Raw genomic sequence first — 111,647 nt, forward strand, 5'->3', positions numbered from 1 at the left:
GCGTCTCATGAGCCATTCCTTGCGAGTGACAACCCATTGGTATCTATCGCAAGTCGCACTTCATCCTTGAACCCACCTCACGCCCGGTCCGGACATGATGCTGGTGCTTGCCCGCGGGATCGGGCAGGGGCGTCGGGTGGCGCTGCTGACGGTCGTCGGCATGGTGTTTTTCGCGGGCCTCGTGCAGGTGAGCCTGCTGGTTCTCGGTGTCGCCTCGCTGCTGAAGGCCTATCCCGCCGGCCTCATGGCGCTGCAATGGGTCGGGGCTGTCTACATGCTCTATCTCGGTGGCCGCATGGTGTGGTCGAGCTTCGGCGCTGCTGCCGCGAAAAAGCGGCTGGCGGCGACCGATGTTTCCGACTGGCGCGCCGTTCGAGAGGGAACGATCAACAGCCTGACGAACCCGAAGTCGCTGCTCTTCATGTTCGCCTTCCTGCCGCAGTTCGTCGATCCGGCGGCAGGCCCCGTGTGGCTGCAGCTTGCCGTGCTCGGCACCATCCAGAAGCTTGCCGGCATTCTTTCGCTCGGCTCGGTGGCGCTTGCTTCGGGCACGGTCGGGCAGGCGCTCTACCGTTTTCCGCGGCTGCTCGTCTGGCAGGAGCGCTTCACCGGCGCCATCATGCTTCCGGCTCCTGTTCTCAGGTCACGCCAGCGCGCCGGCGGTCAGACCATAAACCGTCCTCGCCCCGCCGATGGCGAGGATCGCGCGCATGGCTTGCCGCAACGGGCAGAGCCCGACCAAGGCCGGGCTCTGCCTCGTCGCGTTGTGGCCGGTGCGAGACCGGTAGTTCTCAAGGTCTCAATGTCTCACTTGGCGGCCTGGGTGGCGCCCAGCACGTAGTCTCCGTCCCAGTGCCAGATCTGCTTGTCGTCGACCGTGACCTTCACGATCGCCTGGAAACCGGCGAGCGTGCCGCTGCCGGCATGGAAGGCACAGGTTCCAAGCGGCGGGCTGGCCGTATCGTAGACGACGCAGTACCCGACCGCCGAGTCGCCGTTCCCGACGGCGATGACTGCCGTGCTGCTGGAGAACAGCGGATTGGCGACCACCGGCCCATAATAGAGGATCTTGGTGCCCGCCGGGATCGCCTCAAGGTTCGATTCCGTGATGGTGCAGAAGCTCGGCGTGTCGCCGGTGAACTGGCTGCACTCCTTGGAGATCTTCAGGGGTTGCGTCGCGGGCGCCGTGGGTGCCGCAAAGGCGGTGGGTGCCAGCGCCAGGGTGGCGCCAGCCGACAGGATAAACAGTCTCATAGCCTAGTCCCTCCTGTCGAATGAAGGGCGAAATTCTACTCTTCAGCTCCTCTGTCCGCAATTTCGTTCCTTTGAACTCTCCGGCAACACGTGCGGTTTCTTCCGCCGCTGCCATCCCGCAGAGGCTGCCCTGCGAGATGGAAGCGGCGAGGGGCATCATGCCTATTGCTTGCCGCCGGTCGAAAGCTTGTCCATCACGTCGTCGAGGTTGAAGCTCGCCGGCTTCTGGCGGATCGGGAACTCCTTGAAGCTCTCCAGCCATTGCGCGACGATGGCCTGCGAGGGGACGACGACGAAGGCGCGGTCGAAGAACCACTTTTCATACTCGATCGACTCATCGCCGCGCTCGAACGGGTCGGCCCGCATGTTGAAAAGCTTCGGTGCCCGCAAGGGGGTGAATGCGTCGCGCCAGACGCCGATGCCGGTGCTTTCCTGCGCCTTGAACACGACCTTCCAATCCTGGAAACGGACGGCGACGAGCTCGCCGTCGTCGTTCCAATAGAGGAATTCGCGGCGCGGCGCGTCCTTCACCTCGCCGCGGAAGTAGGGCATCAGGTTGTAGCCGTCGAGATGCACCTTGAAGCTCTTGGTGCCGGCCTGGTAGCCCGCCTTGCACTTGGCGACGATATCCGGCTCGCCGGCCGCAGCACAGAAGGTCGGGATCAGGTCGTAGTGGGAGAACATGTCGTTATAGACAGTGGTCGGCTTGATGACGCCGGGCCAACGGATGCAGGTGGGCACGCGGTAGCCGCCTTCCCAGTTGGTGGCCTTTTCGCCGCGGAACGGTGTGTTGCCGCCATCCGGCCAGGTCATCACCTCGGCGCCGTTGTCGGTGGTGTAGATGACGATGGTGTTTTCGACCACGCCAAGATCGTCGACCTTCTTCAGAAGTTCACCGACCATGCCGTCATGCTCCACCATGCCGTCGGCATAGACGCCCTTGCCGGTCTTGCCCTCCGATTCCGGCTTCAGGTGGGTGTTGACGTGCATGCGCGTCGAGTTGAAGTAGCAGAACCAGGGCTTCTGGGCGTTGTGCTGGCGGTCGATGAAATCGAGCGCGGCCGCCAGGAATTCACCGTCGACCGTTTCCATGCGCTTCTTCGTCAGCGGGCCGGTGTCCTCCACGCGCCCGTCCGCATAGGAATGGATGACGCCGCGCGGGCCGAAGCGTTTGCGGAACTCCGGGCTCTTCGGATAGTCGGGGTTCTCCGGCTCCTCCTCGGCGTTGAGGTGGTAGAGGTTGCCGAAGAACTCGTCGAAGCCGTGGGCCGTCGGCAGAAACTCGTCCTTGTCGCCGAGGTGGTTCTTGCCGAACTGGCCGGTGGCATAGCCCTGCGCCTTCAGCAGTTCGGCAACGGTCGGGTCTTCCGCCTGCAGGCCGAGATCGGCGCCGGGCAGGCCGACCTTGGTAAGACCGGTGCGGATCGGCGACTGGCCGGTGATGAAGGCGGCGCGTCCGGCAGTGCAGCTCTGCTCGCCGTACCAGTCGGTGAACATGGCGCCTTCATTGCCGATGCGGTCGATGTTCGGTGTGCGATAACCCATCATGCCGCGATGATAGATGCTCGGATTGAACCAGCCGATATCGTCGCCCATGATCATCAGGATGTTCGGCTTGCCGCCGCCGGAGGCGGGTGTTGGCGATTGCTGCGCGTGGGCCGAAGGGGCGGAAACGGTGAGGGCTGCGGCGGCGAGCGCACTGCCGCCAAGCAGCAGGTCGCGACGGCTGACGCTTAAGGGCTGCTCGCCTGAAGGCAGATCGTTCTGATCGGGATGCTCGGATACCGGATGCTTGCTCATGGCACATCGCTCCATATCGCCAGAGGGGATCGAGACATGGGTGCTGCACAATTCCCGCGATCGCGATCGATCCGAGGCAAATCATGCGGCACATGAAAGTGCTGCTGCGGCCGCTCTTACGTCCGATCGGACGCATGGCGCCGTCATGAAAGACAATCAGTGGACGAGTGACTGTGCGCCCGGTTGAGGCGAGCGGCAAGGATGTAACAGTTACGCTCTGGCTTGCGTTGCGCCGGGCCGCGTGGCATTCGGCTTGGACTGACGTAACGTCAGGCCCTGGACGCTACGTGCGAAGAGCCCGAAAAGCCCGAAAAACGCACGGAATTAGGTCAATAATATTGACATAAATTAGCCGCCGTGGTCCTGTCGCTTCACCGTCCAGAGCATCGCGCACTCAAGTGGGATCGCTTGAAGCGGAAAGATGCTCTAGAACGAAAATGCCCGAGCGTCCTTTGTGCGTTCACCTGAACGCACGGCGCTCTACAACGACGCGGGAGGAAGCGGAGAACCGCTTTCCGCACCAATAATCTCTGAGGAAACACCCCATGCTGGATTGGGAACACATCTTCGCGACGCGCTCGAGCCGGATGCGCGCCTCGGAAATCCGCGAACTTTTGAAGCTGCTCGATCGTCCTGACATCATCTCGTTTGCCGGCGGCATTCCCGACCCCGCGCTGTTTCCGGATGCGGAATTCAAGGACGCCTATGCGGAGATCTTCGCAGGCCCGGCCGTCGGTGCGGCGCTGCAGTATTCGGTCAGCGAAGGCTACAAGCCGCTGCGCGAATGGCTCGCCAAGCAGATGGAAAAAATCGGCATTCCCGCCGGCGCCGACAACATCTTCATCACTTCGGGCTCGCAGCAGGGCCTCGACTATATCGGCAAGCTGTTCCTGTCGCCGAACGACACCGCGCTCGTCACCTGGCCGACCTATCTCGGGGCGCTGCAGGCCTTCAACGCCTATGAGCCGACCTACGACCAGCTGAACCCGAACGGCAACCGCACGCCGGAAGCCTATCGTCAGGCGGCTTCCGAAGCCGGCGGCCGCGTCAAGTTCGCCTATCTGTCTGCCGATTTCGCCAACCCGACCGGCGAGACCGTCGACCGGGCCGGCCGCGAGCGCGTGCTCGCGCTTGCCGAAGAACTCGACATCGCCGTCATCGAAGACGCGGCCTACCAGTCGCTGCGCTACGACGGCGAGCCGGTGCCGCCGATCCTGGCGCTCGAAATCGCCAAGAAGGTCGATATCAACAACACCCGCACGATCTATTGCGGCTCGTTCTCCAAGACGCTCGCTCCGGGCCTTCGCGTCGGCTGGGTCTGCGCCTCGGAAAAGGTGATCCGCAAGCTGGTGCTTCTGAAGCAGGCGGCCGATCTGCATTCCTCGACCATCAACCAGATGGCGATCTGCACGGTTGCCGAGCGCGGCTTCGACCAGCAGGTGGCCAAGATCCACAAGGTCTACAAGCAGCGCCGCAACGCCATGCTGGCGGCGCTCGAAAAGTACATGCCCGAGGGTGTTTCCTGGACGAAGCCGGAAGGCGGCATGTTCGTCTGGGTGACGCTGCCGAAGGGCATGGATGGTGCCGCACTGCTGGCAAAGTCGATCGAGACGGTGAAGGTCGCCTTCGTTCCCGGCCGCGCCTTCTTTGCCGATGGCTCGGGCGAAAACACCCTGCGCGTCTCCTTCTCCTGCGCCAACGACAAGATGATCGACGAGGGCATTCGCCGCCTCGGCGATCTCGTCCGCGGCGAAGCAGCGGCGCTGGCTGCCTAGGACTCCAAGCCTCCGGTCCAGAAAAAGAACGCGCTCGCCCCGGCGGGCGCGTTTTCTTTTGGCTGGTAAAACCTTCGCCTTTTAGTCAAGATACCGCATTGATCGATGCGGGCCTTTCCGGTAGACAGATTTCCGTGACATGACCGGGCGTATCCCGGCCACGTAAGCGTTAACGTCACTCAACGCGTATGATCGAACGGCTTGAAGCGGCTTCGATCTGCGCGACTGTGTCCTGCGGATCGAGGTTTTCGAGCCCCCTAAGGGATGCAAATGGACAATCCTCTCAACTATTCCAACCTTCCTGCGCCGCGCATCGAGCGCGTTCGCCATGAGCTCAGGCGGCGGTCGCTCGTCGTCTCCGGCATCGAGCGTATTACGCCCGGCATGCTCAGGATCACGCTTTCCGGCGAGGATCTCGCGGACTTCGTCAGCCTCGGGGCGGACGACCACATCAAGATCTTCGTGCCCGGTGCCGATGGCAGCGTGGAGCACCGGGACTATACACCCCGGCGTTACGACAACGACGCACGCATCCTGGCGCTCGATTTCGCGCTGCATGAGGCGGGGCCCGTGACCGCCTGGGCGATGAATGCCGCGGTTGGCGATCACTTCGAAATCGGCGGCCCGCGCGGTTCGGCCGTCGTCTCGGGAGATTTCCGGCGCTGGCTGCTGATCGGCGACGAAACGGCCCTGCCGGCAATCGGGCGGCGGATCGAGGAGACGCCTGATGGCCACGAGATCACCAGCATCGCCGCTGTCACCGGGCCGGACGAACGGCAGGTCTTCCGCACCGAGGCGGCGCTTACCACCCATTGGGCCTATCGTCCTCTCGATAGGGCGAGCGATCCTTCGGCGTTGCTCTCGGTCGTGCGTTCGCTGAAGCTCGAGCCCGGCACCTTCGTGTGGATTGCGGCCGAGGCTGCGGTGACGCGGGCGATCCGCAGCCATTTCGTCGAGGAGCGCGGCCTGCCGCTCACCTGGCTCAAGGCCTCCGGCTACTGGGTGAAGGGCAAGGCCGACAGCACCGAGAAGTTCGACTAGCGACCGCGGGAACGGAGGGCCACCGGTCGAAAGATCCGCGCGGCCCTTCGGTCGCGGCGCCCCTCATGCCCGCGCCCGCGTGTGGGTGCGCTCGCCGCTATTCCTAGAGAACAACGCCCGCGAAAACTGTGAGCCGGGTTGGCTGCGGAATTGCCTTGTCCAGGAGAGTCAGGTCATTTCGCATTTCGATGCGGCGCTGATCCGATCCGACGGATCGCGATCGGCTGTTGCTGACTGTGTTTCCCTTCGAGGGTAGGGCGGGCTTGAACCTCAACGACGAGACAGAGCAATCCGATCAGCCGACGCCGCGCATGTATGCCTGGGCGCGCAATTCCGCGGCCTATCGGCTTCACCGCCAGATGCTGACGGAGAAGCAACTTTTCGATGCGATCGCGCGCAAGGCGCGGGAGAAGTTCGAGGATATCAGCGCCAGTCAGGTGGAACTTCTGGCCGCGGCCGCCGTGACCTTCGCCTATGACAACGGCGCGCTCAACGATCAGGCCTATGCCGAGATCAAGACCCGCTCTGGCATGCGCGGCGGCAAGTCGAAGCGGGCGATCGCGCAGACACTATCGCAGAAGGGCATAGCGAAAACCGATGTCGCAGCGGCGGTTGCGGAGGCCGACGATCTCTATGCCGCCGTCGTTCTTGCGCGAAAGCGCGCTTTCGGCCCGTTCCGCAAGATCGATCTCGACGAGAAGCGCACGATGAAGGAGCTCTCCGCCTTTGCCCGGGCCGGTTTCAGTTTCGAACTGGGCAAGCGGGTTTTCGCAATGTCCTTTGACGAGGCGGAGGAAATCCTGATCGCGGGCCGCTTGCTCTGACGGCAGGGCAAAGCCCGGTCGTCACCCGCGCTTCAGCGCGGGGTCGTCGAGCGCCGGATTGTAGAAAAGGGAAAGTGTCAGGCTTCGGGCGATACGCTCGGCCGTCGCCATGAACCAGGCTTTCGCCTCCTGGTTCGGTGCGATGTCATCGAGGGTGGTGGAGAAAAGTTCCAGCCATTTCGGGAAGAGATCCGGCGTCATGTTGGCGACGCCTGTATGGGCCTGCACCGGCTTGCCGCCATAGGCGCCGTTGCGGAAGGCGACGGCCGACCAGAAGCTCTTCATCTTTTCCATATGCTCCGGCCAGCGGCCCGAAAGCCTGGCGTCGAAGACGGGGCCGAGCTCCGGATGGGCGAGCACGCGCGCGTAGAACGTATCGACCAGATGACCGATGAACGTCTCGTCGACGCCGATCGCCTTCATCTCGACTTCCGCCCGTTCGCGGATCGCCGCGACATGGACGGCGCGGCCCTGCAGTTCGTCGTTCATCTCTTTACCCCGGCTTCGGCCCTCGGCTTTGCCGGCCTCATATAGGCGCTGTTGACGCCGGCGCCAAAGGCCGAACCGCCGATTGCGGCAATCTGTCGTCAATGCGGGGGCGAGTGTTTGCGGTTTGGGCGGGGCCGCAGGAAGCCATCGTTCAGCGCGGCACGAATTCGACCAGCAGCGACTTCAGTTCGATTTCGCGGACACGGCGCGCCGCTTCGTCGGGACTGACCCAGGCAAGAACGCGCTCGCCGCGTTCCTTGAAATCATCCGCCACTTCATCGACTTCGATCTGGAAGATATCGACCACGCAGGGCACGACGTCGCCGTCATCGAGCACTTTCAGATAGGTGTAGCTGCCGACCGGCTTTTTCCGGACCTTGCCGCGCACGCCGGCCTCCTGCCAGGCCTCGATTTCCGCCGCCTCGTATGGCTTCTTGCGCTTCATCGGCCATCCCTTGGGAATGACCCAGCGGCCGCTCTCACGCGAAGTGACCACCAGGATTTCGATGCCGCTGCCATTTTTCGTTGGACGGAAGCAAAGTGCGGCGATTTGCTGGCGAAACGACCCTGAAAACAGCTTCTCGGGCGCTCTTGCAAGTTGTTGCAAGAGCGTTCCGGCCTTGCCGGTCTTTTGCCCGCTGTCCTTCTTGGTCGATTTCATGCGTCCCTTTTCTGTCGCGCCCTTGTTGCAAGCGCCGGCAGTTTCGCGGCAAGATACTAATGGCAACCGCTTGTTACGCGGAAGCGGTGGCGGATGGCAACCCGATGATCGGGCGTGCTTCATCCACCGAATATTTGCCGCCGCGAGGCGCGCAACTCCGCGCGCCAAGCGCCCCACGTCGTAACCGTTACGTACAACTGTCGCCGCGCTAAGGCGCAATCCCCCGCCGCTGGCATTGGCTGGCGGCGGGGATGGCGCCCTTTTGGGGCCGCATTCCATCGTCATGGCGCGGATCGATCAATCGCCGTAGGTTCCCGCGAAAATTGCGGAACCGGACCATGCGAATTCGACTTGCGGTCAAGGATGACCATCCGGCGCTCTGTGCGATCGACACCGTTGCGGCGGGCGATCCGACACGATGCGCTGACATCGCCGGCTGGCTGGAAAACGGCTGCTGCCATCTGGTCGAGATCGATGGCGAGGTTGCGGCCTATGGCGTGCTGACCCGCCACTTCTTTGGTCACGCCCTCATCGAGATGCTGATGGTCGGAGCCTCCCATCGCCGGCGTGGTCTTGGCGCGGCGCTAATCGCGCATTTCCAGACGATGTGCGCCGGCTCAAAACTCTTTACCTCGACCAACATGTCCAACCGCGTCATGCAGGATCTGCTTGTCAGGGCCGGTTTTCGGCCAAGTGGTTATATCGACAATCTCGACGAGAACGACCCGGAGATCGTTTTCTACAGCCCCCTCAAGCCGATCGCGAGTTAAAGCGAAGGGGCTACTGCATGTCTCCTTAAATCGACTCGATTTAAGGACAAAGACATGCAGAAAATCAAAGTGCTACAGCGACCTTCGCGCGTCTTATAAGACGCGCGGCGCTGTAAGGAAGCGGGACACAGGCAAGACCTATGCGGCTTCGCCGAGCTGCGTGAGGTGGCCGGCAAAATCGGTGCCTTTGCCGCCGGCGTTGATCGTGTCGAAGTACTCATGCCAGCCGGATTGCGCGATGCCCGAAACGAGCGCTTCCAGCGCCGTCGCATCCGGGCAGCGCCAGACCGCAAAGAAGGTCTGCGACGCCGCGTGCAGCTTGGACTGGTCGACCTTGCCGAAGGTGATCAGCTCCACGCCGAGCGCCGACAGCGCCGGCATGGCGGAGCCGATCGCGGTGAAGAACTGCTGGCGTCCCTGCCTTGAAAGGGCAAGCCACGCCGGCTTGGCGCTGTAAAGTTCGGTCAGGTAGTGAGGCATCGTCTGCTTTCGTGTCTGCTTGTCAGTCTGAAATCGGAGGGTTCGGTCGGAGAGCCGTTTCATGCTCCTGCAATTTCAGAGTCAACAGGTTGCCCTGTCGTTGGTTGTGGATGGAGTTCCCGGTCGTTGACTGAAGCGGCGCGCCTGCAACCGCGCTGATGGCGCCATAGCGCCGCGTGCCTTAACTGGCGCACCTTACCCTCCGTCATGCTCGGGCTTGACCCGAGCATCCAGAACTGTGGCCTGAGTGTTTTACGTTGCGTGCGCATGGATCCTCGGGTCGAGCCCGAGGATGACGGGTGGGGATGTGGCCGACTAGAGTATCCTGCCTCCAAGTCGCATCACTTGAGGGCAGAAGGACGCTCCAGGACAACTGGATTGTCCCTACCGTCCGATCATCCGCTCCTGCATCTCCTCGCCGATGAAGCAATTGTAGTCCTTGCCGAATTGCGCAGGACGTACCCTGGCTGCGGCGAGGCCGCTCACCTCCAGGCCGGAGATCTCGGTGATCAGCTTGCGCAGGATGGCGCTCGCGAACTCGCCGCTATCGGATACCTTCACCAGAAAGGCGCCGTCGCCGCCGATCACGCATTCGCGGTAATAGGCGTCGAGATCGGGGATGGAGGCGGAGTCCGAGGCTACGTGTGTTTTCAGCATGATCGGCAAGCCATCGATGACGATGCCGCGGGCGACGGTGGAATTGCGCGCGACCGGCGCCGGAACGCCGGAATTGTTGGGGCCGTCGCCGGAGATATCGATGACGCGGCGGCTGCCCTCGAAGGGGCTGTAATCGAACAGCCGTCGCGTGAACGCAAGGGTGTTGGAGATCGAGGTGAAGGCGATCCGCCGGATCGGTTGCCGACGCAGGAGCTCGGAATATTGCGTCGCTGTGCCGCGGCCGTCGATCAGCGTCCAGGGCGTGACCTGCACCGCCGAGCCGCCCCATTCGACATAGGTGACGGCGATGCGGCCGAGCGGGCCGTTCTCGATGGCCCCGATCAATTCAGGCTCGAGAAAGGCGGCGACATAGCCCTGCCGCTGCAGCCGCTGTTCGTCGAGGTCCATCGAATAGGAGACGTCGACGGCGAGCACCAATTCGAGATCGACCCTGAGCGGCTCGGCGGAGGTGCTTTCGCCGAGCAGACAGGCGCAGGCAAGAAGGACCGATCCGAGCTTCATGGCAGCCGATACCGAACACGAGCGGAAGGATCATGCTACGCGCAAACTGGCTGTCCGCAATGAGGAGCGTTGGCAGCCTGCCGAGGGCGAGGTCAGCGGCGCAGCTTTTGCAGAAGCGGTTCCAGTGCCTCGAGCAGCGGTTCAGGCGTCACCGCTTCGCCGCCTTCCGACCAGGCGTTCTGAAACTCTGCGATCTCCAAGCCGACGACTTCGCTCTTGGCAAGGACTTCGCAGGCCGCGCGCAAGTCGTCGAGCGACAGCCCGTCATCATGCTGATAATCGGTCGGGACGATGCCAGGGTTCAGCACGTCGCAGTCGAGGTGGATATAGACAGGCCTGCCGGCGACAGCCTCGGCAAGCTTCTGCGCAAGGTCGGCGCCGGGGCGGATATGAGGGATCTGCCCCACAGCGATGAGGCTAACTTCGAACAGATCGAGGTCGCGCTGCCCGACCAGGACGACATTGCGAACGGAGACTCCGTGGCCAAGGCCGGATTTCCAGAGGCCGCACGGCCCCGAAAGCGCCAGCCCGCCGAGATAGCCGGTGCTGCTGGTATCAGGCGTGTTCAGGTCGCCATGCGCGTCGAACCAGACGACGACGGCATCGTCATGGTGCCTGGCGACGGCCGGCAGCGTTGCCAGCGACACCGCACAGCGGCTCGTTGCCGCCAGCGAAACCGATCCCTCGGCGTAGACCGCCTCGAACCGATCCTGCATGCGCTTGAGCGCCGGCATCGCGGCTTCGAGTTCGACCGTCCAGTGGCCGTTCAGCGCCGGTTCCGGGTCTCCGACCACCACGGCTTCGAGGCCGAGCCTTCTCGCGAGATGGGAAGCGATGGACTTCGCGCCGGGAATGGCAAGGTCGTTGTGGTCGCCGGCGCGACCCTGAAAGCAGGTGAGGGCGATGGGCATCGATAGCTCCAGCTTACGTTCGGACGGAACGATGCAAAGCATGCTGACCGTTGATTTGACAAGGCTGGAAGCCGAACGGCGCAAAGCGGCTGCGCCGTTCGGTCGGTTTCTCATGCCGCTGCAGAGGCGCCCGGACGGCGGCTGCTCTCTATCCGAAAACCAGCGAGCGGTGCAGTTGCGCGCCGGCCCAGGCGCCATCACCGACGGCGAGCGAGACCGAGTGGGGGACGCGGCCGACGTCGCCGCAGGCATAGGCGCCGGGAATGGTCGTTTCCTTGGCGGCCGTGGCCCTGATTTGCAGGCCCATCGGTGTTTCCTCGATCTCGCAGCCGAAGCGTTCGGCGATGTCGCTGGCGGGCGTGGTGCGGGTGGCGACGAAGAGGCCGGAGAAGGGCAGGCGGCGGCCATCGGTCAGCACCACTTCCGCGTGACCTTCGAGCCTGACGATCGGGGTTTCGTCGATGGTGACACCGCGTTTGATAAGGTCGGCGCGGCCCTCCTTGTCGAGCGCGATGGCGCCATTGGTGAAGAAGGTCACCTTACCCCATTCGGGAATGAGCTGCGCCTGGTGGATCGACATCGGACTTGCGGCGATGACGCCGATCTCGCCCTCGTTCAGCTCGTAGCCGTGGCAATAGGGGCAATGGAAGGCGCTCTTGCCCCAGCGTTCGGTCAGCCCCTCGATCTTGGGCAGGCCGTCCTTGACGCCGGTTGCAAAGAGCAGGCGTCGGCCCTCAAAGGACGCACCGTCGGCGGTGGTGACGACGAAGGCATCGTTCTTGCCGCTGGCGGAAACAGCGCGGCCGTCGATCCAGGTGAGCGTCGGATAGGCGGAGAGCTGCGCCCGCGCGGTTGCGGCGATCTCGCCGGGATTGATGCCGTCCTGGCCGAGGAAACCATGGGAGTGGCTGGCAAACCGGTTGCGGCGAATGCCCTCGTCGATGATAGCCACGCGCCGGCGGGCGCGCAGCAGTTGGAGCGCAGCGGCCATGCCGGCATAGCTGCCGCCGATGATGATGACGTCCTGTTGCATGTTTCAGGTCCTTTCGGTTGGGCGCAGGCCGGCCCACCGGTTCCTTGAACCAGTGCCTCGACCCGGGCTTTGGGCAATAGCGTTCCGGCCGGAAAACCGCCTTCATGCGGTTCCGGGAATTGTCACTCTTCGAATGGATGCAATTCCGGACGGAAAAACCGTTCTTTCCGGGAATTGCCGGAAGCGGGTCGGGGGACATATATGGAGCCCCGCATCCCGCGCTTACGTAACGGGACCGATCACGCCGTGAAGTGGATCGGTCCGGCGCAGTTCACTGAGCTCGAAGCCGGTGCCGCCTTGCGAAATCCTCGGCGAGGTCGGCGAGCGTCACATGGGCGAAGCGGTCGAGGAGCAGCGCTTCCGCTTCGGCAAAGGCCGTGTCGAGGGCTGCGTTGACCGCCTGCTCGACGAGGCATTCCGGCATTTCCTGCCGGTTGCCGATGGCAAAGATCGCGGGTTCGCCGAGCGTCTCGTGCAATTGCCGGAGCGTCACGGTCTTGAGATCGGCGGTGATCGCCCAGCCGCCCGCGTGTCCGCGGGCGGAGGAAACGATGCCGGCATCGCGCAGGAAGCCCATGGTGCGGCGGACGACGACCGGATTGGTGCGCATGCAGAGCGCAAGCTCGTCCGAGGTCAAGGGCTCGCCGCGCTCGGCCATGTGCAGGAGCGCGTGCAGGACGGAGGAAAGGCGGCTGTCTTTTTTCATGTAACTTCAATTATTACGAATAGAGGTGCGATGCAAGGCCTACGGCTGTCCAGCTTCGTCGTCTTTAGTCCACGCACCCTTCTGCACGCGATCCCAGCAGACCTCGAAGGACATCGGCATGCGGTCATCCGGCGCGTCCTCGGAAAACGTATAGTCGATCTCGAAGCCGGGGGCGAAGCTGTCGATCGCAGACTGGATCATCTCGCACAGCTCCGAGAAGGGGCGCTCTCCGCCGAGCAGGCAGAGCACGTGGCGTGGTTTGACTTCGGAAAAGCTCATGGACGTGACCGCTGCCCTCATTGTTTGGTGGAAAGCCTTCGCAAGGACCACCGCAAGATGCAAGCCGTCCTGTCAGCCGTGAACCGGCCGTTGCGCCCTTGCGACGATGATGATGCCGATCAGCGAGACGGTGAGGCCGGCGGCCATGCTCAGGGAGAGGGGCTCTGCGAACATGACCCATGCCCAGAGCATCGTCACCGGCGGGCTGAGATAAAGGATCGCGGTGACGCGGGCGGGCGAGGATTTTTTCAGCGCCAGATAATAAAGGCTCCAGGCGCCGAAGGTGGCGACGAAGACCAGCCAGAGGATGCCGCCGACGAAACCCGGATCGAGAACCGGGAGCACGCTGCCTTCGTGCCAGGCAAAGAGCGCGAAGATCGCGGCCGCCGAAAGGCACTGGATGCAGAGGCTCTGGTGCACCGGCATGGCGCCCGCTGGGCTGCGCTTCTGCAGCAGTGTCGCCAGCGCCAAAGAGAGGGTGCCGAGCACCGGCAGGCCATAGGCCCAGAGCGGCACATTGCCGAGATCGAGCGACCAGCCGGAGGCGATGAGCACGCCGGTCAGGCCGATGAAGGAGCCGAGCCATTGGCGGGGGTTAAGCGCCTGGCCGAGAATGGGCCAGGAGAGGATGGCGACGGCGAGCGGCAGCATGTCGGTGATCAGCGCCACGAGCCCGGTCGGCACGCCGTAGGAGATGGCAAGCGCAAAGCCCGCGAGATAGCCGGACATGGCGAGCGCGCCGAAGAGCATTTGCGGCACGGCCTCCTTGAGGCGGATTTTCGGCCCGATCGTCAGCGCGAAGGGCAGCAGCAGCAGGCCGGAGACGAGGCTGCGCCAGAGCAGGATCAGGAAGATCGGCGCATGGTCGATGGCAAATCGAATGCCGACGAAGCCGGCGCTCCAGGAGACCACCAGCGCCGCCTCGAGCAGGATCAGAATGAAGATCGCCGAGAACCGGTTTGCCTGGCGTTGGGGCAGCGCAGCAACGTCGCTCATCTCAAGGCTTCCGGCTCTTGAGCAATTCCAGGAAAAGTGCGAAGCGGTTTTCCGTCCGGAATTGCGTGATTTCAAAGACTTAGATCACTTCAGTGTTTCGATGAAACAATGAAATGATCTAGCGGGTGTGGAGCGCCGCGTCGATCGCGGCATCGGATCGCTCAGGCTTGGCGCGGCGATGCCGCCCCGGCACCGGCACAGTCAGGATGAAGAGCGAGCCGACGATCAGGCCGATGCCCACCCAGCCCTCCGCCGGCAGGCGCTCGCCGACGATGACGACCGCAAGCACGGCGGCGATGACCGGTTCGAGCAGCGAGAGCGTCGTCGCCATGGTGGCCGACACGCGGGCGAGGCCATAGGCAAAGAGCACGTAAGCCACGAGCACCGGCACGAGCGCCATGTAGACGCCGACGGCGATGTTCGTCCACGATGTGAGCAACGGCGCGCCGGTGAAAAGGAGGACCGGTAGGAGCAAGGTGCCGCCGACGCCGAAGATCGAGCCCATCGCGGCGCGCGGCGGGATGCCCGCCTGCATCAGCCGGCGCGCCACCCAGGAATAGAGCGCATAGAGCAGGCCGGAGACGAGGCCGAGCAGAATGCCGTAAAGGACCGCCGTCGCGTCCTGAGCGTTTCCGCCACCGTGGCTTTCGGAGAAGCAGAGAAGCACGGCGCCGGCAAGGCCGGCGGCAGCGCCCAGCAGCCAGCGGGTCGTCAGCTTCTGGCCGTCGAAGATGCGCTCGATCAGCGAGGCTGCCAGCGGCGCCGAGCCGATGGAGATGACGGTGCCGATGGCGACGCCGGCGAGGTGCATGGAACTGTAGAAGGCGAGCGGATAGATCGCGACAGAGACTGATCCGAGCAAAAGCATCGGCCATTTTGCAGCGATCCGGCTGCTGCTTTTGACGATCGAGTGCAGCGCCGTCAGCGCCAGGAGCAGGCCGCCGAAGCCCATGGCGACGGCGCCGATGCCGAGCGGGCTGACGCCTGATGCAAAGGTGGCGGTGGTGCCGGTCGTGCCCCAGAGGGCGGAGGCGACGAGCACGCAGGCAAAGCCGACGAAGGAAACGGAATTCTTCGAGGTCATAGCTGGTCCATGATCGAGATGGCGATCCTGCGCGCGGACTTCAGCCTGATGTCGTTGCCGTCGAGGCCGGCGCGCGACATCGCGCCTTCGAGCAGGAAGGAGAGATGCTCCGCCGTCTCGTCGATCGCGGCTCCGGCTTCGGGCCGCATCTCGCTGAGATACTGCTTGAACAGCGTTTCCACCTCGTCCTTCTGCAGGGCGACGATGGCGCGGGCGGGGTCACCGACGGAAAGCTCGGCGGCCGCGTTCAGCAGCCCGCAGCCGCGGAAGCCCCAGGAGTATGCCATCTCGGCGTGGTCGACATAGCTGTCGAAGATCGCCAGCACCCGGTCTCGCGGCGTTGTCGCGCCGGCCAGGCGCTCGCGGTAAAGTTCCTGCCATTCCTTGTGCCGGGCCTCGATATAGGCATTCACCAGATCGGTCTTGGACGAGAAGTTGTTGTAGAGGCTCATCTTGGCGACGCCCGCGTGCGCGGTGATCGCATCGATGCCGGTGGCGCCGACCCCATCTCGATAGAACAGTTCGGCCGCGGCCTTCAGCAGGCGCTCGCGCGCCGGCGCTTTCTCGCTCATCGCTTTCTCCAAATCGTTAGGTAGACCGATCTACCTATTTTGGACCGGAGTCAAGCCCCGAGCCTCGGAGGCGCGGACTTGGCGGCGTTCCGGCGGCGGATTTGCCGCGGCGGTAACAGTTACGTACTTCCCCTCGCACAGGAGGGCTCTACTTGGTGACAGCAGACTTTGTCGGAGCGGGGCCACGCGCTTGATCGCGGCTCGATGCCCAGGCTTTCAAACGCCGAAAGTGAGGATCCACATGCTTCGGGTTGCCTTTACAGCGCTTGCGCTCCTTGCCGGAACGGCTGGTGTCGCCGCACAGGACGTTTCGCCGGAAAGCCTTCAGCGCCGCGCCGTCGAGCGCCGGGCAACGGAGGCGGTCATCTGGGGCATGCCGGCGGTCAATGCCGACCTGATGCTGCAGACGATGCTTTCGACGACCAAGGCCAAGGTCAACGAGATCGTCTACTGGTCGCGTCCGGTCAACTGGAAGAACCAGACGCTGACGCCGAACCCGGACGCGATCTACTTCATGTCGTTCTGGAACGTGAAGGACGGGCCCATCGTCATCGAGATCCCGCCGGCCGAAGGCGGATCGATCGCCGGCAACATCGTCAACGCCTGGCAGATGCCGCTCGAAGACGCCGGGCCGCAAGGGGCGGACGAGGGCAAGGGCGGCAAGTACCTGATCCTGCCGCCGGACTATATGGGCGAGGTGCCGGAGGGCTTCATTCCGCTTCGCTCGGACTCCTTCACCGGATTTGCGCTGCTGCGCTCCAACTTGAAGAGCCATGCCGACGCCGATATCGAAAAGTCGGTCGCCTATGGCAAGAAGATCAAGATCTACCCGATGCCGGTGACCGACAAGCCGCCGGAAACGGTCTTTACGGACGCCTATGACGTGCTATTCGACAGCACCATCCGCTATGATGCGAGTTTCTTCGACAACCTGAACCGCGTCGTGCAGACCGAGCCCTGGCTCGAGCGCGACCGGGTGATGATCGACCAACTGAAGACGCTCGGCATCGAGAAGGGCAAGCCCTACCAGCCAAGTGCCGAAACCAAGGCGCTGCTCGACAAGGCGGCCGCCGAAGCCAAGGCCGAGCTTTCGGCACGCTATGACGCCGGCTTTCCTGTCATCAACGAAGGCATCCGCTGGTTTCCGGCCGGGCTGCCGGAAATGGTGAAGGCCGCCTCGGACGCCTATGCCGAACCCGATCTCTATCCGGTCGACGCGCGCGGCGTGACCTATACGCTCGGCTTCACCGGCATCAAGCGGCTGGGCACGGCACAATTTTACCTGATGGCCAACAAGGACAAGGACGGCAACGCCTTCGACGGCAGCGCCAATTATCGCCTCGTCGTGCCGAAGGATGCGCCGGTCAAGCAATACTGGTCGGTGACGGCCTATGACCGCGAGACCCATGCGCTGATCCGCAACATGGACAAGGCAAGCGTCGCCTCGATCGGGTCAGGCGTTCAGAAGAACGCCGACGGCTCGGTCGAGGTCTTCTTCGGCGCCAAGGCGCCCGCGGGCAAGGAGGCCAACTGGGTGCCGGTGGACCCGAGCCGCAAGTTCGAACTGCTCTTTAGGCTCTACGGCCCGGAAAAGCCGCTGTTTGAAAAGAGCTGGAAACTGCCCGACGTCGAGAAGATGAAGTGACGCGCCACTGCATGTTTCCTTTAATCGTAGGTGGTTAAAGGACAAAAACATGCAGCAATTCAAAGTGCTACAGCGACCTTTGCGCGTCTGATAAGACGCGCGGCGCTGTAGGAGAGGGCGCTGGCGGAGCCATGGGCTACGGCTGTTGACCCGGAGCGGCCGGGCTATACCTTTTGCCTGCGGCTCCGGCGCCTGCTGAAAGCGCAAAGCCGCTGCTGCCGTTCGTTTTGCCGCCTGTTGCAGAGGAGCGACCATGTGCGGACGCGTCTATCTGAAGACCAATCTCGAAGGATTGCTGCGCGCCTTCGGCTTTGCGGAGCGCGGCGGCGTCGAGGCGATCGCCAACCAGTTTCCGCGCTATAACGGCGCGCCGACGCTGATCTACCCGATCATCATCCGCGACGTGATCCGCGATCCCGATCTCTTCGGCCCGGTCTTCGTTTCGGCGCGCTGGGGGCTGATCCCGAGCTGGACGAAGGACCCCAAGGCAGGGCGGCCGCTCGTCAACGTGCGCAGCGACACGATCGCGACGAAGTTCCGTTCGTCCTATCAGCGGCGCCGCTGCCTGGTGCCGATCGACGGCTTCTTCGAGTGGAAGGACATTCACGGCACCGGCAAGGACAAGCAGCCCTATGCCATCGCCATGAAATCGGGCGAACCCTTCTGCCTTGCCGGCATCTGGGAGAGCTGGCGCGACCCTGATACCGACGAGGATATCCGCACGTTCGCGATTGTCACCACCGATGCCAACGCCATGATGGCCGACATCCACGACCGCATGCCGGTCATCCTGCATCCGGACGATTACGAGCGCTGGCTTTCGCCCGAACCGGAAGCGCCTGACCTGATGAAGCCGTTTCCGCCTGACCTGATGACGATGTGGAAGATCGGAAGCAAGGTCGGCTCGCCGAAGAATGATACGCCGGATATTCTCGATCCGGTGGAGTGAGGGAATCATCTTGCTGAAGAACGAAGGCCCCGGTTATGTGCCGCATCTGATCGTGGCCGGACTCGCCGTATTGCTGATCTGGGAAATTCATTGGTTCATCCGGTCATTGCGCTTTTACAAAGGTAATGGCTGGGATTTTACCGTCGATTTCGGGCCAAAGATGTACTGGGGCGAATCGACTGATCCTGACTTTGAGATGTCGCCTCGGGAAAACCACCAGATCGCTCATTTAACCTGCTGCGACGGCGATGTGGCTTGGATTTGAGATACCCGGTGCATCTTGGCCTCATGCAGATTCCAGATCGTCAGAAGCAATGTCGTCATGGCGAAGAAGGCCAGCGCTGCCAGATGGACTTTACCAATGCGGCGCGCGAAATAGGATCTGGCTTTGGCCTCGACAGCCAGGCCCACGGCTCGACGGTATCTGTCGCCTTCCAACAGATACCGAGCTATGCGCCCAACAGAACGATCCCGCGCGCTGGACCGATCATCGTCCTTTGGCCCTGCACTCAACCCCTGACGCACGCCGCTAAAGAGCAGGATCGCCAGCAACACCCAGAACACCAAAAAGGACAGGCCAGAAAGCTGCCCGCTGGGGGTAGTCATATCCATTGAAGTCTCCAGGCTATGCAGCAATGATCGCCTCTGCCATCAAGAAGCAATTGAAGCAGAATTTCAACCTCAGGACGCAATCTTCTGTTGGGTTACACGGTCGGATGTTCACCATGTCGGCGGCCGTTGCGACATAATTCCGAAAAGTTACTCCTCGGCTATCCTATCAGCATACTCGGTTCGGCCGCCTTTCTCGCCGCTTTCTCCCTTTGTTCTGAGCGAAACTCCAGTGCACCGAACCAACGCTTCCCTTTCCGATTCCGCTGTGCCGACGGTGATCTATCTCCTTCGCCATGGCGAAACCGTCTGGAACACGCTCGGTCGGTTCCAGGGGCAAAAGGATTCACCGCTGACGAGGCGTGGCATCGAGCAGGCGGATTTCGTCGCGGCGTTGCTTCACGCGGAAATCGAAGGCGATGCGCAAGCCTTCGAGATGCAAGTCAGCCCGCTCGGACGAACCTGCGAAACCGCCGACCGGGTGCAGCGCGTGCTGCCGCTGGCGCGTCGCGAGGACGCGCGACTGATGGAGGTTTCCGTCGGGTCCTGGGACGGCCTGACGATGTTCGAGATCGACATGGAGTTTCCGGGAAAACTCGATGGTTCCGACGCCTTCGACTGGTATTTCCGCTCGCCGGACGGAGAGAGCTTCGATGCGGCGTGCGCCCGGGCGAAAAGCTGGCTCGAAAATATCCGGCGGCCGACCGTTGCGATTTCGCATGGGCTGTTCGGCCGGCTGGTGCGCGGCGTCTATGCCGGCCTCTCCCGGCGGGAAATGCTGGAACTGCCGGTTCCGCAGGACGGATTCTACCGCCTCTGTGACGGGACGTTCAGTCTCGTCAGCGGCTCGCCGGTGCGTGCCCCATCATTGCAATCGCAGTAACGGCTGCGCCGAGCCGGGCGACACGGCTTCCACCGCCTCGCGCCAACCTGCGGCAAGATCCTCACAGATCGCGCGCCCATGTCTGGCCGATCAAGTCCTTGCCAAAGCTGTGGTGCTGCTCTTCCTCGATCAGAGCGAAGCCGGCCTTCTCGTAGATGTGGCGGGCGGCGTCGAGGCCGGCGTTGGTCCAGAGCACCATGCGCGTGTAGCCTTGAAGGCGGGCGTGGCGCATGCATTCCTCGACCAGGCGGCGGCCGATGCCGAGGCCCCGCGCGCTCGGTTCCACATAGAGAAGCCGGAGCTTTGCCGTCGCCTCGTCGTGCCGGACGAGAAACACCGAGCCGACCACCTTGCCATCCTTTTCGGCGATCCAGCATCGGTCCGAAGCGGGGTCGTAGTCGCGCATGTATTTGACGATGATTTCCGCGACCAGGGCCTCGAACTCGGTGCTCCAGCCGTATTCCTGCGCATAGAGCGCGCCCTGGCGATGGATGATCCAGCCCATGTCGCCCGGCTGCGGATCGCGCAGGATGTAGCCTGGCGTCCGCTCGTCGCGCAGCAGACTCTCGATCTCGCCCATGGCGCCCACCAGTTGCTTCTGCTCCGGCACGGAGAGCTTTTCCAGCTTGGCAACGACTTCGCTCTGCGACGCATCCTCCAGCGGCTGGAAGGTCGCGCGCCCCGCTTCCGTCAGATCCAGCTGTGCGATCCTGCCATCGGCCGGCGAACGGGTCTTTTCGACCAGCCCCTTCTTCTCGAAGCCGGCGATGACCCGGCTGAGATAACCGGCGTCGAGGCCGAGTTCCCGGCAGAGGTCGCTTGCCGTCAGACCGGAACGATGCGCGAGTTCATAGAGAATCCGGACCTCCGTCAGCGAGAAGGCGCTGTCGAGCAGGTGCTCATGCAGCGCGCCGATCTGGCGGGTATAGAAGCGGTTGAAGCGCCGCACCGTCAGGGCGCGCTCGTCGATTGCATGCGGAGACATGGGATTGCCTTAATAAATTTGCCTACGGCACATAGATAGTTGACTTAGGCAAGCAATGTCAAGCAGAACGGCGCTGCGCCCCTTCGACATACTGAAGGCTTCGGCGACCTCGGCCCTAGTTTCCAAGCAGCTTGCGGGCATCGGCAACCGCCTGGTCCAGGCGGATGCGCTCTTTCCCCTGGCCGATCTCGCTTCGAAACTGGGCGAGCGGAAGAACGTGAAGCGCCCCGGCAATCATAGGGGCACCGCCACGGCGGATTTCGAATGGCACGACCAGCCGGTCATCAACAAGCAATGTGTAGAGGTCTTCGGCCTGTTCCGGCACGTGCTGAAGCACATGAAAAACCGACCCTCGATGCCGTTTTCCATGAGCAGGCCGATCAGATCGGCATCACCACGGCAATGACCGGGCTGCAGGAGGGGAGACTTGTATCTGTCGCGTAGTGGTCGCGCAGTCATCGCTTCATTCCCTCGGCTCTGCCGGATCCGCGCCGGTTGTCGCGGCCGCTTCCGAACTGTGCTGTTTCATGGCCTCTTGAAACATGGCGGCATAGGCTCTTCCCGCCGTTTGCGGCCGGACCGACTGCAAGGTCCGGATCTCCGCTGCGAAGCCCGATGCTCTGAGCTTCGCCCGCAGTGTCGTCCGATCACTTTCGATCGTGTGCGTCAGATATCGCGAATGGTCGAAAAACGCCGAAGCCGTGGGCAGGTCATGCTTACGCATCTCGCGCTTGATGAGGTCCACGGACTGTCTTTTCAAGAACGCGTGATAGGCGACCCAGAATTTCAAGCCGGTCCAAAGTGCCAGCAACCAGGGCGCCAGTTCCAGCGCCACGAGTGCGCCGATGAAGACAAGCCCGCGATTGCCCGGTTGCGCGATGGCGGCAATGACGGCCGCCAAGGCGATGTTCAATGCGGTATAGATCAGACTTCCACGCCAGCCCATCAAATGGTTTCGCCTCTCACTTGATCTCGGCGAGTGCGCTTCGCGTCATCGTGCCTCAAGATGCATCCCCCGATTGAGGTCCCGTCCTATGCCGCAATCGCGTAACCCGCAACACAGGCTCGCTTTCGAGGCTTTGCTTTCCAGCTGTTGATTTGGGTAGGCGATCGCGTCGCCGTGCGATAGTATCGGAGCGGGAACCCTCCTTGGTCCGGAAGCCCGGAACGGGCCGCTTTTTCAAAGTGTTTGGCAAGCCCATGGAGCAGAGACTCGCCGCAGTGCTGGCAGCCGATATGGCCGGCTACAGTCGGCTGATGGAGGCCGACGAAGCGGGCACGCTTGCGCGGCTCAGAACCCACCGCATCGAGCTCATCGATCCGGCGATCGCCAAGAACAAGGGCCGGCTGATCAAGACCACCGGCGACGGAATGCTGGTCGAGTTCCAGAGCGTGACCGATGCGGTCAAATGCGCCGTCGAGATCCAGCAGCGCATGAAGCGGCGCAACAGCGACGTGCCCGAGGACCGGCGGATCGAATTCCGCATCGGCATCAATCTCGGCGACATCATCTTCGAGGACGACGATATCTTCGGCGACGGCGTCAACATCGCCGCGCGCATCGAGCAACTGGCCGATGTCGGCGGCATCTGCGTGACCGCCGCGGTGGCGACACAGGTGGCCGACCGCCTCGAACTGCCGATCGAAGACCTTGGCGAGAAGATACTGAAGAACATCAGCCGTCCCGTGCATCTCTATCGCATCGGGCCGGAAGGCGTGATCCTGCCGGCTTCGCCGGATGAGGCCGATGCGAAAAGGGTCGTCTGCAAGCCGACGATCGTGGTGCTGCCGTTCGACAACATGAGCGGCGACCCGGACCAGGAGTTCTTCGCCGATGGCCTGACCGAAGACATCATCACTGCGCTGTCGCGCCGCCATGAGCTCTTCGTCATCTCGCGCAATTCGAGCTTCGTCTACAAGAACCAGCCGGTCAACGCGCGCGAGGTGGCCGCACGGCTCGGGGCGCAATACCTGGTGGAAGGCAGCGTTCGCAAGATCGGCGAGAGGGTGCGCGTCACCGTCCAGCTCATCGACGCCGTCAACGACGCCCATATCTGGGCCGACAAGTACGACCGGCAGCTCGACGATATCTTCGCCATTCAGGACGAGGTGACGGCGGCGATCGCCGCCACCTTGCCGGGCCGCGTCGAGGCCGCCCAGCGCGACCAGCTCTCCCGCACGAAGCCGGCCAACATGGCGGCCTATGAATGCGCGCTCGCCGCCAAGGTGCTGCACCATCGCAGCACCGTCGCCGACAACAGCCAAGCCCAATCGCTGATCGACCGGGCGGTGGCACTCGACCCCGGCTATGCCCATGCCCATGCCTGGCGGGCCTGCATCCTCGGGCAGGCCTGGGTCTACGGATGGTGCGCCGACAAGGACGCGACCTGGGTGGAGGTCAATGCCGAACTGGAACGGGCGCTGGCGCTCGACGACAACGACGCCGACGTGCACCGCATCCTTGCGGCCGTCAACGTCAACAACAACGAGCTGACGATGGCGCGCTATCACCAGGAGCGTGCGCTCTTCCTCAACCCCAACTACGACCTCGTCGTGGTGCAGCAGGGCGAACTCCTGACCTGGCTCGGGCGGCCGGAGGAGGGGGTGGAATGGATCCTGAAGGCGATGCGGCTCAATCCGCATCACCCCGAACGCTTCTGGAGCCACCTCGGCAAGGCCCATTTCGCCGCCCGCCAATACGGCGAGGCGATCGAGGCCTTCATGCATCTTTCCTCCATGGACGAGACCCAACACGCCTTCGTCGCTGCCTGCTACGGCTGGCTCGGCGACAACATTGCGGCGAACGCGCATATGGAGAAGGTGCGGACACTGGCGCCGACGTTCGAGATCGAGCCGTTTCTTTCGACGCTGCATTATGCGCAGGAGAGCGATGCGCAGCATTTGCGTGAAGGGCTGGTGAAGGCGGGGGCGGGGTGAGCTGTCTCGACGCCAGGCGACGGGCCATTGCGGGATGACGGTCGCCCGGTGGCGCCCGGAAAAACGACTGTAGCTCGCCACGATTTTCTGAAATTTTGACCGCCAAAGCCGGAAAAACTGCAATTCCAGTTAGCGACGCTGGTCGCGTTTCTAGCGACCAGCCCCAGTTTCAGAGGCCGCTCAAATGGGCAGCCTTGAGAATTCGCCACGCATCAGCCTGCGTTGCTCGGTATCGGCGTGTTGAGCAGTTGTTGCTCCCACAGGAACGCGATGCCGCTACCAGCGGCATGATGCTTGAGCACGTCCGTCAGCTCGGCGGCATGCTGGGTGCGGGCCCAGTCGCGCTGCCATTCGGCCGCCAGCGCCAGCCAGGTCATCATGTTCGCGCCGGCCGCGATCATCCGTTGGATAGCGACCTCGTGGGCCTCGACCGAAGTCCCGCCCGAAGCGTCGGTGATGACCGTCACGTCCCAGCCTTCGCCGAGGGCCTGGATCACCGGCATCGCGACGCAGATCTCGGTCCACAGGCCGGCGATGATCAACTGCTTGCGGCCCGTCGCCTTGACCGCATCCACCACCTTCCGGTCCTCCCAGGTGTTGATGAACGTCCGGTCGATCACTTCCTGGCCCGGGAACACATCGGTGATTTGCGGGAAGATGAGACCGCCACGCTCAGCGATCACGCTGGTCAGGATGGTCGGTACGCCGAAGGCCTTGGCGGCCTTCGCCAGAGCGGTCGAATTGTTGACCACCATCTGCGGATCGTGGCTGTTCAGGTTTGCGAGTTGGTAGGGCTGGTGGTCAATCAGAACGAGTACGGAATCTTCCGGGCGAAGAAGCGAAGCAAGGCCGTTACGAAAGGTCATGAATACATCCTCTGCTGCCGTTTTGTGTGAGGTCGGCTTACCGGCAGACATGCGCTGACAGCGGCGCTGCCTACGAAACGGACACTGTCATTCCCATTTTTGATACGGTAGCCTTCGTTTGTGCCAAGCTGTGTCGCGAAATGGGGAACGCCAAAGTGGATATCGAAGATCTGCGGACATTCGTGGAAGTGGCTGATGCTGGGGGCGTTTCGCCCGCCGCGCGGCGGCTGGGCGTCTCCAAGTCAATGGTCAGTCGGCGGCTCGTCCGACTTGAAGCGGAACTTGGCGTGCAACTTCTTGCACGAACAACCCGCGGCGCTGCTCTCACAGAAGCCGGGATCACGTTTCGGGACCATGCAGCCAGAGTCTGTGCCGAGATCGACATGGCAAGGGAAACGATCCTACCCGCCGGTGACCTTTGCGGCCGCTTGAGAGTTGCTGTGCCGCTTTCTTTCGGCCCGACCCACTTCGCTCCCGTGCTCGCGCAAATGGCGCAACGCCATCCGCAGCTCCATATCCATGCTGCCTACAGTGATCGCTTCGTTGATCTCATCGCGGAGGGCTTTGATTGCGCGATCCGGGTTGGGTATCTCCAGGACTCTAACCTGGTCGCAAGACGCGTCGGGCCGATCTACGGGAAGTTGGTCGCAAGCCCGGACTATGTCAAAACGCATGGTTCCCCCGAGACGCTGGAGGATCTCGTCGCCCATCAGGCCCTCATGCAAGGTACGGAAGGCTGGCAATTTATGGATGGCGACAAGATCGTTACGGTTTATCCGCGGGGGCGCTTCAAGGCCGACAACGCCCTAGCTCTCGCCGCCGCCGCATTGACAGGACTCGGCATCGCGTGGCTCCCCGATGGCGTCACCCATGAATATATAGCCTCCGGCGCGCTCGTTCCGGTCATGACACGCCATCCGCCACCTCCGGCAGGTGTATATGTTATCCGTCCGCCGGGGCAGCATCCCGCAAGGAAGGTACGTGTCCTCACCGAAATGTTGATCGAGTGTTTCGAACAGACTCCGGACCCTGCGGGCGTCGGTGTCTAAGGCACGAACGGTGCGACGTGTTTGTCCGTAGATCGAGGTCGATTTAAGGAGACATGCGGTAGGGTTAGCGCGGGATCTTCCGCTGACGATTCATCATCGCTGGCTCGACCTATTCCGCATCCGTTAGTCTGACGTGACCTAATTCCTCGAACCTGGACGTGACACGTCCATTGGTCAGGTGAGACCAGCCACGGATCCCTCCATCTCCACCCCCACACACCTCCCGCACACACCTCCTTAACCACCGGTGCGCCGGGTCCGCGTCCAGGCGGGGGTGCCAGATCAGCGAGATGGTGATCTCCGAGAGGGTGACGGGCAGGGGGAAGGTGAAGAGGTTTTCGCGGAGTGTTCCGGTGTAGCGTTCGGGGACGCTGGCGATGAGGTCAGTGGCGCGGGCGAGTGCCAAGGCCTCGGAGAAGCTGCCGACGGATGCGGCGATCTCGCGTTTGAGGCCGAGGGGGTGAAGGGCGGCGTCGATCGGGCCGGTGTCGTTGCCGCGGCGGGAGACGTGGATGTGGCGGCCTCTGGCGTAGCGGGCGGGGGTGATCTCGCTACTGGCGAGCGGATGATCTTTCCGCATGACGCCGACGAAGCGGTCGTGGAAGAGGGCCTGCGCCCGAAGCTCCGGGCAGGTCGCTTCCCCAATCACGCCGGTTTCGAGGTCGACGCTGCCTTCGCGCAAGGGGCTGCTTTCCCGGTCGAGTTTCTGCACGAAGCGAAGGCGCACGCCGGGGGCTTCCCTGGCCACGCGGGCAATCAGCGCCGGGCCGAAATTCTCGACGAAACCCTCGCGGTTCCTGAGCGTGAAGGTACGGGCAAGCTTCCCCAGGTCCAGGCTTTCGGCGGGGCGGAGGCAGGCTTCGGCCGCTTCGACCAGCGGGCCGACGCGGGCTGCGAGTTCGAGGGCCCTTGGTGTGGGCACGAGGCCGCGGCCGGCGCGCACGAGCAGCGGATCGCCGGTTGCCTCGCGCAGCCGGGCCAGCGCCCGGCTCATGGCGGATGGGCTGAGCTGCAGGCGCTTGGCGGCGCGGGCGACGCTGCCTTCGGAAAGCAGCACATCGAGGGTCACGAGCAGGTTGAGGTCGGGTCTGGTCATGGTCTTTCATAGCACGAGTTCGACCATGATGTGGCGTCAAACGCACGAATGAAGTGCAAATGCTGCGCCTTCCGCCCTATATGCCAGGAGATTAGGTTCTCGGGGAACCGAATTTGGAGGGTTTCCCGATGATCCTATGCCGGCTAACGCCCGTGGCCTTTGGCCGTTTCCTGATGTCCCTGATGTCCCGGTCTGTGCGCAAAGCTTTGCCGCACAAATCGATTCATCATCGTTTTCTATCACCTTGTTTTTACTCGGCTTATCGCGTGGTAAATCTGCGTCGCGACGCCATGCGCACGGGACATGGCCGATGACCTCGACAGACACCACCATGCCCCCGGCCGCTCTAGCGCCTTCCTTTCGCTGGGTGCTCGCCAGCCTCTCGCTTTCCATGCTGCTTTCCTCGCTCGGCACCAGCAGCGCCAATGTCGCCCTGCCGGCGCTGGCGGACGCCTTCGGTGCGTCCTTTCAGGCGGTGCAGTGGGTTGTGCTTGCCTATCTCTTGGCGATCACCACGCTAATCGTCAGCGTCGGGCGGCTTGGCGATATCGTTGGCCGCCGGCGGCTGCTCGTTGCCGGTATTGCGCTCTTTACCACCGCCTCGGTCGTTTGCGGCCTGACGCCGAGCTTTGCGCTGCTGATTGCGGCGCGGGCGGTGCAGGGCATTGGTGCGGCGGTCATGATGGCGTTGACCATGGCCTTTGTCGGCGAGGCGGTGCCGAAGGGAAGGACCGGCAGCGCCATGGGCCTGCTCGGCACCATGTCGGCTGTCGGCACCGCACTCGGGCCGTCGCTCGGCGGCGGGCTGGTGGCCGGCCCGGGCTGGCGGGCGATCTTCCTCGTCAACGTGCCGCTTGGTCTCGTGGCGCTTTTCCTCGCCCATCGGCATCTGCCGGCCGACCGTAAGCTTGAGGGCAGGCAGCGCCCTCGCTTCGATGTGCCGGGCACGCTGTTGCTGGCGTTTTCTCTCGGCGCCTATGCGCTGGCGATGACGCTGGGGCGCGGCCATTTGGGTATGCTCAATGTCGCGCTGCTCGTCGCCGCCGCTCTCGGGCTTGGGCTCTTCCTGCTGGTCGAGGCGAAGCTTGCCTCGCCCCTCATCCGGCCGTCGATGTTTCGCGACCCCGCTTTAAGTGTCGGGCTTTCGACCAACGTAATGGTCTCGACCGTGATGATGGCGACGCTGGTGGTCGGGCCGTTCTATCTCTCCCGCGGGCTCGGGCTCGATGCGGCGACGGTCGGGCTCGTCATGTCGGTCGGGCCGGTCATCTCGGCCTTTGGCGGCGTGGTCGCCGGCCGGATCGTCGATCGCCTGGGCGCGCCGTCCGTCGTGACAGTCGGCCTCGTGGCAATGGTCGCCGGCTGCGCGGCCCTTGCGCTGCTGCCGGGTCTCCTTGGCGTCGCCGGCTATATCGCGGCAATTGCGATGCTGAACCCCGGCTACCAGCTCTTCCAGGCGGCCAACAACACGGCCGTCATGGCCGACGTCGGCCCGGACCGGCGCGGCGTCGTTTCCGGCCTGCTCAACCTTTCGCGCAATCTCGGGCTCGTCACCGGCGCCTCGGTCATGGGCGCGGTCTTCGCCTGGGGAACAGCAGCGGCGGACATCGTAACCGCAAAGCCCGAGGCGGTCGCCATAGGGATGCAGGTGAGTTTCCTGGTTGCATGTTTGCTCACCGCGATCGCGCTGGCGATCGCGGCTGCCAGCCGGGTGTTTGGGGGACTGGTCGCGCGCTCCCGGGATGCCTCGTGACGGGCGGGAAGCCTACAGGACCGCGCGTCTTATCAGACGCGCAAAGGTCGCTGTAGCACTTTGAATGGCGGCGTCATTGCAAACGAAGGAAGCAGCAGGCGGCGAGCCGTTACTTCGGGAAACCTGCCTTGCTCAGACCCTCCACCAGATGCTGACGGTCCTCGAGACGGATGAGCGGCTCCTTGGCCTGATATGTGCTTATCGAGAAATCAGGCACCTGGCGCAGGACCTCGTCAACGCAATGTTTGGCGTCATCGGGTTTGCCCGCGAGCGCATAGCTCGCGGCCAGCCAGGCCTGTTTAAACCATGACAACGTCGTCGATCGACGCATGCTTGCAATGGCGTCGGCATAGCGGCGCGCGTTGAAATACATGCTACCCAACTCGCCCCAATACCAGGAAGGATTGAAAAACGGGTCGAGACGCTTGGCTTCAAGCATCCCTTCGATCGCTTTTTCAGGTTCGCCACGATAGCCGTCGAAAATGGCCATATCAGCCCGACGGCACGCGTGGTTCGGATTTAGTGAAACAGCGTTCGTGAAATGCTGTTCGGCCACTTCATACGCGCCCAGATTTACTTGCGCCCAGGCGATCGCTATGTGGCAAAGCGGGTCGTTCTCGTCGAGCAGGACAGCCTTGCGCGCCATCTCAAACGCCTCGTCCCGGAGACGGTTTGACCCGCTCATGTCGAGATACCACTGTCGTTCGAGGGTAGCCGACAGCAGGGCATAGGCGCGGGCGTAGCCGGGGTCGAGCTCGATTGCCTTTTCAAACAAGCGTCGGGCTTCGGCATCGATTTCAGGAGCGCCATTGGGCAAGGCATCGCCACGAAGGACGTAATCATAGGCGGCGAGGCTCGCAGGCGGCTTGCGCCGCGCAAGTTCCGTGCGTGCCCAATTCATGCGTCCGGCCAGCGTTCCGACGATGGTCCGCACGACCCGGTCGTGGATATCGAAAGTCTCGTCCTGGGCGCTGTCATATCGCTCGGCCCAGATGTGGATACCGGTCGCGGCATCGATAAGCTGGGTGGTAATGCGGGTGCGGCCGGCCATTTGGCGCACACTGCCTTCCACCAAATAGTGCGCGCCGAGTTCGCGCCCCGCGCGGATCATGTCGATATCGGTACCGCGGAACCGCGCCGAGGCACTTCGCGAGATCACCTGCATCTGCCGAAAACGCGAAAGCTCGGTCGTGATATCCTCCGTGAGGCCGTCGCAGAAATACTGCTGCTCTGCATCGCCGCTGAGATTGCTGAACGGAAGGACCGCGATCGATGGATTTTCCGATGGGGGAGGTGCCGCGCGCGATGCCCCGTGATCGCCCCCAGGCCACAGCCGGTAGACCCTCACGTGCTTCGAACTGTTTTTCACTTCGCAGAAGCCCATGTCCTCGAAGGCGGCATCGAGCTTGCCCGCGACCTGTTCCTGCACGCCGCCTGACAGGCAGATTTCGCCGGGCCTGGCCATAGCCTGGAGCCTGACCGCGAGGATCACTCCGTCGCCATAGAGATCACCGCCCTCGACGACGACATCACCGAGATTGACGCCTATTCGCAACGTTATGCGCCGATCTTCAGCAAGGCTCTCGTTGGCTGCCGCAAATTGCTTCTGCAGATCGGTCGCGCAAGAAACCGCATTGACCGCACTACCGAACTCGACCAGCACGCCATCGCCCATGACCTTGACGATACGCCCATGATGGCGGGCGACCGAAGGATCAAGAATCTGCTCGCGCCGCGCTCGTAAAGCCGCCAGAGTTCCCGTCTCGTCCAGTTCGATAAGCCGGGTGTAACCGGCGACATCGGCGGCAAGAATTGCGGCGAGGCGGCGGTTCATGAGGGCTTCTCCCGACTGCGAACGAGATTAGCGCCAAACCTGCAAATACGCGATGGCGACAGGATCGAACCCTACAGCGTATCCCCGTTGGGAAGCGCCGCGTCCGATGTCGGCGAGATTCGCCGCGCGTTTGTGTCGTTTGACGTGCCCGGGGTAATTGAGCCTGCTCTTGCCTCCGCTCAGGCGGCCGGCGCGCTCGCAAGCCTGGCGCTGAGCGCCTCGAAATCCGGGACGAACCAGATGGAATTTCCCTCGTTCGTCTCGCGCACGAAATCGGTCAGCGCCTTGCTGCCTTCGAGCTTAGCCCTGATATCGCCGACGATCGCGAGCCGCATGCGATAGTTGACGAACTTCTGGAACACGTCGCCGGCAATACGGGTCGAAAGATCGAGGAAATCGGCCCCAAGCCGTTCCACAGGGATCGCCAACAGGGTGGCCTCATGCGCCCAGGCGTCGCCGAGAAAATCATTGGCGTCGCCGGGGACGGCGAGGAGGGGGCCATCATTTGCGCATTTCAGCACGCGCGCGGTTCCGATTTCGAGAAGCTGGGTCATGCGTTCGGGATAGGGGATAAAGCCCAGGGTTGCAAGATTGGTCGTATCAGGCGCCACCGCCGAGCAAGCACAGCTTTCGCCATCAGTGAATTCGCCCGACGTTTGCGTTGTTTGACTGGCCGGGGCGATCGGAGTTCAGTCGATGTATTCATTGAAACATAACGAATCTCGAAAAATTGTTTGTTCTTCGCGCGCTATTTCGGCGCGCGATCCGAGAATTTCAGACGATTTTCCCGTTGGAATCCTGTTGTTTTGACCCAGATCAATGACCCGCTCTGTTCGCTATCTATTCTGCAGCAAGATACATTCTTGTCATCTGCCGGTTACGGGATTGATTTTTATTTCGGGTGGCGCATCTTACCTTAGATTGTGTTGGGGGACGCAGAAATGTCAGAACTCGTTCAGCCACAGCCGATCGAAAGGCCGCCACGCTCGCGGCGTGCGGAGCTTCTCACCTTCCTGGTGCTCGCCTTCGGCATCTGGCCGATCGTCGCCGTCGGCATCGTCGGCGGCTATGGCTTCCTCGTCTGGATGCTGCAGATCATCTTCGGGCCGCCTGGTCCTCCGGGACATTGAGGTTGGCCATGGGCATCGAACCTCTTTCCCGCCGTGAACTCTTTACCGGCCGCGCCGCCGCAAAGCCCGTCCGCATCCGGCCGCCCGGTGTTTCGGAGGCAAGCCTTGCGGCCTGCACCGGCTGCGGCGCCTGCGGGGAACGATGTCCCACCGGCATAATCCGTCTCGCCGACGGTCTCCCCTTCGTCGACTTCGCGCACGGCGAATGCACCTTTTGCGGTGCCTGTGCGGACGCCTGTCCTGAGCCGGTGTTCGAGGCGAAGGATATCAGGCGCTTCCCCCATGTCGCTGCGATCACCGACACGTGCCTGGCGCGCCGCAATGTCGCCTGCCAGTCCTGCGGCGAAAGCTGTCCCGAGCAGGCCATTCGCTTTCGCCCGCGCATCGGCGGGCCGTTCCTGCCTGAGATCAACGAGGCCAGATGCACCGGCTGCGGCGCCTGCCTTGCGGGCTGCCCGGTCAGCGCGATCGCGGTCAAGGCAATGGAAGCGGAGGTGGCTCATGTTTGAGACCGCGGCGGCAAAGGCGGGCACGCCCTATCACATTTCGAGCGCGGTGGTCGCCACGATGCCGCAGAGCACCGAGAGCATCCTTCAGACGCTTCAGGGAATGGAAAACGTCGAAATCCACGGCCACGGCGGCGGCAAGATCGTCATCGTCATCGAAGGCAGAAGCACGGGCCAGCTCGGCGAGTGCCTGACGAAGATCTCGCTGCTTGATGGCGTGATCTCGGCCAATATGGTTTTCGAGCATGTCGAAATGGAAGAGGAAAGGCAGCAGCCATGAGCGGACAACTGACGCGGCGTGACATTCTGAAAGCCCACGCAGCCGGCATCGCCGCCGCCACGGCCGGCATAGCGCTGCCTGCTGCCGCACAGCCGGTGCCGGGCGGTGTCGGTGCGCTGGAGATCAAATGGTCCAAAGCGCCATGCCGCTTCTGCGGCACGGGCTGCGGCGTGATGGTGGGCGTTAAGGAGGGGCAGGTCGTCGCCACCCACGGCGACATGCAGGCGGAGGTCAACCGCGGCCTCAACTGCATCAAGGGCTATTTCCTCTCCAAGATCATGTATGGCAACGACCGGCTGACGACGCCGCTTCTGCGCAAGCGGGGCGGCGCCTACGCCAAGGACGGCGAGTTCGAGCCGGTGAGCTGGGACGAGGCCTTCAACGTGATGGCCGAGCAGGCGAAGAAGGTGCTGAAGGAGAAGGGGCCGACCGCGGTCGGCATGTTCGGCTCCGGCCAGTGGACGATCTTCGAGGGCTATGCGGCGACGAAGCTGATGCGGGCGGGCTTCCGCTCCAACAACCTCGACCCCAATGCCCGCCACTGCATGGCTTCTGCCGCGGTCGCCTTCATGCGCACCTTCGGCATGGACGAGCCGATGGGCTGCTACGACGATTTCGAGAACGCCGATGCCTTCGTGCTCTGGGGCTCGAACATGGCGGAGATGCACCCGATTCTGTGGACGCGCGTCGCTGATCGCCGCCTCGGCCAGCCGCATGTGCGGGTCGCGGTGCTTTCGACCTTCACCCATCGCAGCATGGACCTGGCCGACATCCCGATCGTCTTCAAGCCGGGCACGGATCTGGCGATCCTCAACTATATCGCCAACCACATCATCGAGACTGGCCGCGTCAACGAGGACTTCGTTAGTAAGCACACCAAGTTTGCCCGCGGCGTGACCGACATCGGCTATGGGCTCAGGCCCGACAATCCGGTCGAGGTCAATGCCGCCAACTCCAAGGACCCGGGCAAGACCGAGCCGATGGATTTCGAGGCGTTCAAGGAATTCGTTTCGGAATACACGCTGGAAAAGACCGTCGAACTGACCGGCGTCGAGCCGGAATTCCTGAAGCAGCTTGCCGAGCTCTATGCCGACCCCAGCCGCAAGGTCATGTCGCTCTGGACCATGGGCTTCAACCAGCATGTGCGCGGCGTCTGGGCCAACCAGATGGTCTATAACCTGCACCTCCTGACCGGAAAGATCTCCGAGCCCGGCAACAGCCCGTTCTCGCTGACCGGCCAGCCTTCGGCCTGCGGCACGGCACGCGAGGTCGGCACCTTCGCGCATCGCCTGCCGGCCGACATGGTGGTGACCAATCCCGAGCACCGCAAGCATGCGGAGGAAATCTGGCGCATCCCGCACGGCATCATCCCGGAAAAGCCCGGTTATCACGCCGTGCAGCAAGACCGGATGCTGAAGGACGGCAAGCTCAATTTCTACTGGGTGCAGGTCAACAACAACGTCCAGGCGGGACCCAACACCGCCAACGAGACCTGGCAGGGCTATCGCAACCCGGACAATTTCATCGTCGTTTCCGATGCCTATCCGACGATCACCGCGATGAGCGCCGACCTGATCCTGCCCGCCGCCATGTGGGTGGAGAAGGAGGGCGCCTACGGTAATGCCGAGCGGCGCACCCATGTCTGGCATCAGCTCGTCCAGGCCCCCGGCGAGGCGCGCTCGGATCTCTGGCAGTTGGTGGAATTCTCCAAGCGCTTCGTAACCGACGAGGTGTGGCCGAAGGAGATCCTCGACGCCAGCCCCGAATATCGCGGCAAGACGCTGTTCGAAGTCCTGTTCAAGAACGGCGAAGTCGACCGCTTCCCGATCACCGACGTCAGCGCCGAGTACGACAACAACGAGGCCAAGGACTTCGGCTTCTACATCCAGAAGGGCCTGTTCGAGGAATACGCCAGCTTCGGTCGCGGCCACGGCCATGACCTGGCGCCCTACGACACCTATCACGAGGTACGCGGGCTTCGCTGGCCTGTCGTCAACGGCCAGGAGACGAAGTGGCGCTACCGCGAGGGCTTCGACCCTTACGTGAAGGCGGGCGAGGGCGTGAAATTTTATGGCAACAAGGACGGCAAGGCGATCATCCTCGCCGTGCCCTATGAGCCGCCGGCCGAATCCCCCGACGAGGAATACGACACCTGGCTGGTGACCGGCCGCGTGCTCGAACACTGGCACTCGGGCTCGATGACCATGCGGGTGCCGGAACTCTACAAGGCGTTTCCGGGCGCGCGCGTCTTCATGAATGCCGAGGACGCGCGCAAGCGCGGCATCAACCAGGGCATGGAAGTGCGCATCGTCTCGCGGCGCGGCGAAATCCGCTCGCGCGTCGACATCCGCGGCCGCAACCGCATGCCGCCTGGCGTCATCTTCGTTCCCTGGTTCGACGCCAGCCAGCTCATCAACAAGGTCACTCTCGACGCCACCGATCCCATCTCCAAACAGACGGATTTCAAAAAATGCGCGGTCAAGATCGTTCCCGTCACCCTCTAGGGTTTTCTCGGCTGAAGCGGATTTGCGGAAACGTCCTGTCTCTTTGTTTCGGGGCAGTTCCTCAGGCAAGACCGCTTCGCACCTTTGCTGGCCCGAAGCGGCCCGTCTGGATGGCAATGGCCGCCGGGCTGATGGTGTTCGTCACCACCGCCGCGGTGGCTCAAGTTGCGGAAAAGCTGGTGCCGCAGCTCGAAGGCCCGACGCCGCAAATGGCGACGGAGGAGGCAGCCCCATTGCCGAAATGGGTGGTCGACGACAAGCGCAAGATGCGCGCCTATCCCGACCAGCCGCCGGTCATCCCGCACTCGATCGAGGGCTACGAGCTTTCGGTCAATGCCAACCGCTGCCTTTCCTGCCACAAGCGCGAATTCACCCAGGATTCGGGCGCGCCGATGATCAGCGTCACCCACTACATGACGCGCGACGGGCAGATGATCGCCGACGTTTCACCGCGGCGCTATTTCTGCACGGCCTGCCACGTGCCGCAGGCGGACACCAGCCCGCTGGTGCCGAGCACTTTCAAGGATATGAGCGAGTTGGGTTTCAAGCCGGCCGGAAGCGAGTGACATCATGATCGCATGGATCAGGAAACTTATCCTCTGGGCCTGGCACATCATGGCGACGCCGGCCGGCACGCTGGGCTTGGGCTTCCTCACGCTCGGCGGCTTCATCGGCGGCGTGATGTTCTGGGGCGCCTTCAACACGGCGCTGGAGATCACCAACACCGAGGCGTTCTGCACCTCTTGTCACGAGATGCACGACAACGTCTACCAGGAACTGACGCGCACCATCCACTTCTCCAACCGCTCCGGCGTGCGCGCCACCTGTCCGGATTGCCACGTGCCGCACCAGTGGACCGACAAGATCGCCCGCAAGATGCAGGCGTCGAAGGAAGTCTGGGGCAAGATCTTCGGCACGATCAATACTAGGTCGAAGTTCCTCGAAAAACGGCTGGAGCTGGCCCAGCACGAATGGGCGCGCATGAAGGCCAATGACAGCCTGGAATGCCGCAACTGCCATTCCTCCGTTGCCATGGACCTGCAGAAGCAGACGCAGCGCGCGGCCGAGATCCACACCCGCTATCTGCTCTCCGGCAAGGCCACCTGCATCGACTGCCACAAAGGCATCGCGCATGAGCTGCCCAACATGGAGGGCATCGACCCCGGCTGGAAGATGCCGCCGGAACTCGAGGGCAAGAAGATGGCCAACCAGACGCCGATCGACGACCTGAGGCAGGCGCTGGCGGAACTGCATCAGCCGGTGCAATAGCACGCTGTGGCCGAGGTTTTCGGCCGGAGAAAACGCACGAAGACAGAGGGCCATGCCGGCGCGGCGTGGCCCTTGTGCGTTCATTGGGCAGTGTGACGCCCATCAAGGCCTCCTCGTTCCTGTGCCTGTCACAGGAATCCAGCCGCGCCGCGTCGGCGGCGCGAGAGATTCTCCAGATGTCGAGGGTTGGTGCTCCATCTCCCGCCGTGCCGACGCACGGCGGCTGGATCTCTGTGACGGGCACAGAGATGAGGGTGGAGAGTGCTGCGACCGTCGAGCCAACGGGCATACTCGGATTGGCAGCAATGGACAGGCCGCGCCGTCGCTTTCCGTTCGTTTCCCCGCGTCAATCTTTCTTCAGAAAAAAATTTCCACCCCTGTGTCGGACCCATCGGTGCCCGTTCGTCATTTAGCCAGAGAGGCCAATCTGGCTTCCTCCACCGGAGCGGGATAGGAAAAAAATCCGCGCGGGTCTTTCGCCCGCAAACCGCTCTCACTATCTGGGTTTCACCGCGCCGATACCCCCAGGGGTCGCAACGACCGGGACCGGCGTGACAGAGGAGATTGGACGATGCGCGTAGTGGTTTTTGTAAAGGCGACCGAGGACAGCGAAGCGGGCATCATGCCGACGACCGAGCTCTTGGAAGCCATGGGCAAGTACAATGAGGAACTGGTCAATGCCGGCATCATGCAGGCGGGCGAAGGCTTGCATCCTTCCTCCAGAGGTGCCCGCGTCGCCTTCGACGGGCCTAATCGACTGGTCATCGACGGCCCCTTCGCCGAGACGAAGGAACTGGTGGCCGGCTTCTGGATCTGGACGGTCAAGGACATGGATGAGGCGATCGCCTGGGTCAAGCGCTGCCCGAACCCGATGCCAGGCCCGAGCGAGATCGAAATCCGCCCGGTCTTCGAGATGGAGGATTTCGGCGACGCGGTGACGCCGGAGATCGCCGCGCAGGAAGAGCGCCTGCGCGAGAAGATCGCCAAACAGTAGGGACATCACTCTGCTGACGCTTAAGGGTGGTCTTGCCCCTCTCCTCGGGTTTAACCCGAGGACTAACCCTCTCCCCGCCAAGCGGGGAGAGGGGACGAGCCCGGTTCGCGGCGTTTTCGAACGCGGCCGCAGTCAGGGTCAAACGGGGTTTAGTCGGGGGCAAGCCAATTAGCCCGGAGTGAAACTGTGGCGCTAGTTGTCGAGGCGAGCGGGCGCCACGCGTGCCCTTCTCCCCGCGCGCGGGGAGAAGGTGGCCGGCAGGCCGGATGAGGGGCTTTCCCTCACCGGGCGGATGAGGGGCAAGCCCTCACCGGGCGGATGAGGGGCAAGCCCTCACCGGGCGGATGAGGGGCAGCCGCAAGTGTTGGGCGGTGAGCGGGAAGACAGCAGCCCGCGTGCCGGATGAGCGGCTACCACAGTGTCCGAACCGTGTCGCCGTTAGCGGTCCGCTCTGTCGGTTTCCCGTAGAGATTGTATTAACCATGTTTGGTTACCTATCTTCAGGGGTTTTCCAACTGGAGTGGGGCAATGGTCAGGGCGAGCGGTTTCGTCATTTTTCTTTTTTCAGGTGTTTCGTTCGCGGCCGCTGCCGATATCGACGGCCCGCTGGTCGGGACGCAGGACGCGTACGAAGTGCCGGTGGAGCAAGCATCAGGCGGCATCGTCGGCTACATCGAGGGCTCCTATGGCGCCGGCGTCGATACACCCGGCGATATCGATACGGATGCCTGGGACCTGCGCGGCGCCGTGAACTTCGATGCCGGTGCCGGGCTGAACCTGCAGGTCGATCTCGGCTACACGCGCGCTTCCTACGAGGATGCCGATACCAACAGCTATGACGGCGCGCTGCACGCCTACTACCGCAACGATCTCTATGCGGTCGGCGTCTTCGCGCAAGGCGCGCGCCTCGACCCGGGTATCGGCGTCGACCTCAACGATTACATGGGTGGCCTCGAAGGGGCCTATTTCCTCGATACCTGGACGCTGCATGGCGCGGTCGGCTATGGCCAGGCGAACGTGGAAGACTTCGAGGACATCGACGCCGACCACTATATGGGGGCGCTCGGCGCCCGCATTTACGCGACCGACAACCTGCGCTTCGACGTCGACGGCTCGCTTCATCGCATGAGCGAAAACGACCTGGATTACGATCTGCGCAGCCTGAAGCTGACGGCTAACTACCGGCTGGACGCTTTCCCGGTCACGCTCTTTGCCGGCTACAAATACACCAACGAGGAGCTTTCGGGCCTGAGCGCATCGGTCTCCGGCGACACGAGCACCATCTTCGGGGGCCTGCGCTTCTCCTACGGTTCCGCGACGCTTAAGGAAGAAGAGCGCCTCGGCCCGGTCTGGTCCAGCAACCGCCTGTCGTTCTGATCGGCTGCTTGGCAGTCGCAAAAGCATCTCGTGCTGCCCCGCCAGCCGGGACAGCCGTTGGCCAGGGGATCATTTGGCGAGATCGATCCCGCACGTCGGATGCCGACCGCAAACTTGCTGCCGAAGCCCTCGCGGCTCATTCGCGCGGAGGAGAGCGGTCCGAGTAGCCGATGCACTTGAACGAGAATTGGCCGTGCTCTTCCTCCGTGACCGAGAACCGGGCCTCTTCCCGTTGCCAGAACCGGATATCGGTGATGCTGACCTGAGCCGATACGTTCGGCAAAATGCTGCCGAACTGCATGTCCGTAACCTGATCGAATTGAAGCCGTCTGGCGTGGCCGTCGGGATCGCGGCCGCCGAGCACGATATCGAAATAGAAGGGGTTCTCGCCGGAGCGCTCAAGTTTCAAAGAATCGAGTCTTAGAAGATAAAGGGCCATGCTTCCTCAGGAGCAAACTTTGTGTTGGGGGCTATGAAGGGCTAGCTAGCGGCGGCTCCGCCTGAGTTCGTCGATGTCGTCGATGTCTTCGAGCATCCTCTCTATCAGTCAGCGTTGCGCTGTAGGATCGTGTCTGCTGTGGTTGCGCCAACAAAAGACCACAACGCAAGGTGAAATGAAAGCTTCGAGCAGTCCACATCCGAACACCGGTGCGGCTGTCGGCGCTGCAATGCCTAGTAGCATTTTTTAGTATGTGCTAACCTCTCGTCGCCATGAGGGCAAGAGGGAGGCGAACAAGGACATGACACGTCGTGCCGTCGCTTTGGGAGGCGCTGGCCTGCTCGCAACGGTTTCAACCTTACCTGCGAATGCTCTGGAATCTCCGCTGATCGATCCGGTCGAGGCGGCTGACGAATTCTGGTTGGCGGTGGAGGCCTATATCTACGGCTATCCGCTGGTGACGACGGAAATGACCCGCCGGGTCGTCACCAATGTGGCGCAGCCTGAGGGCAGCAAGGGGCCGATGGGCCACATCATCAAGCTGCGCGAATATCCGAACGCTTCCTTCAAGGACGTGACCGCGCCGAACGCCGATACGCTTTATACGACCGCCTTCGTCGACGTGGGCAAGGAGCCCTGGGTATTGTCGATCCCGGACATGAAGGATCGCTTCTTCCTGTTTCCGATGCTCGACGGCTGGACGACGGTGTTTCAGGTGCCGGGCAAGCGGACGACCGGCGACGGGGCGCAGTCCTACGCGATCACCGGGCCCGGCTGGCAGGGCACCATTCCCGACGGCGTGACCGAATACAAGTCGGCAACGAGCATCGTCTGGTTCCTCGGTCGCATCTATTGCGATGGCTCGCCCGAGGACTATGCGGCGGTTCACGCGCTGCAGGATCAGTGCAAGCTCTCGCCGCTCAGCGCCTACGGCAAGGACTGGACGCCGCCGGCGGGCAAGATCGACCCGACCATCGACATGAAGACGGCGGTGCGCGAACAGGTCAACCGCATGGACGCGGTCGAGTACTTCACTTTGCTCTGCGACCTGATGAAGACCAATCCGCCGACGGCTGCGGATGCGGAAGCGGTCGCCAAGTTCGCCGATATCGGCATCGTACCCGGCAAGGATTTCGACAAGAGCAAGCTGGATGCTGCTTTCGTCTCGCGCATTCCCGCCATGGCGTTCCATCGCATCATGCTGCATTTCAAGTTCAGCGATGGTGACATCCAGGACATCAATGGCTGGGGCTTTACCACCAAGACCGGCATCTACGGCACGGGCTATCTGCAGCGTGCACTGATCACGGCGATCGGTCTCGGTGCCAATCGTCCCCAGGATGCGATCTATCCGACGTCGCTGAAATCCAAGGACGGCCTTTTCTCCCGCGCCTATCACGGCGCCAACAAATACGTCATCACCTTTCCGAAGGGGCAATTGCCGCCGGTGCGCGGTTTCTGGTCGATCACCATGTATGACGAGAACTACTTCTTCGTCGACAATCCGATCAATCGCTATTCGATCAGCGCCCGCCAGAAGCTCAAGACGAACCCGGACGGATCGACGGAGATCTACATCCAGAACGAAACGCCCGGAGCAGACATGGAGAACAACTGGCTGCCCGCGCCTAAGGGCAAGTTCATCCTGATGATGCGGCTCTACTGGCCCGACGACAGCCCGCCCTCCATTCTCGACGGCTCCTGGGGCATCCCGCCGGTCAAGAAGGCGGGATGACATCTGCGACCTGCCCGGCGTCTTCACGCGAAGGCGCCGGGACTACAGCGCCGCGCGTCTTATCAGACGCGCAAAGGTCGCTGTAGTACTTTGAATTGCTGCATGTTTTTGTCCTTTAATCGGGTACGATCAAAGGAAACATGCAGCAGCGGTCAGGCCACGGATACGCGCTTCGGCAGGACGAGATCGCCGACCGAGTAGGTGTGAAACTCGCTCCGGGAGACCTCATCCAGCTTGCGGAACTTCTCCACGAACACCGGGTCGGAGAAGAACTCACCGACATTTCCGGTTCCCTGGATTGCCTCGACATTGACGACGGTCTCACCGTCGGTGCTCTTCGACAGGGTGCTCCACAAAAAGCCTTCCTTCCGTTCGGCTACATAGTGCACGACATCCTGGATGACCGCGAAGGCTTCTTCCTGCTTGCCGGGATGGGCGTGGATGACATTGACGACAAAGGTCGTCGGAACGGGGGACGCCGAGAAAGTGGGAGTAGGGATCGTTGTCATGGTTCTCTCCATTTGAACATCGCAGCGCATCGACCGCGACGACATCTGGATATCGAGGGAGAAATAGCGGATAAACGAGCGGGTATTCGCATCACTTCGGAAAGTAACTCCGCAATCGGCAGACGATGGACAAGCTCGGAACGCTCAGCATTTTCATTCAGGTCGCAGAGGCAGGCAGTTTCGTGGCCGCCGGCCATCGGCTCGGCCTTTCGGGTTCTGCGGTCGGCAAGGCTATCGCGCGGCTCGAAGACGAGATGGGCGTGCGTCTCTTCAATCGGTCGACGAGAAGCATGGCGCTGACCGAGGACGGGAGCTTCTTTCTCGACACCTGTCGCCGCATCCAATCCGAATTCGAGGCCGCCCAGGCGCAGCTGTCGCGGTCGCACGCGACACCGCGCGGGCAGCTCCGTGTCAGCCTGCCCTTGGCCGGCATGCTCCTGATGCCGACCATAGCGGATTTCATGAGAGCCTACCCGTTGATCAACCTCGACCTCGATTTCACCGATCGGCTGGTCGACGTTATCGAAGAGGGCTTCGATGCCGTCATCCGAACGGGCGAGGTCAAGGATACGCGCCTCATGAGCCGCAAGCTCGGGACGTTCCGGCACAGGATCGTCGCGGCGCCGGAATATCTCGCCGCGCACGGTCGACCGAAGGTGCCGGAAGACCTGCTCGGGCATCGCTGCCTCCATCACCGGTACGCGAACTCCGGTCGCCTCGAACCCTGGCCGCTCGTTCGTGACGGGCGCGAGGTCAAGCTCGACCTGCCCGTGACCACGGTTGCGAGCACACTCGAGCCCTTGATCTTCCTGGCGGAGCGATCCTTCGGCATCACCTGTCTGCCCCCGTTCGCCGTGTCGTCGGAACTGGCGGAAGGCAAGCTGGTATCGCTGCTGGACGATTGCCTTCGCGAAACGGGCACATTCCGCGTGCTGTGGCCGACCAATCGATATCTCTCGCCAAAGGTCCGTGCCTTCGTCGACTTCATGGCCGCGAACCTGTTTGCCGAGTGACGGCCGCGCCGCACGGCAGGCGCCTTGTGTTATTCCAGCCGTTGCTAAAGCGCGACAAATGACAGAAGCTCCGTCTACGCCCCTTTGGCCATGTGAGCCGGAGATGCAGACCATGACTGAAGCCTCTACCATGCAGCCGGCCCATCGCGGCGACGCCAGGATCTGCCGGGGATGCTGGGACCAGATGCATATGCCGATCCCCATTCGCGGGCCGCTGGCGCTGCCGTTTCGTGCCTTTGGCATCACGCGCAGCAAGATGAACCCGAACATCTGCACGATCTGCGAGCGCTCCTTCCGTTACGTCAAGAAGCAGAGTCACGTGGCGGCAAGCGCGACCATTCTCTTTGCCGACATCCGCGGCTTCACCCATTTGTCCGAGCGCATCGAGCGTGTCCGGCTCAGCGAAATCGTCAGCTTGTTTCAGGATCGCTGCGCCGAGGCGATCTGGGCGCATGATGGCATCGTCAACAAACAGATGGGCGACGGCCTGATGGCGATCTTCAATTTTCCCATTATCAGGAAGGACCACGCGGAAGCCGCGATCCGGGCGGCGCTCGATATCCAGCGGCTTTGCGCGCAAGCGCTCGGCAGCCTGGACCTCGACGGGCTGGGTGAGCAACCGCTCGGCGTCGGCGTCGGCATCCACTCCGGCGAGGTCGAGATCGGCGAGTTCTCGAGCTTCCGCAGCGATTTCACCGCGATCGGCGGCACGGTCAACCTGGCGTCCCGGCTCGAATCCCAGGCCGAGGCGGGTGAAATCCTGATCTCCGAGGAAACCGCGGGTGAGGCCGGGGAACTGGCGTCAGGTGCTGCGACGCGGCTCCTGAGGCTGAAGGGGATCGATCAGCCGGTTGTGGCACGGGTCATCGCAAATCAAGGCTGAGGCTCAATTGACCTTCCTGACGTCGGTGGCGATGAGACCCCATTGCCAGCCGCGCCCGCTGATCGCCACCCGATCTCGGGGCCAAAGACTGTTTCGCAGCTCGGAAGAATACCCGCAGAGTTGATCTGCCGGAAACGGCGGCTCGATGAGTTCGATGGCGTTCCAGCATTTTCTGGACCGGGCCGTCGAGGCGACTGTGTATATGCGCTCGACGTGATCGCCCGCGACCAAGGCGCCGGCCATCGGAACGCCCATCGTTACGACGATGTATCCCATCGCAAAACCCAGGAATGGCACGATGGTGACAAACAAGGCTGTCTTTGGATCGCCGTACGCATAGTTGTTGGAATCCGGGCTGGTCGCGACCGCCGCCAGGATCAGCGCGGCGCCGACAGCACCGCCGATCAAGGCGGCTGTCCGGCTCAACTCCATCCATTCGGGCGAGGGGATATAGAGGTATCCAACAAACGCTCCAAACATAGGGAGTGCCAGGAGCAAGAAGCAGGCTCCGACGAGATAACGCAGAAGCTTGGCGAGGAGTGGCTGTTTCGCGCGCTCAGGTGCGTCCATAAGAGGTTCCGGGCAGGGGGTTGAGTTCGGCGGGGTGTAACCGTGCGATTGCGGACACTTGCCAAGCCGTCCCTCACCATCCGGTGTTCAAGGCATAGGGTATTTTTGGTTGCGCTTCAAGAACGGCGCAACGGTCGGTTTCTTGAGGTCCGGTGAACTCTCTGACCGTTCGTCGATGTGTGCGGCTGCAGCGAGGCGTCTTCCTTATCCGCCAAGGGCAGGCCGAAATGGTGTATAGAGGGAGATTGCACTGAGGCGATAGGAGCGAGCCCGGAGCAAGCTGCCAGCAGTTGGCGCGGATTTGCGCGACAGCGTCCTTTGCACGGCTGCCGCTGCGCCATTGGGTGTCTCGTCGGGAAGGGAGCGCCTCGATGACCATTGCGCACCATCAAGGCCCGGAACAGATGAAGGCCGAGCTGGAAGACAGCGAGCGGCTGCAGGCCATCAGCCTCGAACTGATCAAGGACGGGCGACCGCAGGCCGTCTACGAGACCATTTTGGATGGTGCGGCCGCCATCATGCGTTCGCAATTCGCCAGCCTGCAGATGCTGGATGCCGACCGAGGCGCAGCTGGAGAGCTGCGCCTGCTTTCCCATCGCGGCTTCAGCGACGAGGCCGCGCAATTCTGGCAATGGGTCAGCATGGACCAGGCTTCCACCTGCGCGCTCGCCCTTCGCACCGGGCGGCGCGTCGTCGTTTCGGACGTAGAAACCGCTGCGTTCATGCAAGGTACGGCGGATCTGGCCCATTACCGGCAGAGCGGGATCCGCGCCGTCCAGACCACGCCGCTCCATTCCCGCGTCGGAACGCTCATCGGGATGTTTTCGACCCATTGGGCGCATGTGCACCGACCGAAGGAGCGGGAACTGCGTCTCCTCGACGTGCTGGCGCGACAGGCCGCCGACCTTATCGAGCGCGAGAAGACGGAGACGGCGCTTCGGGCGAGCGAGGAACGGTTGCGGACGGCGGTGGAGGTCGGCGGTCTTGGGCTCTGGGACTGGAATGTCCTGACCGGAGAGGTGCACTGGAGCAACGAGTATTTTCGCATGCTGGGTTACGGGGTGGACGAGGTGACGCCCAGCTATGAAAACTGGTCCGCGCGCATCCACCCGGATGACCGGGCGGAGACCGAGGCCTTGCTGCAGCACGCGCGGGAGGCCCGCACAGAGTTCGTCACGGAGTTTCGCACACTGCATCCGAATGGCGCCGTTCGCTGGCTGCAAGGCCGCGGCCGTTTCTTCTACGATGAACGTGGGCAGGCGATCCGCATGGTGGGCGCGATGACCGACACCACCGAGCGGCGGCAATGGGAAGACCGCCAGAGGGCGCTCGTCGCCGAGCTGCAGCACCGCACGCGAAACCTCATGGCGGTCGTCCGGGCCGTTGCCGAAACCACCGCCCGCAGAGCCAGGGACCTGCCGGATTTCAGCGCGCATTTTCGCAGTCGCCTGTCGGCGCTGGCCAGAGTTCAGGGCCTGTTGTCGCGCCTGGCCGACCAGCAGCGGGTCACCTTCGATGAGCTGCTCCGGGCAGAACTGGCGGCGGTGGATGCGGATATGGGCCGCGTGCGGCTGGATGGTCCCAGCGGCGTGAAGCTGCGTTCGTCGACGGTGCAAACGCTGACCATGGCCCTGCATGAACTGGCCAACAACGCTGTCCAATACGGCGCCCTGGGGCAGGCCGGTGCAGCACTTTCCGTTCGCTGGCATGTCGAGGCCGGGCAGGATCAAAAGCTCTGGCTTCACATCGACTGGCACGAAAGCGGCGTGCGCATGCCGCCGGCAGCCGGTGCCGGCGAGGGCATCGGGCATGGGCGCGAACTGATCGAGCGGGCGCTGCCCTACCAGCTTGAGGCAAGAACGCGCTTCACCCTTGGGTCGGATGGCCTGCGCTGCACCATCTCCATGCCGGTCTCCGAGCTCAACACCGCACGATGAGGCAGGCTTCGGCCCCGTTCTGCAACCTTGCTCACCCACCGCGCGTGGGTGAGGGCTCGCGAGGGGGGACGCGACTAGCCCGCCAGAGGGGCTTCCATGAAGATGAGATGGTTGCTCAGTTCAGGAGGTGCTTTGTAGTAGGGTGCGATCTCCTCAAATCCAAGGGAGCGGTAGAGGTTTAGCGCCTCATCGTGGTTGCGGCCGGTATCCAGCCGCATGGCGCTATAGCCTCGCTCAGCAGCCACGCGCACGAGGGCCTCAGCGAGACGGCGGCCCAGCCCCAGGCCTCGGCCCTCGGGGCTGATGAACATGCGCTTCATCTCGCATGTACGTTCGTCGATCCGCTGCATCATCACACAGCCGACCACCTTTCCGTTCAGGCGGGCAACAAGAATCTCCCCATCTGGAGGCGAGTGGATCTTCGGCAGGCTGTCCAGAAGTGCGGCCCATTGTTCCGGCGTGTAGTACCGGTCGACGAACCAGGCGTTTTCGCCATAGCGCGATCGGCACCAGTCGAGGAAGCCGTTGCACAAGGACCGAATGGCAGGAAAGTCGTCAGCTCCGGCCGGGCCGATCTCGGAGTTCTGTTCCATCGCTGCGCTCCACGCATGAATTCTGCATCGGAAAGCGGGCACTCCGTCCCGAGTTCCGCGGCCACCGAAGGGAGGCCACAGTCGAGGCGGGCTGAACGAATTATCCGCTCTGACGAATGTCGTGGTTTCTGCCCCAACTGTAGTCGAAAAAGGTGTTGTTGACTATTTGCCGGTGCTGAGCGCGGCGCGCTTCTGCTTCCGCAAAAACGTGGGGCTTGCCGCGTCCCGCCATCCGGTGTTAATTGCCTGCAATCGCGAAAAGCGACTGCTTCCCTTGATCCGCTCAGTGGCGGAGTAAACAGGTGGACGAATCCACGTCCAGGCAGTCAAGCACACGCCATCCCTGCCGTTTGAGCACGGATCGGCCAGCGTTTCCCAAAACTCATCGCCTGCATCGTCAGGTCACCCAATCGCAAGGCATCGGCGCCTGTTGGCGTGTGCGTGCTTGCGTTGATCGGAACGCATCATGAAGAAATCCCTCATCGTCATTTTCACTGCCATTGTGCTCGATGCCGTGGGTATCGGCCTCATCTTTCCCATCCTGCCTTCGCTGCTGAAGGAGGTGACCCATGCCGACAACGTGGCGCCCTATATCGGCACGATGACCGCGGCCTACGCGGTCATGCAGTTCATCTTCGCACCGGTACTGGGTGCGCTCAGCGACCGGCTGGGCCGCCGGCCCGTGCTCTTGATCTCGCTCGCCGGTGCTGCGGTCAACTATCTGTTCCTCGCCTTTGCGCCCAATCTCTGGATGCTCTTTGCCGGCCGTGCGATCGCCGGGCTGACGAGCGCCAACATGTCGGTCGCAACCGCCTACCTCACCGACATCACGCCCGAGGACAAGCGTGCGAAGCGCTTCGGCCTGTTCAACGCCATGTTCGGCATCGGCTTCATCATCGGCCCGGTTCTCGGCGGCGTGCTCGGCGACCACTGGCTGCGCTCGCCCTTCATCGCCGCGGCGGTGCTGAACGGCTGCAATTTGGCTCTGGCATATTTCGTGCTGCCCGAGTCACGCACACCGAGCCGCGAGAAGGTCGACCTTGCCGCGCTCAACCCGCTTCGGCCGCTGCGTTGGGTGTTCTCGGTGAAGAGCGTGCTGCCGATCGTCTTTCTCTTCCTGATCTTCAGCGCCACGGGCGAGGCCTATGGCACCTGCTGGGCGCTCTGGGGCAACGAGACGTTCCAGTGGAACGGGTTCTGGATCGGCCTGTCGCTCGGCGCCTTTGGCGTCTGCCAGACGTTTGCCCAGGCGTTTCTTCCGGGACCGGCCGTAAAACTCTTCGGCGAGCGCGGCGCCATTCTGGTGGGCGTCGCCGGCGTCTGCCTTGCCCTGACGGTCATGGCCTTTGCAACCGAGGGCTGGATGATCTTCGCGATCATGCCGGTCTTTGCACTCGGCGGCATCGGCGTGCCGGCGCTGCAATCGCTCGCGACCCGGCAGGTCGACGAGAGCCAGCAGGGCCAGTTCCAGGGCGTGCTGGCCTCGGCCGTGAGCCTTGCATCGATCATCAGTCCGCTCGCGTTTTCGAGCATCTACTTCGTCGTTCGCGCCCAATGGCCGGGCGCGATCTGGCTTTCGGTCGTCGTCGTCTATGCGCTGGCCGGACTGCTGGTTCTCGGCCTGCGCCTGACGAAACCGGTGGCGGCTCCGGCCGCGTTGTAGCGCGGCGCGGGCAGGTCATGTGAATGCGGATGGGATCGCAATGATCCCATCCGCTCCCGAGCGGGACGATGCCCCGGGGCTATTTCGATGTGCGATCGAGCCGCATCACCTTCTCCTCGCCCAGCATCATGCCGGTCTCGCGGAAACCGAAGCGGTGATAAAGGGCGTGGGCACGGGTGTTTTCCGGGTAGACGCCGAGATAGATGTCGCCGCAGCCGGGGATGCCGGCCATATGTTCCAGCAGGGCGGCAAGCGCCTTTTCGCCATAGCCCTTGCCCTGATGGCCGGCGTCGATCATCAGGCGGTAGATCCAATGATTGCCGTCATCCGGATCGAGCGCATACATCGCGAAGCCGACGGGGGCGCCTTCGACCATCACGGCAAACCCGACGCATTCGGGGCGTTCGGCGAGTTCTTCCAGCGACTCCTCGTTGCTGGCGATGAAATCCATCTGGTTTTCATGCACGTCCAGTTTTCGGATGACGTCGGGATCGACGGCATCGACGGGTAGAAGCGTTATCGTCATTCGTTTCCTCATGTTTGACGCTCCTTGCCGGCATCCGGCGCGGCGCTCGCAGCGCGCCCCTCATACGCGCGGTGAGGATTGCCCCTCATCCGCCTGCCGGCACCTTCTCCCCGCCTGCGGGGAGAAGGGACGCTGTGGCGCTTGCCTGTGTCCATCTCCAGCGTTTGCAGGTCGGGCCATCCTGTCTGGTCGCAGCCATCAACGGGCTACGGCGAGGCGGGACGCTTACCGTTTTCCCTCTCCCCGCCTGCGGGGAGAGGGGGAGGGTGAGGGGCAGTTTCTTGGCGGCTGCGTGGCGCGTGTTCCGCCGGGCAAAGGCGTCAATAACAATTTGATTTATAAGTTGTTTCTATTCAGGCCGAATCCGGCCCCGGCAAGTCCAGCGCGGGAATCCGGAAAGGCGAGCCCTTGTCGGGGAGGCGCATTGCGGGAACATTGCGGGGCCGCTCTCGGCGCTTTCGTCGGTTCCTGCCGGATCAAGCCTCATCCAGAATGCGCGGCTCGGGCACGCCGGTCCATTCGAAGGTGATGGTGCGGCCCTGGCGAATGTTCTGGATGACGGCGGGACGGAAGACGGCGAGGCATTCGCCCTCGGGGTCGCGGGCAGACGGGTAGATCAGGCCGTTGCCGCCTTCCGCCAGAATGGTGGCAGCGAGCGCCTGGCCGGCGGGGTAGGCGACCGACGTATCGGCATCGAGATAGGCGGCTCCCTTTTCTCCACGCGCATCATGAAAGCGGCAGGTGAAGCCGGCGATCAGCTCGCGGTAGCGGCCGATGTCGTGAAAGCTGCCGGCTTCGCTGAGCGCCCGGGTGCGGTGATAGACGATTTCCGCCTGACAGGTTTGAAGCGCGCGCGGGCCGAAGGCGCAATACCAGGCGCCGCGCTCCTCGCCGTTGAAGCGGTTGCCGGGCGGGCGCGCGTGGCAGAAGGCGGCATTGATCAGCGACCAGCCGTAGCCGAAGGTCTCGTTCAGCAGTTCGGCCGGATCGACACCGACTGGCAAGGCGAGGGGGCTGAGGCGCGCCGAGGTCATCGCCTCCAGCCGGTTGAGGATTTCGATCTCGTCGTCATCGTCGGCGAGCGGCTTGACGGCGGGCTCGTCGATATAGGCGGTCGAGATCAGCCGGACGGTCGCCGGTTCGTTGAAGTCAATCTCTGATATCATAGGCCGCCGCGCAGGCCGTCGAGGTAGCGCCGCACCTTCAGCATCACCGGAATGCCGCCCTCGATCATCAGATCGACGGGCGAGTGGCCATTGAAGAGCGGACCTGAATTGACCGCCTTCGGCCATTGATAGGTGAGCGGACCGTTGAAGAAGAGGCGCAGACCCTTGAAGATGCCGACGATCAGGCTCGCGCGCATGCGCTTGTCCTGGTCGAGCCTGCCCTTGAAGTCACCCGCCTTCATCCGGTTCCAGGTGGCGATCGGCACGTCGAACAGCTGGGCCGCTTCCCTGTTGGTAAGGTTCCAGAGATCGCAGGCTTTGACCACGGCCTTGACGATGACAGCCTCTTCCTGTCGGGCCGTTTGCCGATCAGGGGCGAAAGCCGGTTGAGGGCTGGACATCGTCGTCTCCTATGGAGTGTCTGTTCGTATCATATGATATAAAATGGGTGAGTTGGGCCGGAAGTCAAGGGGTGTTGGCAGCGTTTCCTGTGCAGGCTTTGCTGCCGGCGGATGCGCTTTGGCCTTGTCTGTGTGCGTGCCTCCGTCGTGCCCCGCCTCTCTGTGGCTTTGCCCCTCACCCTAACCCTCTCCCCGCAGGCGGGGAGAGGGGACGAGCCCGGTTCGCAGCGTTGTCGAACGGAGCCGTAGTCAGGCGGAAATTTGAGCGTGTCTATTGTTGAGGCGAGCGGGTGCCGCGAGTCTCCTTCGCCCCGCTTGCGGGGAGAAGGTGGCCGGCAGGCCGGATGAGGGGCAGCGGCAAGGCAGGCCTGAAAAGAGAAGGAGCGCTCTCCCCGCTACAGATGCGGCCCCAGCAGCGACAGGTCCGCTTCGCCGAGCCGGTCCTTGGCGCTCCGGAGCTGGTGCCAGTAGGGATAGATTACCGGCGGCAGGCTGACGGCGTCGAGCAGTTCCTTTTCCTCGTCGGAAAGCTTCAGGCCGGCGGCGGCGAGGTTGTCGCGGAACTGTGCCTCCGTGCGGCCGCCGATGATGACTGATGTGACGCCCTTGCGGCCGATCAGCCAGGCGAGCGCGACCTGCGCCGGCGAGACGCCGCGCTCGCCTGATATCGCCACCAGCATGTCGACGATCTTCCACAGCCGCTCCTCGTCGCGGATCGGCGGCTCGTTCCATCCGGCGAGTTGGCGCGTTCCCTCTGGCGTCTCGCCCCGCCGGTGCTTGCCCGAGAGCAGGCCGCCTGCAAGCGGGCTCCAGACGAGCACGCCAAGGCCCTGGTCGATCGAGATCGGCATCAGCTCGTATTCTGCCTCGCGGGCCTCCAGCGTGTAGTGGATCTGCTGGCTGACGAAGCGCTGCCGGCCCTCGAGCGCGCTGATGCCGAGCGCCTTCATGATGTGCCAGCCGGAATAGTTGGAGCAGCCGATGTAGCGGACCTTGCCGCTCCGAACGAGGCTGTCGAGCGCTTCCATCGTCTCTTCGAGCGGCGTCTGGCCGTCCCATTCATGCACCTGATAGAGATCGATGACGTCGGTCTTCAGCCGCTTCAGGCTCGCCTCGCAGGCGGCGATCAGATGGTGGCGCGAGAGCCCGCCGTCGTTCGGTCCGGGCCCCATGGAGAAGCGCGCCTTGGTGGCGATGAGCACGCCGTTCTTGCGCTTGCCGCCAAGCACCTCGCCGATGATCTCCTCTGAGTAGCCGGTCGAGTAGATATCGGCGGTGTCGATCAGGTTGACGCCGGCATCGAGGCAGAGATCGACATAGCGGCGGGCGTCCTTGAGGCCGACATTGCCGACCTCGGCGAACTTGCCGCGGCCACCGATCGTCATCGTGCCCATGGTGATAACAGAGATTTTCAGGCCGGAGCGGCCGAGCAGCCGGTATTCCATGGTCTCGGATCCTTTGCTGATGCGCTGGGAAAGGAACGAAAACGCAAGCCTCCGTTGTGGACCAAACCGAAGGCGAAAGGCGGTAAGGTAGGGGCCTGTGCCAGGCGGGCAAGGTGTGTATGCCTCAACCGTCCTGCAATCGGATGTTGCGGTTGTTGAGACTCTTGTTTCTTGAAGCGCGCTGCGATCTTTCAGATTCGCTCCTTGCGCTTTAAGTCTTTGATATTTCGCATCTCGTTCTCGCAAAACCGCTGCGCACTTTTGCGCGAGATGCTTCCGGGCTGGCTTGGACACGTCAAGATGGTATCGTCTCTGCCGAGAGATGAGGGGAATCACTCGATGAGCGTTGCCAAGAGTTTGCTGTCCGCATCGGCAGTCGCTGCCGGCCTGTGTTGCGTGATCGCGCCTTTGACGGCGAACGCGGCTGAAAACGGTGCCGGCTTCTATCTGCTCGGTGCCCGTGGCCCGATGGCCGGCCTGCTGGCGCCGCCCGGAACCTACTTTCAAAACGACACCTATTTCTATGTCGGTGAGCTCAAGGGCAACAAGCAGCTTCCGCTCGGCGGCCAGATCGTCGGCGAAGTCGACGCGACCCTGATCGGCATCTTCGGCACCGGCCTCTGGGTCATGCCCGAGGAGGTGCTCGGCGGCAATCTCGGCTTTACCGCGATCGTGCCTTTCGGCGGCCCCGACATCGATGCGACGCTGTCAGCGCCGAGGGCCGGCCGCTCGGCCTCCGCAAGCGACTCGATCTTCACCATCGGCGATCCGGTCGTCGGCGCCGTGCTCGGTTGGCACGAAGGCGATTTCCACTGGACGGCGAATGTCAGCCTCAACGTGCCGATCGGCGACTACCAGGAAGGCGAGCTCGCCAATCTTTCCTTCAATCGCTGGGCAGGTGACTTCACCCTTGCCGGAACCTGGTTCAACCCGGAACCGATTTCGACCTTTCGGGTGCCGCGGGCTTCACCTTCAACGGCGAGAACCCGGCGACGGACTATCGCACGGGTACGGAATTCCACGCGGAATGGGCGGTTACCAGGCACTTCGGCCAGGAATTCTCCACCGGCGTGGCGGGCTACTTCTACCAGCAGGTGACCGGCGACAGCGGTCCCGGTGCAAGCCTCGGCGACTTCAAGGGCCGTATCGCCGCAATCGGCGGCACCATGGGCTACAACTTCAAGATGGCCGAACGCCGGTCTCTCTGACGCTGAAGATCTTCCAGGAATTCGGCGCCAAGAACCGGCCGGAGGGTACCGCCGGCTTCGTCACCGTCGCCTTCCCGATCGGCACGCCGCCGGCGCAGGTGAAGTAGGCTTCGCTCTCCGCAGGTTGCCCCTCATCCGCCTGCCGGCACCTTCTCCCCGCGGGCGGGGAGAAGGAGACGCGCGGCGTTCGCTTGCTCCAATAGCGACCGTTGGCGCATGACGCATTTCCGACAGCAGAACCGAATGGCTACGTTGCCATTGCTCGCGTTCCCTCTCCCCGCCTGCGGGGAGAGGGTTAGGGTGAGGGGCAGCCTCGGTCACGACTGAAGAAAGTGGTGAGGCGCGGCCACGGATAGAATTACATCTCGAAGAACCGCTCGGGCATCAGGTTCCGGTAGGGAAACATATGGAAATAAGGCCGCGCTTCGGCGAGCACGCGGCGCACGGAGGCGCGTTCAAGCAGGCGCTCGAAATAGGCCGCGAGATGCGGGTACTTCTCATCGAAGGGCTCGACGATGCCGCCGTAGAAGAGCGCAGGCGTGGCGGCGCAATCGGCAAGGCTGAAGGCATCGCCGGCGGCGAAGGTGTTCTCAGCGAAATGCTTGTCGGCCATGCCATAGGCAAGGCCAAGGGACGCGCGGGCGTCGGTGACGCCGCGATGGTCGTTTTCGCCTGATGCGCGCAGCGTATCGGTGACGATCTTCTGCATCGGCGCATGGATGTAGAGATCGAAGAAGCGATCCCAGAGGCGCGCCTTCAGTGCAGCGTCCTGATCGTCGGGGATCAGTCGCTGGCGGCCTGGATAGTGGCGGTCGAGATATTCGATGATGATGGAGGTTTCGGGCATCACGACGTCACGGGCGCTGTCGGTGAGGACCGGCATCTTGCCGACCGGCCAGAGTGCTGCAAAGCGGGCCGCTTCCTCGGGGTCGAGCAGATCGACAAGGCTGCTCTTGAAGGGGGTCTCGTTCTCGTAAAGCGCGATCAGCACCTTATGGCAGAAGGAAGCAAGCGGATGCTGGTAAAGCGTGAGGGACATGCGGACGGTCTCCGGTTCGGACGGTTCCAATGGGCTGGCGGCGTTGCGATAGAACTAGCGCCACGCTTTCAATTGTCGATGTCGATAATGATATAATTTCACAACCGGTTTAAATTGACAATCGGATTATGGGCATCTGGCGACGCCGATTGTCGACGCAGCGGGGCATGCGAACTGTGCCGAATTTGCGCACAGCCATTGAAAGCGCAAAAGCTGCCCTAGAATTAATAGAGTAAGGGCGTCGCAACGCTCGGCGCCTTCTGGCAATCGCGACAGGGGAGGTTCGCCGATGCGCTGCTTCACGGTACTTGGGCCCTCACAGACCGGAAAAACCACGCTGGTAGAAAAGCTGGCCGGTTTGGAGGGGGCCTCCAGAAAAGCTGTTTCGCCCTATGGACTGAACCTCACGGAATTCGAGTTTGGCGGCGAACCCTGGTGCGCGCTCGATGCACCCGGCGGAACCGAGGCGCTCGGCCACGCGCAGCATGCGCTGATCGCCAGCGACGCCTGCGTGCTCTGCGTATCGCCGGCGCCGGAAGAGGCGGTACTCGCTGCCCCCTATCTCAAGGTGATCGAGGCCTCGGGCACGCCCTGCATTCTCTTCATCAACCGCATGGACGAGCCGCGGGCGCGGCTGCGTGACGTGATCGCCGCCCTCCAGGATTATTCCAGCCACACACTGCTGATGCGCCAGGTGCCGATCCGCGAGGGCGACAAGATCGTCGGCACCTGCGACCTGATTTCCGAGCGCGCCTGGCGCTACCGCGAGGGCCAGACCTCGGCGCTGATCGAGATTCCCGATACGGCGATGGAGCGCGAAAAGGAGGCGCGCACCGAACTGCTCGAACATTTCTCCGAGTTCGACGACTGGCTGCTCGGCGAACTGATCGAGGACCGGGAACCGGCGAGCGACACGATCTATGCGATCTCCACGCGGCTGCTGAAGGAAAACCACATCATCCCGGTGCTGGTCGGCTCCGCCAGCCATGCCAACGGCATTCTCAGGCTGATGAAGGCGCTGCGCCATGAGGCACCCGCCGTCGAGGCGCTTCGCAACAGGCTGGCGGCGGCCGGCGCGATCGGAGAGGCGGCGCTTTCGGCCGTCAGCTTCCATGCGTATCACCGCGCCAATGTCGGCAAGACCGTGCTGGTCCGCGCGCTGACATCGGGCATCAAGCAGGGCGCCACGCTTGGCGGCGGCAGCCTTGGCTCGCTGCAGGACCCGGCGACCGGCAAGCCGCTGCCAAACGCCACGCCGGAGGCGGGCGCGATCATCGCGGCGGTCAAAGCCGAGCATCTGCCGGTGCCGGCGCTGCTTGCCGGCAATAGCACGGCAGCGGCGCCGGACTGGACCGTGCCGCCGACGCCGATGCTGGAGCGCATATTGGTGCCCGACAGCGAGCGCGACGAGACCAAGCTTTCCGGCACGCTTGCCAAGCTTGCCGAGACCGACCGTGCGCTGGCGGTCATGCAGGAGGAGGGAACCGGCGCGCAACTGGTCTGCGTGCAGGGGCCGATGCATCTGCGCGATCTTTGCAAGACGCTTGCCGATGTCTTCCATGTCGGCGTCACCGACAAGCCGCCGAGCCCGACCTATCGCGAGACGGTGCTGAAACCGTCAGACGTGCACTACCGCCACCGCAAGCAGACGGGCGGCGCCGGGCAGTTCGCCGACGTCAAGCTCAGCGTGCATCCGAACGAGCGCGGCGCCGGCTTCTCCTTTGCCGAGACGGTGAAGGGCGGGGCGGTGCCACGCAACTTCATCCCGGCGATCGAGGCGGGCGCCCGCGAGGCGATGGAGAAAGGCCCGCTCGGCTTTCAGGTGATCGATGTCGGCGTGACGCTGACCGACGGCCAGCACCATTCGGTCGACAGCAACGACTTCGCCTTCCGGGCAGCGGCGAAGATGGGCGTGCGCCAGGCGCTGTCGCAGGCCTCAGCCGTCCTGATGCAGCCGGTCATCCGCATCGAGATCCACATCCCCTCGATCTATTCCGGCAGCCTGGTGCCGATCGTCTCCACCTACAAGGGCCAGGTGCTCGGCTTCGACCGGGACGAGACCGCCAAGGGCTGGGACATCTTTCGCGCACTGGTGCCGGGATCGGCGCTCGACGATCTCGCCCGCGCACTTCGGGCGGCAACGCAAGGGATCGGCTATTTCTCCAAGAGCTTCGACCATTTCGAGGAGCTCTACGGCAAGGAGGCGGACGCGGTGATCCACGCGCACGGGGCGCAGCAAGCGGGGTGAGGACATGCGAGCCTTGGTGCGCCGACCGGGCTCACGCGCTGCGCGGACTGCTCAACTCGATTGCCGGACTCGACAGCGCCGCGCGTCTTATCAGATGCGCAAAGGTCGCTGTAGAACTTTGCTTGGCTGCATGTCGCGCAAAAGTGCGCAGCGGTTATGCGCCAACGACATGCGAAACACTTGAAGCGCAAGGAGCGGATCTGAAAGATCGCGACGCGCTTCAGGCTGCCAGGCTGGCGATCCTGGGAATGAACCACAGCATCGCGCTGGTGCCGATGCCGTAGGCGATTGCCCGCCGCGCGAAGGCGGCGTGGAAACCAACCATCGCGCGCGCCGCCCAGGCAACCGCCAGAGCCGTGGCAACGAAGATGATCTGCCCCGCCTCGACGCCGAGGTTGAATGTCAAGAGGCTCAGCGGCACATCCGATTGCGGCAATCCGATCTCCTTCAGCGCGCCGGAGAAGCCGAAACCGTGCAGCAGGCCGAAGGCGAAGGCGACGACCCAGGGATAGGTTTCCGACAGGCGCGCTTCGTTCGGTCTGGCCTTGAGCAGTTCGCTTGCGACGAAGGCAATGCTGAGGGCGATCGTCGCTTCGACCGGCTTCTGGGGAAGGCTGAAATAGCCGAGCGACGCTCCGGCAAGCGTGATGCTGTGGGCGACGGTGAAGGCGGTGATCGTCTTGAACAGCATCCAGCGGTCATGGATCAGCAACATGAGCGCGAGCACAAAGATCAGATGATCGAAACCCAGGAGTATGTGCTCGACGCCGAGCAGGAAATAGGTCCGGGCCACTTCAAGACTGGGCTGGGTGCCGGCCGCAGTGAAGGTGGGCGCCTCAGGCATGAGGCGCGCAACCTCGGTGCCGCCATTCTCGTATTCGATGCGCACCAGTGCTTCGGTCAGCGTGGCCTTGAGCCCGTCGATGACGATCGTGCCATTCCGCAATCCCCCCGCGCAGTCGACGGTCCACCGCTCCAGATAGGCGCTGCCTTCGAACGACCGCATCGGCGTGGCCCTTTCGATACACTGTTTTGGCAGATGCGCGTCGAGTGCCAGCCGCATCCTGCCCTGCGCCGGCACCTTCCAGAGAACGGCGAAGGTGTCGTGCGCCGTTTCGCGTATGTCGAGATAGGCCGGCCGAACCTCATGGGCGATAGCGGAAGCGCCGAGCAGCAGAAGGATCGGCAAGGCGAGAAGGGCACCAGGCGGTCTCATCTGCCGTCCCCCGCGGCAGTGGGGGCTTCGACGCTGACCTGGTAGCGAGCGAGCAATTCGCCGAAGCGTTGCTGCTCGAGTTCGGCACGCTTGGCGTTTTCCCACTCCCTTGCCACGTCGTCGCGGACGTCCTTGAGTTTTGGCACCTGGCCTGGCGCATGCTCCGACACCCGGACCAGATGGAGACCGAAGCTGCTGGCGATCGGTCCCGTCCACTGACCGAGCGGAGCCTTTTCGAGCGCGTCCGCAAGGTCTCCGCCGAAGGTCTGGTCGATCGCCGCCTTGCTTGTGAGCAGAACTGCGGCGGGAAGCAGGGAGACATCGCCAAGCGAAGCGGGGTCGGCCGTGTCGTTGCTGCGGAGCCCCGCGAGCAAGGCGGCGGCGTCCTCAGCAATCGTGTCGCCGTGCCGGGCGGGATTGAGAAACACCTGCTCGAATGCCAGCTTCGCATCGGTGGCGAAGGTTGCCGGATTGGCCTCGAGATAGGCTTCCAGTTCCGGATCGGTGACTGTCACGGGGACGGCGTCGGCGGCGTTCAGGAACTCCATTTTCTGCCGCAGGCGGCGGCGCACGACCGTGTCGTCCCGGTCGAGCCCGAGTTCCAGCGCCTGGCGGACCAGAATTTCTTCCTTCACATAATCGTCGATCATGCCTTTCAGCTCGTCCGCCGTCGGCGAGCGCTGCCAGGTCTTGGTGAAGACCGTTGCCATCTGCTCGATCTTCGACGCACTGACGACGATTTTTTCCGGCGCATCGGCGCCGCCGCGCAGAAGGCCGTACGCGGCGAAAATCAAAAGCGCAAGTGCCAGGAAATGGACCAGCGGCTCTCGTAAGATGCGTTTCAGCATGGCTGTGCTCGCTCGCTTGACGGAGGGCGGCGGGCGCAGGGTCTTCGTGCGTCCGCCCGCATGCGGTCATCCATCTCCCGGATTATGGCGTGTACCAGATCGGAGAGGTGTAGGCGCGCTCGGTCACGGTCATGCGCGTGCCTTCCAGCGGCTTCGTTCCGAAACGCTTGGCGTCATAGGCGGTCCACCGGGGCGTCGGGATCTCAATGACGCGGCCGTAGTAGAATGCCTTCTGCTTCGGGTCGAACTCCGGGTCCTTCCAGACCGCGATCAGCTCCGGAGCGCCGATGGTGTTGGTCCAGGTCGCGTTCTCGACGTCGACAGTATTGCCGACGGATGGCAATTTGCTGTCCGGGCCCGGCTTGCGATCGCCACCCCAGGCGACATCGTAGACCTGTTCATGCGTCTCGCCCTTGTCGTCGAGCCACCCCTTGACGACCTGGTAACGGTCGAGATTGGCGCCGATCGGGTCCCTCAGCGCGGCAACGAGAAATGTCGGTGCCTTGCCCTCAGGCGCGGCCCTCAGATCGCCGCCCATGGGCACGCCCTTGGCATAACCCATGGCGCCGGGATTGCGGCCTTCGGCATCGACCGGTTCGAAGTCCCAGCCGCCGAAGAAGCGAACGAGCATGCGTGAGCCTGTCGTCGCATAGGTCTCCTTGCGTTGCATGGCGTCCCAAATGGATTCACGGGTATTCTGCTCGGCCCACACGGCTGCGTAACCGGACGCGCCGACTTCCCAGTCCATCACGGTGATATTGGTCTTGGCGTCCTTGACGAAGGTCGCCGTCAGCCGTTCCGGGCTCGGCTCCTGCGGGGTCGTCTTGCCGAAGAAGTTTTCTTCCTCCATGGCCGACAGCCCCGTATGCGCGTCCGAACTGCCCACCAATCCGAACTTGTAGGGATTGGTGCCGAGCTGAGTTTCGAGCTTGAGGCCGTTCTTGAACGCCGAGCGCGCATACTCGAATTCGAGCATGTCGGGCGTCTTGGGCACGCTGGCATCGAGGTTGCCGAAGTCCCAGATCTCGAAGTTCGCGAACTCGTCATTGGGCGAGAGCGCCGGGTGGGCCTCGCCGGTGCCCTTGGTCTGGGTCGTCTCATAGAGCCGTTCCCAGCGGGCGCGGCTCTCGACATAGTCCTTGTCCACCGGCTTGCCGGTGAAGGATTCGATCATCGGGAACATGCGCCCGTTGGACAGGTTGCCATTGTGGGCGATTGCCAGCACATTGCCGCCGGTCTTGTCCTCATAGGCCTGCATCCACTTCCACAGGTCGCGCGGATTGTCGCTGCCGAGCGGCTTCAGCGTCGTGTAGGGCACGACCTCGCTCGCCTTGTCGGCATTGTCGCGGAAGATGACATTGCGGTGCAGGTTATTGCCCCCCGTGTTCGATGTCCATTCATAACCGATGAAAGCGGTGAAGCGGCCGGGCTCGTTATATTCTTCCGCCGCCTTGATCGTATCCTGCCAGGCGTTCTTGTAGGGGCGCGTCTCGGGCCCGTAAATCATCGAGGTCGGCAAGGTACCCTTGCCGAAGCTGAAGATGATTTCCAGCGCGGCCTTTCCGCCCTGGCCCGATTTGATCATTTCGTACCAGGTCTTGGCCTGCGGATCGGAGATGACCTCCGGCTTGCCGGCGAAGAGGTCCGGGAACATGCCCATATTGTCGGAATGGTCGGCGACCACCAGGAAGTCGAGCGGGCGCGACAGCTTGGCGGGCTGGCCGCTCGACGCCATGATCTCTTCGCCGCGGGCGAAGCGATAGGCATCGCGCGGGGTCAGCCGCGCGCCAAAGGCTCCGGCGTCGAATGAGGCTCCGGTATGAAGATGCGTGTCGCCGAACAGGGGGCGGGTCGGAAAATTGCGGCCCGCATAGGGTGAATAGAGCGGCTTGGCGGCAAAAGCCTTTTCGGCCTTGGCCGTGTCCAGCGTGCCGGTGTCGTTATGTTCCTGTGCGGCTGCCGGGAGCGCCGGGCCAACGCTCAGAATGCTTGCAAGGATCAATTTGGCAGACTTGTTTCTCATCGCTTTCCCCTCCGTGCGGCACGGCCGCTTCGCGAAAGACTGAGCTACTGCACGGAAACAATCGCACGGCGCTGCGGGGCTTTCCTTGACTTTGATCAAGATCACCAGGGCGATGAGGGGGCGCATTGCCCCAAATCGGGCCAGCGAGCAGGACAAGCGGGCAAAAGCTCGCCCGCCGGCTTCCGACGCGGCCTTCAGCAACAGGCGCCGCGTGACCCGTTTGCGCGCTTGCGTGGCCGGATGTGCTGAACGACGCCTTCAAGATCACCTAAGGGGAACAGGGATCTTAGGGGGCGCCAACGAGCGTCACCCGGCAAACTTGGCGCTGCGCCGCTCGCGCTCCTCGATCTCGGCGATCAGCCAGTTGAGGAAGCTCTTCGTCACCGGCTTGGTGCGCAACAGCTCCTCCTGGCAGACGAACTGGTAGGTTTCGGCCGGTTCGTAGAAATGGTCGTGGACGAGGCAGATCTGGCCGGATTTCAGTTCGTGTTCCACCATGGTGCGGTCGATCAGCGCCACGCCCTGGCCCTCCTTCACCGCTTCCAGAATGATGTGTTGGTCGTCGAAGATCAGGCGGCCGGTCTATCCGCCGGATCGTGGTGAGGCCGGCTGATGCGCGATCTGCAGTTCTTCGGTCAGGTGCAGCGCGGTGCGCAAAAGGTAACTGTTACGTACTTCCGCACGCTCGGGCTCCGGGGCTAGCGTCCCTGTCATGAAGGGGAGCGGAACGTCATGAGCTTCATCGACCTTTTCGCCTGGATCGTGCTGATCGTGCTCGTGGCGAGCACGGTCGCTGTCCTCATCTTTTTCGCCATGCTGCCGGGGTCGATCGCCAGGCGGCGCAACCATCCCTGGGCGGAAGCCGTCAATGTCGCCGGCTGGGTGACGCTATTCCTTGGTTTCGCGCTGTGGCCGGTCGCGCTTGTCTGGGCCTATGTGGACGTGCCGCGCCCAAATGAGGCTCGTCCAAGTGAGGCACATCCAAGTGAGGCGGGCCAGCCATGATCGTCGTCCTGCTCAATGTCTATCTGGCCATCCTCTTCTGCCTGGTGAAATTCAGGATCGTGCCTTTCAATCTCTTCTGGAAGGTCTCGCCGGCGATCGTGTTCCTGCTGCTCCTCGTCGGCCTGTTCATTCCGATGAACTGGGGAGCGCCGCAGGGCAAGGCGTTGGTGGTGCGCAATTCCGTCGCGATCGTGCCCGATGTCGCCGGTGAGGTGCTGGACGTGCCGGTCGCCGCCAACAGCCCGCTCAAGGCTGGCGACGTGCTCTTCCGCATCGACCCCGTGCCCTACAAGGCGAAGGTGGATGCGCTGCAGGCGCAGCTTTCCCTGCAGGAGCTCAGGCTCTCCCAGATGACGAAGCTGCAATCGCGCGATGCCGCGACCGAATTCGATGTCCAGCAGCGCCAGGCGGATGTCGACAATCTGAAGGCGCAGATTACCAATGCCCAATGGGAGTTCGACAAGACCACGGTGCGAGCGCCGGCCGATGGCTATGTGACCAACCTGGCGCTGAGGAAAGGTGCGCGCGTCGCGACCCTGCCGCTTTCGCCGGCCATGGCCTTCATCGATACGTCCGAGACGATCATCGGGGTGGAGATCAACCAGATCGACGCGCGCTACATTCAGCCCGGCCAGATGGTGGAAGCGACCTTCAAGTTCGCTCCCGGCGAGACCCATACCGGCAAGGTCGAAAGCGTGCTGCAGGCGATCGCCTCCGGGCAGGCGCGCGTCTCCGGCACGGCGGTGGCGCCGGAAGCGGTATCGGCAGCACCGTTCGTCGTGCGCATCAAGCTGGATGACGAGGCCTTCGCCGCAAGGCTGCCCGCGGGCGCGGCAGGGGTTGCCGCCGTATTCACCGACCGGGTGAAGGCCGCCCATGTGATCCGCCGGGTGCTTCTGCGCCAGATCGCGATCACCAACTATATCAATCCGTTCTGATGGGGCAGCGGAAGCCTGATCTGCCAGCGGAAGGAAAGGTGGCGATCAACTGCGCGCCCGCCGTTGTTAAGCCGCCTGTTGCGACGTAGCATGGCCACCCCATGCCGAGGTCCAGGTCGCAGCAGGTCATGACGCTTTCTTCCATTCAACCATCGCCGCAGATTCTCCTGACCAGTGCCGGGCGGGCATGGAACGGGCTTTCGGCCGACTTCATCCATATTCCGCGCGGGCGGGTGCAGGTGCCGGGCGGTGACATGCATCGGCTGGGCATGCATTTCGGTCCGCCAGTCAACGCCGATTGCCAGTGTGGCGGCCGGCGCATGCGGCGGGTGCAGAAGCCGGGCGATATCGACATCATCCCGGCCGGGGTCGAGGGTTTCTGGGAGGATGATGCCGACTGCCGGATTCTGCGGCTCAGTTTCTCGCGATCGCTGCTCGACCGGGTCGCGGCCGACCTCGGGCGGCATGGCGACAGGACGGAGTTGCTGCCGCAATTGCAGGTGCGCGACACCAGACTCGAAGCGATCGGCTGGGCGATCAAGGCGGATCTGGAGGCCGACACGCCATCCGATCCGCTCTATATCGACCTTCTTGCCAATGCGCTTGCCGTGCGGCTGATCGAAACCGCCACCGGCGGGCCGCAACAGCCGGAAGGGCGCAGCGAACCAAAACTCTCGGCGCGGCAATTGCGGGTTCTGACCGAGTTCATCGAGACCAATCTGGACAAGAGGCTTCATCTTGCCGACCTCGCCGCGGTCGCGGGCTTGAGCGTCACGCGGCTGAAGACGCTGTTTCGCAACAGCACCGGTCTGCCGGTGCATCAATACGTCATCCGCCGCCGCGTCGAGCATGCGCGCGCGCTGATGACCACGACGACGATGCCGGCGAGCGAGATCGCGGTCACCGCCGGCTTCGCCCATCAAAGCCATATGGCTTCGACGATGCGCCGGCTTCTGGGCGAGACCCCTGGCGCGATCATGCGGTGCGCGGCCGAAATTTGACCGAAACTGCAAAATCCTGACCGAATCTGTGCGACGGCGCCCTGCGTGGTCCCTAGTCCTTGCCCGTCTTCAGCAAGGAAAGAGATCATGTTTGCTATCCTCGGAGCCGCCGGAAAGGTGGGGTTCTCAACAGCATCGGCACTGCGCAAGGCGGGTCTGCCGGTCAGGGCGGTGCTGCGCGACACGGCAAAGGCGGAGAAATTGCGGGCGGTCGGTTGTGACGTCGCGCTCGCCGATCTGCAGGACCCGGCGGCACTCCGCCAGGCGTTTGCGGGTGCGCAAGCCGTGCAGATCATCCTGCCGCCGCCGCTCCGGGCCGAGGACGCGAAGGGAGAGATGCGCCAGATGACGGCGAACATGGCCGAGGCGATTGCGCGCGCAGGGCCGGAACGCGTGCTGGCAATCTCCGACTACGGTGCCCATGTCGACGAAGATATCGGCATGCCCACCGTGTTCCGTCACTTCGAGGAACGCCTTCGACAGCTCGCCATGCCCAAGGTGTTCCTTCGCTCGGCGGAGCATATGGAGGGCTGGGCCCGCAGTATCCCCACCGCGATCGCAACGGGCAGCCTGCCGAGCCTGCACCATCCGGTCGAGCGGGTGTTTGCGACCGTTTCGACGGGGGATGTCGGCCGGATGGCTGCGGAGCTTCTCAGGCGCCCGCGCGCGGAAACGGGCGAACAGGTCGTTCACGCCGAAGGACCGCGCCGCTATAGCGCGGCGGATGTCGCCGGCGCCCTGAGCCAGTTGCTGGGCCGCACGATCACCGCTCAGGCCGTGCCGCGCGAACATTGGCAGGAGGCGCTTGAGCGGGCTCTGAGCGCGAGCACTGCCGGGCTCCTGGTCGATCTCTACGACGCGCACAACAAAGGCGGGCTGATCGACATCGAGCCGCAGGGCGAGGTTTGCTACGGGACCACCGAACTGGTCGAGGCGCTCCGGCCGTTCGTACCGGCATGACGGGGCAGGGGCGCCCGCTTCCGCCGAAGGGTGAACTCCCGGACGCTGGCGGCGCACCCGCGCCAGGCCTGCAGCGCTTTCTGGCGGAGGATCCGGCAGCGGCTGCCCCGCCCGCAAGATAGCGGGCGGGCACAGTTCACGCTCTCGCTCAGGCGATCGGTAGGGGAGCGGCGGGATTGACCAGGCCGGCTTCGCTCAAGTCCCGCCAGAAAGCGGCCGGAACGACCTCGTTGAGAGCAGCGCGGTCTTCTGCAATCCGGCTCGGCTGGCTGGCGCCGGGGATGACGGCGGCGACAGCCGGGTTGGCGAGCGCGAATTGCAGCCCGGCGGCCTTCATGCTGATGCCGTGGCGGTCGGCGATCGCCTTGATGCGCGCGACCTTGTCGAGGATTGCGGGCGTGGCCGGGGCATATTCGAAGTTCGGTCCGCCGACGAGCGCGCCGGAGCTGTAGGGACCACCGACGATGATGCCGAGGCCGCGTTCGGCGACATCAGGCATGACGCGCTGGAGGGCGCGGTCGTGATCGAGCAGGGTGTAGCGCCCGGCAAGCAGGAAGCCGTCCGGCCGCGGGCCTTCGAGCGCGAGCAGCAGCTCGATCGGCTCGACACGGTTGACGCCGAGGCCCCAGGCCTTGATCACGCCCTCGTCGCGCAGCCGGTCGAGCGCCCGAAACGCACCTTTGCGTGCGGTCTCGAAGACATCGAGCCATTCGTCGCCATAGAAATCCTGGGCAACGTCGTGGACAAAGGCGATCTCGATGCGGTCGGTCTTCAGGCGCTTCAGGCTGTCCTCGATCGAGCGCAGCGTCGCGTCATAGGAATAGTCGTTGACGATCTTGTTGGGGCGACCATAGCGGAAGACGTCGCCCTTCTCGCCGAGGTCACGGGCGCTGACATCCTCGATCTCGTCGAGGATCACCCGGCCGACCTTGGTGCTGATGACGTATTCGTCACGCGGGCGACGGCCAAGCGCCTCGCCCATGCGGATTTCGGCAAGGCCGGCGCCATAGAAGGGCGCGTTGTCGAAATAGCGGATGCCGTCGTTCCAGGCGGCCTCGACGGTGCCGAGCGCTTCCTGTTCCGGGATTTCGCGGAACATGTTGCCGAGCGGTGCGGCGCCAAAACCAAGCTTGCCGGGAAGAATGTCCTTGAGTGCCATTTCACTGTCCTTTGCTGATCATTGGGGCAGGCCCTGCCTGCGTCGGGGGTGGACAGAGAAATAGGTCAGGACCGGGATCGCCGGTAGGCAGACCGGGTTCGCAGGTATTGGGAAGCAAATTCACAGATGCCGAGACGGTCGATCTGCCGGGGTGTGGCGCGGCGCTCGCAATCTTGCGCCGCAGGGTTCGACGCCGAATGGGACCGGCCAAGGCTCCAAGCGCTGAGGGTGGGTGCGATCCGTTTGGCGGCGCAGGGTGCTCTCTCGTCAGGCTTGATGCAGCGCGCGCCATCTCCATGAGACGAACGGCTGTAAGCTGGCCGGGCAAAGCTCCGGCGAGAAATAGGGCAAAAAACTGCCTGGGAGGTTCACAGGGGCCGAAACCTCGTGAGGGAGCACAGACCTCCACGCTGTCACGGTGTTTGGAAAACGCTAGGATCGTCCGCCCTTGAACAATTGTTCACCGTGCGGGCCGGCCCCCCGTTCTCAGCCGGGGGGCGGGGCCTGAGATAGCGGGCCGCCGGGGTGAGGGCGAGGATCGCCCCAACCGTCGACGGAAGCCCCGCAATGCATTTTACCAGTTGTTGTAGCCGCGAACCGGGCAGTTGGGCTGCAGGCCGAAGACGATCGTCCGACGATGCGACCCTCTAATTTCGATCCATTGATTGGTGGTTCGACCGACTCTGGCGCCCTGCAAGCCCTCGGCCCGCGCTATCGCCAAAGCGCGTTGCGGGGTACAAATGCGGCGCTGGGCGCGGCGATCGCGATACTGGCGGTCGCGATAGTAGCGGTCGCGATAATAGCCGTCGCCGTAGTCCTCGTCGTCGTAATAGCGTCGGCCATCGTCATATCTTGGCCCACCGCCATCGAGATAGAGCTCTACGCCCTGGGCCAGTGCTGTGCCCGGCACCAGTGCTGCGCCCGGTATCAGCGACGCGAGCAGCAGGCTGATTGAAATGATCTTCTTCATGTATGTCACCTCCTAAACGGCGATCCCATTTAGCGCTCGTAATTATGAACGCAGCCAGAACGGAATTGTTCAGGCAACGAAAGACGCGACGCCCGCGTCGATCGCTGGGATGCCTGCATCGCTATACGTGAGTCCAGCTCAAACGAGCATGTTTTTGTGTGATTCACATTTGCCTGTGTGGGCATCAGCCGCCTGTTCCGGGAATATTTCGGCTGGAGAAGTCCGGTCGTAAAACTCTCCCGCGTTAGGTTCAATGTCCCACCTTTCCCGCACGCGGTGATTTGGGTATATTAGGCCGCTCTAATTCGGAGGGGATTCAACAATCTGCAGTAGAGGTGTCCGCCATGACCATTGGCCAGAGCATGCTTGCGGGTGCAGCCTTCTTCGCGCTTGGTTTTGCGTCCGCATGGGCACAGCAGGTTTCAGGGACGCTCGGGGCACCCGGAGCGACCACAACAATTACCGGTAAGCAGCTTCCGTCGCCAAGTCCGGCTTTTGGCGGCGTGATCAAGGAAAAGGCCTCGGAATCGACGCCCTGGTGGACGCCGCGTGTCGTGCCGCCGAAAGGCGCTCCCAATGTGCTGCTCATCATGACGGACGACCAAGGCTTCGGTGCGCCGAGCACCTTTGGCGGGGTCATTCCGACACCGGCGATGGACCGCATCGCCAAGGAGGGGTTGCGCTTCACCAACTTCCACTCGACATCGCTTTGCTCGCCGTCGCGTGCGGCGCTGATCACTGGGCGCAATCACCATTCCGTCGGTTTCGGCGTGGTCGGCGAAATCGCGACCGGATATCCCGGTTACGATTCGATCATTCCCATCGAGAAAGGAACGATCGGCACGATCCTCAAGGAAAATGGCTACGCCACCGCATGGTTCGGCAAGAACCACAACACGCCGTCCTATCAATCGAGCCAGGCGGGCCCCTTCAACCAGTGGCCGACGGGCATGGGCTTCGACTATTTCTATGGCTTCGTCGGCGGCGATGCCAGCCAGTGGCAGCCGAACCTGTTCCGCAATACGACTGCCATCTATCCGTTTGAAGGCAATCCCAAATGGAACCTGGAAACGGCCATGGCCGACGAGGCGATCCAGCACATCAAGCAGTTGAGCGAGATCGCCCCTGGCAAGCCCTGGCTCGTCTATTACGTGCCCGGTGCCACCCATGCGCCGCATCACCCGACGCCCGAATGGATCAAGAAGATCAGCGACATGCACCTCTTCGACGAGGGCTGGAACAAGGTTCGCGAGACGATCTTCGCCAATCAGAAGCGGCTCGGCATCATGCCCGAGAACGCCCAGCTCACGCCTTGGCCCGACAGTTTACCGCAATGGGATTCGCTCAGTTTCGAGGAAAAGAAACTGTTCATCAGGCAGGCCGATGTCTACGGCGCCTATCTTGCCTATGCCGACAACGAGATCGGCCGCGTCATCCAGGCGGTGGAAGACCTCGGAGAGCTCGACAACACCCTGATCATCTACATCGGCGGCGACAACGGAGCGAGCGCCGAAGGCATGCTCAACGGCACACCGAACGAGTTCACCACATTCAACGGTGTCGAAGTTCCGGTTAAGGACCAGTTTCTCTGGTATCCGTTCTGGGGTTCGGAACGGACATTCCCGCATTTCGCAGCCGGCTGGGCCTGGGCGATGGGGACACCGTTCAAGTGGGTCAAGCAGGTGCCTTCGCATTTCGGCGGGACGGCGCAGGGCATGGTCATGTCCTGGCCCGGCCATATCAACGACGCGGGCGGTATCCGCGCGCAGTTCCACCACTTCATCGACATCGTGCCGACGATCCTGGAGGCGGCCGGCATCCCGCAACCGGAGACGATCAACGGCATCAAGCAGGAGCCGATCGAAGGCGTCAGCATGGCCTACGCATGGGACAAGGCGAATGCCACCGCCCCGACGCAACACCAGACGCAGTACTTCGAGATGCTGGGAAACCGCGCGATCTACCACGACGGATGGGTCGCCGCGACGACGCCCGCGACACTGCCGTGGGAACTCAGCACCAAGACGCCTCCCGACGTGATCACCGGCTACAATTGGGAACTCTACAACGTCGACGAAGACCCGACGCAGTTCACCGATCTTGCCGCCAAAATGCCTGACAAGCTCAAGGAATTGCAGGACCTCTTCTATGCCGAAGCGAAGAAGTACAACGTGCTGCCGCTCGACAATTCGACGCTCGCACGCTGGAACGCCCCTCGACCCAACCTGACGGCCGGACGGACGGAATTCACCTATCAGGGAGAATTGAGCGGTGTGCCGGCCAGCGCTGCGCCCAGCACCTTGAACAAGTCCTATACGATTACCGCCGAGGTCGAGATACCTGACGGCGGTGCGCAAGGCATGATCGTCACCGAAGGCGGCCGCTTTGGCGGTTACGGCCTCTTCCTCAGCCAGGGAGACTTCGGTGTCGGCAGTGGGAAGGTCGTATTCCTCTACAATCTGCTCGACCTCAAGCGCACCATGTGGGAGGGACCGGAACTCGAACCCGGCAAACACACGATCGTCTTCGACTTCAAATCGGACGGAAAGGGCCTTGGAGCGGGCGGCACGGGCGTTCTGTCGGTTGACGGCAACGAGGTCGCCAAGAACAGCATCGACCATGGCATCCCGGTTACCTTCCCCGAGGATGAGACCTTCGACGTCGGTCTCGACACACGCACCGGCGTCGCCTTGCTGGAATACCGCTACGACACGCCCTTCCGCTTTACGGGCAAGATCGACAAGCTGACTTTTGAACTGAAGCCAAACGCCACGCCCTAGAGCGCCGTGCGTTCAAGTGAACGCACAAAGGACGCTCTAGCACTTTGAATCTAGAGCATCTTTCCGCTTTCAGTGATTCCACTTGAGAGCGGGATGCTCTAGCGCCGGTGCATCGCAAGGCTTGGACATAAACGGCTAGCAGAGGTGCGTTCCTATGATACGCGTGCTTGATCTCGCCGCCTTCGCGGAGATGGCAACAGGGCTCGCGCTGGTGGTGGTGCCTTCGTTCGTGGGGCAGGTATTGCTTGGCGAGGCATTGACCGGGCCTGCTATCCCGACGGCCCGGGTGGCCGGTATTGCTCTGATCGCACTCGGCGTTGCCTGCTGGAGGAACTCAGGTCTCCTCGGCATGCTGATCTACAGTGCGGCAGTCACGCTCTATCTGGCCTATCTCGGACTGACTGGCTCCGCGGGCGTCCTTTTGTGGCCTGCGGTCGCGGTTCATGCGGTGCTGTCGGTCTTGCTCTGGCGCAGTCGTAAGAAGCCCAACGTTACCTAGAGTGCCGTGCGTTCAACTGGACGCACAAAGGACGCCCTAGCACTTTGATTCTAGAGCATCTTTCGCCTCCAGTGCTTCCACTTGAGAGCGGGATGCTCTAGGTCGGGAACCCATAAATCAGCCGGGCGGACGACTTGCCGGCGTCCGCTATGCACCGAAAGCGACCAACGTTTGCAGCGCAGCTAAAAGAAGCAATGGGCCACAAGCAGAAGTTAACTCAACTTGCTCGTAAGGGGCGCACATACTGCTCCGGCAGCCCCGCCTTCCGCAGGGCATCAATCAAGTGTTGCTGAGCTTCAGGGCGTGCGTAGTGCAGTACCTGGATCACATTCCGAAGCGATAAATCCGGTTTCACCAGCTTCACCTTGGCGATCACCTCACTTGCACCAGTTAAGTCGCCTAATTGCGCGCGCGCGGCGGCTAGGTACAAGAGGCCACTGGAGCGTTGTACAGGGACACTCTCGAGCGCTTCGACTGCGTCAGCATATCGAGCGAGGTCAAAGAGCGTCAGGCCGCGAACCGCTGCAAACCAATCGGGCACGAAGGGACCCAAGCCTATGGCGGCATCGATTGTGGCCAACGCATCGGCCGGCCTGCCACTGGCGCGCTGCCAGTTCGCGTAGTCGCCCTTAATCTGTATATCGGCCGGATTGAGTGTCAGCGCCCTGTCAAAATGGAAGCGTGAACGGTCATGGTCGCCTGTCCAAAGGTAGTAGAGCGCTCTTGCCCAATGAGACGTGGCGTCGTTGGCATCTAGTTCCAGCGCTTGTTTCGAAGCGCTCTCAGCCTTGGCCATCTGATCGTCATCGAGCACAATGATATTGCTGATGGTAAGAGCTATCGCCAGCCAGGCATGTGCAAGTGCAAAATGCGGATCGACGGCAATTGCCCGCTCAAGTAGGGGTACGGCTTCGGCATCACGCTGATGGTCACATAGATTGCGGCCTTGTAACAGACAGTCATAAGCCGACCAGCTAGTAGTTGGTTTTGCACGGGCTTTTGCTGCTTCTGCAGCGTACATACGGCCCTCCAGCATTGTTACGATTGCGGCCACAACAAGGTCCTGGACAGCGAAGATATCCTGCGCATCGCGATCGTAGCGGTCGGCCCAGACGTGAGTGCCGGTTATGGCATCGACCAACTGGGCTGTGATGCGTATTCGGTCGCCCAATTTGCGTAGACTACCCTCAACTACATAGGCAACGCCCAGTTCCCGCGCTACTTCGATATGACTTTTTCCCTTGTTGGCAAAATGAAACGACGCGTGGCGAGCTACTACGGATAGGCCGTGAAAGCGGGCGAGTTCGGTAATGATATCCTCGGTGATCCCATCGGAAATGTACTGTTGCCCGGGATCACCACTCATGTTGGTAAATGGCAGTACTGCTATGGACGGTTTGATTCGTTCTACCGCTGTTGGTCGCACCGATGTTCCTGAGGGAGCCCCCAGACTATAGACCCGGACCGGCTGGGCGATATTCTTGAGTTGCTGCTCACCCATGTCTTCAAACGAGAGATCAAGGCGACTTCCTACGTTGTCATGAACCATGCCGGTGACTGCAATGCCGCCCGCCGGGGCAAGTCCCTCGATCCGCGCAGCGACGTTCACGCCTTCACCGAAAACATCGCCATCCTCAGCAATCACATCCCCCAAGTTGACGCCAATGCGGAGTTGGATGGCTCGGTCCTCTGACAGCTCTGCGTTCCGTGCTGCCATATCCTTCTGTAATGCGACTGCGCAGGCCACGGCCTTCACAACGCTGGGGAATTCCGCGAGAAAGCCATCCCCCATAGACTTAAACAGCCGACCTTGGTGCTCGGCGATCCTAGTTTCGATCACTTCGGCGCGGAGGTTCCGCACGACCGCCAAGGTGCCGTCCTCGTCCACGCCCATGAGGCGACTGTAACCGACTACATCGGCGGCAAGGATGGCAGCCAGACGGCGCTGAACGGACTTGTCCACCACTCGATAGTGTCCCTGTTGGTCACCTGGGCTCCCTTGCAGAGCCTGGTTGATGACACGATAGCATACATAGCCGCGCCTGGCCGCAACCAGTTGTCCCAGAGCGAAGTCAGGCTGCTACGCGTCATGTCTGCTAGGAGTCATTCGCGACGAAGCGGCGGTCGATTTTTTCTTTTGCGCCTGTCGGCAAGCGTCGCCTTCGTTCGTCTTCATGACGTGCACCAAAGGAGAGCCACCGCATGAAGCTCTACTTCAGCCGCAATCCCAATCCTCGCCTGGCGGTTGCCGCCGCGCGGTATCTGAAGGCCGAGGTCGCGTTCGAGTTTGCCGACCCTCAAGGGGCGGGCCAGGCCGAACGCTTCCGGTCGCTCAATCCGAACCTGCTTCTGCCGATCCTCGAACGTCTCGGCCGGTCGCTCTGGGAGGCGGATGCGATCGCCTGTTATCTTTCCCGCCATACCGGTTCCAATTTCTGGCGGACGGATGACGACGAGCCGGAGATGATCCGCTGGATCAGCTGGGGCAAGGAGAACTTCGTCCAAGCCTGCGACATGGTGCATTGGGAGCGCGGCACCAAGCTGCGCTATGGCATCGGCCCCTGCGAGGAAGCGATGGTGGAGGAGGGGCTGAAGGCATTTCGCAAGGCTGCCGGAATCCTCGAGGCGCAACTCTCCGAGCGCGCCTGGCTGGTGGGTGACGCGGTCTCCTTTGCCGATTTTCGCATGGCGACATTCCTGCCTTACAATGATGCCGCGCGGCTGCCGATCGGGGACTATCCGGCGCTCAGGCGCTGGGCGGAGCAGCTTGAGGGGATTGACGCCTGGCGCGATCCCTTCCGCGGGCTGGTCGCCCCGGCGCTGCCGCCGATACCGGGTTGAGCGGGCGTTTGCACATCATCGAGCCCTGTTGCATGATGGCGCACAAAGGGCTCCAGCCGCCTCCCGTCAAGCGCCGCTGTCGGCAGTCCTGCCGGCGTCTGCGGAGCGGTGCCAGGATCAATTGGCCGCCGTACCCATTCCCGCCCAATTTCCGAAAGGTGTTTCGCTTTTTTTAGGAAGGCGAGATTTGCCATCCTTCAGCTACCTTTTGGTTGTCCCGCGGGAGACGGGGCAATCACAATGGTATGGAGGAGATACCCTTGGCAAGCATTGCAGAGGAAAGTGTACTACCGGAGAATCCCGAAGACGAACGGCTGAGCATCGGCGCGAACCTCGCCTATGGTCTGCAGCACGTTTTGACCATGTATGGCGGCATCGTCGCCGTCCCCTTGATCCTTGGCCAGGCGGCGGGCTTGAATTCCGCCGATGTCGGCCTGCTCGTCACCGCCTCGCTTTTCGCTGGCGGTCTTGCAACCATCCTGCAGACGATTGGTGTGCCGTTCTTCGGCAGCCGCCTGCCGCTGGTGCAGGGCGTTTCGTTCTCGGGCGTCGCGACGATGATCGCGATTTCAGGCAATGGCGGCATTCCGGCCATTCTCGGCGCCGTCATCGCGGCCTCGCTGATCGGTCTTCTGATCACGCCGATATTCTCGCGCGTCACGCGCTTCTTTCCGCCGCTCGTTACCGGCATCGTCATCACCACCATCGGCCTTACGCTGATGCCGGTGGCAGCATTCTGGGCGATGGGCGGCAACAAGGCGGCGCCGGACTTTGGCAGCACCGCCAACATCCAGCTTGCGGCCGTGACGCTCGTCATCGTCTTGCTGCTCAGCAAGCTCGGTAATGCCTCGATTTCCAGGCTCTCGATCCTGCTTTCGATCGTGATCGGCACCGGCATCGCCTATGTCGCCGGCATGACCGACTTTTCGCAGGTGGCAAACGGCCCGGTCTTCGCGCTGCCGAAGATTTTCCACTTCGGTTATCCGACCTTCGAACTGGCGGCGATCATCTCGATGCTGATCGTCATCATGGTGACGCTGGTCGAAACCTCGGCGGACATTCTCGCCGTCGGCGAGATCGTCGAGACCAAGGTGGATTCGCGCCGGCTCGGCGACGGCCTGCGCGCCGACATGCTGTCGAGCATCCTGGCACCTGTCGTCGGCTCCTTCACCCAGAGCGCCTTTGCCCAGAATGTGGGTCTCGTGGCGGTCACTGGCGTCAAGAGCCGATATGTGGTGGCAACGGGCGGAATGTTCCTGGTGACGCTCGGGCTGTTGCCGATCATGGGGCGCGTCGTTGCTTCCGTCCCGACCTCCGTTCTCGGTGGCGCCGGCCTCGTGCTGTTCGGCACCGTCGCCGCGAGCGGCATCCGTACGCTGTCCAAGGTCGAGTACAACAACAACATGAACCTGGTGATCGTCGCCACCTCGATCGGCTTCGGCATGATCCCGATCGCGGCCCCCGGCTTCTACGAGCATTTCCCGTCCTGGGTCGCGACGATCTTCCATTCGGGCATCTCGTCGGCCGCCGTGATGGCGATCCTGCTCAACCTCTTGTTCAACCACTTCACGACAGGAAACTCGGACCAGCAGTCGGTCTTCGTCGCGGCAACGGAGCGCACGATCCGCTACCAGGACATCGCACGCCTGCATGACGGCGACTACTTCCTGAATGGCAAACTCTACGATGCCAAGGGCGCGGAAGTGCCGCTGATTGCGGCGGAGGCGCACTAGAGCCGGCCCGATCTTTGGAACATGCAGTCCCGGGCGGAAGTCGCTTCAGACTTTTCCTGGGATTGTTTTGAAATGCGCAATCCCGGACGGAAAACCGCTTCGCACTTTTCCTGGGATTGCTCTGAAATACGCAACTCCGGACGAAAAACCGCTTCGCACTTTTTCTGGAGTTGCTTTGAAACCCGCCATTCCGGGCAGGAAGCCGTTCCTGTTTTTCCTGGCGTTGCTCTCAAAACCCAACAAAAGGACACTGGGAATGACACAGCAGACCGACAACTACCAACTCCTCGATGCGCTGCTTGGCACGATGGAACGCGGCATCATCCCGGCAACGGAAGCCGGTGTTGCCGCCGGCAACAAGATCTTTGGCGCAGCACTGATGCGCAAGTCCGATCTTTCGACCGTGCTCGTCGAGACCAACAACGAAACGGAAAACCCGCTCTGGCACGGCGAAGTGCACACCCTGAAGCGCTTCTACGAGATCGAGGGCGCTGCGCGCCCGGACTCCCGCGATCTCATCTTCCTCTCAACGCATGAGCCCTGCTCGATGTGTCTGTCGGCGATCACCTGGGCGGGATTCGACAATTTCTACTACTTCTTCAGCCACGAGGATTCCCGCGACAGTTTCTCCATCCCCCACGACCTGAAAATCCTGAAGGAGGTCTTCACGCTGGAGCCCGGCGGCTACAACCGCACGAACGCGTTCTGGAAGGGCCAGTCGATCCACACGCTGATCGACGGTCTTCCCGACCCGCAGCGTGAAGAGCTGAAGGCGCGCGCAGACGCCATCCGTGCGAAGTACGACGAACTCTCCTCCACCTACCAGGACAGCAAGGACGGCAACGCCATCCCGCTGAACTAGCCCGGCAAAGCCACCGGCGACACCAGACCATTTCATTGTCTCCTACAGCGCCGCGCGTCCTATCAGACGCGCGGCGCTGTAGGGCTTTGAAGTGCTGCATGTTTTTGTCCTTCAATCGGCTACGATTGAAGGAAACATGCAGTTGATTCAACGAAATGGCCTATTTGTTTGAAAGATTGCGCATTCCTGCCGGCACGAGCAGGTGATAGTTTCGCCGAAACACGGTCGCGTTTCGGGGGAGTTGCGTGAACTGGTCCAGGCCTCTCAGGGTGCATCTCAGCGTTCTGGTCGTCGCCTTGCTCATCTGCACGGCGACGCCGATCATCTGGATGGCGTTCAGCCAGGGCAGGGCGGCGGCCGTTCTCGGCGGCGCCAAGCACATGCGCGAGATGAGCTTTCGGCTGATCGAAGGCTACAGGAATGCGCTGGAAGGCGGACATGAGGCCGTCGGACTGGCGTCCGCGGTGCCGCAGCTCATACCCACGCCGCCTGCGGAACTTGAAGCAAAACAGCAGTTCTTCCTGGAGGTGCTGCGAAGCGTGTCGAACGCGACAAGCATCTATGCCGGTTATCCCGATGGTTCGTACCTGCAGGTGATCAACACCGGGAGGGACTATGTCCGCCAGAGCCTTTCGGCGCCGGCGGAGGCGAACTTCGCCATCCGGACGATCACGCCCAGGCAGGGTTCGCAGGCTCAGTCGACCCTTCGGTTTCTCGACCGCGAGACAAGGCCGATCGGAGAGCCGAGGTCCGAGCCGACATCTTTCGATCCGCGGCAACGTCCGTGGTATCAGGCCGCCGTTTCAAGCGATGCGCCGGTGTCCGTCGGGCCCTTCGTCGCGGGAACGCTCCGGGTTCCGACGCTCGCTTTGGCCGCGCCGATGAAGGGCGACCACCGGGTCGTCGTCGGTGTCAACATCCACTTGCAGACGGTCAGCCGGCTGCTCGATCCGCGGGAGATCTCAGGACGCGCCCGGTCCTTCATCATCGGCGAAGGCGACACGCTGGTGGCCCATTCCGATCCGTCGATCATGGGGCGGATCCTCGGGACCTGGTCGGGCGGTCGCAGCGTCGATTCAGGCAGCCTTGACCCGGGCGTGGAAGCCGTGGCGCGGCTGCGCAAGGATCCGCGTTATGCCAATGGCGGCCTTGCCGAGATCGATCTTGAGGGCGAAAGCTATCTTGCGCAGGTCGCCCCGGTCAGCGTTGACGGCCTGTTCAGGGGGAGTTCGGTCGCCATCGTCGTGCCGCTTGACGATCTCGTTGCGCAGGCCAACCGGTTGCTGGTGCGCAACCTGTTGATTGCCGCCGGCCTTCTGGTGGCCGGCGTGTTCGGATCGCTGATGCTGTCGCGGGTGATCAGCCAGAAGCTTTACCGGCTCGCCGACGAGGCGCGCCGGATCGGCGATCTGAATTTCACGGGCAAGGGCGTGGCGCATTCGTGGATCACCGAGATCAACACGCTCGGGGGCGCGCTTGCCGCCAGCCGCCGCGCCATCGTGCAATTTGCGCTCTACGTGCCGCGCGAGGTGGTGCGGCGGATCATCGACCCTCAGGGCGGGGCGGTGGTCAAGGGCAGGCGTCAGGAGGTGACCGCACTCTTCACCGACATTCGCGACTTCACGACCATATCCGAGCAGCATTCGCCGGAGGATGTGGTCGACATTCTCTCTGCCTATTTCGAGCTCCTGAACGGCATCGCCGAAGGGCACGGCGGGACCGTGGTGCAATATCTCGGCGATTCCATCTTCGTCGTGTGGAATGCGCCCGTCGAGGATATCAGGCACGCCGAACACGGCTGTCGTTGCGCGCTGGCGATGAAGGCGGCGGTCGAGGGCCTGAATGCGGCCAACCGCCAGGCGGGCCGGCCCGAATTGTTCACACGTTTCGGTTTGCACACCGGTCCGGCCGTCGTCGGCAGCATCGGGGCGGCCTCGCGCCAGCAATACACGGCCATGGGCGACACCATCAACGTTGCCTCGAGGCTCGAAGGGTTGAACAAGGAGTTCAATACGTCGATTCTGGTGAGCGTCGCCGTTCACGACGCGGTCGCCCGCAGCTTTGTTTTCCGCGAAATCGGGATGGTGCAGGTCAAAGGACGTGCTGCGAAGATCGACCTTTGGGAACTGGTGGGGGAACGCCGCGGGTAGGGCCTGCGGATCGCGCCGCCCGGTTCAGCGATCGGCAAGCAGACCCGAAGCCAGGGACTGGAAGGCATCGATCGCTTTCGGCAGCACGCCCTTCGGATCGTCGCTGGCGGCGACCCAGAGGGCGGCATTGAGCGCGGCACCACTCAGCAGCCTTGCGGCCGCTTCCGGGTCGACCGGTTTCAGGGCGCCTTTCTCCAGCAACTGCTCGACCGAGCGCTGTGTCGCCACCAGGCAGCTGTTCTGGCTCGGCCATTTCGAGGGATCGCCGAGCACGGCGGGGCCGTCGAGCAGCACGATGCGCTGGACCTCCGGGTCGAGCGCCATCTCGATATAGGCGGCACCTTCCGCGAGCATGGACTGCCAGGCGTCGTCGTTTTCGCCGCCGATCTCCTTGGCGCGCGCGGCCATCTCGCCGTCGATCTCATTGACGACGGCGGCGAGCAGCCCGCGCTTGTCGCCGAAATTGTGGTAGAGCGCGCCGCGTGTCAGGCCGACATCGGCGGTGAGCTCGTCCATGGAAGCGGCGGCGTAACCCTTTTCGGCGAAGGCCTTTCGCCCCGCCGCTATCAGCTTCACGCGGTTTTCTTCCATCGTCTCCTGGCGGCTTTTGGCCATGATTGCCCTCAACTTCATATACGCAGCGTATATGAAGTTGACATACGCGTCGTATTTCACTATTTCAGATACGCGCCGTATATCAAATGAAACGGGTTTTGTGAAGTTCTGCCTGAAACGGCAGCGCGTGCCCGTCTGCGCGCCCTGGATTTACGAGAAGGACCAGACCGATGACCAAACGCAACGCAATCTTTCCGGCAAACCGCCACGCGCTCTACGAGGCGCACGGCTACTCCGCGGCCATCCTCTCGCAGGGCCTGCTTTTCGTTTCGGGGCAGGTGGGTAGCCGCGAGGACGGAACGCCCGAGCCGGACTACGAGCGCCAGGTCGAACGCGCCTTCGACAATCTGAAGGCAACGCTGGAGGCGGCGGGCGGCACACTCGACGACATCGTCGACATCACCACCTTCCACACCGATCCCGAAAGCCAGTTCGAAACCTTCATGGCCGTCAAGAACCGGGTCTTCCCGGAAAAGCCCTATCCCAACTGGACCGCGATCGGCGTCAACTGGCTCGCCGGCTTCGATTTCGAGATCAAGGTGATCGCGCGGATTCGGGCGGGTGCCGGGGCCGAGCAAGCGGCCTGATTTTTGGTTCTGGAGCAGTGTGGCGTCGCATTCCATGTGGCGACCACCTGCCTTGCGAAGTTGGCCCACCAGCCATATCGGCAGAAAGGGTTTGCTGCTGGTTGTTGACCTTGAAGTCACAACCCTTAGCGTGCGAAGGAACGATGAAACCCTCTTGAAAAATGCGGTCCTGCTAATGGCTTTGGCGAACGAAGAGATGGTGCAGCAGAAGCTGCCAGGTACGGCCCGCTTCCTGGGCACAGTCCTGGTGACACTCGGCGCACTGCCTGTTCTTGCGAAAATGGTTGGTTATCAATTTTTGCCATCGGTAGATTGGGTAGCAACGACAACCATTCCCGGAATTGTCGGGGGCGTGGCATTTGCGGTGGGAATGCTGTGGCTCACCTGCAAAAGCAAGTACAGGATTCGGGGCAGTGAAATAAAGAAAGCCGCCGCGCTCCTAGGATGGCCGTTTATTGGCTACTTCTTTGGAAACAACATGGTGGTATTCGCGGGCCCGATGATTCTTGCCATTATCGCGGGCCATCAGGTCGAACTCCCGTATACGGTGGTGGACCCGGGTCGCTACGGCACCAGCGAATGCCGTTCACCGGTCGAATTGCGAGACGTCCCGTTTCTCTTCAACAGCCTTTGCCGCGTTCCCGACGAACTCAGGAGAGGTCTCGAACCGGGTGGGCACATCATAGTCATTGGCCGCGGCACCAGCTTAGGCCTCTATGCAGAGGGCCTTCGGCGGGCCGATTGAGACGGCCGCCTTGTTCCAAAGCGGAGGAGAGCTTCGACGGGCAATACCGAACCTAATGCAGATGCGTGAGCTTGTCCGGGTTGCGCACCACATAGATCGCCACCACCTTGCCGTCCTCGATGTCCAGCGCGGTCGACTGCAGTTCGCCGTCGGCTTCCCTCGTTACGAAGCCGGGGAGGCCGTTGATGAAGCCGGTGCGCACCAGGGTCGAGCCGTGTTTGGCAAAGAGGGCGGCCAGTTGCTGGTGCACCTTCATGACGGCATCGAAGCCGAGGATTGGCCGCATCGCCGCAGGGCGTTTGCCGCCGCCGTCGGAATGGACGCTGACATCGGCGGCGAGCATGGCGCCGAGCGTCTTCATGTCACCGTTTCGCGAGGCGGCAAAGAAGGCGTTGGCGAGCTCGAGGCCGCGCTGCTGCTCGATTTGGAAGCGTGGCCGCTCGTCGCGCACATGGGTGCGGGCGCGGGCCGCAAGCTGGCGGCAGGCGGCGGGGTCGCGCTCGATCGTCGTTGCGACCTCGTCGAAGCTGAGGCCGAAGACGTCGTGCAGCAGGAAGGCGGCGCGCTCGAGCGGGGAGAGCCTTTCGAGCGCGAGCATCAGGGGGAGGGTGACGTCGTCCTCCGGCTCTTCCTCGACGACAGGATCGGGCAGCCAGGGGCCGACATAGGTTTCGCGCTTGAGCCGCGCGGATTTCAGCTGGTCGAGGCAGAGCCGCGTGACTGTGCGGCGCAGGAACGCTTCGGGTTCTCGCACGGCCGTGCGGTCGGCCCCCATCCAGCGGATGAAGGCCTCCTGCACCATGTCCTCCGCATCGGCGACCGAGCCGAGCATGCGGTAGGCGACGCGGATCAGCTTCGGACGCAGCGGGTCGAAAACCGCCGCTGCGTCCTCTTGCGGCGAACCCGCCATCAGGCGGCTGCCTGTGCGGCTTTGGCAGCGGCCGGGTCGATCCACAGGCCGAAGCCGACGGCGAGACGGTTCCAGCCATTGATGACGTTGATCATCAGCGTGAGCTTCACCTGTTCCTCCTCGGTGAACTGTTGCTTCAGCGCCTCGTAGGCCTGCTCGTGGGTGTGGCCTTCCGAAAGCCGCGTCAGCGCTTCGGTCCAGCCTAGCGCGGCGCGCTCGCGAGCGGAATAGCACGGCGCCTCGCGCCAGGCCGAAAGCAGATAGATGCGCTGTTCCGTCTCGCCCTTGGCGCGCGCTTCCTGGGTGTGCATGTTGATGCAGTTGGCGCAGCCATTGATCTGCGAGGCGCGGATCTTGACGAGCTCGATGATGGTCTGGTCGAGGCTCGCGGCAACCGCGACGGAGGTGGCCATCCAGCTCTTCATCAACTGCGGGGCGGCGGCGAAAAGGTCGATCTTGGCAGTCATGGTTCCGTTTCCTTTCGTTGGTTCCGATACCATGACGAGCGAGCTACGGCCGGTGTGACATCGGCACGAAATTTTTTTCGACATGGAGCGGAGCGCCAGGCGGACCCGCGGGCAAGGGCTCCCCACACGGAGTTGGGGTGCAGATACCGTGTCAGCGGCTTCGGCACACATAATCCGTTTGATTGACTATGCCGCCCTGCGTTCATGTGTAAGTGTATGCGGGCTGGAATTTCTATTGCAGGTGGCGGTGGGGCGCCTGCGGGACGTATTTGTGCCGGGCGATTTCCGTGCATGGTTGTCACGGCTTTTCTTCGGCGTGGCTGAGGGTGCAGAGGACGAGAGAGGACGTCTTACCATGGCGGGGATATTCAGGTCGCTCAAGAGGGTGTTGACCGGGCAAGTCATCCGGCAATCCGATATTCAGATCATGAACGGTACTTGCGTACTGTCGTTGCGCGTGAAGCGCGAAAGCGGAAGCGGTCGCTTCTATGTCGTGCTGGCTGCGAAGGCCTCGGGCAACTATCAATACTACCCGCTGGAGCCAGATGAGTTCGAAAGGTTGTTTGACGCTGCCATCGAAACCAGAGTCGCGTTGCAGCCTGAAGATCGGCGAGGCGCCCAAGCTTTGATTTAGCGGCGCGGCCTGGGCACGCTGCTCGGGCCGGAGGGGAGGATTGCAACATTTGAAGGCTGACCTGTCACGCTTCCTGTAGAAGGTCGGCCATAAGGTTCGTCGCAATCGTCGACGCGACAAAACGCAAAATCTTCGTCGTCTACGCACGCGTCCTGCTTGCCGGCCACGGCGAGGAAACGGTCAGCCTCAGGCCGTCGGATGCCACCAGATTGCGGGCAGAAGTGGAGCATCTGGCCGCATCGGTCGGCGGCGCCTATTCGGCGGCCGGTTGGCTGCGGCGTTCCAATATGGACTGAAACAGATCGGCCTGGCGCTCGGCGGCGAGGCGAATTTTATTGAGCTGTCCGAGCAACGCGCCGAGGGCCGCAAGCGCGACGCCTGCGCCGATGGTGGGCAATGCCGACTGCAGGGCAAGGATAATGCCCAACCAGCCGAACGACGGCACGGTTGCGTACAGCGAGACCGCCAGCGCTACGACGATGACCACCGCTCCGGCAATTTTCAGAAAAGTGTCCATGGCAGTTCCTCCACTCGCATGCCGTGCAAGCTTTCTCGGTCTGCACGTCTTGTCAAGGGAGCGTGCGTTCTCCCGGTAAGGGAGCGCGACAGGGGGCTTGCGGTTCTGGCCTGTCACACCCCTGTAAAAGGGCGGCTCTATCCCTCGGCGCCAGTTTCAACACGAGGGTATATCCATGAAATCTTTTGTTTCCGTGCTTGCTGGCGCTCTCGTCGCTGGCCTGCTTTCGACCGCGGCCTACGCCGATAATCTGGTGCTCTATACCAGCCAGCCGAACGAGGACGCGCAGGCGACCGTCGATGCCTTCCAGGCGGCCAATCCGGGTATCGAGGTCGAATGGGTGCGCGAGGGCACGACCAAGATCATGGCCAAGCTGATGGCCGAGATCGAGGCCGGCAATCCGGTCGCCGACGTGCTGCTCATCGCCGACACCGTGACGATGCAGCGGCTGAAGGAAGCCGGGCATCTCGCCGACTACAAGTCGCCGGAAGCGGCCAACTACGACGCTTCCCTCTATGATGCCGACGGCGCCTATTATTCGACCAAGATGATCACGACCGGCATCGTCTACAACACCTCGGCCGCGATGAAGCCTGCCGGCTGGCAGGATCTCACCAAGACCGAAGCCAAGGGCCTCGTGACCATGCCGAGCCCGCTGACCTCGGGCGCGGCGCTGATCCATGCGCAGACGCTGAGCAACATCGATGGTCTCGGCTGGGATTATTACAAGGCGCTCGCGGCAAATGGTGCCACGGCTGCTGGCGGCAATGGCGGCGTGCTGAAGGCGGTTGCGACCGGCGAGAAGGCCTATGGCATGCTCGTCGATTTCATGGCGATCCGCGAGAAGGCCAAGGGTGCGCCGGTCGAGTTCGTCTTCCCGGCCGAGGGCGTTTCGACTGTCACCGAGCCGGTCGGCATCCTGAAGACTGCCAAGAACGTCGACGCCGCCAAGAAGTTCGTCGACTTCCTGCTGTCCGAGGAGGGCCAGAACACGGCGGTGAAGATGGGCTACATCCCGGCCCGCAACGGCGTGGCGCTGCCCGAGGGCTATCCGGCGCGCGAGACGATCAAGGTGCTGCCGGTCAACGCCGCCGAAGCGGTGAAGACTTCCGACACCGACCTCAAGACCTTCTCCGGCATCTTCGGCACAAACTGATCCCTTAGAATGCTCGAACGCAATGATCGGCGCAGCCGGCCTCGCTGGCTGCGCTTTCCCTTTCAAAGCCGGACGCAGGACGTGCCGCAGGCGAGGGCGGGTGCCAGACCCGCCGCCGAGCCGCGCTGGCTGGTGCCCTTCGTTTTCGCCTGCCTGTTTCTGCTCTGCCTGCTGCCGCTCATCAGCCTGGCCAGGGCCGGCTTTGCCGGGCTTGTCTCCGGGCAGTCGATCGGCGTGCTCACCGAGCCCGCGACCTTTGCAGCGATCCGCAACACGCTGATAACGGCGACGGGCGGCATGATCGTTTCCGTCGTCATCGGCGCGCTTTTCGCCTTCTCGGTGGCGCTGACCGATGTGCGCGCCAAGCTGAGCTTAAGCTTCGCCTTCATGCTGCCGATGATGATCCCGCCGCAGGTGACCGCACTTGCCTGGGTGGAGATGACCGGGCCGGCGAGCCCGCTTTTGAAGACGCTCGGCATCGCGCCGCCGCTCGGCAGTCCGCAACCGCTCTATTCGCTCGCGGGCATTTCGCTGCTGCTTGGCGTCCAGCATGCGCCGCTTGTCTTTCTGGCGCTGAAAGCGGGGCTTTCAGCCTCGCCGCGCGACGGGGTGGAGGCGGCAAGGCTTGCGGGGGCCACGCCGTTCCGCGTCATCAGCGATATCGTTGCGCCGCTCTCGCTGCCAGGGTTGATTGCAGGTGCTGCGATCGCCTTCGTTTCCGGCGTCGGCAATTTCGGCATTCCGGCGATCCTCGGCATTCCCGCCGGGATCGAGGTGCTGCCGACCCTGATCTACACGAGGCTGGCAAGCTTCGGTGCCGGCACTTTCGGCGAGATCGCGCTGCTTTCGAGCCTCATCGCCGTGATCGCCGCGGCCGGGATGATCCTGCAGCAGCGGGCGCTTTCCGGCCGGGACTACCGCATCATCGGCCTCTCCGGCGCCCACGCCGCTTTCGCGCTCGGGCGTTATCGCCTGGTCGTGGAGATGGCGCTGGTCGCGATCTTGTTCTTCGTGCTGGCGGCGCCGCTGGCCGCGCTCGTCGCAAGCTCGCTGGTGCCGGCCTATGGCGTGCCGCTCAACTGGCAAACGGTATCGCTTCGGGCTTACGAAGAAATCCTCTTTCGCCAGTCGATGACGCTGAAGGCGCTTGGCAATTCGACGTTCCTTGCGACCTCGGCGGCGCTCGGGTTGCTCGCCGTTTCGGTGCCGGCCGCCTACCTGATGACCTGGCGCAAGGGCTTGCTTGCCAATACGCTCAGCATTCTCATCGAGATCCCCTATGCGCTGCCCGGCATCGTGCTCGCGGTCGCCTTCATCCTCACCTTTGCCGCACCGTTGCCCCTCCTCAACGTCTCGCTCTACGGCACCATCTGGATCATCCTGATCGCCTATTTCTCCTCGTTCCTGGCCGTCAGCCTCAAGCCTGTGATGAGCGCCTTTCTGCAGATGGATCCGTCGCTGGAAGAGGCGGCGCGGCTTGCCGGCGCGGGTTTCCTCAGGCGCATGCGCGACGTGATCCTGCCGCTGGTGGCACCGGCGGCGGGGGCTTCGATCATCCTCGTCTTCCTCATCGCCGCCAACGAACTCACGGTTTCCGCGCTGCTCTGGTCGGCCAGCACCCAGACGCTCGGCGTCGCCATCTTCAATCTCGACGACAGCGGTTCGTCCGATCTTGCCGCAGCGCTCTCGGTGCTGGTGGTGATCATGGTCGTGATCCTGATGGCGGCGCTCGAGGCGATCGCGAAATATCTCCCGGAAGGCGTGCTGCCGTGGCGCAACTGATCCTCAATCACCTCACCAAACATTTCGGCGGCGGGCGGCCGGCGGTATCGGATGTTTCGCTGACCGTGCGAGAAGGCGGATTCCTGGCGCTGCTTGGGCCGTCCGGCTGCGGCAAGACCACGGTGCTGCGCATGATCGCCGGCTTCGAGCAGCCGAGCGACGGCTCGATCGATTTCGGCGAAAGGCGGCTTTCCGACGCGTCGCGGGCGCTGCCGCCGGAACGGCGCAACATGGCGATGGTGTTCCAGTCCTATGCGCTCTGGCCGCATATGACGGTGGCGGAAAATGTCGGCTATCCCTTGAAGGTGCGCGGCATTTCCGGCGAGGCGTGGCGACGAAGTGTCGGCGAGGCGCTGGCGCTGGTGAAGCTCACCGATTATGCCGATCGCCGGCCCGCGGCCCTTTCCGGCGGCCAGCGGCAGCGCGTCGCGCTTGCCCGCTGCCTGGTGACCTCGCCGGATGTCGTGCTGCTCGACGAGCCGCTCGCCAATCTCGACCAGCATTTGCGCAAGTCGATGGAGGAGACCTTCCGCATCTTCCACGAGCGCTCGGGCGCGACGATGATCTATGTGACCCACGACCAGGCGGAAGCGATGGCGCTTGCGACCGATGTCGCCGTCATGTCCGAAGGGCGGCTCATGCAGATGGCGCCGCCGGCGGAGATCTACGCGAGGCCCGAGGGCGCCGTCGTCGGCGGCCTGATCGGCCGCGGCTCGGTGCTCAGGCTGGCCGTGCCGGAGGGCGCGCCGCGGGCGCTGGAGTGGCCGACGCTGCGGGCCGCACTTGGCGGGATCGGCGAGGCGGGTGCGAGCAACGGAGCGATCCGCGATGTGCTTGTGCGGCCGGAGCATGTGCGCCGCGACGGCGAGGGCATGGCGTTTCGCGTCATCGCCTGCGTGTTCGAGGGTGAGCGTTTCGCGCTGACACTGGCGCTGCCGGACGGCCAGGTGCTGAAAGCCTATGGCGACAGCGCGCTGATAGCGGGGGAAACGGCGCGCTTCGTGATGAGCCAGGGTTGGCGATTGTAGGGGCGCCGCCGCATCGATCTCAATCACAATCCGGCTTGTCGAGCTGAACCTCGAATTGGCGCGGGCCGACCAGTCCGGGTTTCGACGGCAGGCCGATGATCCTTGCGATGACGGTGCATTTTCCGGCGACGACCGCATAGCGGTCACGGCCCTGGCTGATGATCTTGTCGATCGGATATCTGGGAACCGCGGCGGCAACTGCGTCGATGACGGCGGTGAGTTCGCGGGCACGCTGATAGTTCGGCGCAAGGGCTGCCGCCGCCTGACCGGCGGCAAGAAGGAGGGCGAGGCAGCAGACGGTCGAACGCGCGAACATGGCAAAGCTCCTGTTTGGGAGAGGCAAGCATGATGGCGCAGCAAGTTCAAGGACATCTCGGCACGCCGGGGGAAGCGATCCGTTGACAGTCGCCAGCCTGAAGCCGATCCTCGGCCCGACTTCGTCTCCAGCCTCCTGAACGGTGTGATGACATCCGAATCCTCGGCACAGGAAACGCCGCTTGCCGGCGGCAACGTTAACGCGGGCGTCGTGCGTGTGGGCGATACGGTGCGTCGCGCAACCGCGTCGCAGAGCGCAAGCGTCCACCGGCTGCTCCTTCATCTGGAGGCAAAGGGCTTTCCGGCATCGCCGCGCTTCCTGGGCCTCGATGATCATGGGCGCGAGGTCCTGAGTTTCCTTGATGGCGAGGCCGGCGTGTCTTCGGAGATCTGGCTTTCCGAGCGTGCCTTGACCGCCGCTGCCGCGCTGCTCAGGGCCTATCATGACGCGACTGCCGATTTCGAATTCACGGCGGCCGATCTCTGGGCCTTCCGGGATCCGGATCAAAGCCGCTCAGAGGTCGTCTGCCACAATGATTTTGCGCCGTACAATCTCATTTTCCGCGGCGGCGAACCGGCGGGGGTCATCGACTTCGATCTCGCTGGGCCCGGGCCGCGGCTGCGCGATCTTGCCTATCTCGCCTATTGGATGGTGCCGCTTTCCTTCCATACGGAGGAATTGAAGGCGGCGGCGCTCGCGGATCTCGACGACGGCAGCCGGCGGCTGAAGCGCCTGTGTGCGGTCTATGGCCTTGCCGCAGACGAAGCGCTGCTCGCGATGGTGGTCGAGGTGCTTTGCCACATGGGCGACGAGGCGGCGATGCTGGCGATGATCGGCGCGGCCGCGACCGAGCGCCTGAAGCGGGACGGGCATCTCGATCACTGGCAGCGGGAACGGGAAGCCTTCGAGCGCCACAGGGCGCTGCTGTCGCTAAACATTGCGTAGCGCTCTTGGCGCGCCGAGGGCAGGCCGATGGCTCGGCGAAAAGATTTGCTGCCTTTATAAATAAACCATTGAGTTAAATGAAACTGGTTGTTATAAACAACCGGTATCGCGCATGAAAGCGGTTGGGAAACGAGGCGGATGGCCTCATCGACAGGAGGATAAGATGAAGCTTTATCAGGGCATGGGGCCGAATTCGTATCGCGTGCGCATCTTCATGGCGGAGAAGGGGATTTCGGTGCCGATGGTGGATGTCGATTTCGCCAAGGGCGAACACCGGGCGCCGGAATTCCTGGCGGTCAATTCGCTCGGCCAGATCCCGGTGCTGGAGCTCGACGACGGCACGATCATCACCGAGAGCGTCGCGATCTGCCGCTATCTCGAGGAGACGAATCCCGAGCACGCGCTCTTCGGCCGCGATGCCGTCAGCCGTGCCAAGGTGGAGATGTGGAACCGGCGCACGGAACTGGTCATCCTCGGCACCGTCGGCAATGTGGCGCTGCATTCGGATGCCTTCTTCGCCGAGCGGCTGACGCAGTTTCCGGCTTTCGCCGAGACCGAGCGGGAGGCGGTGCCGAAGAAATGGGGCTGGCTCGACGACGAGCTTTCGGACGGTCGGCCCTTCCTGGCGGGTGATGAATTTTCAATCGCCGACATCACCGGCGGCGTTACCGCCTGGCTCTGCGACGTCTTCGGCATGGAGATCCCGGCCTCGGCCCGCCATGTTCAAAGCTGGCTGGAGCGGGTGCGCTCGCGGCCGAGTTTTGAGGCGTAGGATTCAGCGGATTTCGCTGCGTGCCCGCCGAGGAACAGCCCCTCATCCGGCCTGCCGGCCACCTTCTCCCCGCCAGGCGGGGAGAAGGAAATCCGCCGCGCCCCCTCGTTCCACATCAACCTTCGCAGGCGCTGCTTCTTCAGCAAAAGATGGCAAGTCGCGACGCAGCAGTGATCCTCGTCCCCTCTCCCCGCGTGCGGGGAGAGGGCTAGGGTGAGGGGCAATTTTGGTACGCAACATCGGCGTAAACCATTGATCCGAACGTCAATTATTCACGCGTTGCCGAATGCGGTCGAGCCGGTAATCGCCACCGAAGGACCCGCTAAAATTCATATGTGGATAGCGCTTACGTCCTTTTTCCTTGCCTTCTCCATGGCTTTTTTCAATTCCTAAAATAACAGCTGCCCGATTCGCCCGCGTCGGCGCCTGCAGGGCGTCGGCTCTAGGAGACAAGCCATGAACGATTTCAAGAAGCCCACGATCACCGAAATGCGCCCGAAGATCACCGTCATCGGGGTCGGCGGCGGTGGCGGAAACGCCATCAACAACATGATCAACGAAGGGCTTCAGGGCGTCGAATTCGTGGTGGCGAATACGGACGCACAGGCGCTCGCCATGTCGAAGTCGTCGCGCATCATCCAGCTCGGTGCTGCCGTCACCGAAGGCCTCGGCGCCGGCTCGCTGCCGGATGTCGGCCGGGCGGCGGCGGAAGAATCGATCGACGAGATCATGGATCACCTCGGCGGCACGCATATGTGCTTCGTCACCGCCGGCATGGGCGGCGGCACGGGCACGGGCGCTGCACCGGTGATTGCGGCTGCGGCGCGCAAGGCCGGCATCCTCACGGTCGGCGTTGTCACCAAGCCCTTCAGCTTCGAGGGCAAGCGCCGCATGGAGACGGCGGAGCAGGGTATCGAGCGGCTGCGCGAGGCGGCCGACACCGTGATCGTCATCCCCAACCAGAACCTCTTCCGCATCGCCGATGCCAAGACCACCTTTGCCGATGCCTTCGTGATCGCCGACCGGGTGCTTTATTCCGGCGTCGGCTGCATCACCGACCTGATCGTCAAGGAAGGCCTCATCAACCTCGACTTCGCCGACGTGAAATCTGTCATGAAGGGCATGGGCCGGGCGATGATGGGCACCGGCGAGGGAACCGGCGAAGGCCGGGCGCTCAAGGCTGCCGAAGCGGCGATCGCCAACCCGCTGCTCGACGAAGTGTCGATGCGCGGCGCCAGAGGCGTGCTGATCTCGATCTCCGGCGGCATGGACATGACGCTGTTCGAAGTGGACGAAGCCGCGACCCGCATCCGCGAAGAGGTCTATGACGAGGCCGACATCGTCGTTGGCTCGATCTTCGACCGCTCGCTCGACGGCACCTTCCGCGTCTCCGTCGTCGCGACCGGCCTCGATTCCGCGCGTTCGGCGAACAATGCCGCGGGCACTGCCGCTGGCCAGCCCGCACCGGCCCCGACCCGCACGCTGCAATAGGGCTCGCGCCCCCAAAAGGGCGTTGCTTTAAGACAACAATAACGCCATGCGCTCATCCGGGCGCATGGCGTTTTTGTTGCGCCCCACATCCGGCCTGCCGGCCACCTTCTCCCCGCGGGCGGGGCGAAGGGACGCTGTGGCGCGCGCGCCGTTCCCTCTTTTTTCTCGCGGGAAGAAGTCGCAGGCGGCCCCAGGCGGCGGCAAGCCTGATGCTCCGTTTTGTGAGAGTGAGCGGATAGGAAAGGCGGGACCCACGCGTGCTGATCCCTCTCCCCGCAAGCGGGGCTAAACTCGCGCCGACGGTCAGTTCGAAGCCGCTGCATCCGCCGGTGGCGCCAGCCGGTAGATCAGCATCGTGTCGTCGTCGACGACGCGCTCGGCTGTCCGGTCGAGATGGGCGATCAGCCCCCTGTTGTATTCGAGGAATTTGCGCCGCTGCATGTCGCGGGCGTTCTTGGTGATGCCAAACCAGGTGGCGTTTCGGGCGCGCAGGTCCTCCAGTGCCTCGATCGCGTCGTCGTCCTCCATCAGCATCGACCATTCGGTTTCGCCGCCGCCGGGCGGGAAGACCCAGCCGCGGCGGCGGCTGTAATAGATCGCCACGGGATCGCCGATCGTCGGCGTCGCGGTGATGACGAGATCGCCGGGCTGGCTGAGCTCGCTGAGCTTCGTGCCGAGCTTTTCGCCGTGATCGGCATAGGGCGTCTTCATTAGCGACAGGCCGGGGATGCTGCCGCCGATGACGACGACAGCGGCGATCGCCGCGAGACGCAGCGCGCGCGTGCGCAACCCCTGTTCTCGGCCGATGCCGACCAGTAGGATCAGGCCGCGCCCGGCAAGTGCCGCCATCGGCACATTGAAGATATGGAAGTTCCAGGGGTTGGTCTTGATCTCGCGGGCGGCAAAGACATAGACGATCGCCGCCCCCAGGAACCAGACATGGAAGAACCAGGGCGCGCGACCGGACCTTGCCTGCGTCTGCGCGTCGCTTGCCGCCGGCGGCGCCGTCAGGAGCGCGATGCCGGTCAGCACCACCACCGGCAGGGTGAAAAGCCAGTTGCTGGCGATCTTCCAGGTGGCCGGAATGTAGAAGGCCTCGCTGATGAACTTGCCCAGCCCATCGCTCCAGATATAGCCGCTGCCGGCGACATGGTAGGGCGGATAGTTGGTGCCGAGGTAATGCGCCCAGCGATAGTAGCCGAGGATCAGCGCGCCGGCGACGAGCGCGACAGGCAGGATTGCAAGCAAGCGGCCGAGGCTGAGCCTGCCGCGCTGGTGCAGGATGACGAAGGTCGCGTAGGTCATCGGCACGACCACGGCGATGCCCGGCAGCTTGGCAAGCACGCCTGTCGTGGTGAGGAGGCCGGCCGCAATGAGAACGGGCAGGCGATCGTTCTGCAGATAGGCGACATAGGCCCAGGCGCCCGTCGTCACCAGCGCCAGCATGGCCGGATCCGGCAGGAACGAGCGGTCGATCATGACAGCGCCCGGCATGATCGCCAGCAGCAAGGCGCCGGCATGGGCGTGGGCCTCGTCCCAGAGCCGCGCGATCAACCGATGCAGCGCGAAGACGCCTAAGACGCCGAAGGCGATGGCGACGAGCCGGCCCCAGGTGTCGTCCCAGCCGAAGACGGCATAGAGAAGGGCGGTGATGTAGGAGATGACCTGCAGTTCGCGGCCCTGATAGGACGGGTCCGGGCCGGTCCAGCTGACCTCCGGAAAGAAGATGTTCCAGCTGCGCAGGAAGAAATTGTCGGCCATCATCGCCGTGCTCGCCTCGCGCCAGCTGAAGGCATCGACTAGCGGCTGCTGAACGTCATGCAGGCGGAACAGGGCGGCGAGCACCAGGATCACGGCGAGCATCGCGCCATTCATGTGCTTGTGATCGAACCCCGACATTTGCCCCCCCAGGCGCGCCGTACGACCCTGACGACGACCGCGAGCGAGACGGGCGCCCTGCGGAAGGCCTCCGCCAAGCGCCGGCCTCCGTATCCCCTAGTCTAGGACGAATATAATTAAGTAATCGCTGATTGTCTTGGCGCGAAAAGCTGGAAACCGGACCTGTTTTCCAGCCTCGATCCGTCGCCAAAACTAATCCCTGGCGTGTGCCGTAACCCAAAGGGACAGCTTGTCCAGAAACGCGCCCGGTCCTATAAAGTTAATACAAGCAAACTGTTGAGCACGACGCTCGCAGTTGCGCGTTGCTTTCGACTTTGACCACGGATGTACTGGCACGAGTTTTGAGAGCGAAGGAAAAAAAAGGCCGGAGCCGCGCGCTCCGGCCTTTTTTGTTGGGACGGGCCGATCGCTCCTCCTCAGGGGAAACGCGGTTGCCGGCGTTCGGCTTCCTCGAGCACCGAGAGGGGAAGCAGGCCGGTGGCGGAGAGGTTGATCTCCGCAAGCGTAAGCCGGCCATCAATTACCACGGCGAAATAGCGTCGGCAGAGGTCTCGCGCCATCTCGGCTCGATTGGAATAGGACGTCTCCCTGAGGTCCGATTCCCTAAGCGCGGCTTCGGTTTCCGGTGCGCACATCGCCATGAACTCCCGCGCGACATCAGGGCGCTTTCGCAAGGCAGGCAGACCCCACTCGTACTCATAATAGCTTATCATCTGCGGTTCCGTTCGAGGCGCGAACAGAACGATGGCGATTGCGCACAACAGCGCGACGGCCATGCCGCCGGCAACAAAACGAAGGTTCATGATGGTGATCGTACAAATTGTCTCTTTGCCGTTTGGCAAGGCGCCTGAGGATCGTGACACCAAGTGGAGGCGTGACAGCGAACGGCCGACGCTCAAGTCTGGCGCGGTTCGCTTTCACGAATTGTTCCTCACCCAATTGGGGGAAATGGTTAGAGCGAGACCGCTTTCGTGCTTGGAGCGTTCTCTCATCGTTCGTCGCGTATCAGTCATTGCGCAATTGGGCGCGACCAATTTCCGGGTGGCGGAACGATAGACAGGCCGCGGCTGGGGCAGCCGCGGCCACCCTGTGACGGCCGTCCGCGTCGCGGGCAAGGGGAAAGGTTTACAGGCCCAGCAACCAGAACAGCGCGCCGAACACGAGGATGAAGGCGACGACGGCGCCGATGAATCGCAGCATGCCGGTGTTGGTGTCGCCCGTGCCGACAAGACAGTACCAAAGATTGTCATTGTTCATGTTGCAGCGCTCCGTTTTGCACGTTCCGCTCTTACCAGAACCACCCGGGGATGTTCTTACCAGAACACCCCGGGGATGGAAGCGCAAGCCCGGCGCGCGGCAGTCGGGGTGCGCCCCGGCTGGCCATGTTTGCGGGATCCAGGGAGAGTTCCCGCCGGCGGCACGAAACCGCGCGCCCAGGGGGCGCAGTCGTCTGCGGGCGGTCGCGGCTATGCGGACGGAGCCTCCTTCAGCTTCGGCAGTGCGCAGAGGATGGCGACCGAAAGCAGGTGAATTGCGCTAACGACGAGGGCGAGGGCCGGCAGTCCTTTGGTGATGACAGGCGCTGCCGCCATCGTGCCCAATGTGGTCGTCATGAAGATGAAAAAGACGATCAGCGCCGAGCCGCGAGCATCATTGGCGCCGGAAGCGACGATGCCGCGGTAGAAGCCGATGGGGCCACGCAGGCCGAGGCCAATGCCCGTGGGCAGGAAAAGGAGGGGCACGAGCAGCGGGTTCGTTCCGCCCGAAAGGCCATAGGCGAGCAGAGCGAGCGCGCTTGCGGCGGCGATCGCGCTGCCGGCCATGATCACCTCTTCGGTGCCGAAGCGCTCGGCGATCTTCGCGGTCAGATTGGCGGCGATGATGAAGCCAGCGACGCTGACGATCTGCACGATGATGAAATCATTGAGCGTGCCGCCCATCGTCTCGACGATCACCATGGGAATGCCGAACACGAAGGTCAAAAGGCCGCCGAGCGTCATCGCCTGGCTCAGCGCGTAGCGCATGAAGACGGGATCCGTCAGCAGTTGCAGATAGGTCCCTTGCGTGCCGCTTCTTCGCTGTTCGCGCGGAAGGCCGATCGCCAGCATCAGGACGAAGACGATCGCTCCGGCGGCGGCGAGAAGCTCGAACGACGATTTCCAGCCGAAATGCGCAAGAAGGGCCACGCCGGCGATGGGCACAAGCGCCGGAACCAGCGACTCGACGCTTCCGAGAAAGCCGACGGCGCGCACGGCCGTCTTCTCGCTGAACAATTGCCGGATGACCCCCGGCGCAAAGACCGGTGCGGCGCTGGCGGCGATACCCTGCAGGAAGCGCAGGCCGATGAGGACGGCGATATCAGGCGCAAAGGCGCCGGCAAGGGAGGTGGCGGCAAAGGCGGCAAGGGCTGCGACCATCAGCGTCTTGCGATCGAAGTGATCGGCGAGGCGGCCGAAGAGCAGGAGGCCGAAGGCACTGCCGCCGACATAGGCGGCAAGCACCATTTGCGCCGTCGCTTCGCTTGCGGAAAACACGCCCGGAAGGACCGGCACGGCGGGCAGGATCAGGTCGGTGCCGGCAAGGGAAAGCGCGGTGCAGATGATGAGCAGGATGAAGGTGAAGGAAGCGCTGGATGATCGTGTCATAGCAGGATCACCAGGCTGCGGGAGAGCGCATGTCGCATCGTGAAAGTCTCGATATCAATTGGAAGGATCGGCCTGATCTCCCGCCCCTAGAGCGAGAAGGTCGGCCAAGCCGTTCCCGCTGCTATCCAGAGACGCACATAGCGAGTGGGGCCGCCGGGGCGGTCAGACGTTTGGCAGCAATGATGAGCCGATACGAGTGCATGCGGCGATGATTGCAGAAGACCGAAATCGTTGCAAGACGGAATGAAACCTATGCGGGAGGGGCTGAGCGACTTCTGCGAGCATCGCCCGAGCCGGTTCAGATGACGGGCGCCGCTGGGAGGGGCGGAAACCGGTCTATTCGCGAAGGCCGCTCAGAGGGCGGCCAGTTCCTCGGCCGTCGCAACGATGTGCGTGTTGCCGATGGAGTGATCGGCATATTTGAACGCCAGAATGCTCATGACTGACGCGACGAGGGCTACCAGGATGATACGCATTGGGGCGCTCCGAGCTCTTCCTGCCTGACCATGATCTTTCGTTGGGCCAGGCGTTGACCGAACCGGAACCGATGCCCCGATTGAAAGGCCCTCGGCCTTTGTGCATTTGTTTTAGCAACGGAACCGGGCGGATGTTGTTCCCGCGGGGACAGGGCGCAAGGCGTTGCCCAATGGCAAGGCCATGCTGACACCAGCCGCGACGAACACGGGAAGTCTGTCGCCGCGCCGCGCCGGATTGACCGTTACCCTTCCGCGTCTGCTGCTTCCGGTGCCACCGGCTTCTTCGCCAGGGCCAGGTTCGCCGCTGCCGCCTCGGCCTCCGCCGCGCCGGTCGCACCGGAGCGCACGGTCACGGCGTTGGAAGCAAGGTCGAGACCGGCTTCGCGGAGCGCCGGAAGCAGGCGCTTCATCGCCTCGCGCTGGAGGATGCTGGGGTTGCCGGGGCGGGCGGTGAATTTGAGGCGGACGACGAGGGAGTTTTCGGTGACGTCCTGGATGCCCTGCATCTTCAGGGGCACGAGGAATTCGCCGCCGATCTCCGGGTCCTCCAGCATGGCGAGGCCGACCTTCTTGATGGTCTTGCGGATCTTTTCAGGATCGGCGTCGCGCTCGAATTTCAGCTCGAACTTCACCGTGCTCCAGTCGCGACTGAAATTGGTCACCGCCTGCAGCTGGCCGTATGGGACGGTGTGGATCTGGCCGTTCTGGTGACGCAGCCGGAGCGAGCGCAGCGAGATGCGCTCGACCGTGCCCTTGAGCTTGCCGGTATCGACATATTCGCCGACGCGGAAGGCATCGTCGGCGATGAAGAAAATGCCTGAAACGACATCCTTCACCAGCGTCTGCGAGCCGAAGGAAAGCGCCAGACCCAGCACGCCGAAGCCGGCGAGCAGCGGCGCGATGTTGATGCCGAGTGCCGAGAGAACGACGAGGCTGGTGACAGCGAAGATGGCGCCGAAGATGAGGTTGCGGACGAGCGGCAGGATGGTCGACAGCCGGCTTGTCTGATGAACCATCGTCTCGTCCTCGCTATCGCCGGGCATGGCGACGCGGGCAGACGGCGAGAAGGCTTCGAAGCTCCGCCAGAGGAAGCTGCAGATCACCCAGGCGGCCACGACCGCAAGGCTGATGCGCTCGAGAACGACGATCCAGCCGACGGCGGCGGCGGTGTCGTCCTGGACCATGATCGGGCGCCAGAGCTCGATGATGATGTGCAGGCCGATCAGCCAGGTGGCGCCGGCAAGCGCCGTCTGGATGCTGCCTGATATCGCCGCATGCAGGGCGTGCGAGGCCGGCGTGCGGCGGCGCTCGGCGGCGGCACCGGCCAGCGAATGGATGCCGAAGGCAAGGATCGGCAGCGCAAGCAGGATGATCTGCGTGGCGCCGCCGGCAAAGCTCCAGGCCGCGCTGTTGGGGCTGCCGGCAACGATGACGCTCATCAGCCAGAGCACGATGGCGCTCAGCGCATAAAACTCCGGCACGCCGAAGGCGATGGCGCGGCGCACGGGGCCGGGGTTCTCGCCGGTAAACAGCGCGCGGATGTCACCCGCGCCGCCGAGGAACCAGTGGAGCTTCACCAGCGTGAGGATGCTGACACCGATCAGCAGCCAGCCATCGGTGGCGGAAAGATCCAGCCCGCGCTGATGGGCGAAACGCATGCTGGCGCCGACGACGGCGCTGGCTGCGCCATAGGTGGCAAGCATGTTGGCGTGGAAGCGCGGATGGGCGATAGCGAGCAGGCGGATTTCGGGCCGCGTCGGCGCGAAGAGGAAGCGGGCGCCGACGGCATAGGCGGCGGCGACGACGGCGATGGTGATCAGGGCATGGGCAAGCTCGGCCGAGCCCGTGCCGCGCGTCAGGAGCAGAGGCGCAATCGTGTGGGCAACGACGGCGAAAATGACGAGATAGGCGATGTCGAAGCCGAGCCGGATCACCGAGGCGCGCATGCGGTGCAGGAGGTCGACCACCTCGAAGGAGGCGCCGAACAGCCGATGGATAAGGGAGCGGCTGGCGAAGGCGGCGGCCAGCCCGGCGGCAATGGCCAGCACGGCAATGGCGGCAACCGAGACGACCGACCAGCCTTCGGCGCGGATGCCTGCCGCGACGTCAGCCATCACCCCGGCAATGCCGGAGATACCCGTAAGGCCCATCTGCAAACCATTGAGAAAACGGGCGGAAAGGGTGTCGAAGGAATCCTCGGGGTCAGCGACCGGAGCGGTTTGCTGCGGCGTGCCTGCCGGCGTCGCGGCGACGGCCGGTGTGGCGGCATGGACGTTGTCAGGTGTCGCCGCGCTGGCCGGCGCTGCGGCCTGATTTGCCGCGTCGCGCCATTCGACCGTGACCGGACCGCCTGCTTTCGCCGCGGCGCGCAAGGTTTCCTCGATCTCGGCAGGGCTTTGGCCGGGCGTGAGAATGACGGTGATCGGCGCTGGTGCCGTCTGGGCAAGGGCGGGCAGGGCGAGGGTGAGGAGCAGCGTGAGGCTCGCTAGCAAGCGACGGACGAAAGAGCAGTTATATGCCATGAACTTCACTCATCGAGCCCCGTCGCGCGCCATGCGCTCATCCGCATCACATTACACAACGTCCTAAAATTCCAATCCTATTTTGAATGGAAGGGGCGTCAGCAGCGCGCAGGCTCTGCCCGATCGCTTCGGGTTGGAAGCGAGCTCGGCCGGAATGCCCGATGGGTAAAGCCGACCAAGAGGTGGTCGCCTGGCGGAGCCGCGCAATTCCCCACAAGCATATGTGCATGAGCACTTTAACGGACCCGGCTGCTCCAGCCTTCCGCGCACCCCATCAACCAAGCAACTTCCTTGCCCAGTCCGAAACATCATCGCCGCTGCTGACGTCCGGTTGCACGATCCCGTCGATCATGAAGGTCGGGGAGACGTGGATGCCGTTCTGTCGCGCATATTTGCAATGCCACTTGATTTCCCGGTCGAGATCCGGGATCGCGAATGCGGCCTTGAGCTTGACGCCGCTATAGCCTTCCAAGCGCTCGATGATCTGGTTGGGTGTAGCGTCCAGATTGGGCCCGCCAGCATGCTGGACGAATTCGAACTCTTCCCGATGCGCAGCGACTGCAGCGATGACTTTCTTCGCGGTATTCTTGCCGCCCTCAAGTGTCGAGGCCGCGATGATGCAGCGAACGATGACACCGGAATACATATGCCAGGGCTGCGACTGCAGGCGGATCTTAATAGTGACGTTGTCTTCGCCGGCCTGGTCGAGCAGGGCGTCGAGCCTGCTAAATGCCTTGGCGGAGTAAGGATCGGTCGGCTCCAGAAAGACCTCGAAGAGATGTGGACCGGTGCCCCAGGCGAGTGGATCGGCGTGCCAAGCTGAGTTGGTCATGGGACTTCCTCTCTTTTCAGGGTCGACGGGTTGGGATCGTTGAACTTTCAGAGTTTTCCAGTTTCGATTGTCGCTGAACCGTCCATGGGCAGAGCATGCATCAGGCTTGTGTGCCACGCTAGGTGATATCATTGGGGCGGGGCATCCCTGACAGCCGCTGCCCCTCACCCTAGCCCTCTCCCCGCAGGCGGGGAGAGGGGACGGCGCCGCGTGTGCTGCACTCTTTGCTTCCAGCAGCTGGAAACCGAGACCCATCGGTTGTCTCCGCGCCACGCCCGAGACGCTTGAGTGGGGCAAGGTGCTGGCCGCGCGTCCCTTCTCCCCGCGAGCGGGGAGAAGGTGCCGGCAGGCGGATGAGGGGCGTTTCCCTCACCGGGCGGATGAGGGGCGCTTCCCTCACCGCGGGGATGAGGGGCCAATCACTTACTTCGTCGTGTAACCGCCATTCACCAGGATCGTCTGGCCGGTCATCCACCAGCCGTCGGAGACGAGGAAGCGGATATAGGGGACGATGTCTTCGATGTCGGTAAGGCCGGTCTTCGAGAAGCCCGAGAGTGCCGACGCGGTCTTGTGATAGGCGACGGCGTCGGCGCCTTCGGCCGGGTAGAAGAAGGGCGTGTCCATCGGGCCGGGGCCGATGGCGGTAACCGAGATGCCGCGTGCGCCGAACTCCTTGGCAGCTGCGCGGGTGAAATGCTCGACCGGCGCCTTGGTGCCGGCGTAGGCCGCGTAAAACGGCGTGAAGGCGCCGAGCAGCGAGGTGACGAGTGTGCAGACCTTGCCGTTGTCGCTGACATGTTTGCCCGCTTCGCGCAGGAAGAAGAAGGCGGACTTGGAGTTGACCGCGCTCATCTCGTCATATTCGGCCTCGGTGATTTCGACGAAGGGCTTCTTCAGCACCTTGCCGACGGTGTTGACGGCGATATCGATGCCGCCGAGCGCGGATTTCGCGTCGGCGAAGAGCTTCTCGACATTGGTGGCACTGGTGAGATCGCCGGCGAAGGCGTGCGCTGCGGCACCGGCTGCCTTGATTGCCGCGACGGTTTCTTCGGCGGCCGCCCGAGTGGCGGCGCTGTTGTAGTGGATCGCGACGCCGCGGGCGCCGTGTTCGGCGAAATCGCGTGCCAGCAGGCCGCCGAGGTTCTTTGCGCCGCCGGCGATGAGGACGGATTTTCCGTTGATGCTGTGGTCTGCCATGGGTTTCTCCTTTTATCGGCCGCCTGCTGCAGCCGGTTTGCGGCGAGCGGGAATGCCGGCGCGAGAGCGCGCAGGTCCCCCGGTCTGCTTTGGCGCTGACGGCCTGTCGCAAACACGTCGACCGTCCCGAACGCCGCACGCCGCGTTTCAAATAGCGCGGACCTTGCCGCCGCCAACGCGAGAGGTCAGCGATGCGACAGGCATCGCAGGGTTGAGAATAACGTCCGCGCGGCTGGTATAAAGCGCCAGTTCGTGACATGACTTGTCAGAATTGACGAACAATTGGCGTGGCCGGCATGGACAGGATCGAGCTTTTCCGCATCTTCACCCGCGTCGTCGAAAGCGCGAGTTTCACCCGCGCGGCCGACACCTTGGGGTTGCCGCGCTCTTCCGTTTCGGCGGCGGTGCAGACGCTCGAAACAAGGCTCGGCACGCGGCTGCTGCACCGGACGACCCGTAAGGTGGCGCCGACGCAGGATGGTGCCGCCTTCTACGAGCGCTGCCTGCGGCTGATTGAGGACATGGACGAGGCGGAGAATCTTTTCCGCCGCAGCGCTTCCGGTCCGACCGGGCGGCTGAGGGTCGACCTGCCGAGCCGCATCGGCCGGCTGATCGTGGCGCCGGCGCTGCCGGAGTTCCTGGCGCGCTACCCCGGCATCGACATCGATCTCGGCATGACCGACCGGGCGGTGCACCTGATCGAGGAAAGCGTCGACTGTGCGCTCAGGGTCGGGCCGCTCAGCGATTCCGGCCTGATCGCCCGGCCGTTCGGCACGCTCAGGCTGATCAATGTTGCAAGCCCCGACTATCTCGAGCGGTATGGCATTCCGCTAACGCCCGCCGATCTCGCCGGTCATTTCGCCGTCAACTATGCCTCGCCCTCGAGCGGTCGCGTGGAGGACTGGGAGTGGATCGAAGGCGGCGAGGCGCGCACGATTGCCGTTCCCGGCCGCATCAGCGTCAACAGCGCCGAAGGCAGCATCGCCTGCTGCCTCGCCGGCCTCGGCCTCATCCAGATCCCGGCCTATGACGTGATCGACCATCTGAAAGAGGGGCGGCTCTTCGCGGTGATGCCGGACCACAATGCGGCGCCGATGCCGATGGCGCTGCTCTACCCGCACCGCCAGCATCTTTCCCGCCGGCTGAAGGTGTTTGCGGACTGGCTGGAAGGGCTGATGCGGGGGGTGATGACGGCGTGAGGGAGCGGATGCGGCCGTCAAGCGTTCCGCTTCCCGGCGCTCGCATTCGCCTGCGCGTTTTAGCGCGCCGTGCGTTCGGATGAACGCACAAAGGATGTTCTAGCTGATCGTCTGGTTGCAGCGCCGGCCGTTCCACGGCAGGAACTCCGATCCGCCGGCGTTCCATTTGCCGGCGAATTCGGAAAAGTCCGGTGCGAAGGTGACGAGCAACTGGCCGTAGCCGTATTTGTCGCGCCACATGAAGGTACGGGTCAGATCGCTACCGTCGCCGTCGTCACCGGTCTCGGCAAGCTCTCCTTCGACGGGCTGGCCCTGATCGGAGAACATATATTTCCCAATGATCGTGCCGCCTGAAACGACCTCGAACTGCGTTTGCGCGTCTGCCAGAACGCCGGCGGACGAAAGCTGGCCGCAATAGGCGCCCGACGGCGCTCGGCTCATCTCGCCCGCCGCTGCGGAAGATGCGACCGAAGCCGCGAGCAGGCTTGCAGCCGTCCATGAAATGCTTGCTATCAACGCGGCACCTTTGGCGTGTCGGGCATGTTGCCGTTTCCTCGTGCCGCGATCGTGGCGCGGACGAGTCGTGTTGGCTGCTGCCATGGGCGACCATTCGGAAGGCAAAATCAAGATGCTGATGCGTCCATAGGCGGAGCAACGCTGCCGCTGCCGCAGCCTAACAGGAGGCCTTGCTCGGCGGCGAAGAAGCCGGCGAGCACGCAAGCGTCGAAGAAGGCAAAGGCTCGCCTTGAAGGCTTCCGGGCTGCCCTAGCTCCCGCAGCGATAGGCGGGGTTCAGCTTGGCGCTGAGTTCATCCTCATCGTCCAGGCGCCTTGCTGAATCCTAGTTTTCCTGAACCGAAACGCCATCCTGGCCGATCTTGATCTCGACGCCCGGCTTCGTCTCCTCCTGGTAGATGTAGAGGCCGAGGCCGATGACGGCGACAGCGAGCAAGGCGATCACGAGATAGAGGCCGTTTCGGTTCATACGGAGCTCCTGTGTTCGGTATCGACGGGGAAATAGGGGCTTCTGCAAGAAAGACAACAGGATAGCGACGGAACTCACGCAGGGACACCAGTCCGGCCGATCTTTGCGGCTGCGTCGAAGTGCATGGCGTGGCACGTCACTGGTGTTGACGAACTATTGGCCTTGCGCCTTGCAACCACCGGCGGACGTCGGCAGGCGTCAAATCGAAACCGGTTGCCGTGGCGCTGCTCCAATTTATGCCGACCACCAAATTGTCCTTCTCAAGGCCTGGTAGCCAGCGATCGACAAAGACGTCCAGTGACAGTTGATGAGGCGTGAGGCTGCGATAGGTGGGTATCCGGTCGATTATCAGCCGGGCTCTGGAGAGCGACGACCAGAACGGCATGGCGGTTTCATTCGACCGGTTCGTCGAGGTCGGGAAACCTGTTTCGTCGCGAATCGTACAGACGAAGCCGGCCTCCAGGACCTCTTCGAAGAAAGCATGTGTGTGGAGGGGCGCGACGCTCATCGCGCGACGTAAGCAGTGATATCAGATGTTTGCAACCCTGTGAGGGTCACGGATCTGAGCGGGATGTCTTTCCTCATCCCGCTCAGATGCTTTGCCGCAACGTCATGTGACGCCGCGGCAAGGCCGTCCGATGACGTCCGGTCGTCTCAGCGTCCGGGATGGCGAGCGCCCGTCCAGCGGCCGGGCGCCGGGTTGCTTTAGAGAAAATGCAAGTTCCCGAATCGGCAGGGGTGACGTAACCTGCGGCCATTCGGTCGAGGCGTTGTCCGGTGCAACTGAGACTGGCGACGTCGCCGCGGACGCTGCAAGGGGGAATTGCGCGTGGGGAAGATAGGAGCCAAGCTTTGGGTGGTGGTGCTTGTCGCCGCCGCCATGCAGGGGCACCAGGCGCTGGCCCAGGATGCGGACGAGCTCGCAAAGAAGCTCTCGAACCCAGTCGCCGACCTGATCAGCGTGCCGTTCCAGAGCAATTTCGAATTTCGCGCCGGCGCCGAGGAGGATGGCTTCTCCTATACGCTCAACGTCCAGCCGGTCATTCCCATCACGCTGAACGCGGACTGGAACCTGATCTCGCGCACGATCCTGCCGATCGCCTATCGCGACTACCTGCCGCCGCCCGACGGCGATACGTTCGGGCTCGGCGACATCACCCAGAGCCTTTTCCTGTCGCCGGCCAATCCCGGCCCTTCGGGCATCGTCTGGGGTGTCGGTCCGGCCTTTTTGATCCCGACCGCCACCGACGATTTCCTCGGCTCCGGCAAGTTCGGCATCGGCCCGACGGCGGTCGTGCTGAAGCAGGAGGGACCGTGGACCGTCGGCGCGCTAGGAAACCACATCTGGAGCGTTGCCGGCGAGGGTGACAGGGCGGATGTGAGCCAGACCTTCCTGCAACCCTTTCTGTCCTACGGCCTCGGCCATGGTGCGACCCTGACACTCAACACGGAGTCGACCTACGACTGGGAGGCCGATCAATGGACCGTGCCGATCAACCTCAGCGTTTCGCAGGTCTTCAAGGTGGGCGACCAGATGCTTCAGGCCCAGATCGGCGGGAAATATTATGCCGAGGCGCCGCAGGGCGCGCCGAGCTGGGGCGTGCGCGCGACGCTGACCTTCCTGTTTCCGAAGTAAGTCGTTCGGGCCGACGCTATGTTTCAGCGGCGCCGCGGCTTTTGCCGCCGCGCCGCTCTCCGGCGTCTTCCGCCCTCACACCGAGCGCGTCAGGCCGCCGTCCACCTTCAGGTTCTGGCCGGTGATGTAGCCCGCACCTTCGGAGGCGAGGAAGGCGACGGTTGCGGCAACTTCGGCGCTGGTGCCGTAGCGCTTCATCGGCACGGCGTCGCGGCGCTCTTCGGTCGCCGGCAGGCTGTCGATCCAGCCGGGCAGCACGTTGTTCATGCGCACATTGTCGCCCGCATAGGTGTCGGCGAAGATCTTGGTGTAGGAGGCAAGGCCGGCGCGGAAGACGGCGGAGGTCGGGAACATAGGCGAGGGCTCGAAGGCCCAGGCGGTGGAGATGTTGACGATCGAGCCGGACTTCTGCTTCTGCATGATGGGTGCGACGAGGCGGACCGGGCGGATGACGTTCATCAGGTAGACGTCGAGGCCGGTGTGCCACTGTTCGTCCGTGATTTCGAGGATCTGGGCGCGCGGGCCGTGGCCGGCGCTGTTGACCAGCACGTCGATCCGGCCCCACTTCTCCACGGTCAGGTCGACCAGGCGCTTGAGGTCGTCGTTCGACTGGTTGGAGCCGGTGACGCCGATGCCGCCGAGCTCAGCAGCCAATGCCTCGCCCTTGCCGGAGGAGGAGAGGATCGCGACCTTGAAGCCATCGGCGGCAAGACGCTTCGCGCTCTCGGCGCCCATGCCACTACCGCCGGCGGTTATTACGGCTACTTTTTCTACTGCCATGTGTCCATTCTCCTCGTCGCATTCAGGATGATGCCGGATTTTGCGGCTCTCGCGATTGAAATACCATCTCCTTCATGCGACGACGAGAAAGTTTCGCTTTCAAATGGCAGTAGAAAAACTATCGGATGAGTGACGCACCGGGAAGGCTCCCTTCGCTGAATGGGCTGAAAGTGTTCGAGGTGGCGGCGCGCCATCTGAACTTTCGGCTGGCGGCCGAGGAGCTTGGCGTCACGCAAGGGGCGGTCGCCCAGCAGATCCGGGGGCTGGAAGCCGAGCTCGGGGTGAAACTCTTCGAGCGGCTGCCGCGCATGCTGGCGCTGACCGGCGAGGGGCGGGCCTATATCGCCGATGTCAGGCGCGCGCTCGACATCATCGCCCGGGCGACGGATGAGCTGAAGCCGCAGCCGGTGCGGCTGACGATCAGCACCACGCCATCCTTCGCCTCGAAATGGCTGATCCCGCGCCTGCCGGATTTCACCGCGCGCCATCCGGACCTCGACCTGCACATTCTCGCGACCGATCGCATGTCGAACTTCCACGCCGATGGCGTGGACCTGGCGGTGCGCTACGGGCGGCCGCCCTTCGGGCCGGGGCTGGCGGTGGAGCTGCTGTTCGAGCAGGAGATCGTCGCGGTCTGCAGCCCCATGCTGATGGCCGGCCGCGAGGTGCCTGCCAATGCCGACGAGCTTGCCGGCTATACGCTGCTGCACGACGCGCATAATTTCTGGCCGGAGTTCATCGAACGGCATTTCGGCGGAAGCCGGCAGGCCTCGTTCAAGGGCATCAGCTTCAACCAGACCTCGCACGCGATCGAGGCGGCGATCGCCGGCCAGGGCATCGTGCTCGCCAATGGCGATTTCGTGGCGCAGGATATAACCGAAGGTCGGCTGATCCGCATCTTCGAGGGGTCGATGTCCGGGCCCTCGGATTTCTACCTCGTCTGGCCGCGCTATCGCAAATCACCGGCGCTCCAGACGGTGATCGCCTGGATCAGCGAGGAAGCGGGCAAAGCACGGGAGCGCTCGTTGCGTTGATCCCTTCGGGCCAGCATCTCCAGGACAGCGTGAAGCGGTCCGCAACATAAATCTGGCCCTCTCCAGCGTTGGAAAGGGCCTTGGTTTTGCATCGTTCTACTTACATCCCTTCGCCTTCTGCGAAGATTCGATCGCCGTGACCTTGCCCTTTGACACTGCCACTTGGCCTTCCTTGTCGCCGCCAAACGTGCTCGACATGGGCACACCAATCAGGAAAACGCCCATGGCGTCGCCTGTCGCGGCGTCGTGCTGCTGTTTGGAGAGACTCGCCAGTGTGCTCTGCTCCTTTGTAAGTTCCTGTGCTAGGCCCTGGCAGCTCTGATTTGAGTAAGCGGCCATCGGAATTTCGACAGGCACAATCGCGTCCGGACGCTTGGCGCACGAAGAAGCAGCCAGCACAGCGGCCAGCACGGCATAACGGATTTTCATTTTTCCCTCAGCTTTGACTAAAATTCCCCATGCGAACGTAAGCACTCCTGAACGGCTGAGGGAAGGGTGCGCTATGCTGGGTTGCTTTTTTGGCCGCTCAATCCACGGTTATTTGAGGGTAAGGGTGCTATGGCAACGCTACGGGCCTTGTTACAGGACGATCAGCGGCGCGGGGCGACATCGAGCCGATAGAGCAGGGCGTGAAACGCGCCCTTGCTGGGCTTGCGCCCCGGCATCTTCGCCACGATGCGCCGGATCTCTTCCGGTGCGGCGGCGATCGCCCAGTGCAGTTCTTTTTCCATTGTAGCGGCTTCGTCGTCCGCACTGAGGGCGAGCGCCTGGACGGCATAGGCGGCGGGGCCGAGGATATGATTGATCTGATGCGGCGTTTCTATCGGGTGGGTATAGGGCGCACCGGCTGCGGCAATGGCTGCGCGGGCGGCGGCCTTGGCGGCGGGATCGTCGACCGCGCGCGCCGCTGCTTGAGCGCCCCACGCGGCCTTGCGCAGATGCGCGGTGCGCGGCCCGCCCCCGGCAAAGGCGCGGGCCGCCGCGATCGCCTCGCGCGGGCGGCTGTCGCCCGGCACGGCCGCCTCGAAGACCGGGAGCGCCCGCTCGGCTGAGAGCACCGCCCAGCGGGTGATGTGGCGCAGGTCGTCTTCGGTGAGGAGCGGTGGCAGTGGGTCGTTGGTCATTGGAGGCGACATCGGTGTTTTGAGCGAGCCTGCTGCGGCAGATCCAAAGGAAAGCCGGCGGTTTTGTGCGTCGGCTTCAGGGATCCGAACGGGGAGGGTTACCGCTCCCAGCCCGGCGTAAACGGGAAACGCTCTGCCCACAGGGTCGCCAGCCGGGGATCGGCGTCGACGCGGCGGATCGTTTGCGTGAGCCCGGGTGCGACCTCATAGAAGCGGCGGCGCCCCGGCGACCAGCGCGAGGCGGTCGCCACATAGAGGTCGAGAACCGACAGTTCCTCGCCGAGAAGGTATTTGCCTGGGCGCAGCTCCGCCCCCATCCGCTCCCAGCAGTGGGCGATGCGCTCGAACAGGCGCGCCTTGACGGCAGCGTGGTCCTCTTCCCGCTCGACGATGCGGGATGGGTCGTCGGCAATCCAGTAGAGGGCGTAGATGGCCGCCGATAGGAAGGTCATCCATCGCAGGAAGGCCGGTCGTGCCGGGTCTGTCGGCGCCGGTGCGAGCCGCCGTTCGGGGTGGGCATCGGCCAGCCAGATCAGGATCGCGGCGCTTTCGGTCATCAATTCGCCCGTCGGCAGCGCCAGGGCTGGAACCTGCCGAAGCGGATTGATGCGAGCAAGCCTCTCCGCTTCCTCTTGCCCCTCCCAGGGGGCGAATTCCTCGACGCGATAGGGCAATTCGAGAAGGCTGAGGGCCGCCTCGATCGGAACGGATCCCGAGCCTGACGCTCCAAAGACGACAAACGGTTCGGCCAACGATTTTTCTCCTCCGCATGAGGCAGTTCGGGGTCCCCCGGTCGGAAATTGGTTTGGGGCCCGCCCATGTTCGAGACTTGGGGTGAAACTGCTTCCGGTATTGCAGTCGTTTAGATCAGAGCTACCGCGATACAATCAAGGCCCGAGGTGCGAAGAGACCCCGGCCGCAAATCCCGGTTGCAAGAATTGGGGATGCGCGAGAGGCGGTTTGGCAGGACAGTGATATTCCTCTCACGCCTGGCGACCGGAAAATGCGATAGTGTTGATTGGCCAGCGACGGAGCGATATTGGACCCGGCGCCCAAAGCGTGTTGCAATCAGACGGAGTTCCAAAGATTGAGCGTTGCCTTCACCAAGGAAGAAAGTGCCGAAACCGCCGCCGAGACACTGTTGCCGGATCGCCCGATTTCGCCGCATCCGAACCTGGTCACGGAAGCCGGGTTGAGGGCGCTGGAGGCGCAGCTTCAGGAGGCGCGCGTGGCCTATGAGGCGGCGGCCGTAGTCGACGACGTCAACGAGAAGCGCCGTCAGCAGGCAGGCCCTCTGCGCGACCTGCGTTACCTCAACGAGCGTCTGCGCACGGCGCAGCTGATGCCGGAGCCGGGCTCGGCCGATGTCGTCGCCTTCGGCAGCACGGTGACCTTCAGCCGCGACGACGGGCGGGTGCAAAAGTACCGGATCGTCGGTGAGGACGAGGCGGACCCCAAGGCGGGATCGATCTCCTATGTCTCGCCGGTGGCGCGAATCCTGATGGGCAAGGCGGTCGGCGATGTCATGAGCGTCGGCGACCAGGAGCTCGAGATCGTCGCGATCGCGTGAGCGCGCTCTTGCAACCATCGGGCGGAACCTCAGACCCGCGGCAATCCCTCAGGATACCCACGCTTTGGTATAGCTATCCTTGCCGTGATTATTATCGTATGCGATTAAATCGCATTGTATTGACATTGCGACACGCTTCAGTATTTATATCGCATCCGATTTAATGTGAGGCGGCAAGCCCATGGATGCCGGTGCGCCTCAGAGCGCTCGGGCATTCCCTGGAAAAGCCCCGTCCACAGCGATCAGTCCGTCGACTGGAGGAAGCTGATGCAGTTTGAGCCCCAACGCGTGCAGGCCTATAGCGAGTTTTCGCGGGTGCTGGACCCAAATGCCTATGAGCCATTGCCCGACGACTGGCTGGTGGGGATCACCGATGTCGTCGATTCGACCGGGGCGATCAGGTCCGGGCGCTACGAGGACGTCAACTACACGGGCGCCTCGGCCATCGCCGCGATCGGCAATGCCTGGGGCAATTTCGATTTCCCCTTCGTCTTTCGGGGCGATGGCGCCGCCTTTGCGCTTCCGCCGGAAGGGGAAATGACGGCGACCGCAGCGCTCAGGCAGATTGCAGCCTTCGTGAAGGATCGATTTCGCCTCGACCTTCGCGTCGGCCTGCTGAGCGTCAGGGAAATCCGTGCCCACGGGCAGGACGTGACGATCGCACGCTACGCCGCTTCGAAAGACGCCACTTACGCAATGTTTGCCGGCGGCGGGCTCAAATGGGCGGAGCAGCAGCTGAAGAGGGGACGCTACCAGCTTGAGCCGGACAAGGATGGCACCAAACCTGATCTGACGGGGCTTGCCTGCGAGTGGCGACCGTTTCCGAGCCGGCGCGGGCAGATCCTGTCGCTGCTGGTCGAGCCGACGGACGATGTGGCGCCGGCGCGTTTCGCGGCGCTCGCCAGAGACGTGATTGCCGTCTTCGACGAGGCGCCGCGGCAGTCGCATCCGTTGCCCGCGGAAATGGGCGTGCCGAAGGATGAGCGGGTCTATATCGCGCCAGAGCGCTGGCTGGGCGTTGCCGCCAATTCGGACTTTCGCAAATACGACGATGGTCTTCGCCTGACGGTGGACGCCGCAGTCGGGCAGATCGATCGGGTCGAAGCGATCCTCCTTGCGGCAAGGGCAAGGGGTGAGGTCAAATACGGGCTGCACCGGCAATCACATGCGCTGATGACCTGCCTGGTACCGTCAGCCCGGCCGGATGCGCATCTGCATTTTCTCGACGGCATGGATGGCGGCTACGCGCGGGCGGCCGAAATGATGGAGTCGCGCAGGCGCGTCGAGGCGTAAGTGTGATCGGAACGGGCCGCTTCAAAGTGGCCGCGAGCCGGCGAAACGGCAATGGGCGGCCAGCGGCCGCCCTCAGACTGTCGACGAGGATATCTCTGATCATCCCAGGCATCGCGGAAAAGCCCGTCGCCAGGCAAAATCTCCCTCATCAAGTCAGTTGTTTATGAGGATTTCAGCGTTGCGTATTCTGGCATTTGCGATTGCTATGATCTTTCGCATGAATGCGACGAGGGCGAGACGCCCAAACAAACTGACTTGATGAGGGTGGAAAGGACGGGCGGTCTCATGCCGCCCGTCGTCGTTGGTTGCCGGCCATAGGGATCGAAGCGACGGCTATTTCTTCTGGGATCCGGGTTGTATCGAGTGCAGCAGGTTGTCGCGCAGGCTTGCCACCGATTGCTGCACGACCGGAAAGTCGTCGCCGAGGCCAGTGGCTTCGAAGAGCGCCGAACCCGGCTCCGCGTCCACCAGTTCGCGGCCGGCAGGCGTGAGCGTAAGGCGCACCTGCCGCTCGTCCGAAGGGTCGCGACGGCGCTGCAGATAGCCGTCCGCTTCGAGCTTCTTGAGGATCGGCGTCAGCGTGTTCGATTCCAGGAAGAGCTTTTCGCCAAGCATGCTGACGGTCTGGTCGTCTTCCTCCGACAACGCCACCAGGGTCACGTATTGGGTGTAGGTCAGGCCCAGCTTGTCGAGCAGGGGTTTATAGGCGCGGCCAAAGGCGAGGTTTGCGGAATAGATCGCAAAGCAAAGGAAGTTGGAGAGCTTCTTGCCGCCCTTTGCAGGCGTGGTCTCAGGGCTCGCTGTTTTGGAGGCGGGCATGGGGGTGTCCTTTTTTCTCTTTCCGTATCTGCACTTAATATAAATCGTATCCGATTAAATCGCAATGGTGTTGACGTCGCCTTCAGCTTCATCTATATACATCGCATCCGATTGAAGCGGATCCGATTAATAAATCAGACAGAGAGGAAATGACATGACCACGAAGCTCGTATTCACTGGCAAGACCCACAACACCGGCGGCCGCAACGGCGGCACCCGCAGCCAAGACGGTATGCTGGAACTGAAGCTGTCGCAGCCGCATCCGGCTGCGGAAAACCTGTTCGGCGCCGCCTGGTCGGCCTGTTACATCGGCGCAATCGAGCTTGCCGCGCTGCAGCGCAAGGTGAAGCTGCCGGCCGGCCCCGAGGTCGAGACCGACATCAATCTCAACGTCGACGACGGTTCCTACTTCCTCAGCGCTCGGCTGAATGTCAGCCTGCCGGGCCTCGATCGCGACCTCGCCCATGAAATTATTCACGCCGCCCACGAGATCTGCCCGTACTCCAAGGCGACCCGTGGCAACATCGAAGTCGAGACCAATCTCGTCTAAAACCGCCTCAAGAAAATCCGTTTGATATCATCGGGATGTGCCCCGCCTGGGTGACCAGCCGTGGCGCGTCCCGATACCATTTCAGGGCCCTCGTGCCTGAGCGCCTGCCGCCCCGCCGATCGCCGCGGAGGCGGTCTCCACGTCCGACCTCAGGGGAATGTAATTTGGCCGATCGGCAGAACTCCCGTTGTATGGAACGTGTCGCCTCCCGGGCCGATGCCCTCCGTCGTCGCTTGACAAAGATCGAGGACTGTTCGACCTTCGCGCCATGATCTGCCGTCTCGCCAAACTGACGACCTCGAAAAAAGCCCCGTACCCGGGGCTGTCGGTCGTTGCGCGCAGAGCATAGCAAGCACAAGGATCAGATCGACCCCGCCGGTTCGGACGGGGTTTTCGCTTGCGCTCCGTCTCCGGTTTCTTGAAGGAGATGGAATTTCATGGAAGCCACATATTCAATGCCGAGCGGCCTCTGGCTGCCGCTGATCACGCCGTTTCGCGACGGCGAACTCGATGCACGCTCGCTGCGTCGGCTGGTGACGCACTATGCCGCAGAGCCGATCGACGGCTTCATCCTCGGCGCCACCACCGGGGAGGGCATGGCGCTCAGCGAGGCGGAAGGCGAGCGGCTGGTTGCGATCACCAACGAGACCCTGGCTGCGGCGGGCAAGTCCATACCTGTCTATTTCGGCCTTTCGGGCAGCGACACGCTGAAGACAGTAAAGGCGCTGGAGCGGACGGCGCCTTGGGATATCACCGGCTATCTGATCGCCTGCCCCTATTACACAAGGCCGTCGCAACGCGGGCTCTTCGCCCATTTCTCCGCACTTGCCGATGCCACCGGACGGCCGATCCTGATCTACAACATTCCCTACCGAACCGGGGTGAACCTCGGCAACGAGACGATGCTGCAGCTGGCGGAGCGGGAAAACATCGTCGGCGTCAAGGATTGTTCGGCGGATGCGACGCAATCCTTCGATCTGCTGCGCCACAAGCCCCAGGATTTCGCGGTGCTGACCGGCGAAGACCCGCTGTTCTACACGGCGCTAACTCAAGGGGCGGAAGGCGGGATCACCGCTTCGGCCCATGTTCAAACGGCAGCCTTCGCCGCCATTCGCGACAGGCTGATATCCGGCGATCAACCGGGGGCTTTGGCCGACTGGCAGCGTCTTGCCGATCTGCCGAGGCTGCTGTTTGCCGAGCCGAGCCCGGCTCCGATCAAGCACTGGCTCTGGCGCGCTGGGCTCATCGACAGCCCGGAAATGCGCCTGCCGATGGTGCCGGTCAGCCACGAGCTGGCAGCACGGATCGACCGGGCGATGGCCGGCCAAGACAGTGATGGCTGACGGGCTTGCTGGAGCCCGGCCATTGTCGCTCGGCTAGAGCATCCGCTCTCAAGTGGAATCACTGGAGGCGGAAAGATGCTCTAGAATCAAAGTGCTACAGCGACCTTTGCGCGCCTGATAAGGCGCGCGGCGCTGTAGTGCATCTTTCCGCTTCAAGCGATCACGCTTGAAAGCGGGATGTTCTAGCCAGGGCCTTCAGCGCGCTGCAGTCACGAACGCCGCTTTGGTAGATCGCAACAAGCCGCTTTGCGATCCGCTCTGCGGCTTCGCAGCGTCGCGTCAGCCCGCGATCGCGCAGGATGTCGTCGAAGATGCGCTCGATCTCCTGCATGTCATGGGGGTGTATCGCCTGTTGGCGGGTCGTGGAATTCATCGCGCGACCTCCAGAACTGGGGCGAAAGCGCGAATGAACTTTCAGCCGTTGGAGCCCGTATAAACAGTCCAACGATGGGCGTGAGTATGCGCCGTTTCGTGGCGAATACAATGAAGCCTTGCGGTTGTGTGCGATGGCCGGGTCGGCGCGGCCGTGGCTCAGCGCCAGAAGCGCTTGGCGTCGATCACGTCGTCAAGCGCGCTCTGCGCGTGGTCGATCAGCTTGTCCTTGTCGGCGTGCACAATGAGCGTTTCGGCGTCCGGATGATCCTCAAGGCCGATTTCAGCGAGCACAAAGGGACCGGACACGAGATCGTTCAGCGTGCCGAGCCGGTCCTGCAGTCCGGCCATCGCATCGATGAACCGCTTATGGCGCCGCGTGCCCCGCTTGTCGTCAAACAGCGCGGCAAAGAATTCGGCGGCATAACGCAGCTTCTTGGCATCCTTGCGGGCCTCGTGCCGCTCCTCGTCGCTCACCTTGGCGAGGGCGCGGCCGTGTTTCTTGAGCTTGCGGCGCGCGCGGTCGA

Annotated in this window: 111 protein-coding genes and 2 pseudogenes (1 of these 113 running past the window's edge); 54 read left to right on the forward strand and 59 right to left on the reverse strand. The window is 63.1% G+C overall.

Translation table 11 applies throughout. From position 1 onward, the window contains the following. Positions 1–88: 88 nt before the first annotated feature. Positions 89–841 (forward strand): annotated as a pseudogene (locus tag V7S54_RS04130) (LysE family translocator); the annotation flags it as partial. On the opposite strand, the gene V7S54_RS04135 reads toward V7S54_RS04130, so the two are convergent. Together V7S54_RS04135 and V7S54_RS04140 are read right to left on the reverse strand one after the other, a co-directional pair. Continuing rightward, a complete protein-coding gene (locus tag V7S54_RS04135) occupies positions 808–1,254 on the reverse strand; it encodes a hypothetical protein (RefSeq protein WP_065376275.1) in 447 nt (148 codons plus the stop codon). The pseudogene V7S54_RS04130 and the gene V7S54_RS04135 sit on opposite strands and share 34 nt — an antisense overlap. A 162-nt stretch (positions 1,255–1,416) precedes the next feature. Continuing rightward, positions 1,417–3,054 carry an arylsulfatase gene (locus V7S54_RS04140; RefSeq protein WP_083203782.1) on the reverse strand — a complete coding sequence of 546 codons (1,638 nt, stop codon included), beginning with the start codon at positions 3,052–3,054 and terminating at the stop codon, positions 1,417–1,419. A 545-nt stretch (positions 3,055–3,599) separates the two neighbouring features. Between V7S54_RS04140 and V7S54_RS04145 the strand changes: the two genes are divergently transcribed. The 3 genes from V7S54_RS04145 to recX all read left to right on the forward strand — a co-directional run bounded on the left by V7S54_RS04145 (position 3,600) and on the right by recX (position 6,694). Beyond that, positions 3,600–4,829 carry an aminotransferase-like domain-containing protein gene (locus V7S54_RS04145; protein WP_065376274.1) on the forward strand — a complete coding sequence of 410 codons (1,230 nt, stop codon included), beginning with the start codon at positions 3,600–3,602 and terminating at the stop codon, positions 4,827–4,829. Between the two features lie 270 nt (positions 4,830–5,099). Next, positions 5,100–5,870, forward strand: coding sequence for a siderophore-interacting protein (locus V7S54_RS04150; RefSeq protein WP_065376273.1), 771 nt, complete (start codon positions 5,100–5,102; stop codon positions 5,868–5,870). Between the two features lie 227 nt (positions 5,871–6,097). Next, entirely contained in the window at positions 6,098–6,694 is a 597-nt protein-coding gene (gene recX, locus V7S54_RS04155; protein ID WP_268753063.1) for a recombination regulator RecX, read from the forward strand. Between the two features lie 21 nt (positions 6,695–6,715). Here the strand turns inward: recX and V7S54_RS04160 are convergent, their stop codons facing one another. Together V7S54_RS04160 and V7S54_RS04165 are read right to left on the reverse strand one after the other, a co-directional pair. Beyond that, positions 6,716–7,183 (reverse strand): group III truncated hemoglobin, encoded by a 468-nt coding sequence (locus V7S54_RS04160; RefSeq protein WP_065376272.1) that lies wholly within the window; start codon positions 7,181–7,183, stop codon positions 6,716–6,718. Between the two features lie 151 nt (positions 7,184–7,334). Beyond that, positions 7,335–7,844 carry an NUDIX hydrolase gene (locus V7S54_RS04165; RefSeq protein WP_065376271.1) on the reverse strand — a complete coding sequence of 170 codons (510 nt, stop codon included), beginning with the start codon at positions 7,842–7,844 and terminating at the stop codon, positions 7,335–7,337. A 338-nt stretch (positions 7,845–8,182) separates the two neighbouring features. Here V7S54_RS04165 and V7S54_RS04170 point away from each other — a divergent pair, with 338 nt between their 5' ends. Beyond that, entirely contained in the window at positions 8,183–8,614 is a 432-nt protein-coding gene (locus tag V7S54_RS04170; RefSeq protein ID WP_065376270.1) for a GNAT family N-acetyltransferase, read from the forward strand. 138 nt (positions 8,615–8,752) lie between these two features. Here V7S54_RS04170 and V7S54_RS04175 read toward each other — a convergent pair whose 3' ends face one another. From V7S54_RS04175 to V7S54_RS04215, 9 genes are all read right to left on the reverse strand, one after another. Further along, on the reverse strand, positions 8,753–9,094 hold the full coding sequence (locus V7S54_RS04175; protein ID WP_065376314.1) for a DUF6616 family protein: 342 nt from the start codon (positions 9,092–9,094) through the stop codon (positions 8,753–8,755). A 384-nt stretch (positions 9,095–9,478) separates the two neighbouring features. Next, complete coding sequence (locus tag V7S54_RS04180) at positions 9,479–10,273, reverse strand: DUF1194 domain-containing protein (RefSeq protein WP_065376269.1); 795 nt, start codon at positions 10,271–10,273, stop codon at positions 9,479–9,481. A gap of 92 nt (positions 10,274–10,365) precedes the next feature. Then, on the reverse strand, positions 10,366–11,184 hold the full coding sequence (locus tag V7S54_RS04185) for an arginase family protein (RefSeq protein ID WP_141679522.1): 819 nt from the start codon (positions 11,182–11,184) through the stop codon (positions 10,366–10,368). A gap of 148 nt (positions 11,185–11,332) precedes the next feature. After that, a complete protein-coding gene (locus V7S54_RS04190) occupies positions 11,333–12,217 on the reverse strand; it encodes an NAD(P)/FAD-dependent oxidoreductase (RefSeq protein ID WP_065376268.1) in 885 nt (294 codons plus the stop codon). A gap of 271 nt (positions 12,218–12,488) precedes the next feature. After that, positions 12,489–12,923, reverse strand: coding sequence for an Rrf2 family transcriptional regulator (locus V7S54_RS04195; RefSeq protein ID WP_065376267.1), 435 nt, complete (start codon positions 12,921–12,923; stop codon positions 12,489–12,491). 39 nt (positions 12,924–12,962) lie between these two features. After that, positions 12,963–13,202: a hypothetical protein gene (locus V7S54_RS04200; RefSeq protein WP_065376266.1), complete on the reverse strand. Its 240-nt coding sequence runs from the start codon at positions 13,200–13,202 to the stop codon at positions 12,963–12,965. A gap of 72 nt (positions 13,203–13,274) precedes the next feature. Then, on the reverse strand, positions 13,275–14,198 hold the full coding sequence (locus tag V7S54_RS04205; RefSeq protein WP_065376265.1) for a DMT family transporter: 924 nt from the start codon (positions 14,196–14,198) through the stop codon (positions 13,275–13,277). A gap of 118 nt (positions 14,199–14,316) precedes the next feature. After that, a complete protein-coding gene (locus V7S54_RS04210) occupies positions 14,317–15,282 on the reverse strand; it encodes a DMT family transporter (protein ID WP_065376264.1) in 966 nt (321 codons plus the stop codon). Further along, complete coding sequence (locus V7S54_RS04215; protein WP_065376263.1) at positions 15,279–15,854, reverse strand: TetR/AcrR family transcriptional regulator; 576 nt, start codon at positions 15,852–15,854, stop codon at positions 15,279–15,281. Before V7S54_RS04215 ends, V7S54_RS04210 begins: the two co-directional genes overlap by 4 nt. Positions 15,855–16,095: 241 nt before the next feature. Between V7S54_RS04215 and V7S54_RS04220 the strand changes: the two genes are divergently transcribed. From V7S54_RS04220 to V7S54_RS04230, 3 genes are all read left to right on the forward strand, one after another. Then, positions 16,096–17,499, forward strand: a complete 1,404-nt coding sequence (locus tag V7S54_RS04220; RefSeq protein ID WP_065376262.1) for a DUF1254 domain-containing protein — start codon at positions 16,096–16,098, stop codon at positions 17,497–17,499. 253 nt (positions 17,500–17,752) lie between these two features. Next, complete coding sequence (locus V7S54_RS04225; protein ID WP_065376261.1) at positions 17,753–18,448, forward strand: SOS response-associated peptidase; 696 nt, start codon at positions 17,753–17,755, stop codon at positions 18,446–18,448. A gap of 10 nt (positions 18,449–18,458) precedes the next feature. Next, entirely contained in the window at positions 18,459–18,713 is a 255-nt protein-coding gene (locus V7S54_RS04230) for a hypothetical protein (protein ID WP_141679521.1), read from the forward strand. Here V7S54_RS04230 and V7S54_RS04235 read toward each other — a convergent pair. Next, complete coding sequence (locus V7S54_RS04235; RefSeq protein WP_065376260.1) at positions 18,674–19,060, reverse strand: hypothetical protein; 387 nt, start codon at positions 19,058–19,060, stop codon at positions 18,674–18,676. The two genes, V7S54_RS04230 and V7S54_RS04235, sit on opposite strands and share 40 nt — an antisense overlap. A 274-nt stretch (positions 19,061–19,334) precedes the next feature. Between V7S54_RS04235 and V7S54_RS04240 the strand changes: the two genes are divergently transcribed. Continuing rightward, a complete protein-coding gene (locus V7S54_RS04240) occupies positions 19,335–19,940 on the forward strand; it encodes a histidine phosphatase family protein (protein ID WP_065376312.1) in 606 nt (201 codons plus the stop codon). A gap of 61 nt (positions 19,941–20,001) precedes the next feature. Here the strand turns inward: V7S54_RS04240 and V7S54_RS04245 are convergent, their stop codons facing one another. Continuing rightward, positions 20,002–20,925, reverse strand: a complete 924-nt coding sequence (locus tag V7S54_RS04245; RefSeq protein WP_065376259.1) for a bifunctional helix-turn-helix transcriptional regulator/GNAT family N-acetyltransferase — start codon at positions 20,923–20,925, stop codon at positions 20,002–20,004. 55 nt (positions 20,926–20,980) lie between these two features. On the opposite strand from V7S54_RS04245, the gene V7S54_RS04250 reads away from it, so the two are divergent. Next, positions 20,981–21,331 (forward strand): hypothetical protein, encoded by a 351-nt coding sequence (locus V7S54_RS04250; RefSeq protein ID WP_065376258.1) that lies wholly within the window; start codon positions 20,981–20,983, stop codon positions 21,329–21,331. A 57-nt stretch (positions 21,332–21,388) separates the two neighbouring features. Here the strand turns inward: V7S54_RS04250 and V7S54_RS04255 are convergent, their stop codons facing one another. Continuing rightward, positions 21,389–21,871 carry a hypothetical protein gene (locus V7S54_RS04255; protein ID WP_065376257.1) on the reverse strand — a complete coding sequence of 161 codons (483 nt, stop codon included), beginning with the start codon at positions 21,869–21,871 and terminating at the stop codon, positions 21,389–21,391. Between the two features lie 254 nt (positions 21,872–22,125). Between V7S54_RS04255 and V7S54_RS04260 the strand changes: the two genes are divergently transcribed. After that, positions 22,126–23,862 (forward strand): adenylate/guanylate cyclase domain-containing protein, encoded by a 1,737-nt coding sequence (locus V7S54_RS04260; RefSeq protein ID WP_065376311.1) that lies wholly within the window; start codon positions 22,126–22,128, stop codon positions 23,860–23,862. Between the two features lie 212 nt (positions 23,863–24,074). Here the strand turns inward: V7S54_RS04260 and V7S54_RS04265 are convergent, their stop codons facing one another. Beyond that, positions 24,075–24,728, reverse strand: a complete 654-nt coding sequence (locus tag V7S54_RS04265) for a hydrolase (protein WP_058322413.1) — start codon at positions 24,726–24,728, stop codon at positions 24,075–24,077. 155 nt (positions 24,729–24,883) lie between these two features. Between V7S54_RS04265 and V7S54_RS04270 the strand changes: the two genes are divergently transcribed. Next, entirely contained in the window at positions 24,884–25,777 is an 894-nt protein-coding gene (locus tag V7S54_RS04270) for a LysR family transcriptional regulator (RefSeq protein WP_336409485.1), read from the forward strand. Positions 25,778–25,886: 109 nt separating this feature from the next. Here the strand turns inward: V7S54_RS04270 and V7S54_RS04275 are convergent, their stop codons facing one another. Next, on the reverse strand, positions 25,887–26,873 hold the full coding sequence (locus V7S54_RS04275) for a LysR family transcriptional regulator (protein WP_083203781.1): 987 nt from the start codon (positions 26,871–26,873) through the stop codon (positions 25,887–25,889). 310 nt (positions 26,874–27,183) lie between these two features. Here V7S54_RS04275 and V7S54_RS04280 point away from each other — a divergent pair, with 310 nt between their 5' ends. Next, positions 27,184–28,626 (forward strand): MFS transporter, encoded by a 1,443-nt coding sequence (locus V7S54_RS04280; protein ID WP_336409486.1) that lies wholly within the window; start codon positions 27,184–27,186, stop codon positions 28,624–28,626. 109 nt (positions 28,627–28,735) lie between these two features. Here the strand turns inward: V7S54_RS04280 and V7S54_RS04285 are convergent, their stop codons facing one another. Together V7S54_RS04285 and V7S54_RS04290 are read right to left on the reverse strand one after the other, a co-directional pair. Continuing rightward, on the reverse strand, positions 28,736–30,460 hold the full coding sequence (locus tag V7S54_RS04285) for an adenylate/guanylate cyclase domain-containing protein (protein ID WP_065376255.1): 1,725 nt from the start codon (positions 30,458–30,460) through the stop codon (positions 28,736–28,738). 179 nt (positions 30,461–30,639) lie between these two features. Continuing rightward, positions 30,640–31,071, reverse strand: coding sequence for a DUF4180 domain-containing protein (locus V7S54_RS04290; protein ID WP_234793167.1), 432 nt, complete (start codon positions 31,069–31,071; stop codon positions 30,640–30,642). A gap of 330 nt (positions 31,072–31,401) precedes the next feature. Between V7S54_RS04290 and napE the strand changes: the two genes are divergently transcribed. The 8 genes from napE to V7S54_RS04330 all read left to right on the forward strand — a co-directional run bounded on the left by napE (position 31,402) and on the right by V7S54_RS04330 (position 38,520). Next, positions 31,402–31,590 (forward strand): periplasmic nitrate reductase, NapE protein, encoded by a 189-nt coding sequence (napE, locus tag V7S54_RS04295; RefSeq protein WP_065376254.1) that lies wholly within the window; start codon positions 31,402–31,404, stop codon positions 31,588–31,590. Positions 31,591–31,592: 2 nt separating this feature from the next. Then, a complete protein-coding gene (gene napF / locus V7S54_RS04300; protein ID WP_419178177.1) occupies positions 31,593–32,099 on the forward strand; it encodes a ferredoxin-type protein NapF in 507 nt (168 codons plus the stop codon). Next, positions 32,092–32,376 carry a chaperone NapD gene (locus V7S54_RS04305; RefSeq protein WP_065376252.1) on the forward strand — a complete coding sequence of 95 codons (285 nt, stop codon included), beginning with the start codon at positions 32,092–32,094 and terminating at the stop codon, positions 32,374–32,376. The genes napF and V7S54_RS04305 overlap by 8 nt, the downstream gene beginning before the upstream one ends. Further along, positions 32,373–34,880: a periplasmic nitrate reductase subunit alpha gene (gene napA, locus V7S54_RS04310; protein ID WP_336409487.1), complete on the forward strand. Its 2,508-nt coding sequence runs from the start codon at positions 32,373–32,375 to the stop codon at positions 34,878–34,880. The genes V7S54_RS04305 and napA overlap by 4 nt, the downstream gene beginning before the upstream one ends. Positions 34,881–34,990: 110 nt before the next feature. Further along, the gene (locus V7S54_RS04315) at positions 34,991–35,446 is read left to right on the forward strand and encodes a nitrate reductase cytochrome c-type subunit (protein ID WP_065376250.1); all 456 of its coding nucleotides are present in this window, start codon (positions 34,991–34,993) and stop codon (positions 35,444–35,446) included. Between the two features lie 4 nt (positions 35,447–35,450). Next, on the forward strand, positions 35,451–36,149 hold the full coding sequence (locus V7S54_RS04320) for a NapC/NirT family cytochrome c (protein WP_065376249.1): 699 nt from the start codon (positions 35,451–35,453) through the stop codon (positions 36,147–36,149). 571 nt (positions 36,150–36,720) lie between these two features. Further along, positions 36,721–37,143, forward strand: coding sequence for a YciI family protein (locus V7S54_RS04325; RefSeq protein WP_065376248.1), 423 nt, complete (start codon positions 36,721–36,723; stop codon positions 37,141–37,143). A gap of 528 nt (positions 37,144–37,671) precedes the next feature. Then, a complete protein-coding gene (locus tag V7S54_RS04330) occupies positions 37,672–38,520 on the forward strand; it encodes a hypothetical protein (protein WP_065376247.1) in 849 nt (282 codons plus the stop codon). A gap of 136 nt (positions 38,521–38,656) precedes the next feature. Here the strand turns inward: V7S54_RS04330 and V7S54_RS04335 are convergent, their stop codons facing one another. Beyond that, entirely contained in the window at positions 38,657–38,959 is a 303-nt protein-coding gene (locus V7S54_RS04335) for a hypothetical protein (protein WP_065376246.1), read from the reverse strand. Positions 38,960–39,260: 301 nt separating this feature from the next. On the opposite strand from V7S54_RS04335, the gene V7S54_RS04340 reads away from it, so the two are divergent. Further along, positions 39,261–40,694 (forward strand): DUF1254 domain-containing protein, encoded by a 1,434-nt coding sequence (locus V7S54_RS04340; protein ID WP_065376245.1) that lies wholly within the window; start codon positions 39,261–39,263, stop codon positions 40,692–40,694. Positions 40,695–40,846: 152 nt separating this feature from the next. On the opposite strand, the gene V7S54_RS04345 is transcribed toward V7S54_RS04340, so the two are convergent. After that, positions 40,847–41,203 (reverse strand): antibiotic biosynthesis monooxygenase, encoded by a 357-nt coding sequence (locus V7S54_RS04345; protein ID WP_065376244.1) that lies wholly within the window; start codon positions 41,201–41,203, stop codon positions 40,847–40,849. 125 nt (positions 41,204–41,328) lie between these two features. On the opposite strand from V7S54_RS04345, the gene V7S54_RS04350 reads away from it, so the two are divergent. Both V7S54_RS04350 and V7S54_RS04355 read left to right on the forward strand, forming a co-directional pair. Beyond that, a complete protein-coding gene (locus V7S54_RS04350; protein WP_065376243.1) occupies positions 41,329–42,216 on the forward strand; it encodes a LysR family transcriptional regulator in 888 nt (295 codons plus the stop codon). A gap of 112 nt (positions 42,217–42,328) precedes the next feature. Further along, positions 42,329–43,099 carry an adenylate/guanylate cyclase domain-containing protein gene (locus tag V7S54_RS04355; protein ID WP_065376242.1) on the forward strand — a complete coding sequence of 257 codons (771 nt, stop codon included), beginning with the start codon at positions 42,329–42,331 and terminating at the stop codon, positions 43,097–43,099. Between the two features lie 3 nt (positions 43,100–43,102). Here the strand turns inward: V7S54_RS04355 and V7S54_RS04360 are convergent, their stop codons facing one another. Beyond that, positions 43,103–43,669, reverse strand: a complete 567-nt coding sequence (locus V7S54_RS04360; protein WP_065376241.1) for a hypothetical protein — start codon at positions 43,667–43,669, stop codon at positions 43,103–43,105. A 404-nt stretch (positions 43,670–44,073) separates the two neighbouring features. On the opposite strand from V7S54_RS04360, the gene V7S54_RS04365 reads away from it, so the two are divergent. Then, the gene (locus V7S54_RS04365) at positions 44,074–45,606 is read left to right on the forward strand and encodes a sensor histidine kinase (RefSeq protein WP_234793166.1); all 1,533 of its coding nucleotides are present in this window, start codon (positions 44,074–44,076) and stop codon (positions 45,604–45,606) included. 74 nt (positions 45,607–45,680) lie between these two features. Here V7S54_RS04365 and V7S54_RS04370 read toward each other — a convergent pair whose 3' ends face one another. Next, entirely contained in the window at positions 45,681–46,199 is a 519-nt protein-coding gene (locus tag V7S54_RS04370; protein ID WP_065376239.1) for a GNAT family N-acetyltransferase, read from the reverse strand. 466 nt (positions 46,200–46,665) lie between these two features. On the opposite strand from V7S54_RS04370, the gene V7S54_RS04375 reads away from it, so the two are divergent. Continuing rightward, positions 46,666–47,862 carry a TCR/Tet family MFS transporter gene (locus tag V7S54_RS04375; RefSeq protein ID WP_065376238.1) on the forward strand — a complete coding sequence of 399 codons (1,197 nt, stop codon included), beginning with the start codon at positions 46,666–46,668 and terminating at the stop codon, positions 47,860–47,862. A 79-nt stretch (positions 47,863–47,941) separates the two neighbouring features. On the opposite strand, the gene V7S54_RS04380 is transcribed toward V7S54_RS04375, so the two are convergent. The 4 genes from V7S54_RS04380 to V7S54_RS04395 form a co-directional block, all read right to left on the reverse strand. Continuing rightward, complete coding sequence (locus V7S54_RS04380; RefSeq protein WP_065376237.1) at positions 47,942–48,388, reverse strand: GNAT family N-acetyltransferase; 447 nt, start codon at positions 48,386–48,388, stop codon at positions 47,942–47,944. A 476-nt stretch (positions 48,389–48,864) separates the two neighbouring features. Further along, positions 48,865–49,554 (reverse strand): RES family NAD+ phosphorylase, encoded by a 690-nt coding sequence (locus V7S54_RS04385; RefSeq protein ID WP_083203778.1) that lies wholly within the window; start codon positions 49,552–49,554, stop codon positions 48,865–48,867. Beyond that, positions 49,551–49,955, reverse strand: a complete 405-nt coding sequence (locus V7S54_RS04390) for an antitoxin Xre-like helix-turn-helix domain-containing protein (RefSeq protein ID WP_065376236.1) — start codon at positions 49,953–49,955, stop codon at positions 49,551–49,553. The genes V7S54_RS04385 and V7S54_RS04390 overlap by 4 nt, the downstream gene beginning before the upstream one ends. A 395-nt stretch (positions 49,956–50,350) precedes the next feature. Further along, complete coding sequence (locus tag V7S54_RS04395) at positions 50,351–51,400, reverse strand: aldo/keto reductase (RefSeq protein WP_065376235.1); 1,050 nt, start codon at positions 51,398–51,400, stop codon at positions 50,351–50,353. Between the two features lie 468 nt (positions 51,401–51,868). Between V7S54_RS04395 and V7S54_RS04400 the strand changes: the two are divergent. Further along, positions 51,869–52,608: pseudogene (locus V7S54_RS04400) on the forward strand (SphA family protein). Between the two features lie 358 nt (positions 52,609–52,966). Here V7S54_RS04400 and V7S54_RS04405 read toward each other — a convergent pair. Next, on the reverse strand, positions 52,967–53,647 hold the full coding sequence (locus V7S54_RS04405) for a glutathione S-transferase family protein (protein WP_065376234.1): 681 nt from the start codon (positions 53,645–53,647) through the stop codon (positions 52,967–52,969). A gap of 289 nt (positions 53,648–53,936) precedes the next feature. Between V7S54_RS04405 and V7S54_RS04410 the strand changes: the two genes are divergently transcribed. Beyond that, complete coding sequence (locus tag V7S54_RS04410) at positions 53,937–55,895, forward strand: elongation factor G (protein WP_065376233.1); 1,959 nt, start codon at positions 53,937–53,939, stop codon at positions 55,893–55,895. Between the two features lie 220 nt (positions 55,896–56,115). Here the strand turns inward: V7S54_RS04410 and V7S54_RS04415 are convergent, their stop codons facing one another. The 4 genes from V7S54_RS04415 to V7S54_RS04430 all read right to left on the reverse strand — a co-directional run bounded on the left by V7S54_RS04415 (position 56,116) and on the right by V7S54_RS04430 (position 60,555). Then, complete coding sequence (locus tag V7S54_RS04415) at positions 56,116–57,111, reverse strand: HupE/UreJ family protein (protein WP_065376232.1); 996 nt, start codon at positions 57,109–57,111, stop codon at positions 56,116–56,118. Then, positions 57,108–57,959, reverse strand: a complete 852-nt coding sequence (locus V7S54_RS04420; protein WP_065376231.1) for a peptidyl-prolyl cis-trans isomerase — start codon at positions 57,957–57,959, stop codon at positions 57,108–57,110. Before V7S54_RS04420 ends, V7S54_RS04415 begins: the two co-directional genes overlap by 4 nt. Before the next feature lie 82 nt (positions 57,960–58,041). After that, complete coding sequence (locus tag V7S54_RS04425) at positions 58,042–59,982, reverse strand: DUF3604 domain-containing protein (protein WP_336409488.1); 1,941 nt, start codon at positions 59,980–59,982, stop codon at positions 58,042–58,044. Positions 59,983–60,288: 306 nt separating this feature from the next. Beyond that, a complete protein-coding gene (locus tag V7S54_RS04430) occupies positions 60,289–60,555 on the reverse strand; it encodes a LysR substrate-binding domain-containing protein (RefSeq protein WP_083203777.1) in 267 nt (88 codons plus the stop codon). Positions 60,556–60,714: 159 nt separating this feature from the next. Between V7S54_RS04430 and V7S54_RS04435 the strand changes: the two genes are divergently transcribed. From V7S54_RS04435 to V7S54_RS04450, 4 genes are all read left to right on the forward strand, one after another. Beyond that, positions 60,715–60,987 (forward strand): DUF3302 domain-containing protein, encoded by a 273-nt coding sequence (locus tag V7S54_RS04435; protein WP_065376228.1) that lies wholly within the window; start codon positions 60,715–60,717, stop codon positions 60,985–60,987. Continuing rightward, positions 60,984–61,925 (forward strand): HlyD family secretion protein, encoded by a 942-nt coding sequence (locus V7S54_RS04440; protein WP_065376227.1) that lies wholly within the window; start codon positions 60,984–60,986, stop codon positions 61,923–61,925. The genes V7S54_RS04435 and V7S54_RS04440 overlap by 4 nt, the downstream gene beginning before the upstream one ends. 128 nt (positions 61,926–62,053) lie before the next feature. Continuing rightward, positions 62,054–62,926, forward strand: a complete 873-nt coding sequence (locus V7S54_RS04445; protein WP_065376226.1) for a helix-turn-helix transcriptional regulator — start codon at positions 62,054–62,056, stop codon at positions 62,924–62,926. A gap of 87 nt (positions 62,927–63,013) precedes the next feature. Then, positions 63,014–63,886, forward strand: a complete 873-nt coding sequence (locus tag V7S54_RS04450) for an NmrA family NAD(P)-binding protein (protein ID WP_065376225.1) — start codon at positions 63,014–63,016, stop codon at positions 63,884–63,886. A gap of 148 nt (positions 63,887–64,034) precedes the next feature. On the opposite strand, the gene V7S54_RS04455 is transcribed toward V7S54_RS04450, so the two are convergent. Continuing rightward, entirely contained in the window at positions 64,035–65,045 is a 1,011-nt protein-coding gene (locus tag V7S54_RS04455; protein ID WP_065376224.1) for an aldo/keto reductase, read from the reverse strand. A gap of 574 nt (positions 65,046–65,619) precedes the next feature. Continuing rightward, on the reverse strand, positions 65,620–66,015 hold the full coding sequence (locus tag V7S54_RS04460; protein ID WP_065376223.1) for a hypothetical protein: 396 nt from the start codon (positions 66,013–66,015) through the stop codon (positions 65,620–65,622). A gap of 344 nt (positions 66,016–66,359) precedes the next feature. Here V7S54_RS04460 and V7S54_RS04465 point away from each other — a divergent pair, with 344 nt between their 5' ends. Both V7S54_RS04465 and V7S54_RS04470 read left to right on the forward strand, forming a co-directional pair. After that, positions 66,360–68,795: an arylsulfatase gene (locus tag V7S54_RS04465; RefSeq protein WP_065376222.1), complete on the forward strand. Its 2,436-nt coding sequence runs from the start codon at positions 66,360–66,362 to the stop codon at positions 68,793–68,795. A 154-nt stretch (positions 68,796–68,949) separates the two neighbouring features. Then, complete coding sequence (locus tag V7S54_RS04470; RefSeq protein WP_065376221.1) at positions 68,950–69,294, forward strand: hypothetical protein; 345 nt, start codon at positions 68,950–68,952, stop codon at positions 69,292–69,294. A gap of 217 nt (positions 69,295–69,511) precedes the next feature. Here V7S54_RS04470 and V7S54_RS04475 read toward each other — a convergent pair whose 3' ends face one another. Then, positions 69,512–71,260, reverse strand: a complete 1,749-nt coding sequence (locus V7S54_RS04475; protein ID WP_057253874.1) for an adenylate/guanylate cyclase domain-containing protein — start codon at positions 71,258–71,260, stop codon at positions 69,512–69,514. 236 nt (positions 71,261–71,496) lie between these two features. Between V7S54_RS04475 and V7S54_RS04480 the strand changes: the two genes are divergently transcribed. The 4 genes from V7S54_RS04480 (at position 71,497) to V7S54_RS04495 (ending at position 76,880) form a co-directional block, all read left to right on the forward strand. Beyond that, positions 71,497–72,135 (forward strand): glutathione S-transferase family protein, encoded by a 639-nt coding sequence (locus tag V7S54_RS04480; RefSeq protein ID WP_065376220.1) that lies wholly within the window; start codon positions 71,497–71,499, stop codon positions 72,133–72,135. 260 nt (positions 72,136–72,395) lie between these two features. Further along, the gene (locus V7S54_RS04485; RefSeq protein WP_065376219.1) at positions 72,396–73,868 is read left to right on the forward strand and encodes a nucleobase:cation symporter-2 family protein; all 1,473 of its coding nucleotides are present in this window, start codon (positions 72,396–72,398) and stop codon (positions 73,866–73,868) included. A 256-nt stretch (positions 73,869–74,124) separates the two neighbouring features. Continuing rightward, the gene (locus V7S54_RS04490; protein WP_065376218.1) at positions 74,125–74,730 is read left to right on the forward strand and encodes a deaminase; all 606 of its coding nucleotides are present in this window, start codon (positions 74,125–74,127) and stop codon (positions 74,728–74,730) included. Positions 74,731–74,975: 245 nt separating this feature from the next. Then, on the forward strand, positions 74,976–76,880 hold the full coding sequence (locus V7S54_RS04495; RefSeq protein WP_065376217.1) for an adenylate/guanylate cyclase domain-containing protein: 1,905 nt from the start codon (positions 74,976–74,978) through the stop codon (positions 76,878–76,880). A gap of 24 nt (positions 76,881–76,904) precedes the next feature. Here V7S54_RS04495 and V7S54_RS04500 read toward each other — a convergent pair whose 3' ends face one another. Beyond that, a complete protein-coding gene (locus V7S54_RS04500) occupies positions 76,905–77,513 on the reverse strand; it encodes a TetR/AcrR family transcriptional regulator (protein ID WP_065376306.1) in 609 nt (202 codons plus the stop codon). Between the two features lie 152 nt (positions 77,514–77,665). Between V7S54_RS04500 and V7S54_RS04505 the strand changes: the two genes are divergently transcribed. Both V7S54_RS04505 and V7S54_RS04510 read left to right on the forward strand, forming a co-directional pair. Then, positions 77,666–78,082 (forward strand): RidA family protein, encoded by a 417-nt coding sequence (locus tag V7S54_RS04505; protein ID WP_065376216.1) that lies wholly within the window; start codon positions 77,666–77,668, stop codon positions 78,080–78,082. A 91-nt stretch (positions 78,083–78,173) separates the two neighbouring features. Then, positions 78,174–78,827 (forward strand): hypothetical protein, encoded by a 654-nt coding sequence (locus tag V7S54_RS04510; RefSeq protein ID WP_083203776.1) that lies wholly within the window; start codon positions 78,174–78,176, stop codon positions 78,825–78,827. A 52-nt stretch (positions 78,828–78,879) separates the two neighbouring features. Here V7S54_RS04510 and V7S54_RS04515 read toward each other — a convergent pair whose 3' ends face one another. Beyond that, positions 78,880–79,737, reverse strand: a complete 858-nt coding sequence (locus V7S54_RS04515; RefSeq protein WP_065376215.1) for a sigma-70 family RNA polymerase sigma factor — start codon at positions 79,735–79,737, stop codon at positions 78,880–78,882. Beyond that, complete coding sequence (locus V7S54_RS04520) at positions 79,737–80,204, reverse strand: carboxymuconolactone decarboxylase family protein (protein WP_065376214.1); 468 nt, start codon at positions 80,202–80,204, stop codon at positions 79,737–79,739. Before V7S54_RS04520 ends, V7S54_RS04515 begins: the two co-directional genes overlap by 1 nt. 235 nt (positions 80,205–80,439) lie before the next feature. Here V7S54_RS04520 and V7S54_RS04525 point away from each other — a divergent pair, with 235 nt between their 5' ends. Next, positions 80,440–80,838, forward strand: a complete 399-nt coding sequence (locus tag V7S54_RS04525; RefSeq protein WP_065376213.1) for a hypothetical protein — start codon at positions 80,440–80,442, stop codon at positions 80,836–80,838. A 253-nt stretch (positions 80,839–81,091) separates the two neighbouring features. Here the strand turns inward: V7S54_RS04525 and V7S54_RS04530 are convergent, their stop codons facing one another. Continuing rightward, positions 81,092–81,355 carry a hypothetical protein gene (locus V7S54_RS04530; RefSeq protein ID WP_065376212.1) on the reverse strand — a complete coding sequence of 88 codons (264 nt, stop codon included), beginning with the start codon at positions 81,353–81,355 and terminating at the stop codon, positions 81,092–81,094. Positions 81,356–81,530: 175 nt separating this feature from the next. Between V7S54_RS04530 and V7S54_RS04535 the strand changes: the two genes are divergently transcribed. The 3 genes from V7S54_RS04535 to V7S54_RS04545 are packed head-to-tail and all read left to right on the forward strand — an operon-like array spanning position 81,531 to position 85,321. After that, entirely contained in the window at positions 81,531–82,511 is a 981-nt protein-coding gene (locus V7S54_RS04535) for an ABC transporter substrate-binding protein (protein WP_065376211.1), read from the forward strand. A 9-nt stretch (positions 82,512–82,520) separates the two neighbouring features. Continuing rightward, on the forward strand, positions 82,521–84,293 hold the full coding sequence (locus V7S54_RS04540) for an ABC transporter permease (RefSeq protein ID WP_336409489.1): 1,773 nt from the start codon (positions 82,521–82,523) through the stop codon (positions 84,291–84,293). Further along, on the forward strand, positions 84,281–85,321 hold the full coding sequence (locus V7S54_RS04545; RefSeq protein ID WP_065376210.1) for an ABC transporter ATP-binding protein: 1,041 nt from the start codon (positions 84,281–84,283) through the stop codon (positions 85,319–85,321). Before V7S54_RS04540 ends, V7S54_RS04545 begins: the two co-directional genes overlap by 13 nt. 19 nt (positions 85,322–85,340) lie before the next feature. Here the strand turns inward: V7S54_RS04545 and V7S54_RS04550 are convergent, their stop codons facing one another. Next, positions 85,341–85,637, reverse strand: a complete 297-nt coding sequence (locus tag V7S54_RS04550; protein WP_065376209.1) for a hypothetical protein — start codon at positions 85,635–85,637, stop codon at positions 85,341–85,343. 147 nt (positions 85,638–85,784) lie between these two features. Here V7S54_RS04550 and V7S54_RS04555 point away from each other — a divergent pair, with 147 nt between their 5' ends. From V7S54_RS04555 to ftsZ, 3 genes are all read left to right on the forward strand, one after another. Beyond that, entirely contained in the window at positions 85,785–86,582 is a 798-nt protein-coding gene (locus V7S54_RS04555) for a phosphotransferase (RefSeq protein WP_065376208.1), read from the forward strand. Between the two features lie 163 nt (positions 86,583–86,745). Then, the gene (locus tag V7S54_RS04560) at positions 86,746–87,354 is read left to right on the forward strand and encodes a glutathione S-transferase family protein (protein WP_065376207.1); all 609 of its coding nucleotides are present in this window, start codon (positions 86,746–86,748) and stop codon (positions 87,352–87,354) included. 456 nt (positions 87,355–87,810) lie between these two features. Further along, on the forward strand, positions 87,811–88,845 hold the full coding sequence (gene ftsZ / locus V7S54_RS04565) for a cell division protein FtsZ (RefSeq protein WP_065376206.1): 1,035 nt from the start codon (positions 87,811–87,813) through the stop codon (positions 88,843–88,845). A gap of 303 nt (positions 88,846–89,148) precedes the next feature. Here the strand turns inward: ftsZ and V7S54_RS04570 are convergent, their stop codons facing one another. From V7S54_RS04570 to V7S54_RS04605, 8 genes are all read right to left on the reverse strand, one after another. Then, positions 89,149–90,744 carry an ArnT family glycosyltransferase gene (locus tag V7S54_RS04570; RefSeq protein WP_065376205.1) on the reverse strand — a complete coding sequence of 532 codons (1,596 nt, stop codon included), beginning with the start codon at positions 90,742–90,744 and terminating at the stop codon, positions 89,149–89,151. A 416-nt stretch (positions 90,745–91,160) separates the two neighbouring features. Then, complete coding sequence (locus V7S54_RS04575) at positions 91,161–91,547, reverse strand: hypothetical protein (protein ID WP_065376204.1); 387 nt, start codon at positions 91,545–91,547, stop codon at positions 91,161–91,163. A gap of 322 nt (positions 91,548–91,869) precedes the next feature. After that, positions 91,870–92,001 carry a hypothetical protein gene (locus V7S54_RS04580; protein WP_255571017.1) on the reverse strand — a complete coding sequence of 44 codons (132 nt, stop codon included), beginning with the start codon at positions 91,999–92,001 and terminating at the stop codon, positions 91,870–91,872. 209 nt (positions 92,002–92,210) lie between these two features. Then, a complete protein-coding gene (locus tag V7S54_RS04585; RefSeq protein ID WP_336409490.1) occupies positions 92,211–93,389 on the reverse strand; it encodes an MFS transporter in 1,179 nt (392 codons plus the stop codon). 353 nt (positions 93,390–93,742) lie between these two features. Beyond that, complete coding sequence (locus tag V7S54_RS04590) at positions 93,743–93,865, reverse strand: hypothetical protein (protein WP_255571016.1); 123 nt, start codon at positions 93,863–93,865, stop codon at positions 93,743–93,745. Positions 93,866–94,107: 242 nt separating this feature from the next. Continuing rightward, positions 94,108–96,387, reverse strand: coding sequence for a mechanosensitive ion channel family protein (locus tag V7S54_RS04595; protein WP_065376201.1), 2,280 nt, complete (start codon positions 96,385–96,387; stop codon positions 94,108–94,110). Positions 96,388–96,661: 274 nt separating this feature from the next. Beyond that, positions 96,662–97,219 (reverse strand): DsbA family protein, encoded by a 558-nt coding sequence (locus tag V7S54_RS04600; protein WP_065376200.1) that lies wholly within the window; start codon positions 97,217–97,219, stop codon positions 96,662–96,664. A gap of 423 nt (positions 97,220–97,642) precedes the next feature. Further along, complete coding sequence (locus V7S54_RS04605; RefSeq protein ID WP_065376199.1) at positions 97,643–98,416, reverse strand: SDR family oxidoreductase; 774 nt, start codon at positions 98,414–98,416, stop codon at positions 97,643–97,645. Positions 98,417–98,712: 296 nt separating this feature from the next. Between V7S54_RS04605 and V7S54_RS04610 the strand changes: the two genes are divergently transcribed. After that, positions 98,713–99,615 (forward strand): LysR family transcriptional regulator, encoded by a 903-nt coding sequence (locus V7S54_RS04610; RefSeq protein WP_065376303.1) that lies wholly within the window; start codon positions 98,713–98,715, stop codon positions 99,613–99,615. A 99-nt stretch (positions 99,616–99,714) separates the two neighbouring features. Here the strand turns inward: V7S54_RS04610 and V7S54_RS04615 are convergent, their stop codons facing one another. The 3 genes from V7S54_RS04615 to V7S54_RS04625 form a co-directional block, all read right to left on the reverse strand. Beyond that, positions 99,715–100,056: a hypothetical protein gene (locus V7S54_RS04615; RefSeq protein WP_065376302.1), complete on the reverse strand. Its 342-nt coding sequence runs from the start codon at positions 100,054–100,056 to the stop codon at positions 99,715–99,717. 399 nt (positions 100,057–100,455) lie between these two features. Further along, the gene (locus tag V7S54_RS04620) at positions 100,456–100,599 is read right to left on the reverse strand and encodes a hypothetical protein (RefSeq protein ID WP_176707603.1); all 144 of its coding nucleotides are present in this window, start codon (positions 100,597–100,599) and stop codon (positions 100,456–100,458) included. A 136-nt stretch (positions 100,600–100,735) separates the two neighbouring features. Further along, a complete protein-coding gene (locus tag V7S54_RS04625) occupies positions 100,736–101,107 on the reverse strand; it encodes a DUF2750 domain-containing protein (RefSeq protein WP_065376198.1) in 372 nt (123 codons plus the stop codon). A gap of 372 nt (positions 101,108–101,479) precedes the next feature. Here V7S54_RS04625 and V7S54_RS04630 point away from each other — a divergent pair, with 372 nt between their 5' ends. Beyond that, entirely contained in the window at positions 101,480–102,235 is a 756-nt protein-coding gene (locus V7S54_RS04630) for a hypothetical protein (protein WP_065376301.1), read from the forward strand. A gap of 75 nt (positions 102,236–102,310) precedes the next feature. Here V7S54_RS04630 and V7S54_RS04635 read toward each other — a convergent pair whose 3' ends face one another. Further along, a complete protein-coding gene (locus tag V7S54_RS04635) occupies positions 102,311–103,015 on the reverse strand; it encodes an SDR family oxidoreductase (protein ID WP_065376197.1) in 705 nt (234 codons plus the stop codon). Between the two features lie 125 nt (positions 103,016–103,140). Here V7S54_RS04635 and gcvA point away from each other — a divergent pair, with 125 nt between their 5' ends. Further along, positions 103,141–104,049, forward strand: a complete 909-nt coding sequence (gene gcvA / locus V7S54_RS04640; protein ID WP_065376196.1) for a transcriptional regulator GcvA — start codon at positions 103,141–103,143, stop codon at positions 104,047–104,049. 96 nt (positions 104,050–104,145) lie between these two features. On the opposite strand, the gene V7S54_RS04645 is transcribed toward gcvA, so the two are convergent. The 3 genes from V7S54_RS04645 to V7S54_RS04655 form a co-directional block, all read right to left on the reverse strand. Beyond that, complete coding sequence (locus V7S54_RS04645) at positions 104,146–104,478, reverse strand: hypothetical protein (RefSeq protein ID WP_065376195.1); 333 nt, start codon at positions 104,476–104,478, stop codon at positions 104,146–104,148. Positions 104,479–104,639: 161 nt separating this feature from the next. After that, on the reverse strand, positions 104,640–105,173 hold the full coding sequence (locus tag V7S54_RS04650; protein ID WP_336409491.1) for a putative immunity protein: 534 nt from the start codon (positions 105,171–105,173) through the stop codon (positions 104,640–104,642). Between the two features lie 98 nt (positions 105,174–105,271). Then, positions 105,272–105,925 (reverse strand): glutathione S-transferase family protein, encoded by a 654-nt coding sequence (locus tag V7S54_RS04655; RefSeq protein ID WP_065377432.1) that lies wholly within the window; start codon positions 105,923–105,925, stop codon positions 105,272–105,274. Between the two features lie 335 nt (positions 105,926–106,260). On the opposite strand from V7S54_RS04655, the gene greA reads away from it, so the two are divergent. Continuing rightward, positions 106,261–106,743 (forward strand): transcription elongation factor GreA, encoded by a 483-nt coding sequence (gene greA / locus V7S54_RS04660; RefSeq protein WP_065377433.1) that lies wholly within the window; start codon positions 106,261–106,263, stop codon positions 106,741–106,743. Between the two features lie 267 nt (positions 106,744–107,010). After that, positions 107,011–108,036, forward strand: coding sequence for a DUF3095 family protein (locus tag V7S54_RS04665; protein WP_065377434.1), 1,026 nt, complete (start codon positions 107,011–107,013; stop codon positions 108,034–108,036). Positions 108,037–108,369: 333 nt separating this feature from the next. Here V7S54_RS04665 and V7S54_RS04670 read toward each other — a convergent pair whose 3' ends face one another. Next, positions 108,370–108,855 (reverse strand): MarR family winged helix-turn-helix transcriptional regulator, encoded by a 486-nt coding sequence (locus tag V7S54_RS04670; protein WP_065377435.1) that lies wholly within the window; start codon positions 108,853–108,855, stop codon positions 108,370–108,372. Between the two features lie 154 nt (positions 108,856–109,009). Between V7S54_RS04670 and V7S54_RS04675 the strand changes: the two genes are divergently transcribed. Both V7S54_RS04675 and dapA read left to right on the forward strand, forming a co-directional pair. After that, a complete protein-coding gene (locus V7S54_RS04675) occupies positions 109,010–109,405 on the forward strand; it encodes an Ohr family peroxiredoxin (protein ID WP_065377436.1) in 396 nt (131 codons plus the stop codon). Positions 109,406–109,842: 437 nt separating this feature from the next. Next, a complete protein-coding gene (dapA, locus tag V7S54_RS04680; RefSeq protein ID WP_065377437.1) occupies positions 109,843–110,748 on the forward strand; it encodes a 4-hydroxy-tetrahydrodipicolinate synthase in 906 nt (301 codons plus the stop codon). 160 nt (positions 110,749–110,908) lie between these two features. Here dapA and V7S54_RS04685 read toward each other — a convergent pair whose 3' ends face one another. Next, the gene (locus tag V7S54_RS04685; RefSeq protein WP_065377438.1) at positions 110,909–111,121 is read right to left on the reverse strand and encodes a hypothetical protein; all 213 of its coding nucleotides are present in this window, start codon (positions 111,119–111,121) and stop codon (positions 110,909–110,911) included. 158 nt (positions 111,122–111,279) lie between these two features. Continuing rightward, on the reverse strand, positions 111,280–111,647 hold the final stretch of the coding sequence (locus V7S54_RS04690) for a CYTH and CHAD domain-containing protein (RefSeq protein WP_065377439.1). It continues 1,084 nt past the right edge of the window; only the last 368 of its 1,452 coding nucleotides appear in the window; its start codon lies beyond the right edge, outside the window; the stop codon is at positions 111,280–111,282.

This window comes from Ensifer sp. CCNWLY38 (genome assembly GCF_037120565.1).
In the GTDB taxonomy this organism is placed as follows: Bacteria; Pseudomonadota; Alphaproteobacteria; order Rhizobiales; family Rhizobiaceae; genus Ensifer; species Ensifer adhaerens_H.

Coding starts and splice junctions, on each gene's coding strand:
- V7S54_RS04135 (WP_065376275.1), bottom strand. CDS start 1,254: ATGAGACTGTTTATCCTGTCGGCTGGCGCCACCCTGGCGCTGGCACCC.
- V7S54_RS04140 (WP_083203782.1), bottom strand. CDS start 3,054: ATGAGCAAGCATCCGGTATCCGAGCATCCCGATCAGAACGATCTGCCT.
- V7S54_RS04145 (WP_065376274.1), top strand. CDS start 3,600: ATGCTGGATTGGGAACACATCTTCGCGACGCGCTCGAGCCGGATGCGC.
- V7S54_RS04150 (WP_065376273.1), top strand. CDS start 5,100: ATGGACAATCCTCTCAACTATTCCAACCTTCCTGCGCCGCGCATCGAG.
- V7S54_RS04160 (WP_065376272.1), bottom strand. CDS start 7,183: ATGAACGACGAACTGCAGGGCCGCGCCGTCCATGTCGCGGCGATCCGC.
- V7S54_RS04165 (WP_065376271.1), bottom strand. CDS start 7,844: ATGAAATCGACCAAGAAGGACAGCGGGCAAAAGACCGGCAAGGCCGGA.
- V7S54_RS04170 (WP_065376270.1), top strand. CDS start 8,183: ATGCGAATTCGACTTGCGGTCAAGGATGACCATCCGGCGCTCTGTGCG.
- V7S54_RS04175 (WP_065376314.1), bottom strand. CDS start 9,094: ATGCCTCACTACCTGACCGAACTTTACAGCGCCAAGCCGGCGTGGCTT.
- V7S54_RS04180 (WP_065376269.1), bottom strand. CDS start 10,273: ATGAAGCTCGGATCGGTCCTTCTTGCCTGCGCCTGTCTGCTCGGCGAA.
- V7S54_RS04185 (WP_141679522.1), bottom strand. CDS start 11,184: ATGCCCATCGCCCTCACCTGCTTTCAGGGTCGCGCCGGCGACCACAAC.
- V7S54_RS04190 (WP_065376268.1), bottom strand. CDS start 12,217: ATGCAACAGGACGTCATCATCATCGGCGGCAGCTATGCCGGCATGGCC.
- V7S54_RS04195 (WP_065376267.1), bottom strand. CDS start 12,923: ATGAAAAAAGACAGCCGCCTTTCCTCCGTCCTGCACGCGCTCCTGCAC.
- V7S54_RS04200 (WP_065376266.1), bottom strand. CDS start 13,202: ATGAGCTTTTCCGAAGTCAAACCACGCCACGTGCTCTGCCTGCTCGGC.
- V7S54_RS04205 (WP_065376265.1), bottom strand. CDS start 14,198: ATGAGCGACGTTGCTGCGCTGCCCCAACGCCAGGCAAACCGGTTCTCG.
- V7S54_RS04210 (WP_065376264.1), bottom strand. CDS start 15,282: ATGACCTCGAAGAATTCCGTTTCCTTCGTCGGCTTTGCCTGCGTGCTC.
- V7S54_RS04215 (WP_065376263.1), bottom strand. CDS start 15,854: ATGAGCGAGAAAGCGCCGGCGCGCGAGCGCCTGCTGAAGGCCGCGGCC.
- V7S54_RS04220 (WP_065376262.1), top strand. CDS start 16,096: ATGCTTCGGGTTGCCTTTACAGCGCTTGCGCTCCTTGCCGGAACGGCT.
- V7S54_RS04225 (WP_065376261.1), top strand. CDS start 17,753: ATGTGCGGACGCGTCTATCTGAAGACCAATCTCGAAGGATTGCTGCGC.
- V7S54_RS04235 (WP_065376260.1), bottom strand. CDS start 19,060: ATGGATATGACTACCCCCAGCGGGCAGCTTTCTGGCCTGTCCTTTTTG.
- V7S54_RS04245 (WP_065376259.1), bottom strand. CDS start 20,925: ATGTCTCCGCATGCAATCGACGAGCGCGCCCTGACGGTGCGGCGCTTC.
- V7S54_RS04250 (WP_065376258.1), top strand. CDS start 20,981: ATGTCAAGCAGAACGGCGCTGCGCCCCTTCGACATACTGAAGGCTTCG.
- V7S54_RS04255 (WP_065376257.1), bottom strand. CDS start 21,871: ATGGGCTGGCGTGGAAGTCTGATCTATACCGCATTGAACATCGCCTTG.
- V7S54_RS04260 (WP_065376311.1), top strand. CDS start 22,126: ATGGAGCAGAGACTCGCCGCAGTGCTGGCAGCCGATATGGCCGGCTAC.
- V7S54_RS04265 (WP_058322413.1), bottom strand. CDS start 24,728: ATGACCTTTCGTAACGGCCTTGCTTCGCTTCTTCGCCCGGAAGATTCC.
- V7S54_RS04275 (WP_083203781.1), bottom strand. CDS start 26,873: ATGACCAGACCCGACCTCAACCTGCTCGTGACCCTCGATGTGCTGCTT.
- V7S54_RS04280 (WP_336409486.1), top strand. CDS start 27,184: ATGACCTCGACAGACACCACCATGCCCCCGGCCGCTCTAGCGCCTTCC.
- V7S54_RS04285 (WP_065376255.1), bottom strand. CDS start 30,460: ATGAACCGCCGCCTCGCCGCAATTCTTGCCGCCGATGTCGCCGGTTAC.
- napE (WP_065376254.1), top strand. CDS start 31,402: ATGTCAGAACTCGTTCAGCCACAGCCGATCGAAAGGCCGCCACGCTCG.
- V7S54_RS04305 (WP_065376252.1), top strand. CDS start 32,092: ATGTTTGAGACCGCGGCGGCAAAGGCGGGCACGCCCTATCACATTTCG.
- napA (WP_336409487.1), top strand. CDS start 32,373: ATGAGCGGACAACTGACGCGGCGTGACATTCTGAAAGCCCACGCAGCC.
- V7S54_RS04315 (WP_065376250.1), top strand. CDS start 34,991: ATGGCAATGGCCGCCGGGCTGATGGTGTTCGTCACCACCGCCGCGGTG.
- V7S54_RS04320 (WP_065376249.1), top strand. CDS start 35,451: ATGATCGCATGGATCAGGAAACTTATCCTCTGGGCCTGGCACATCATG.
- V7S54_RS04325 (WP_065376248.1), top strand. CDS start 36,721: ATGCGCGTAGTGGTTTTTGTAAAGGCGACCGAGGACAGCGAAGCGGGC.
- V7S54_RS04330 (WP_065376247.1), top strand. CDS start 37,672: ATGGTCAGGGCGAGCGGTTTCGTCATTTTTCTTTTTTCAGGTGTTTCG.
- V7S54_RS04335 (WP_065376246.1), bottom strand. CDS start 38,959: ATGGCCCTTTATCTTCTAAGACTCGATTCTTTGAAACTTGAGCGCTCC.
- V7S54_RS04340 (WP_065376245.1), top strand. CDS start 39,261: ATGACACGTCGTGCCGTCGCTTTGGGAGGCGCTGGCCTGCTCGCAACG.
- V7S54_RS04345 (WP_065376244.1), bottom strand. CDS start 41,203: ATGACAACGATCCCTACTCCCACTTTCTCGGCGTCCCCCGTTCCGACG.
- V7S54_RS04350 (WP_065376243.1), top strand. CDS start 41,329: ATGGACAAGCTCGGAACGCTCAGCATTTTCATTCAGGTCGCAGAGGCA.
- V7S54_RS04355 (WP_065376242.1), top strand. CDS start 42,329: ATGACTGAAGCCTCTACCATGCAGCCGGCCCATCGCGGCGACGCCAGG.
- V7S54_RS04360 (WP_065376241.1), bottom strand. CDS start 43,669: ATGGACGCACCTGAGCGCGCGAAACAGCCACTCCTCGCCAAGCTTCTG.
- V7S54_RS04365 (WP_234793166.1), top strand. CDS start 44,074: ATGAAGGCCGAGCTGGAAGACAGCGAGCGGCTGCAGGCCATCAGCCTC.
- V7S54_RS04370 (WP_065376239.1), bottom strand. CDS start 46,199: ATGGAACAGAACTCCGAGATCGGCCCGGCCGGAGCTGACGACTTTCCT.
- V7S54_RS04375 (WP_065376238.1), top strand. CDS start 46,666: ATGAAGAAATCCCTCATCGTCATTTTCACTGCCATTGTGCTCGATGCC.
- V7S54_RS04380 (WP_065376237.1), bottom strand. CDS start 48,388: ATGACGATAACGCTTCTACCCGTCGATGCCGTCGATCCCGACGTCATC.
- V7S54_RS04385 (WP_083203778.1), bottom strand. CDS start 49,554: ATGATATCAGAGATTGACTTCAACGAACCGGCGACCGTCCGGCTGATC.
- V7S54_RS04390 (WP_065376236.1), bottom strand. CDS start 49,955: ATGTCCAGCCCTCAACCGGCTTTCGCCCCTGATCGGCAAACGGCCCGA.
- V7S54_RS04395 (WP_065376235.1), bottom strand. CDS start 51,400: ATGGAATACCGGCTGCTCGGCCGCTCCGGCCTGAAAATCTCTGTTATC.
- V7S54_RS04405 (WP_065376234.1), bottom strand. CDS start 53,647: ATGTCCCTCACGCTTTACCAGCATCCGCTTGCTTCCTTCTGCCATAAG.
- V7S54_RS04410 (WP_065376233.1), top strand. CDS start 53,937: ATGCGCTGCTTCACGGTACTTGGGCCCTCACAGACCGGAAAAACCACG.
- V7S54_RS04415 (WP_065376232.1), bottom strand. CDS start 57,111: ATGAGACCGCCTGGTGCCCTTCTCGCCTTGCCGATCCTTCTGCTGCTC.
- V7S54_RS04420 (WP_065376231.1), bottom strand. CDS start 57,959: ATGCTGAAACGCATCTTACGAGAGCCGCTGGTCCATTTCCTGGCACTT.
- V7S54_RS04425 (WP_336409488.1), bottom strand. CDS start 59,982: ATGAGAAACAAGTCTGCCAAATTGATCCTTGCAAGCATTCTGAGCGTT.
- V7S54_RS04435 (WP_065376228.1), top strand. CDS start 60,715: ATGAGCTTCATCGACCTTTTCGCCTGGATCGTGCTGATCGTGCTCGTG.
- V7S54_RS04440 (WP_065376227.1), top strand. CDS start 60,984: ATGATCGTCGTCCTGCTCAATGTCTATCTGGCCATCCTCTTCTGCCTG.
- V7S54_RS04445 (WP_065376226.1), top strand. CDS start 62,054: ATGACGCTTTCTTCCATTCAACCATCGCCGCAGATTCTCCTGACCAGT.
- V7S54_RS04450 (WP_065376225.1), top strand. CDS start 63,014: ATGTTTGCTATCCTCGGAGCCGCCGGAAAGGTGGGGTTCTCAACAGCA.
- V7S54_RS04455 (WP_065376224.1), bottom strand. CDS start 65,045: ATGGCACTCAAGGACATTCTTCCCGGCAAGCTTGGTTTTGGCGCCGCA.
- V7S54_RS04460 (WP_065376223.1), bottom strand. CDS start 66,015: ATGAAGAAGATCATTTCAATCAGCCTGCTGCTCGCGTCGCTGATACCG.
- V7S54_RS04465 (WP_065376222.1), top strand. CDS start 66,360: ATGACCATTGGCCAGAGCATGCTTGCGGGTGCAGCCTTCTTCGCGCTT.
- V7S54_RS04470 (WP_065376221.1), top strand. CDS start 68,950: ATGATACGCGTGCTTGATCTCGCCGCCTTCGCGGAGATGGCAACAGGG.
- V7S54_RS04480 (WP_065376220.1), top strand. CDS start 71,497: ATGAAGCTCTACTTCAGCCGCAATCCCAATCCTCGCCTGGCGGTTGCC.
- V7S54_RS04490 (WP_065376218.1), top strand. CDS start 74,125: ATGACACAGCAGACCGACAACTACCAACTCCTCGATGCGCTGCTTGGC.
- V7S54_RS04500 (WP_065376306.1), bottom strand. CDS start 77,513: ATGAAGTTGAGGGCAATCATGGCCAAAAGCCGCCAGGAGACGATGGAA.
- V7S54_RS04505 (WP_065376216.1), top strand. CDS start 77,666: ATGACCAAACGCAACGCAATCTTTCCGGCAAACCGCCACGCGCTCTAC.
- V7S54_RS04515 (WP_065376215.1), bottom strand. CDS start 79,737: ATGGCGGGTTCGCCGCAAGAGGACGCAGCGGCGGTTTTCGACCCGCTG.
- V7S54_RS04520 (WP_065376214.1), bottom strand. CDS start 80,204: ATGACTGCCAAGATCGACCTTTTCGCCGCCGCCCCGCAGTTGATGAAG.
- V7S54_RS04530 (WP_065376212.1), bottom strand. CDS start 81,355: ATGGACACTTTTCTGAAAATTGCCGGAGCGGTGGTCATCGTCGTAGCG.
- V7S54_RS04535 (WP_065376211.1), top strand. CDS start 81,531: ATGAAATCTTTTGTTTCCGTGCTTGCTGGCGCTCTCGTCGCTGGCCTG.
- V7S54_RS04540 (WP_336409489.1), top strand. CDS start 82,521: ATGCTCGAACGCAATGATCGGCGCAGCCGGCCTCGCTGGCTGCGCTTT.
- V7S54_RS04550 (WP_065376209.1), bottom strand. CDS start 85,637: ATGTTCGCGCGTTCGACCGTCTGCTGCCTCGCCCTCCTTCTTGCCGCC.
- V7S54_RS04555 (WP_065376208.1), top strand. CDS start 85,785: ATGACATCCGAATCCTCGGCACAGGAAACGCCGCTTGCCGGCGGCAAC.
- V7S54_RS04560 (WP_065376207.1), top strand. CDS start 86,746: ATGAAGCTTTATCAGGGCATGGGGCCGAATTCGTATCGCGTGCGCATC.
- ftsZ (WP_065376206.1), top strand. CDS start 87,811: ATGAACGATTTCAAGAAGCCCACGATCACCGAAATGCGCCCGAAGATC.
- V7S54_RS04570 (WP_065376205.1), bottom strand. CDS start 90,744: ATGTCGGGGTTCGATCACAAGCACATGAATGGCGCGATGCTCGCCGTG.
- V7S54_RS04575 (WP_065376204.1), bottom strand. CDS start 91,547: ATGAACCTTCGTTTTGTTGCCGGCGGCATGGCCGTCGCGCTGTTGTGC.
- V7S54_RS04580 (WP_255571017.1), bottom strand. CDS start 92,001: ATGAACAATGACAATCTTTGGTACTGTCTTGTCGGCACGGGCGACACC.
- V7S54_RS04585 (WP_336409490.1), bottom strand. CDS start 93,389: ATGACACGATCATCCAGCGCTTCCTTCACCTTCATCCTGCTCATCATC.
- V7S54_RS04590 (WP_255571016.1), bottom strand. CDS start 93,865: ATGCGTATCATCCTGGTAGCCCTCGTCGCGTCAGTCATGAGCATTCTG.
- V7S54_RS04595 (WP_065376201.1), bottom strand. CDS start 96,387: ATGGCATATAACTGCTCTTTCGTCCGTCGCTTGCTAGCGAGCCTCACG.
- V7S54_RS04600 (WP_065376200.1), bottom strand. CDS start 97,219: ATGACCAACTCAGCTTGGCACGCCGATCCACTCGCCTGGGGCACCGGT.
- V7S54_RS04605 (WP_065376199.1), bottom strand. CDS start 98,416: ATGGCAGACCACAGCATCAACGGAAAATCCGTCCTCATCGCCGGCGGC.
- V7S54_RS04610 (WP_065376303.1), top strand. CDS start 98,713: ATGGACAGGATCGAGCTTTTCCGCATCTTCACCCGCGTCGTCGAAAGC.
- V7S54_RS04615 (WP_065376302.1), bottom strand. CDS start 100,056: ATGAGCCGAGCGCCGTCGGGCGCCTATTGCGGCCAGCTTTCGTCCGCC.
- V7S54_RS04620 (WP_176707603.1), bottom strand. CDS start 100,599: ATGAACCGAAACGGCCTCTATCTCGTGATCGCCTTGCTCGCTGTCGCC.
- V7S54_RS04625 (WP_065376198.1), bottom strand. CDS start 101,107: ATGAGCGTCGCGCCCCTCCACACACATGCTTTCTTCGAAGAGGTCCTG.
- V7S54_RS04630 (WP_065376301.1), top strand. CDS start 101,480: ATGCAGGGGCACCAGGCGCTGGCCCAGGATGCGGACGAGCTCGCAAAG.
- V7S54_RS04635 (WP_065376197.1), bottom strand. CDS start 103,015: ATGGCAGTAGAAAAAGTAGCCGTAATAACCGCCGGCGGTAGTGGCATG.
- gcvA (WP_065376196.1), top strand. CDS start 103,141: ATGAGTGACGCACCGGGAAGGCTCCCTTCGCTGAATGGGCTGAAAGTG.
- V7S54_RS04645 (WP_065376195.1), bottom strand. CDS start 104,478: ATGAAAATCCGTTATGCCGTGCTGGCCGCTGTGCTGGCTGCTTCTTCG.
- V7S54_RS04650 (WP_336409491.1), bottom strand. CDS start 105,173: ATGACCAACGACCCACTGCCACCGCTCCTCACCGAAGACGACCTGCGC.
- V7S54_RS04665 (WP_065377434.1), top strand. CDS start 107,011: ATGCAGTTTGAGCCCCAACGCGTGCAGGCCTATAGCGAGTTTTCGCGG.
- V7S54_RS04670 (WP_065377435.1), bottom strand. CDS start 108,855: ATGCCCGCCTCCAAAACAGCGAGCCCTGAGACCACGCCTGCAAAGGGC.
- V7S54_RS04675 (WP_065377436.1), top strand. CDS start 109,010: ATGACCACGAAGCTCGTATTCACTGGCAAGACCCACAACACCGGCGGC.
- dapA (WP_065377437.1), top strand. CDS start 109,843: ATGGAAGCCACATATTCAATGCCGAGCGGCCTCTGGCTGCCGCTGATC.
- V7S54_RS04685 (WP_065377438.1), bottom strand. CDS start 111,121: ATGAATTCCACGACCCGCCAACAGGCGATACACCCCCATGACATGCAG.